This is a genomic window from Pseudomonas syringae group sp. 247E2 (assembly GCF_032587795.1).
Classification (GTDB): Bacteria; Pseudomonadota; Gammaproteobacteria; order Pseudomonadales; family Pseudomonadaceae; genus Aquipseudomonas; species Aquipseudomonas amygdali.
In genome coordinates, this window is the sequence record NZ_JAWHPK010000001.1 from 110,759 (window position 1) to 226,101 (window position 115,343).

At 59.0% G+C, this 115,343-nt stretch carries 104 protein-coding genes and 2 pseudogenes (2 of these 106 running past the window's edge); 44 read left to right on the forward strand and 62 right to left on the reverse strand.

The window, feature by feature from the left end:
• From RYC18_RS00615 to cbiE, 7 genes are all read right to left on the reverse strand, one after another.
• Window positions 1–303, reverse strand: the 5' portion of a protein-coding gene (locus RYC18_RS00615; RefSeq protein WP_410478346.1) for a DUF2946 domain-containing protein. It extends 72 nt beyond the left edge of the window; 303 of the gene's 375 nt are visible here — the first part of the coding sequence; it begins with the start codon at window positions 301–303; the stop codon falls past the left edge of the window.
• A 73-nt stretch (window positions 304–376) separates the two neighbouring features.
• A complete protein-coding gene (locus RYC18_RS00620) occupies window positions 377–838 on the reverse strand; it encodes a copper chaperone PCu(A)C (RefSeq protein ID WP_005746687.1) in 462 nt (153 codons plus the stop codon).
• Between the two features lie 70 nt (window positions 839–908).
• On the reverse strand, window positions 909–1,199 hold the full coding sequence (locus tag RYC18_RS00625; protein WP_005746689.1) for an addiction module antidote protein: 291 nt from the start codon (window positions 1,197–1,199) through the stop codon (window positions 909–911).
• Between the two features lie 2 nt (window positions 1,200–1,201).
• The gene (locus RYC18_RS00630) at window positions 1,202–1,504 is read right to left on the reverse strand and encodes a type II toxin-antitoxin system RelE/ParE family toxin (RefSeq protein ID WP_005746690.1); all 303 of its coding nucleotides are present in this window, start codon (window positions 1,502–1,504) and stop codon (window positions 1,202–1,204) included.
• Between the two features lie 149 nt (window positions 1,505–1,653).
• Window positions 1,654–2,394: a cobalt-precorrin-6A reductase gene (locus RYC18_RS00635; protein WP_005746691.1), complete on the reverse strand. Its 741-nt coding sequence runs from the start codon at window positions 2,392–2,394 to the stop codon at window positions 1,654–1,656.
• On the reverse strand, window positions 2,391–3,503 hold the full coding sequence (locus RYC18_RS00640; RefSeq protein WP_005746694.1) for a cobalt-precorrin-5B (C(1))-methyltransferase: 1,113 nt from the start codon (window positions 3,501–3,503) through the stop codon (window positions 2,391–2,393). The genes RYC18_RS00635 and RYC18_RS00640 overlap by 4 nt, the downstream gene beginning before the upstream one ends.
• Complete coding sequence (gene cbiE / locus RYC18_RS00645; protein WP_316882028.1) at window positions 3,503–4,705, reverse strand: precorrin-6y C5,15-methyltransferase (decarboxylating) subunit CbiE; 1,203 nt, start codon at window positions 4,703–4,705, stop codon at window positions 3,503–3,505. The genes RYC18_RS00640 and cbiE overlap by 1 nt, the downstream gene beginning before the upstream one ends.
• A gap of 125 nt (window positions 4,706–4,830) precedes the next feature.
• Between cbiE and cobG the strand changes: the two genes are divergently transcribed.
• The 8 genes from cobG to RYC18_RS00685 all read left to right on the forward strand — a co-directional run bounded on the left by cobG (window position 4,831) and on the right by RYC18_RS00685 (window position 12,457).
• The gene (gene cobG, locus RYC18_RS00650) at window positions 4,831–6,171 is read left to right on the forward strand and encodes a precorrin-3B synthase (RefSeq protein ID WP_316882029.1); all 1,341 of its coding nucleotides are present in this window, start codon (window positions 4,831–4,833) and stop codon (window positions 6,169–6,171) included.
• Window positions 6,168–6,794, forward strand: coding sequence for a precorrin-8X methylmutase (locus tag RYC18_RS00655; RefSeq protein WP_316882030.1), 627 nt, complete (start codon window positions 6,168–6,170; stop codon window positions 6,792–6,794). Before cobG ends, RYC18_RS00655 begins: the two co-directional genes overlap by 4 nt.
• Window positions 6,791–7,525, forward strand: a complete 735-nt coding sequence (locus RYC18_RS00660) for a precorrin-2 C(20)-methyltransferase (protein ID WP_016982359.1) — start codon at window positions 6,791–6,793, stop codon at window positions 7,523–7,525. Before RYC18_RS00655 ends, RYC18_RS00660 begins: the two co-directional genes overlap by 4 nt.
• A complete protein-coding gene (cobJ, locus tag RYC18_RS00665; protein WP_316882031.1) occupies window positions 7,525–9,225 on the forward strand; it encodes a precorrin-3B C(17)-methyltransferase in 1,701 nt (566 codons plus the stop codon). Before RYC18_RS00660 ends, cobJ begins: the two co-directional genes overlap by 1 nt.
• 349 nt (window positions 9,226–9,574) lie before the next feature.
• Complete coding sequence (locus RYC18_RS00670) at window positions 9,575–10,399, forward strand: hypothetical protein (protein ID WP_316882032.1); 825 nt, start codon at window positions 9,575–9,577, stop codon at window positions 10,397–10,399.
• A 60-nt stretch (window positions 10,400–10,459) separates the two neighbouring features.
• Window positions 10,460–11,158, forward strand: coding sequence for a hypothetical protein (locus tag RYC18_RS00675; protein ID WP_316882033.1), 699 nt, complete (start codon window positions 10,460–10,462; stop codon window positions 11,156–11,158).
• Entirely contained in the window at window positions 11,151–11,786 is a 636-nt protein-coding gene (locus RYC18_RS00680; RefSeq protein WP_316882034.1) for a hypothetical protein, read from the forward strand. The genes RYC18_RS00675 and RYC18_RS00680 overlap by 8 nt, the downstream gene beginning before the upstream one ends.
• A 35-nt stretch (window positions 11,787–11,821) precedes the next feature.
• The gene (locus RYC18_RS00685) at window positions 11,822–12,457 is read left to right on the forward strand and encodes a hypothetical protein (RefSeq protein WP_316882035.1); all 636 of its coding nucleotides are present in this window, start codon (window positions 11,822–11,824) and stop codon (window positions 12,455–12,457) included.
• Window positions 12,458–12,463: 6 nt separating this feature from the next.
• Here the strand turns inward: RYC18_RS00685 and RYC18_RS00690 are convergent, their stop codons facing one another.
• From RYC18_RS00690 to cpaB, 20 genes are all read right to left on the reverse strand, one after another.
• Window positions 12,464–13,060, reverse strand: a complete 597-nt coding sequence (locus RYC18_RS00690; protein ID WP_004655739.1) for a MarC family protein — start codon at window positions 13,058–13,060, stop codon at window positions 12,464–12,466.
• A 72-nt stretch (window positions 13,061–13,132) separates the two neighbouring features.
• Window positions 13,133–15,922, reverse strand: coding sequence for a hybrid sensor histidine kinase/response regulator RetS (gene retS, locus RYC18_RS00695; RefSeq protein ID WP_316882036.1), 2,790 nt, complete (start codon window positions 15,920–15,922; stop codon window positions 13,133–13,135).
• A 90-nt stretch (window positions 15,923–16,012) separates the two neighbouring features.
• A complete protein-coding gene (gene purD, locus RYC18_RS00700) occupies window positions 16,013–17,308 on the reverse strand; it encodes a phosphoribosylamine--glycine ligase (protein ID WP_057404495.1) in 1,296 nt (431 codons plus the stop codon).
• A 117-nt stretch (window positions 17,309–17,425) separates the two neighbouring features.
• On the reverse strand, window positions 17,426–19,030 hold the full coding sequence (gene purH, locus RYC18_RS00705; RefSeq protein ID WP_005732154.1) for a bifunctional phosphoribosylaminoimidazolecarboxamide formyltransferase/IMP cyclohydrolase: 1,605 nt from the start codon (window positions 19,028–19,030) through the stop codon (window positions 17,426–17,428).
• 80 nt (window positions 19,031–19,110) lie between these two features.
• Complete coding sequence (fis, locus tag RYC18_RS00710; RefSeq protein ID WP_002555375.1) at window positions 19,111–19,431, reverse strand: DNA-binding transcriptional regulator Fis; 321 nt, start codon at window positions 19,429–19,431, stop codon at window positions 19,111–19,113.
• Entirely contained in the window at window positions 19,428–20,441 is a 1,014-nt protein-coding gene (dusB, locus tag RYC18_RS00715; RefSeq protein ID WP_002555374.1) for a tRNA dihydrouridine synthase DusB, read from the reverse strand. The genes fis and dusB overlap by 4 nt, the downstream gene beginning before the upstream one ends.
• Window positions 20,442–20,758: 317 nt before the next feature.
• Window positions 20,759–22,069 carry a DUF3426 domain-containing protein gene (locus RYC18_RS00720; protein WP_316882037.1) on the reverse strand — a complete coding sequence of 437 codons (1,311 nt, stop codon included), beginning with the start codon at window positions 22,067–22,069 and terminating at the stop codon, window positions 20,759–20,761.
• 24 nt (window positions 22,070–22,093) lie between these two features.
• Entirely contained in the window at window positions 22,094–22,972 is an 879-nt protein-coding gene (gene prmA / locus RYC18_RS00725; RefSeq protein ID WP_005746710.1) for a 50S ribosomal protein L11 methyltransferase, read from the reverse strand.
• Between the two features lie 129 nt (window positions 22,973–23,101).
• Complete coding sequence (gene accC, locus RYC18_RS00730; protein WP_002555371.1) at window positions 23,102–24,445, reverse strand: acetyl-CoA carboxylase biotin carboxylase subunit; 1,344 nt, start codon at window positions 24,443–24,445, stop codon at window positions 23,102–23,104.
• A 17-nt stretch (window positions 24,446–24,462) separates the two neighbouring features.
• On the reverse strand, window positions 24,463–24,918 hold the full coding sequence (accB, locus tag RYC18_RS00735) for an acetyl-CoA carboxylase biotin carboxyl carrier protein (RefSeq protein ID WP_002555370.1): 456 nt from the start codon (window positions 24,916–24,918) through the stop codon (window positions 24,463–24,465).
• A 76-nt stretch (window positions 24,919–24,994) separates the two neighbouring features.
• Entirely contained in the window at window positions 24,995–25,447 is a 453-nt protein-coding gene (aroQ, locus tag RYC18_RS00740) for a type II 3-dehydroquinate dehydratase (protein ID WP_002555369.1), read from the reverse strand.
• A 129-nt stretch (window positions 25,448–25,576) separates the two neighbouring features.
• Window positions 25,577–27,367 carry a protein-disulfide reductase DsbD gene (locus RYC18_RS00745; protein WP_316882038.1) on the reverse strand — a complete coding sequence of 597 codons (1,791 nt, stop codon included), beginning with the start codon at window positions 27,365–27,367 and terminating at the stop codon, window positions 25,577–25,579.
• A gap of 111 nt (window positions 27,368–27,478) precedes the next feature.
• Complete coding sequence (locus tag RYC18_RS00750; RefSeq protein ID WP_316882039.1) at window positions 27,479–27,751, reverse strand: DUF3613 domain-containing protein; 273 nt, start codon at window positions 27,749–27,751, stop codon at window positions 27,479–27,481.
• Window positions 27,748–28,449: a hypothetical protein gene (locus tag RYC18_RS00755; protein ID WP_316882040.1), complete on the reverse strand. Its 702-nt coding sequence runs from the start codon at window positions 28,447–28,449 to the stop codon at window positions 27,748–27,750. Before RYC18_RS00755 ends, RYC18_RS00750 begins: the two co-directional genes overlap by 4 nt.
• A 36-nt stretch (window positions 28,450–28,485) precedes the next feature.
• Window positions 28,486–29,370: a type II secretion system F family protein gene (locus RYC18_RS00760; RefSeq protein WP_316882041.1), complete on the reverse strand. Its 885-nt coding sequence runs from the start codon at window positions 29,368–29,370 to the stop codon at window positions 28,486–28,488.
• The gene (locus RYC18_RS00765; protein WP_002555364.1) at window positions 29,371–30,255 is read right to left on the reverse strand and encodes a type II secretion system F family protein; all 885 of its coding nucleotides are present in this window, start codon (window positions 30,253–30,255) and stop codon (window positions 29,371–29,373) included.
• Window positions 30,256–30,276: 21 nt separating this feature from the next.
• Window positions 30,277–31,533, reverse strand: a complete 1,257-nt coding sequence (locus RYC18_RS00770; RefSeq protein WP_002555363.1) for a CpaF family protein — start codon at window positions 31,531–31,533, stop codon at window positions 30,277–30,279.
• Entirely contained in the window at window positions 31,533–32,723 is a 1,191-nt protein-coding gene (locus RYC18_RS00775; RefSeq protein WP_004666301.1) for a CpaE family protein, read from the reverse strand. Before RYC18_RS00775 ends, RYC18_RS00770 begins: the two co-directional genes overlap by 1 nt.
• The gene (locus tag RYC18_RS00780; RefSeq protein WP_316882042.1) at window positions 32,720–33,970 is read right to left on the reverse strand and encodes a type II and III secretion system protein family protein; all 1,251 of its coding nucleotides are present in this window, start codon (window positions 33,968–33,970) and stop codon (window positions 32,720–32,722) included. Before RYC18_RS00780 ends, RYC18_RS00775 begins: the two co-directional genes overlap by 4 nt.
• 20 nt (window positions 33,971–33,990) lie before the next feature.
• Window positions 33,991–34,950: a Flp pilus assembly protein CpaB gene (cpaB, locus tag RYC18_RS00785; RefSeq protein WP_010195236.1), complete on the reverse strand. Its 960-nt coding sequence runs from the start codon at window positions 34,948–34,950 to the stop codon at window positions 33,991–33,993.
• 322 nt (window positions 34,951–35,272) lie between these two features.
• On the opposite strand from cpaB, the gene RYC18_RS00790 reads away from it, so the two are divergent.
• On the forward strand, window positions 35,273–35,461 hold the full coding sequence (locus RYC18_RS00790; protein WP_002555359.1) for a Flp family type IVb pilin: 189 nt from the start codon (window positions 35,273–35,275) through the stop codon (window positions 35,459–35,461).
• A 96-nt stretch (window positions 35,462–35,557) separates the two neighbouring features.
• Window positions 35,558–35,965, forward strand: coding sequence for a response regulator (locus tag RYC18_RS00795; RefSeq protein WP_002555358.1), 408 nt, complete (start codon window positions 35,558–35,560; stop codon window positions 35,963–35,965).
• Between the two features lie 20 nt (window positions 35,966–35,985).
• Here RYC18_RS00795 and pbpC read toward each other — a convergent pair whose 3' ends face one another.
• On the reverse strand, window positions 35,986–38,334 hold the full coding sequence (gene pbpC, locus RYC18_RS00800; protein WP_316882043.1) for a peptidoglycan glycosyltransferase PbpC: 2,349 nt from the start codon (window positions 38,332–38,334) through the stop codon (window positions 35,986–35,988).
• A 95-nt stretch (window positions 38,335–38,429) separates the two neighbouring features.
• On the opposite strand from pbpC, the gene RYC18_RS00805 reads away from it, so the two are divergent.
• A complete protein-coding gene (locus RYC18_RS00805) occupies window positions 38,430–38,723 on the forward strand; it encodes a hypothetical protein (RefSeq protein ID WP_002555356.1) in 294 nt (97 codons plus the stop codon).
• A 183-nt stretch (window positions 38,724–38,906) separates the two neighbouring features.
• Here RYC18_RS00805 and RYC18_RS00810 read toward each other — a convergent pair whose 3' ends face one another.
• Window positions 38,907–43,856, reverse strand: a complete 4,950-nt coding sequence (locus tag RYC18_RS00810) for an alpha-2-macroglobulin (RefSeq protein WP_316882044.1) — start codon at window positions 43,854–43,856, stop codon at window positions 38,907–38,909.
• A gap of 280 nt (window positions 43,857–44,136) precedes the next feature.
• Here RYC18_RS00810 and RYC18_RS00815 point away from each other — a divergent pair, with 280 nt between their 5' ends.
• On the forward strand, window positions 44,137–45,477 hold the full coding sequence (locus RYC18_RS00815; RefSeq protein ID WP_316882045.1) for an MATE family efflux transporter: 1,341 nt from the start codon (window positions 44,137–44,139) through the stop codon (window positions 45,475–45,477).
• On the opposite strand, the gene RYC18_RS00820 is transcribed toward RYC18_RS00815, so the two are convergent.
• From RYC18_RS00820 to RYC18_RS00845, 6 genes are all read right to left on the reverse strand, one after another.
• On the reverse strand, window positions 45,471–46,373 hold the full coding sequence (locus RYC18_RS00820) for an alpha/beta hydrolase (RefSeq protein WP_010195250.1): 903 nt from the start codon (window positions 46,371–46,373) through the stop codon (window positions 45,471–45,473). The two genes, RYC18_RS00815 and RYC18_RS00820, sit on opposite strands and share 7 nt — an antisense overlap.
• Before the next feature lie 84 nt (window positions 46,374–46,457).
• Window positions 46,458–47,861, reverse strand: a complete 1,404-nt coding sequence (locus tag RYC18_RS00825) for a type VI secretion system Vgr family protein (protein WP_010195252.1) — start codon at window positions 47,859–47,861, stop codon at window positions 46,458–46,460.
• Between the two features lie 322 nt (window positions 47,862–48,183).
• Window positions 48,184–50,097 carry an arginine decarboxylase gene (gene speA, locus RYC18_RS00830; RefSeq protein WP_004666294.1) on the reverse strand — a complete coding sequence of 638 codons (1,914 nt, stop codon included), beginning with the start codon at window positions 50,095–50,097 and terminating at the stop codon, window positions 48,184–48,186.
• 100 nt (window positions 50,098–50,197) lie between these two features.
• Window positions 50,198–50,569 (reverse strand): translation initiation factor Sui1, encoded by a 372-nt coding sequence (locus tag RYC18_RS00835; protein WP_004655683.1) that lies wholly within the window; start codon window positions 50,567–50,569, stop codon window positions 50,198–50,200.
• A gap of 188 nt (window positions 50,570–50,757) precedes the next feature.
• Complete coding sequence (locus RYC18_RS00840; RefSeq protein ID WP_005745375.1) at window positions 50,758–51,303, reverse strand: NUDIX hydrolase; 546 nt, start codon at window positions 51,301–51,303, stop codon at window positions 50,758–50,760.
• Window positions 51,303–52,382: a DUF2333 family protein gene (locus tag RYC18_RS00845; protein ID WP_316882046.1), complete on the reverse strand. Its 1,080-nt coding sequence runs from the start codon at window positions 52,380–52,382 to the stop codon at window positions 51,303–51,305. Before RYC18_RS00845 ends, RYC18_RS00840 begins: the two co-directional genes overlap by 1 nt.
• A gap of 301 nt (window positions 52,383–52,683) precedes the next feature.
• Between RYC18_RS00845 and RYC18_RS00850 the strand changes: the two genes are divergently transcribed.
• Complete coding sequence (locus RYC18_RS00850; RefSeq protein ID WP_005782131.1) at window positions 52,684–54,339, forward strand: PleD family two-component system response regulator; 1,656 nt, start codon at window positions 52,684–52,686, stop codon at window positions 54,337–54,339.
• A gap of 7 nt (window positions 54,340–54,346) precedes the next feature.
• On the opposite strand, the gene RYC18_RS00855 is transcribed toward RYC18_RS00850, so the two are convergent.
• Together RYC18_RS00855 and RYC18_RS00860 are read right to left on the reverse strand one after the other, a co-directional pair.
• On the reverse strand, window positions 54,347–55,135 hold the full coding sequence (locus RYC18_RS00855; RefSeq protein ID WP_005753119.1) for a response regulator transcription factor: 789 nt from the start codon (window positions 55,133–55,135) through the stop codon (window positions 54,347–54,349).
• Between the two features lie 170 nt (window positions 55,136–55,305).
• Window positions 55,306–55,776, reverse strand: a complete 471-nt coding sequence (locus tag RYC18_RS00860; RefSeq protein ID WP_005745378.1) for a prepilin peptidase — start codon at window positions 55,774–55,776, stop codon at window positions 55,306–55,308.
• Between the two features lie 75 nt (window positions 55,777–55,851).
• On the opposite strand from RYC18_RS00860, the gene RYC18_RS00865 reads away from it, so the two are divergent.
• Both RYC18_RS00865 and RYC18_RS00870 read left to right on the forward strand, forming a co-directional pair.
• Window positions 55,852–56,307 (forward strand): TadE/TadG family type IV pilus assembly protein, encoded by a 456-nt coding sequence (locus RYC18_RS00865; RefSeq protein ID WP_005732180.1) that lies wholly within the window; start codon window positions 55,852–55,854, stop codon window positions 56,305–56,307.
• Window positions 56,297–59,065 (forward strand): PAS domain-containing protein, encoded by a 2,769-nt coding sequence (locus RYC18_RS00870; RefSeq protein ID WP_316882047.1) that lies wholly within the window; start codon window positions 56,297–56,299, stop codon window positions 59,063–59,065. Before RYC18_RS00865 ends, RYC18_RS00870 begins: the two co-directional genes overlap by 11 nt.
• Here RYC18_RS00870 and RYC18_RS00875 read toward each other — a convergent pair.
• From RYC18_RS00875 to RYC18_RS00885, 3 genes are all read right to left on the reverse strand, one after another.
• Window positions 59,062–61,095: a pilus assembly protein TadG-related protein gene (locus tag RYC18_RS00875; protein WP_316882048.1), complete on the reverse strand. Its 2,034-nt coding sequence runs from the start codon at window positions 61,093–61,095 to the stop codon at window positions 59,062–59,064. The two genes, RYC18_RS00870 and RYC18_RS00875, sit on opposite strands and share 4 nt — an antisense overlap.
• A gap of 137 nt (window positions 61,096–61,232) precedes the next feature.
• The gene (locus tag RYC18_RS00880; RefSeq protein ID WP_004666289.1) at window positions 61,233–62,549 is read right to left on the reverse strand and encodes a bifunctional DedA family/phosphatase PAP2 family protein; all 1,317 of its coding nucleotides are present in this window, start codon (window positions 62,547–62,549) and stop codon (window positions 61,233–61,235) included.
• Between the two features lie 3 nt (window positions 62,550–62,552).
• Complete coding sequence (locus RYC18_RS00885) at window positions 62,553–63,224, reverse strand: DNA-3-methyladenine glycosylase (RefSeq protein ID WP_004655663.1); 672 nt, start codon at window positions 63,222–63,224, stop codon at window positions 62,553–62,555.
• A 1,427-nt stretch (window positions 63,225–64,651) separates the two neighbouring features.
• Between RYC18_RS00885 and RYC18_RS00890 the strand changes: the two genes are divergently transcribed.
• The 12 genes from RYC18_RS00890 to lipA all read left to right on the forward strand — a co-directional run bounded on the left by RYC18_RS00890 (window position 64,652) and on the right by lipA (window position 76,062).
• Window positions 64,652–65,917 (forward strand): glutamate-5-semialdehyde dehydrogenase, encoded by a 1,266-nt coding sequence (locus RYC18_RS00890; RefSeq protein WP_316882049.1) that lies wholly within the window; start codon window positions 64,652–64,654, stop codon window positions 65,915–65,917.
• A gap of 22 nt (window positions 65,918–65,939) precedes the next feature.
• Window positions 65,940–66,599: a nicotinate-nucleotide adenylyltransferase gene (gene nadD / locus RYC18_RS00895; protein WP_161794688.1), complete on the forward strand. Its 660-nt coding sequence runs from the start codon at window positions 65,940–65,942 to the stop codon at window positions 66,597–66,599.
• 60 nt (window positions 66,600–66,659) lie between these two features.
• A complete protein-coding gene (rsfS, locus tag RYC18_RS00900) occupies window positions 66,660–67,046 on the forward strand; it encodes a ribosome silencing factor (RefSeq protein WP_002555337.1) in 387 nt (128 codons plus the stop codon).
• Window positions 67,047–67,055: 9 nt separating this feature from the next.
• Window positions 67,056–67,523 carry a 23S rRNA (pseudouridine(1915)-N(3))-methyltransferase RlmH gene (rlmH, locus tag RYC18_RS00905; RefSeq protein ID WP_002555336.1) on the forward strand — a complete coding sequence of 156 codons (468 nt, stop codon included), beginning with the start codon at window positions 67,056–67,058 and terminating at the stop codon, window positions 67,521–67,523.
• Window positions 67,524–67,551: 28 nt separating this feature from the next.
• The gene (gene mrdA / locus RYC18_RS00910; RefSeq protein WP_005745383.1) at window positions 67,552–69,447 is read left to right on the forward strand and encodes a penicillin-binding protein 2; all 1,896 of its coding nucleotides are present in this window, start codon (window positions 67,552–67,554) and stop codon (window positions 69,445–69,447) included.
• Window positions 69,448–69,478: 31 nt separating this feature from the next.
• The gene (rodA, locus tag RYC18_RS00915) at window positions 69,479–70,582 is read left to right on the forward strand and encodes a rod shape-determining protein RodA (protein WP_057404530.1); all 1,104 of its coding nucleotides are present in this window, start codon (window positions 69,479–69,481) and stop codon (window positions 70,580–70,582) included.
• Window positions 70,583–70,599: 17 nt separating this feature from the next.
• Window positions 70,600–71,607 carry a lytic murein transglycosylase B gene (gene mltB / locus RYC18_RS00920; protein ID WP_002555333.1) on the forward strand — a complete coding sequence of 336 codons (1,008 nt, stop codon included), beginning with the start codon at window positions 70,600–70,602 and terminating at the stop codon, window positions 71,605–71,607.
• Entirely contained in the window at window positions 71,607–72,635 is a 1,029-nt protein-coding gene (locus tag RYC18_RS00925) for a septal ring lytic transglycosylase RlpA family protein (RefSeq protein ID WP_002555332.1), read from the forward strand. The genes mltB and RYC18_RS00925 overlap by 1 nt, the downstream gene beginning before the upstream one ends.
• Window positions 72,636–72,876: 241 nt before the next feature.
• Window positions 72,877–74,037 carry a D-alanyl-D-alanine carboxypeptidase family protein gene (locus RYC18_RS00930; RefSeq protein WP_002555330.1) on the forward strand — a complete coding sequence of 387 codons (1,161 nt, stop codon included), beginning with the start codon at window positions 72,877–72,879 and terminating at the stop codon, window positions 74,035–74,037.
• 93 nt (window positions 74,038–74,130) lie between these two features.
• Window positions 74,131–74,406 carry a DUF493 domain-containing protein gene (locus RYC18_RS00935; RefSeq protein WP_002555329.1) on the forward strand — a complete coding sequence of 92 codons (276 nt, stop codon included), beginning with the start codon at window positions 74,131–74,133 and terminating at the stop codon, window positions 74,404–74,406.
• The gene (gene lipB / locus RYC18_RS00940) at window positions 74,406–75,062 is read left to right on the forward strand and encodes a lipoyl(octanoyl) transferase LipB (RefSeq protein ID WP_002555328.1); all 657 of its coding nucleotides are present in this window, start codon (window positions 74,406–74,408) and stop codon (window positions 75,060–75,062) included. The genes RYC18_RS00935 and lipB overlap by 1 nt, the downstream gene beginning before the upstream one ends.
• Window positions 75,055–76,062: a lipoyl synthase gene (gene lipA, locus RYC18_RS00945; RefSeq protein WP_002555327.1), complete on the forward strand. Its 1,008-nt coding sequence runs from the start codon at window positions 75,055–75,057 to the stop codon at window positions 76,060–76,062. The genes lipB and lipA overlap by 8 nt, the downstream gene beginning before the upstream one ends.
• A 120-nt stretch (window positions 76,063–76,182) precedes the next feature.
• Here the strand turns inward: lipA and RYC18_RS00950 are convergent, their stop codons facing one another.
• From RYC18_RS00950 to leuS, 6 genes are all read right to left on the reverse strand, one after another.
• Complete coding sequence (locus RYC18_RS00950; protein ID WP_316882050.1) at window positions 76,183–77,520, reverse strand: lytic murein transglycosylase; 1,338 nt, start codon at window positions 77,518–77,520, stop codon at window positions 76,183–76,185.
• A gap of 83 nt (window positions 77,521–77,603) precedes the next feature.
• Window positions 77,604–77,759, reverse strand: coding sequence for an alternative ribosome rescue factor ArfA (arfA, locus tag RYC18_RS00955; protein WP_002555325.1), 156 nt, complete (start codon window positions 77,757–77,759; stop codon window positions 77,604–77,606).
• Between the two features lie 274 nt (window positions 77,760–78,033).
• Complete coding sequence (locus RYC18_RS00960; RefSeq protein WP_080718857.1) at window positions 78,034–78,249, reverse strand: hypothetical protein; 216 nt, start codon at window positions 78,247–78,249, stop codon at window positions 78,034–78,036.
• Window positions 78,250–78,255: 6 nt separating this feature from the next.
• On the reverse strand, window positions 78,256–79,293 hold the full coding sequence (gene holA / locus RYC18_RS00965; RefSeq protein ID WP_016981879.1) for a DNA polymerase III subunit delta: 1,038 nt from the start codon (window positions 79,291–79,293) through the stop codon (window positions 78,256–78,258).
• A 41-nt stretch (window positions 79,294–79,334) separates the two neighbouring features.
• Window positions 79,335–79,940, reverse strand: a complete 606-nt coding sequence (gene lptE, locus RYC18_RS00970; protein WP_005745388.1) for an LPS assembly lipoprotein LptE — start codon at window positions 79,938–79,940, stop codon at window positions 79,335–79,337.
• An 89-nt stretch (window positions 79,941–80,029) separates the two neighbouring features.
• Window positions 80,030–82,636: a leucine--tRNA ligase gene (leuS, locus tag RYC18_RS00975; RefSeq protein WP_316882051.1), complete on the reverse strand. Its 2,607-nt coding sequence runs from the start codon at window positions 82,634–82,636 to the stop codon at window positions 80,030–80,032.
• A 311-nt stretch (window positions 82,637–82,947) separates the two neighbouring features.
• On the opposite strand from leuS, the gene RYC18_RS00980 reads away from it, so the two are divergent.
• The gene (locus RYC18_RS00980) at window positions 82,948–83,277 is read left to right on the forward strand and encodes a hypothetical protein (RefSeq protein WP_005745391.1); all 330 of its coding nucleotides are present in this window, start codon (window positions 82,948–82,950) and stop codon (window positions 83,275–83,277) included.
• A 105-nt stretch (window positions 83,278–83,382) separates the two neighbouring features.
• Window positions 83,383–84,153 (forward strand): YdcF family protein, encoded by a 771-nt coding sequence (locus RYC18_RS00985; protein ID WP_316882052.1) that lies wholly within the window; start codon window positions 83,383–83,385, stop codon window positions 84,151–84,153.
• A gap of 48 nt (window positions 84,154–84,201) precedes the next feature.
• Here RYC18_RS00985 and lnt read toward each other — a convergent pair whose 3' ends face one another.
• The 5 genes from lnt to miaB form a co-directional block, all read right to left on the reverse strand.
• Window positions 84,202–85,722, reverse strand: a complete 1,521-nt coding sequence (gene lnt, locus RYC18_RS00990; RefSeq protein WP_316882053.1) for an apolipoprotein N-acyltransferase — start codon at window positions 85,720–85,722, stop codon at window positions 84,202–84,204.
• Between the two features lie 28 nt (window positions 85,723–85,750).
• Entirely contained in the window at window positions 85,751–86,593 is an 843-nt protein-coding gene (locus RYC18_RS00995; RefSeq protein ID WP_002555318.1) for an HlyC/CorC family transporter, read from the reverse strand.
• 5 nt (window positions 86,594–86,598) lie between these two features.
• A complete protein-coding gene (gene ybeY / locus RYC18_RS01000) occupies window positions 86,599–87,099 on the reverse strand; it encodes an rRNA maturation RNase YbeY (protein ID WP_316882054.1) in 501 nt (166 codons plus the stop codon).
• Complete coding sequence (locus tag RYC18_RS01005) at window positions 87,092–88,114, reverse strand: PhoH family protein (protein ID WP_004666280.1); 1,023 nt, start codon at window positions 88,112–88,114, stop codon at window positions 87,092–87,094. The genes ybeY and RYC18_RS01005 overlap by 8 nt, the downstream gene beginning before the upstream one ends.
• 176 nt (window positions 88,115–88,290) lie before the next feature.
• Entirely contained in the window at window positions 88,291–89,619 is a 1,329-nt protein-coding gene (gene miaB, locus RYC18_RS01010; protein WP_005732197.1) for a tRNA (N6-isopentenyl adenosine(37)-C2)-methylthiotransferase MiaB, read from the reverse strand.
• A 130-nt stretch (window positions 89,620–89,749) separates the two neighbouring features.
• Between miaB and RYC18_RS01015 the strand changes: the two genes are divergently transcribed.
• Window positions 89,750–90,076: a DUF1820 family protein gene (locus RYC18_RS01015; protein ID WP_002555314.1), complete on the forward strand. Its 327-nt coding sequence runs from the start codon at window positions 89,750–89,752 to the stop codon at window positions 90,074–90,076.
• Between the two features lie 33 nt (window positions 90,077–90,109).
• Here the strand turns inward: RYC18_RS01015 and RYC18_RS01020 are convergent, their stop codons facing one another.
• From RYC18_RS01020 to RYC18_RS01035, 4 genes are all read right to left on the reverse strand, one after another.
• On the reverse strand, window positions 90,110–90,658 hold the full coding sequence (locus RYC18_RS01020) for a tetratricopeptide repeat protein (protein WP_002555313.1): 549 nt from the start codon (window positions 90,656–90,658) through the stop codon (window positions 90,110–90,112).
• Between the two features lie 297 nt (window positions 90,659–90,955).
• Window positions 90,956–92,239, reverse strand: a complete 1,284-nt coding sequence (gene hemL, locus RYC18_RS01025; protein ID WP_005745397.1) for a glutamate-1-semialdehyde 2,1-aminomutase — start codon at window positions 92,237–92,239, stop codon at window positions 90,956–90,958.
• 271 nt (window positions 92,240–92,510) lie between these two features.
• The gene (gene thiE / locus RYC18_RS01030; protein WP_002555311.1) at window positions 92,511–93,128 is read right to left on the reverse strand and encodes a thiamine phosphate synthase; all 618 of its coding nucleotides are present in this window, start codon (window positions 93,126–93,128) and stop codon (window positions 92,511–92,513) included.
• A gap of 23 nt (window positions 93,129–93,151) precedes the next feature.
• Window positions 93,152–93,949: a hydroxymethylpyrimidine/phosphomethylpyrimidine kinase gene (locus RYC18_RS01035; protein ID WP_005745399.1), complete on the reverse strand. Its 798-nt coding sequence runs from the start codon at window positions 93,947–93,949 to the stop codon at window positions 93,152–93,154.
• A gap of 371 nt (window positions 93,950–94,320) precedes the next feature.
• Here RYC18_RS01035 and RYC18_RS01040 point away from each other — a divergent pair, with 371 nt between their 5' ends.
• From RYC18_RS01040 to RYC18_RS01055, 4 genes are all read left to right on the forward strand, one after another.
• Window positions 94,321–96,315 (forward strand): 7TM diverse intracellular signaling domain-containing protein, encoded by a 1,995-nt coding sequence (locus RYC18_RS01040; protein WP_004655619.1) that lies wholly within the window; start codon window positions 94,321–94,323, stop codon window positions 96,313–96,315.
• A gap of 125 nt (window positions 96,316–96,440) precedes the next feature.
• Window positions 96,441–98,090, forward strand: a complete 1,650-nt coding sequence (locus RYC18_RS01045; RefSeq protein ID WP_005745401.1) for an acyl-CoA dehydrogenase family protein — start codon at window positions 96,441–96,443, stop codon at window positions 98,088–98,090.
• A gap of 52 nt (window positions 98,091–98,142) precedes the next feature.
• Entirely contained in the window at window positions 98,143–99,606 is a 1,464-nt protein-coding gene (gene amn / locus RYC18_RS01050; protein WP_002555307.1) for an AMP nucleosidase, read from the forward strand.
• A 65-nt stretch (window positions 99,607–99,671) separates the two neighbouring features.
• Window positions 99,672–100,304 carry a pseudouridine synthase gene (locus RYC18_RS01055; protein WP_117140621.1) on the forward strand — a complete coding sequence of 211 codons (633 nt, stop codon included), beginning with the start codon at window positions 99,672–99,674 and terminating at the stop codon, window positions 100,302–100,304.
• Window positions 100,305–100,316: 12 nt separating this feature from the next.
• On the opposite strand, the gene RYC18_RS01060 is transcribed toward RYC18_RS01055, so the two are convergent.
• The gene (locus RYC18_RS01060) at window positions 100,317–100,796 is read right to left on the reverse strand and encodes an Lrp/AsnC family transcriptional regulator (protein ID WP_002555305.1); all 480 of its coding nucleotides are present in this window, start codon (window positions 100,794–100,796) and stop codon (window positions 100,317–100,319) included.
• A 348-nt stretch (window positions 100,797–101,144) separates the two neighbouring features.
• The gene (locus RYC18_RS01065) at window positions 101,145–101,645 is read right to left on the reverse strand and encodes a hypothetical protein (RefSeq protein ID WP_005753079.1); all 501 of its coding nucleotides are present in this window, start codon (window positions 101,643–101,645) and stop codon (window positions 101,145–101,147) included.
• A 39-nt stretch (window positions 101,646–101,684) separates the two neighbouring features.
• Here RYC18_RS01065 and RYC18_RS01070 point away from each other — a divergent pair, with 39 nt between their 5' ends.
• Window positions 101,685–102,359 (forward strand): DUF6515 family protein, encoded by a 675-nt coding sequence (locus RYC18_RS01070; protein WP_316884130.1) that lies wholly within the window; start codon window positions 101,685–101,687, stop codon window positions 102,357–102,359.
• A 6-nt stretch (window positions 102,360–102,365) separates the two neighbouring features.
• Here RYC18_RS01070 and RYC18_RS01075 read toward each other — a convergent pair whose 3' ends face one another.
• Window positions 102,366–103,259, reverse strand: coding sequence for a cation diffusion facilitator family transporter (locus RYC18_RS01075; protein WP_002555303.1), 894 nt, complete (start codon window positions 103,257–103,259; stop codon window positions 102,366–102,368).
• Window positions 103,260–103,284: 25 nt separating this feature from the next.
• Complete coding sequence (locus RYC18_RS01080; protein ID WP_002555302.1) at window positions 103,285–103,704, reverse strand: hypothetical protein; 420 nt, start codon at window positions 103,702–103,704, stop codon at window positions 103,285–103,287.
• A 216-nt stretch (window positions 103,705–103,920) separates the two neighbouring features.
• Here RYC18_RS01080 and RYC18_RS01085 point away from each other — a divergent pair, with 216 nt between their 5' ends.
• The gene (locus RYC18_RS01085; protein WP_316882055.1) at window positions 103,921–104,847 is read left to right on the forward strand and encodes a Gfo/Idh/MocA family oxidoreductase; all 927 of its coding nucleotides are present in this window, start codon (window positions 103,921–103,923) and stop codon (window positions 104,845–104,847) included.
• 74 nt (window positions 104,848–104,921) lie between these two features.
• Window positions 104,922–105,893 carry an alpha/beta hydrolase gene (locus RYC18_RS01090; protein ID WP_316882056.1) on the forward strand — a complete coding sequence of 324 codons (972 nt, stop codon included), beginning with the start codon at window positions 104,922–104,924 and terminating at the stop codon, window positions 105,891–105,893.
• Between the two features lie 9 nt (window positions 105,894–105,902).
• Here the strand turns inward: RYC18_RS01090 and RYC18_RS01095 are convergent, their stop codons facing one another.
• Together RYC18_RS01095 and RYC18_RS01100 are read right to left on the reverse strand one after the other, a co-directional pair.
• Window positions 105,903–106,442, reverse strand: a complete 540-nt coding sequence (locus tag RYC18_RS01095; RefSeq protein WP_316882057.1) for a thioredoxin — start codon at window positions 106,440–106,442, stop codon at window positions 105,903–105,905.
• 337 nt (window positions 106,443–106,779) lie between these two features.
• Window positions 106,780–107,475, reverse strand: coding sequence for a tRNA (adenine(22)-N(1))-methyltransferase (locus tag RYC18_RS01100; RefSeq protein WP_279578746.1), 696 nt, complete (start codon window positions 107,473–107,475; stop codon window positions 106,780–106,782).
• 167 nt (window positions 107,476–107,642) lie between these two features.
• On the opposite strand from RYC18_RS01100, the gene RYC18_RS01105 reads away from it, so the two are divergent.
• The 4 genes from RYC18_RS01105 (at window position 107,643) to RYC18_RS01120 (ending at window position 110,925) form a co-directional block, all read left to right on the forward strand.
• Window positions 107,643–108,026: a RidA family protein gene (locus tag RYC18_RS01105; protein ID WP_316882058.1), complete on the forward strand. Its 384-nt coding sequence runs from the start codon at window positions 107,643–107,645 to the stop codon at window positions 108,024–108,026.
• Window positions 108,027–108,152: 126 nt separating this feature from the next.
• Window positions 108,153–109,142, forward strand: coding sequence for a DKNYY domain-containing protein (locus RYC18_RS01110; RefSeq protein WP_316882059.1), 990 nt, complete (start codon window positions 108,153–108,155; stop codon window positions 109,140–109,142).
• 49 nt (window positions 109,143–109,191) lie between these two features.
• Window positions 109,192–109,815 carry a glutathione S-transferase family protein gene (locus RYC18_RS01115; RefSeq protein WP_057423693.1) on the forward strand — a complete coding sequence of 208 codons (624 nt, stop codon included), beginning with the start codon at window positions 109,192–109,194 and terminating at the stop codon, window positions 109,813–109,815.
• A gap of 96 nt (window positions 109,816–109,911) precedes the next feature.
• A complete protein-coding gene (locus RYC18_RS01120; protein ID WP_316882060.1) occupies window positions 109,912–110,925 on the forward strand; it encodes a J domain-containing protein in 1,014 nt (337 codons plus the stop codon).
• A 90-nt stretch (window positions 110,926–111,015) separates the two neighbouring features.
• Here the strand turns inward: RYC18_RS01120 and RYC18_RS01125 are convergent.
• Window positions 111,016–112,287 (reverse strand): annotated as a pseudogene (locus RYC18_RS01125) (PLP-dependent aminotransferase family protein); the annotation flags it as partial.
• Between the two features lie 526 nt (window positions 112,288–112,813).
• Between RYC18_RS01125 and RYC18_RS01130 the strand changes: the two are divergent.
• From RYC18_RS01130 to RYC18_RS26280, 3 genes and pseudogenes are all read left to right on the forward strand, one after another.
• Window positions 112,814–114,139 carry an AAA family ATPase gene (locus RYC18_RS01130; RefSeq protein WP_316882061.1) on the forward strand — a complete coding sequence of 442 codons (1,326 nt, stop codon included), beginning with the start codon at window positions 112,814–112,816 and terminating at the stop codon, window positions 114,137–114,139.
• Complete coding sequence (locus RYC18_RS01135) at window positions 114,136–114,960, forward strand: DUF4435 domain-containing protein (RefSeq protein ID WP_316882062.1); 825 nt, start codon at window positions 114,136–114,138, stop codon at window positions 114,958–114,960. Before RYC18_RS01130 ends, RYC18_RS01135 begins: the two co-directional genes overlap by 4 nt.
• A 178-nt stretch (window positions 114,961–115,138) precedes the next feature.
• Window positions 115,139–115,343, forward strand: a pseudogene (locus tag RYC18_RS26280) (ATP-dependent helicase) (it continues 208 nt past the right edge of the window).

The window sequence follows — 115,343 nt, forward strand, 5'->3', positions numbered from 1 at the left end:
CAGGGGATGCGAGGCGAAGAAATCACCCGGCCTTGGCGGCGGGGCTGCGACCAGTTCCAGCACATGGGGCAGCGCCGGGCAACTGAACAGCAGTGTGCAATAGCCGCATTTTGCCCACAGCGCGTGATCGCTCATGCCCGCATCGGCAGGCATGGCATGCTCGCCGCCGTGATGGGCGTGGCTGTCTGCCGACATATCCATACTGGCTGGCATGGACATCGACATGCCGGCGTGATGATCCATCGGCATCGACTGGGAAACCAGTGGACCGATAAAGATCATTAACATGGCGAACAGACTCAGCCATGCGCCCCGTTTGTTACGGGTGGCTGAGCTGTCGCGAACGCGGCGTAAGGTGCTCACTCTGTGAAACGACTCAGTGCTTGTGTTCCGGAGCCTGCTTTTGTACCACGACCTGCACCTCGACATCTCCCGCCTTTTCAAAATGCAGGGTCATCGGGAAGCGCTGGCCTGTAACCAGCTTCGAACGGTCTTTGAGGTCCAGCAGCATCACGTGCCAGGCCATCGGCGCGAAACTCACCTTCGCACCGGCCGGGATGTCGACCGCCTGAACGTGCTGCATCTTCATCAGCCCGTCGGCGTGTATATGCTCATGCAACTGCGCTTGCCCGGCGATGGGGCTGTCGACGCTGATCAGACGATCTGCGCTGTCGCCCTTGTTCTCGACAGTGAAATACGCCGCGACCGTCGGTGCATTGGGCGGCAGCTCCATTGACCAGGGATGGCCAATCAGCAACGGCCCAGCCTTGTACTCATGGGCCTGGGCGAAGCAGGCTGGCAGCAGTAATGCGGCCAGCAGGAGTGCGTTTTTGAGCATGCGGGGATTCTCCGGTGACGTTCAGGTATTTAAGGTGAGAGAGGCGGGCAAGCGTGCTATTTCGAGTTTTTTAGCGCGTACTTGCGTGTAGTTTGATCCCCATCGCCCTCACGACTTTCATGATGGTCGTGAACTCTGGATTACCGTTTGCACCCAGCGCTTTGTAGAGGCTCTCACGACCAAGACCTGTATCACGTGCGATTTGTGTCATGCCATAAGCCCTTGCTATGTCGTTCAGCGCGGCCCTTACGAGCAGCCCGTCTCCTGAATCCTCTTCAAGACACGCATCCAGATAATTGGCCATATCTTCAGGTGTCTTCAAATAGTCGACGGTATCGAACGGTGTCGTCTCGTTGTTCATGGTTACTCCCTCTCACAGAGCTCTCTCGCCAGCTGTCTGGCAAATTTTATGTCGCGCTTTTGAGACGATTTGTCACCAGCGATCAAGAGCAGGTAAACCACACCCGTGCGTCGGGCAAAATACACCCGATAACCTGGTCCATGGTGTATTCGTAGCTCTCTGACGCCTTGACCTAAAGCATCGCAGTCCCCGAAGTTACCGAGCTCTGCTGCTCTTATTCGAGCCAGAATTCGAGCTCTGCCAATGGAGTCCTTCAACGACCTTAACCACTCCGCAAAAGCGGGCGTCTGTTCAAAGCGATTCATATTTTCGAGTATCCCTTGGGATACACCTCGATAAGTTACCAGCTGTTGGTCGCGCAGGCTAGTTATCAAGTTTGTCCTAAACAAGAGACTCTGGGATGTTCGGAATTTTCCCTCAGAAAATGAAGAAAGGCCCTCTAAGGAACCAGATTTCAGGCATTGTCAATCTGATCGTCAACAAGCCCCAAGGCCTCCAGCACCTCACCCACGCTCCCCAAAATCCGATCCACCTCCGGCAACTCCGGGCGTTTCAGGATCAGGACGGGCAGGCCGCGCTCGCGGGCGACTTCAAGCTTGGGTTCGGTGGAGCTGCTGCCACTGTTTTTGCTGATCAGCACATCAATATCGCGTTGTTCAAACAGCTGACGTTCGTCTTCCAGTGCAAACGGGCCGCGCGCGCCGATCACTTCGCAGTGGTCATTGCCGGGGTAGCTGTCCAATGCCCGAAGCGTCCAGAATTGATGCTCCGGAATCTCGTGCAGATGCTGCAAAGGCTCGCGCCCCAGCGTGAACAGTGGGCGCTTGAAGGGCGCCAGTGCCGTGACCAGTTCTGACCAGTCGGCCACTTCACGCCAGTCATCACCCGCACCAGCCTGCCAGGCAGTGCGGCGCAAGGCCCAGCAGGGAATTCCAGTCAGCCGGGCCGCACATGCAGCGTTGCGGCTGATTTGCGCAGCATACGGATGGGTTGCGTCCAGCAGCAAATCGACGCCCTGGTCACGAATGTACTGCGCCATGCCCTCTGCGCCGCCATAGCCGCCAACTTTCAACTGACAGGCCAGATCTGCCGGCACTCGACCCACGCCTGCCAGGCTATAGATATGCTCAGGCCCGAGCCTGCGTGCAATCGCCAGCGCTTCGGTAATGCCGCCCAACAGCAGAATTCGTTTCATGTGTGTTCCTTCGATAACGCAACGCCCGCCTGACCGACAATTCCGCCCTGGCGGTCGATGGCGAACACTTCGACCTGAACCTGTGCAGGCACCACGCTACGGGCAAAAGCCAGCGCATGACGACACACCTCATCACCCAGCGGTACACCCGCCGCAGCGCTCATCGCAAGCGCCTGCTGGCTGGTATTGGCATCGCGAATACGCTGTTGCAGGTCTGCGTCCGCGCCAATAGCCGCCGCCCACAGCGCCAGTTGCGGCAGGTCGATGCTCGAATGGCGGCTGTGCAGGTCCATGTGGCCTGCGGCCAGTTTGCTGATCTTGCCGAAGCCACCGCACAGGCTCAACTTATCCACAGGCACCTTGCGCAGGTGCTTGAGCACTGCACCGACGAAATCGCCCATTTCGATCAGGGCGATATCCGGGATGTTGTACACGCGGCGCATGGTGTCTTCGCTGGCGTTGCCGGTGCAGGCGGCAATATGCCGATAGCCGTTGGTGGTGGCGACGTCGATGCCCTGATGGATCGACGCGATGTACGCCGCGCAGGAGAAGGGCCGGACAATCCCGCTGGTGCCGAGAATCGACAGTCCGCCGAGAATACCGAGGCGCGGATTCATGGTTTTGAGCGCCAGCGCTTCGCCGCCCTCGACGCCAATCGTAACCTCGAAACCACCGCTGTAGCCGAGTTCTTCCGCCAGCTGCAGCAAGTGTTCGGTCATCATGCGTCGAGGCACCGGGTTGATGGCGGGCTCGCCCACCGCCAACACCAGGCCGGGGCGGGTCACGCTGCCTACACCTGCGCCTGCCACGAAGCGCACGCCGGGTGCCATTTCCAACCTGACGCGCGCAAACACCAGCGCGCCGTGAGTAACGTCGGGATCGTCCCCGGCATCCTTGAGTGTTCCGGCTTCGGCGAAGTTATCCACAAGGCGGCAGAATTCCAGGCGCATCTGCACCTGTTTGCCCTTGGGCAACACAATCTCTACCGCATCGCTGATTTGCCCGCTGAGCAACAGCCGCGCTGCCGCGAGGCTGGTTGCTGTGGCGCAGCTGCCGGTGGTCAGGCCACTGCGCAGCGGAGCAGGCTGTTCGGCGGTTTCTTCGCGCATCAGGGTTTGACTACATCCAGCAGAGTGATCGGCAAGGCCTGACGCCACGTATCGAACTCGCCAAGAGGCTGAGCATGGGCGACGTGAATACGCGTCAGTTCGCCGCCATGCCGCTCGCGCCAGGCCATGAGTGCAGCCTCGCTTTGCAGGGTTACTGCATTGGCGACCAGCCGCCCGCCGGAGCGCAGCTGCTCCCAGCAGGTTTCCAGTACGCCGATACGGGTCACGCCACCGCCGATAAAAATCGCATCCGGACGTTCCAGACCGCTCAGCGCCTGTGGTGCGCTGCCGCGTACCAATTGCAGGCCCGGCACGCCCAGCGCATCGCGATTGAATTCGATCAGTTGCTGGCGGCCTTCGTCCGCTTCTATGGCCATCGCCCGGCAGGTCGGGTGCGCGCGCATCCATTCGATGCCGATGGAGCCGCAGCCCGCGCCGACGTCCCAAAGCAGTTCACCCGGCACCGGAGCAAGGCGGGCAAGGGTGATGGCCCGCACGTCGCGTTTGGTCAACTGGCCGTCATGCTCGAAAGCGCTGTCTGGCAAACCGGCCACTGTACTCAGGCGAATGGCGCTGGCGTCGGCGCGACAATCGACGGCAACCAGGTTCAGTGCAGCGATCCCGGGATTGCCCCATTCACTGGCCAGCCCCTCGACGCGCCGTTCTGCTTCACCTCCCAGATGCTCCAGGACCGTCATGCGGCTAGGGCCAAAGCCTCGTTCGCGCAGCAAACCGGCAATCACTGCGGGGCTGCTGCCATCATTGCTCAGCACCAGCAGACGTACGCCATGATGGAAATGAGCGTTCAGTGCGGCTACCGGACGCGCAACCACTGACAAGGTAACGACTTCCTGCAATGGCCAGCCCAGACGAGCGGCGGCCAGAGAGTAAGAAGAAGGGGCGGGCAGAATGCGCATTTCGTCGATGGCGACTACGCGTGCCAGGCTGGCGCCGACGCCGAACAGCATCGGATCGCCACTGGCCAGTACGCAGATTTCGGCACCGCGCTGTTCCAGCACCGGGTTCAGCGAAAATGGACTCGGCCATGCACGCCGCTCGGCGCGAATGCACGGCGGCAGCAATGCCAGCTGGCGCGGACCGCCGAACACCTGATCAGCGTGCAGCAGAGCGTGCCGGGCGTTCTTGCCCAGGCCCTTGTAACCGTCTTCTCCGATTCCCACGACTGTCAGCCACGGCGACATGTACCTACCTCAATCCGAACTTCCGACAGAGCGCCTTTTCATGCCTGCGGACAAAGCAGGCATAATACCGCGCCCGACGGGGTACAAGTGCTCTAATCCACGTCCAGTTCATACCGGGTGATCCATTGAACGAGCCGCAGTCCGCTCGCACATCCTCTGCAACGCTACGCCCCTCGGCCTGTCCGGGGTTGCTGCGTATCGTCCCGGCACTGGACGGCGGGATCTGCCGGATCAAGCTGGCGGGCGGGGTCATCAGCAGTGTGCAGGCAATGGCGGTTGCAGAGGCTGCGCAGACTTATGCACAGGGCGTTATCGAAGCCACCAACCGCGCCAACCTGCAAATTCGCGGCATCGGCGCTGATCACGATGGGTTGATCAAGGCGTTGATGGCGGCAGGACTCGGCCCGGCCAACCCTGCCAGTGACGATGTGCGCAACCTGATGCTCAGCCCGACCGCGGGGCTGGATTCGCGCATGCTGTTCGATGCCCGACCGTTGGCGGCGCAGGTTCTCGATGCGCTGGAAAATCATCCGCGCTTCCATGAGCTGTCACCCAAATTTGCGTTGTTGCTGGATGCTGGTGAAGCGCTGGTGATGCTCGAACACGCGCATGATGTGTGGCTGTCGGCGCTGAACCTCGACGGCGAAGTGCTGCTGGCGTTCGGGCTGGCCGGTTGCCCGGCCAATGATCGACCGGTGGCCGCTGTGCCGCTGGCGGCTGGAGAAACGCTGGTTGTCGGGTTGCTGGAATTGTTCCTCGATCTGGCCCGCCCGGAGCATACCCGGATGCGGCATCTGCTGGCCGAGGTGTCGACCGACGATGTGTTGCGCGAGCTTTCTACCCGGCTGGACTGCGCGTTGCGGGTGGATCAAGCCGTCACCGGCTGGCAGCGCCCGGCCATACAGGGCAATCGGCATATCGGTATTTATCCACAGGCCGAGCCTGCGCGGGTTGCGGTGGGGGCGGTGGTTCCGCTGGGGCGTCTTGATGCCGCCACGCTCGCCATCGTCGCGCAACTGGCAGAAGAGCAGGGCGACGGCACTTTGCGCCTGACGCCCTGGCAGAGCCTGCTGTTGCCCAATGTGCCGGTCGAGCGCGCTGCAACAGTGATGACGGCGTTGCAGGCCGCGGGTCTGATCTGTTCGGCCGAACAGCCACTGGCGCAGATGGTGGCGTGTACCGGTTCTGCCGGCTGTGCAAAAGGGCTGGCCGATACCAAGGCTGATGCGCTGCAACTGGCTACCGGCCTTGTTGCCAGTCAGGCCGTTCATTTAAGCGGTTGCACGCGTTCCTGCGCTGCTGCTCACGTAGCGCCGGTAACTTTGCTGGCCGTTTCGCCCGGCCGTTACGACCTTTATTTTCGCGACGCAGCGCATGCCGGTTTCGGTGTGCTGCGCGCGCGTGACCTTACTATTGAAGCAGTCGGTGCGCAGTTGAACGCCGACTCACGGAGCAACATTGCATGATTGATTACATCCGCGATGGTCAGGAGATATATCGCAACTCCTTCTCGATCATTCGCGCCGAAGCGCGCCTGGACACGATCCCCGCCGACCTGGAAAAACTCGCCGTGCGCGTGATCCACGCCTGCGGGATGGTCGAAGTCATCGAAGATCTGCGCTTCTCGCCGGGTGCCGGTACAGCCGGGCGCAATGCCCTGGCCGCCGGTGCACCGATCCTCTGCGACGCACGCATGGTCTCAGAAGGCATCACCCGTACCCGGCTGCCCGCCAACAACCGGATTATCTGCACATTGCACGATGAAGGCGTGCGGGAAATGGCGCTCGAACTGGGCAATACTCGCTCTGCTGTGGCGCTGGAGCTGTGGCGTCCGTACCTGGAAGGCAGCGTAGTGGTCATCGGCAATGCGCCGACTGCGCTGTTCTATCTGCTCGAGATGCTCGATGCAGGCGCGCCGAAACCAGCGCTGATTCTCGGCTTTCCGGTTGGCTTTGTCGGCGCTGCCGAGTCCAAGGCCATGCTTGCCGCAGACAGCCGTGGCGTGCCATTTGTGATCATGCAGGGTCGTCGTGGCGGCAGCGCCATGGCCGTGGCCGCTGTCAATGCACTGGCCACGGAGATCGAATGATGCAGGCACGCGGTCGATTGATTGGCCTGGGCGTCGGCCCCGGCGACCCGGAGCTCATTACCGTCAAGGCGCTGCGCCTGCTGCGGGAGTCGCCTGTGGTGGCGTACTTCGTGGCCAAGGGTAAAAAGGGCAACGCATTCGGCATTATCGAAGCGCACTTGCAGGACGTTCAAACGTTGATGCCACTGGTCTATCCGGTCACCACCGAGGCCTTGCCAGCGCCGCTGTCCTACGAAAAAGTCATCAGCGACTTCTACGACGAGTCCAGCCTGCACATTGCGGCGCATCTGGATGCCGGGCGTGACGTAGCGGTGATCTGCGAAGGCGACCCGTTCTTCTACGGTTCCTACATGTACCTGCACGACCGCCTGGCCGAGCGCTACGAGGCGCAAGTGATTCCGGGTGTGTGTTCGATGCTCGGTGGCGCTTCGGTACTGGGCGCGCCGCTGGTGTATCGCAACCAGAGCCTGTCGGTGCTGTCCGGCGTGCTGTCCCACGAGGACCTGAAACGCAAGCTGGCTGATGCCGATGCAGCAGTGATCATGAAACTGGGACGCAACTTCCACAAGGTCCGTGAAGTGCTGACCGAACTGGGCATGGCCGGGCGTGCGCTGTATGTCGAGCGCGCAACCATGGCCAACCAGAAAATCGTCCCGCTGGACCAGGTAGACCCGATGTCTTCGCCGTATTTTTCGCTGATTATCGTTCCGGGTGACAGGTGGCAAGGCTGATGACTCTCAACATTCCAGCCATCGTTATTCTCGGCAATGGCAGCCTGGCTACTGCGCGGCGCATTCAGCAGCTGTTTCCCGATGCGCAGATTCATGGCCTGGCCGAGCGTGTGCAGAACGCTGACATTACCTACAGCGAATTCGGTAGCACGCTGCGTCAGTTGTATCAGCAAAACACCCCTATTATCGCCCTGTGTGCCGCTGGCATAGTGATTCGCACCCTGGCCCCGCTGCTATTGGAGAAGGGCGTCGAGCCGCCGGTACTCGCCGTAGCTGAGGACGGTAGTGCAGTGGTGCCACTGCTTGGTGGCCTGGGCGGGGTCAATGTCATGGCGCGCAGCATTGCCAACGGGCTTGGCGTTGCACCGGCAATCACCACCAGCGGCGAATTGCGCTTCGGCACCTGCCTGCTCAACCCGCCCAGCGGCTATGCACTGGGCGACCTGGAGCTGGGCAAGCGCTTTGTTTCCGACTTGCTCTCCGGCGAGCCGGTGCGCATTGAAGGCGAGGCACCCTGGCTGGAGCAAGCACAACTGCCCGAAGATCCGCAGGCTGAGTTGACGATTCATGTCGGCTGCGCCCTACGTGAGCCCGCTCCCCATGAATTACTGATCTACCCGCGCAGTGTACTGGTCGCCGTCAGCGAAATAACCGCTGAACTGGCTATGCGGGTCCGCTCGGCGTTGCACGACGCAAGCATTGCCGAGCAATCGCTGGCTTGTCTGCTGACCAGCGAAGAGCAGATGGCCAACGCGCAGTTGCATCAGGCAGCCAGCGAGCTGGGCGTCCCGGTGCGCTTCGACAAGGCTGGGTCGGCCAGCGAAATGGCCTCCCGCTGCGTGCCGCAACGGTTGCCGCCACTCAGCGTCGACGACATGGCGATTGCCGTCGCGACTCAACCGCTGGATGTGCAGAACATCGGCCGTGGGCGTGGCCGGCTTGCAGTCATCGGCCTGGGCCCCGGCGCAGCGGACCTTATGGTGCCTGCGGTCAAGGCTGAACTGGCACGCGCCAATGATGTGCTGGGTTACGAAACCTACGTGCGCATGGCCGGGCCGTTTCGTGCCGATCAGGTACTGCATTGCACCGACAATCGCGAAGAAATGCTGCGTGCCCGGCATGCCTTCGAACTGGCCGCGCAAGGTCGTTCGGTGGTTGTGGTGTCGTCCGGTGATCCGGGCGTGTTCGCCATGGCCTCGGCAGTGCTTGAAGCGCTGCACGAGTCCGGTAACCCGCACTGGCACTCTGTCGAGCTGGAGATTCTCCCGGGTGTCTCGGCTTCTCTGGCAACCGCCGCTCAGGCTGGTGCGCCGTTGGGGCATGATTTTTGTGTGTTGTCGCTGTCCGATAACCTCAAGCCTTGGGAGATCATCGAAAAGCGTCTGGACCTTGCCTGTCAGGCAGACCTTGCGCTGGCCTTCTACAACCCGATTTCCCGTTCACGACCCTGGCAACTGGGGCGTGCGCTGGAGATAGTTCGCCAGCACCGCACTCCTGAAACGCCCGTCACGCTTGGGCGCGACATCGGTCGTCCTGGTCAGACACTGCGCGTCATTACGCTGGGTGAACTGACGCCGGAGCAGGTGGACATGCGAACCATGGTGCTGATCGGCTCTTCCCTGACCTGCACCTTTCCTCGCAACGAAGGCGGCAATTGGGTCTACACGCCCCGCTGGTATGGCGCGAAACCTACAGCCTGAGCCCATAGGCTTGTCGTACCTGTATCGAATTTACTGTGGGAAAGTGCTGAAACCTCTGCGTATCAACAGGCATTCAGGCCGAGTTTTCGGCCTGGCTGCTTGCGCGAACGGATGTTCTTCAAGTTGCCAGGCTTGTGGCTTTTTTCTCTGTCCTGCCACGGATTTTTCTTTCGCCCGCTGTTTACCGAGGGCTGAGCACAGCTTGAGTTTTGCGCGCGCCATCGAGTGTTGCCGCGGCAGTTGAAAAAGCCATCAATAGACCGCTCGAAAGTGCCGGAAAAACGGCCTGAATTATTTGATTAGTCTCGTATCTGTCCACAAGGACTCACGAATTAAAGGACTAAATGAAATGAAACAGGACAATACGATGAGCATGACCGACAACCTTGATTACATTGCCGCTTGTGAGCTGGCTGAATGCCCTGGTTCGTCTATCGCCCACGCAGCAGCCATAAAGCCTGAATTGCTTCTGGCCAGTGACGAGACTGACTTTGACCCAGGCGATGAAGCTGCCAAGGGTGCTGTGGTTGCAAGCAGTCTGCTGGCATTTGCCGAGGGCGTTTCGCGGCAGAGCAAGCAAGACGTCATGGACTCCTTTCTGTTTGCCACCCTTGTGGCCAACAAGGCGTTCAGCCCTGAAACCCAGGGTGATCAGTGGTACGACAAATTCAACGAAGTACTCTCGAAGGTTGGCTGGCTTTCCACCCATTGGAACTATGCCCGCTATCGTGCTACCCAGCAGCGTTTCACCATGGACGAAGTCGGCCTTGAGATCCTTGGCTCGGCTGTTGCGGCTGCCGCTTTGCCTGGGCCTGCATCGCTGCTGATGCTCAAGGTCGCTGCGGATGCCATCGCTGCACTGAAAGCTAAAAAAGAGCCTCTGCGCCTGTTTGAAGGCCAGACAAAAACCCACCGCGGAGGCAGTTTCCGTGTTGCCTCGTGCATCGAGTCCGATGACAAGACCGTGACTCTGTCCATGGGCGCGGTCAGCTTCCATACCGACAGTGATGTCACCAATGTCCTGTTCTGGGAATGGCAGGACACAAACGTTGAAACCTGGAAAGGCGAGGACAACCTGGTGCTCAACACGAGCCTGTATTCGCGCCATCGCGACCTGATCCAGCAAAAGCTGAGCGACAACGCCAAGAGCGCGATCGAAGAGTTTGAAATCTGATCGGGTTATTTGCGGAGGCACGGGTTGCCTCCGCTTTCGGGATAAAAAGGAATTTCTCCCATGAAGCAGGAATTGGATGCCGCAGTCGTCAACGCCGGCTGTTTGCTGTTTTTCCCCACGTCGCAGCAGGTCGCCCCGAAAAACGATGTGCTGGACTCGATGCTGTATGTGCAGTTGGCAGCATCGAAGCAGCACCCCAGGTTCGCCGAGTTCGAAAAATGGAATGAAACCCGCCTTGCTGCGGCTCTGCGTTTCGGCTGGGTGCTGAATGCCAGCGAACACGTCAGCGAGCCTTTGCCGGTAGATGCTGTCCGAACCGTATGGAGTTGCCTCGAGCGTGCCCTTGTACCCTCAGTGTCAGCGCAGACCCTGCAGGACGCAGAAACATTGATGCGTAAAGTGTGCAAGCAATCGGCTCGCAACCCGGCGCTTCAGTTGCTGCGTAGTCAGACGGTACAGAGCGGTTTGAATCATGCGGGAAAATTGCAGGTCGGCGTGGTCCTGCAACTGGGGTTCTTCGACGATCAGCACAACCTGACGCTGGCGCAGCTTCAGTTCGCCACACGTCAGCCGTTGCCATCCGGTTTTCTTTTCGAAGTACTCGAAGCGCAAAGTGTCTACGGCAACATCGCTGTGACCGTTTATAAAATGCAATTGATTGAACAGGTCTATTCGCAGTTTCGCGATGACATCGACACGGCGTTGTCGAGCAGGCGTCCCGGTATGATCATGTCGCTTGGGGAAACGCCTTATGTCTGATCTGGATGAGACCCTGCTGGCAGGGGCCAATCTCCTGTCGTTCGCCCGTAACGTCGAGCCCGGTTTGCGTCAGGACGTACAGGACTGTCTGCATCACGCGAAACTTGTCGCCGATGACCAGCATTCCCCGCGCATGGCCTGGCGTTCATGGCTGGACGCTTACCAGCAAGCCATTCTTGCAACGGGTGGACGGCGCAGCGCGGTGATTAACGACGTGCGCTTGAGCATTCACAGTTTCAGGGACATTGGCAAATTGCAGCTTCCAATGGTCAATAACTCCGTCGAGCTTCGCCGGCTCTATCGCAGCTCACTCGACAGGCTGCTGAGCAGTGATCATGCGAAGACATTTTTCAGCAGCTGGTTTACGTCTGGACGTTCTGAAAGCTTTCAACTCATGCCTTGTGCAATGCACAGCGAAGACGAGGTGATGATCCTGTTGTGCAGCCTGCAGATGACCACCGTTGCGTCGAGGCCAGCGCTTTATTTCTGGCAGATTCTTGGCGGAGAAATGCAAGTACATGCTGTTGGTACTGCGTTTCGGTTCAGTCGCAAGAGCTTCGAACCTTTTCGCCAGACTGTTCAGGACATGCTGGCTGATCGTGCTGCCGCTGAAATCATCAATTTATAACGACGTTCAAGTGCCCATGGAAGGGAGTTACTCAAATGAAAGCAGGCAAAGACAATGCGGCGTATCTGGGCGATATCCCCAGTATGGTGACGTTTCTTCCGGGGCTTACAAGTGAGGAGCGCACGGACATTCAGGATGTACTTCTGGATGCGCAGTTGTTCGCAGGTAAGCAGTTTGATTTCAAGACGCAGTGGAGCAGTTGGATGCATTACTACCGCAGCCGGCTCAAGACACATGGCATACAGCAAAAAGGCGTGGTTCTGGGCGACTCACTGGTCGTAAGCAATGTCGATGATTTGTTACAGGCGACCTTCAAGGTCAGCAGTCCAGCGGACCGCAAGCGCCTTGGCGGCATGGTGCAGCGCGCTGTCGCAGCATTGGGAGTGAATCAGGCGGCAGAGTCTTACTTTAAAAACGGCTTTGAACAAGGCCGTCTGGGCAGCTTCCAGGTAGTGCCCTGCGAGAAGTATGAACCTGATCGGGTACTTCTGTTGCTGTGCAGTCTGCATCTGAGCGTGGACGAGCACGCGGCAGGTAGCCGACGGCTGCTGTTTCACTTCAAGGGCGGCAGTTACACCTTTGACCGCAAGATTTACGCCGCACATCGTAATGATGTAACGCGGTATCTGGACGGCAGGGCGCAAGGGCTGGTGCGGGCTGCACGTATCTGAGTTGTATCAGGGCAGCAGATAGCCCCTTATACCGGTAAAGATGATTTGTGCCGCCAACGCACAGACGAACAACCCCATCAGGCGGCTGACAATCTGCAAACCCTGATCGCCCAGGATACGTTCGATACGGTTGGAGAGGTAAAGCACCACGCCAACCGTGAGGCTGGCCAGTGCAATACTCAGGATGGCAGTGAGTTTGTCATCCCAATGAGGCTGACTGACGCCCATGACCAGTAGCGCACCGATGGTGCCGGGGCCGACGGTAAGGGGAATGGTCAGCGGAACAATGGTCACATCCTGCTGGATATTATCGGTCTGGACGGCCGACTTGCCTTGGGCCATACCCAGCGCGGATATGAACAGCACGCTGCCAGCCCCAATCCTGAAGGCATCGACCGTGATTCCGAATACATCGAAAATCACTCTACCGAACAGATACAGCAAGATGCTGGAAATCAGTGTCGCCAGCGCCACCTTCCAGGCCAGACGCCGCTGTTCCTTGCGCGAGTGACCGCGGGTCAGGCTGATGAAGCAGGAAAGAACGAAAAACGGGCTGTAAAGCACCAGCATTTTCAGATAGACGCTGAACAACACGTGAAGCATGGCTTCGACTCACAGCAGCAGGTGGATGGCAGCGCCAGTCTATCAGGCCACTGTGTGCCTTTCCCGTTGCTGTCAGTTTCTTCGATACTGCTCACTGTCCGAAGGCAGTCCGCGAGCCTTGTCGCGGTGTGCTACCCAGTGTTCGACCAGTTCGCGCAGTTGCGACAGCTCGATAGGTTTGGCCATGTGACCGTCCATACCTGCCTGGCGTGCACGATCCTTGTGCTCAGTGAGAATATGCGCAGTCAGTGCAACGACCGGTGTGCGCACCCGCTGATTGCCGACCTCCCAGGCACGCAATTGCTCGGTTGCCGAGAAACCGTCGAGTATCGGCATTTCACAGTCCATCAGTACCAGGTCATAACGCTGCGCCTTCATGGCACGCAGCGCTTCTTCGCCGTTGCTCGCCGTATCGGGATTCAGGTTGAGCTTGCCGAGCATGCCGCGGATCACTTTGGTCGAAATGCTGTTGTCTTCAGCTACCAGAATCCGGAAGTCGCCCGGTACGCTGACCGGCGTATTGATGACCGGGCCAGGCTTTTGTGCAGCAACGCCCTTGTTCAACTGGGTCAGTTCATCTGCCAGCGTCGTCTTGAGCGTGTAGCCCGCCACCGGTTTGGCCAGAATGCGCTTGATACCGGAGTTGCGAGCAATGATCTTGCTTGGGGCATTGCTGATACCGGTAAGCATGATCAACAGAATGTCATGATTCAGACTTGGGTCTTCCTTGATCTTGGCGGCCAGTTGCATGCCGGTCATGCCGGGCATGTTCTGGTCGAGCAGGACCACATCGAAATAGTCGCGCAGATGCGCCTTGGTCCGTAGCAAGGCCAGTGCCTCCTTGCCGGACGCCACTGCACTGACATTCAGGCCCCAGGCGCTGCATTGCTGGACCAGCACCTTGCGGCAGGTATCGTTGTCGTCAACCACCAGCACTCTGGCATCTTTCAGCGGGCTGTCCAGATCGATGGTCGGCTGCTCCAGCAGCTTTGCGTCCAGCGGCAGGTTCAGCCATAACGTGTTGCCCTGGGTGCCGCTGTTCTGAATACCGAATTCACCGTCCATCAGGATGATCAACTGGCGGGCGATGACCAGCCCCAGGTGACCACCGAGCCTGCTGCTGGCCAGGAAATTTCGGCTGTGCAGTTCGGCGTGCAGCAACTCTTCACGTTCTTCGTCGGAAAGCGATTCACCGCTGTCCTGCACCGAAATACGCAAACGCGTCTTTCCGTTTTTCGAAGACTCAAGGGCGACGGCCAGAAGAATTTCACCTTCGTCAGTCTTCTTCAGGGCATTTTCCAGAAGGCTCAACAGCGTCTGGCGCAGGCGAGTCGGGTCACCATTGATAACCCGTGGCACCTGGGGCTGGATCTGGCTGATCAGCTCGACCTGCTGCTGCTCGGCCTTGGCGCGGAAGATGTTCAGGCAGTCCTCGACCAGCGCGCCGATGTCGAACTGCACATCGTCCAGTTCTATCTGCCCTGACTCGAGCTTGGTGATGTCCAGAATCTCGTTGATCAGCGTCAGCAGTTCGTTACCGGCACTGTGAATAGTCTGCACATAGTCGCGCTGCTTGACTGACAGCGGCGTACCGAGCAGCAGTTCGGTCATGCCCAGCACGCCATTCATGGGGGTGCGAATCTCGTGACTGATCTTGGCCAGAAATTCGGCTTTGGCGTTGATTTCGGCGGTACTCGCAGCCTGATCACGGCTGAGGCTGAAGCGGTCTTCGGTGATGCTGCGATGGCGTTCGCTAAGGGCCAGGCTCATCGACAGACCGCTGATGCAGAACACGCTGAGCAGCGCGAGTATCAGCCACTGTGGCGGCACCAGACTCAGCCACAGCAGGCCCGGCAGAACCACCATGTAACCAATGTTGAAAATGATCATCCCGAGGACAAACAGGCGCGCCGAACGATAGCCTTTCTGCCAGTGCCACATCGACACCGCCAGAATGCTCAACGTCGTCAACGAGACCAGGCCGAAAGTCAGAATATTGATCGGCAGTCTGTCGTCCAGCAGTACCAGCACAGTACCGATGCCCATGAGCACGGCGTTGCCCAGCAATAGACGATCCAGTTTGCGGGCGTTGCGATGGACGAAGAAGCAGTAGGTGTAGATCAGGCCTGCGACAGCCGCCAGCAACAGCGCAATGTGCGCACTGGGGGTCTGTGCGATATTCCACGGGTCAATCGGGCGCAGCAGGTTAAGCAGCAACAGGGCACTGAGCCCGAGCAGTGCTTCACAGGCGGCGAGCCATAGATTGCTACGCGAACGTGTATGCCCGTAGCGCGTCAGGTTCTGCACGATGAGCATCGACAGCGCACCGAAAAGCAGCCCGAACAGGAACGGCTCGGTCTCGTCGGCGGCGCTTTTGATGGCCGGCTCCAAGGTAATGCTGGGGCGCATTTTCTGGGTGGAGACCAGCTTCAGGTAGATATCCAGCGTGTTCGAACTCTGGGGGATCGGCAGCAGGAAATCGTTCGAAGGCAGACGCTGATCTTCCTTGGGCACCTCGTTGCCGGTGCGCAGGTGATCAATCTGTTGATCGCCATCCATGACATACATGTCCGCGCTGGCGAGGTCGGGAGCGAAGATGCGCAGAAGCTGCTCGTGCTGGGTAGGCAGCAGGCGGTAATGCAGCCATACCGCACTGTCACGTTCCGCTGCAGTGACTCGTTCCAGCTCGGTAGGACTGAATTGATTCTGATAGCGCGCCGAACGAATTTCATCCAGCGTCAGGTGGGCCTTTTCGTCGAGCAGCGTCGACCAACCTGCGCCATGCTCGGCCTGTGCCGAAAGCATGAACAGCAGGGTCAGCAGTCCAGCGATTGATGCTATGGCAATCCTGAGCCAGCGCACAATGAAATCCCTTCGTGAGTGAATGCCTGGTAAAACCGCGAATGCCGGGTCAATCGGCCTGCCTCTGATTGAAGAGGCAGGCCTGATCGATTATTCCAGCGCTTCGCCACGCTCACGGGCAATGGCACGGTAGCCAATGTCCTTGCGATAGAAACATCCTTGCCAATCAACCTTGGCAGCCAACACATAGGCATTTTGCTGCGCATTGCCAACACTGTCACCCAGTGCCGTAGCACACAGTACACGACCGCCGCTGGTCACGACACGATCATCCTGCAAGGCAGTGCCTGCGTGGAATATCTTGCCTTCCAACTGTGCAGCAGCTTCCAGGCCTTCGATAACTGCGCCTTTGGCGTAATCGCCGGGGTAGCCACCAGCGGCCAGGACGATCCCCAGGCTTGGACGGGGGTCCCACTGTGCTTCGATCTTGTCCAGCGCCTGCGCCAGCGCTGCTTCAACCAGCAGTACCAGACTTGATTGCAGGCGCAGCATGACCGGCTGGGTTTCCGGGTCGCCGAAGCGGCAATTGAATTCGATGACCTTCGGGTTGCCAGCTTTGTCGATCATCAGACCAGCATAGAGGAATCCGGTGTAAACATTGCCTTCATCAGCCATCCCCCTGACGGTCGGCCAGATAACCAGATCCATGACACGTTGATGAACTTCGGCGGTGACCACCGGGGCAGGGGAGTAGGCCCCCATGCCACCGGTGTTCGGGCCGGTGTCGCCGTCGCCGACGCGCTTGTGATCCTGGCTGGTGGCCATGGGAAGCACATTCTTGCCGTCGACCATGACAATGAAGCTGGCTTCTTCGCCATCGAGAAACTCTTCGATAACGACGCGGGAACCGGCTTCGCCAAAGGCGTTGCCAGCGAGCATGTCACGCACGGCATCTTCGGCTTCTGCCAGGGTCATGGCGACGATCACGCCCTTGCCTGCTGCAAGACCGTCGGCCTTGATGACTATCGGAGCGCCTTTTTCACGCAGATAGGCCAGGGCAGGCTCGATCTCGGTGAAGTTCTGATAGTCGGCAGTAGGGATCTTGTGGCGCGCCAGGAAGTCCTTGGTAAATGCCTTGGAACCCTCAAGCTGCGCAGCGCCGGCGGTCGGACCGAAGCAGTCCAGACCACGGCTGCGGAACAGGTCGACAACGCCTGCAACCAGCGGCACTTCAGGACCGACGATGGTCAGTGAAACGTTCTTTTCAGCGAAATCCGCCAGTTGCTCCAGTGCCAGAACGTCGATAGCCACGTTCTCGCATTTGGCTTCGATGGCCGTGCCCGCGTTGCCGGGTGCGACGAACACCTTCTGCACACGTGGGTCCTGAGCGACTTTCCATGCCAGGGCGTGTTCACGACCGCCGCTGCCAATGATCAAAACATTCATTTCAAAAACCTCGATGACGCTGATTCTGGAGTACGCGGTGTGCCTGAGGCGACCCAACCGCCGTACGAGACCGCACTGGCGCAGCAGACGCCTGCGCCAGTGCGGCCGTTTTTCTGATTAGTGCCGGAAGTGACGCATGCCGGTGAAGACCATCGCGATGCCGGCTTCGTCTGCTGCTGCAATCACTTCGTTGTCACGCATCGAGCCGCCGGGCTGGATGACGGCAGTGATGCCGACCTTGGCCGCGTTGTCGATACCGTCACGGAACGGGAAGAACGCATCGGAGGCCATGACCGCGCCCTGTACCTGCAGCCCTGCATGCTCGGCCTTGATAGCGGCGATGCGTGCCGAGTTCACGCGGCTCATCTGGCCTGCGCCGACGCCGACGGTCTGGCGGTTGCGGGCGTAGACGATGGCGTTGGACTTGACGTACTTGGCGACTTTCCAGGCAAAGATCAGGTCGTGCATTTCGTGTTCGGTAGGGGCACGCTGGGTAACGACCTTGAGGTCTGCCTGAGTGATCATGCCGATATCGCGGCTCTGTACCAGCAAGCCGCCATTGACGCGTTTGTAGTCCCAGGCAGGCAGACGCTCGCTCCACTGGCCGCTGGTCAGCAGGCGCACATTGGCTTTGCTGGCCACGATGGCACGCGCTTCGGCGCTGACGCTTGGCGCGATGATCACTTCGACGAACTGGCGCTCGACGATGGCCTTGGCCGTTGCTGCGTCCAGCTCGCGGTTGAAGGCGATGATGCCGCCAAATGCCGATTCGGAGTCGGTGGCATAGGCCAGCTCGTACGCCTGACGAATGCCGCCTTCATCATCCGGGCAGACCGCGACACCGCACGGATTGGCGTGTTTGACGATCACGCAGGCCGGTTTGACGAAGCTCTTGACGCATTCCAGCGCGGCGTCGGTATCGGCGACGTTGTTGAACGACAGTTCCTTGCCTTGCAACTGGGTGGCCGTGGCAATGCCGACCTCGGCAGGTTTGGCTTCAACGTAAAACGCCGCGCTCTGGTGCGGGTTCTCGCCGTAGCGCATTTCCTGGGCCTTGACGAACTGGGTGTTGAAGGTGCGCGGGAACTGACTGCGGCCTTCGGTGCTCAGGGTTTCGGCAGTCTGATCGACGCCGCCCAGGTAGTTGGCGATCATGCCGTCGTAGGCGGCGGTGTGCTCGAACGCCTTGAGCATCAGGTCGAAGCGCTGTGCGTAGGTCAGGCCGCCAGCCTTGAGGCTTTCCAATACCTGACCGTAGTCACTGGCGTTGACCACGATTGCGACATCTTTATGGTTCTTCGCAGCGGAACGGACCATGGTCGGGCCGCCGATATCGATGTTTTCGATGGCGGTCGGCAGGTCGCAGCCCGGCTTGGATACAGTGGCTTCAAACGGATACAGGTTGACTGCAACCAGATCGATCGGCTTGATGCCGTGCTCGGTCATGATGGCGTCGTCGATGCCGCGACGACCCAGAATGCCGCCGTGGATCATGGGGTGCAGAGTCTTGACCCGGCCATCCATCATTTCAGCGAAGCCGGTATAGTCAGCCACTTCGACTGCCGCGACACCGTTGTCCTTGAGCAGTTTGAACGTACCGCCAGTGGAAAGAATCTCGACGCCCAGCGCTTCAAGCTCGCGGGCAAACTCAAGGATTCCTGTCTTGTCGGATACGCTGATCAGGGCGCGACGGATAGGCAGGCGGGTAGTCTGGTCGGTCATCTCGATTTCCATCAAAAGCAAAAGAAGTCAGCAAAAAAAAGCGACCGCGGTGCAAGGTCGCCTTTTCTGTTTTGAATGCTTTAAAGCAGATCGTACTGTTTGAGTTTCTTGCGCAGCGTGCCGCGGTTCAGTCCCAGCAGCTCGGAAGCCTTCGTCTGGTTGCCCTTGACGTAGTTCATCACGCTTTCCAGAAGCGGAGCCTCGACTTCCGACAACACCAGGTTGTAGACGTCAGTGACGGATGCGCCTTCGAGGTGGGCGAAATAATTGTGCAGCGCCTTCTCGACACTTCCGCGCAGGGTCTGACCCTCTTCGCTCGGCGTGTTGAGGTGCTGTTTCAAATTGACGTTGTCGCTCACGGGTGTTGTTCCACTCACTAAAGTCTCGGTCATCATCGTCATGCGGCCACCTCTTTATCATTCTCGTTATCCGGGCCCTTGCAGCCTTGGCTGAAGAACTCCCGGACGTTGGCGCACTGTGCTTCCGTATCTTCCAAACGATTGAAGTGGGCGCGAAACTCTCTGGCGCCCGGCAGGGTTGCGAGATACCAACTGACGTGTTTGCGTGCAATACGCACGCCCATCACATCTCCATAGAAAACGTGGAGCGCTGCCAGATGCTCAAGCAGAATACGTTCCACTTCACTCGACTGCGGGGCCGGGAGTTTTTCTCCGGTACGCAGGAAGTGTTCTATCTCGCGAAAAATCCAGGGACGCCCTTGGGCGGCCCTGCCAATCAGTAACCCGTCTGCGCCGGTGGCCTGTAGCACGCGCCGGGCTTTTTCGGGTGAATCGATGTCGCCGTTGGCAAACACCGGTATCGACACTGCCTGTTTGATCATGGCAATGGTGTCGTACTCGGCTTCGCCGGTGTAAAGGTCGGCACGGGTTCGCCCGTGTACCGCCAGTGCCTGAATACCGGCCTGCTCGGCGATTTTCGCCACTGTCAGGCCGTTCCGGTTGTCGCGATCCCAGCCGGTGCGGATCTTCAGCGTAACCGGCACATCGACCGCAGCCACGACGGCTTGCAGGATGTCGTTCACCAGTTGCTCGTCTTTCAACAGCGCCGAACCTGCTGCCTTGTTACAGACCTTCTTGGCCGGGCAACCCATGTTGATGTCGATGATCTGGGCACCCAGTTCGACATTGGCACGTGCTGCGTCTGCCAGCATCTGCGGATCACCGCCGGCGATCTGTACCGAGCGCGGCTCGGGATCACCTTCGTGGATCATGCGCAGACGCGATTTGCGGCTGTTCCACAGGCTCATGTCACTGGTGACCATCTCCGAAACCACCAGGCCGGCACCGAGTTGTCGGCACAGCTGGCGGAAAGGCTGGTCGGTGACGCCCGCCATCGGGGCGAGGACCAAGCCGTTTTGCACTGTATATGGGCCGATGCGTACTGCCGACATAGCCTTACCTGTTGTGGAGGCCAAATCATCCGCAGGCCGTGTAAAAAACCGTTTCACCCGGTCTGCAACGGCCCGTCCCGCCAGCCGCTTGCGCCACCGTCAGATCGAACCGAGAGTTTGAAAAAGGGTTGGCATGATACCCGCTCTCGATGACTGGATAAAGGCTGAATTGGATAAAATCTGAACAGCTGGTTGTGGCGCTTGCAGAGAACGATTACACGGCATCTGGCACTGTAAATTCTGCGATCATGCAGCGTTCCCTGGCCTAACGAGCCTGTATTGGATCAAGTAAAGCCGACGTTATGGCAGTAGGCCTGTCATTCCGGCGAACGGAAGTTCAGGCTGTAATTCACGGCCTTGGCGCCTGGATCAAGGATATCCAGCGCGATATGGATCGGCGTTTGCGGTGGCATCTCTTCCTTGCCGGCCATTTCGCCGCTCAGGTATTCACCGGGCTTGAACCGACGACTGGCAATCAACTGACCGCCGGTATCGGAAAAACGCAGCTCCAGCAGCGGGAACGGCTGGGAAAACGAGGCACGGTTGTAGATGATCGCGTCTACCACCAGAGCCCCCTGAAACTCAGGATGGCTGCGTACCACCAGGTTGCTGCTCTTGAGCTGGGATATGTCCACCTTGGTCGGCACCTTGCAGCCAATTTGCGGGCAAATCTGCTGGAACCACGGGCGATACTGATCCTGGCGCGCCAGTTGATCGAAATGGTACCAGACGTATTGACCTGCCAGACCCGCCAAAGCCAGTACGATCAACAGGCCCCACGCAAAGCGGCGGCCCCAGCGCGGTTTGGGCGGCTGCCAGTCCAGTTGCAAAGGGTCGTCAGTCAGGTCAAGCAGTGCCTGCTCGCGCACTGCAGGTTCGTTACGGCTGCGTCTGCCACGTGGTTCAGGTCCTGGTTCGTCGTCGTCATGATCTTCGTCGTCATCCACGGCTGACCAGCGTTGCACTTTTTCCGCAGGCAGGGCCTTGCGCGGTGTGGTAACAAGCACGACGGGTTCGTCATCGTCCAGGTGCTTGTCCAGTGACAGCGAGGGCTCGGTCCTTTTGTCGTCGGGCAAAGCCTCCGGGTCTTCGGGCGAATCCGGGTCGGGGATGACCTCGGCGTGCAGCTCGGGCAGACGTTCGACATCGTCGTTGTGCAGCGTGCCGACCCAGGCAGCCTCGTCGGTCTGGCGATTGTCACGCTTCGCCGTCAGGTTCTCATCGTCAGTGCCGTTGTCGCTGGCCGGGCGGGCGAAGGTGTCGGGTCGTCGGGTCTCGCGCTGTTCGAGGCGAGCCAGTTCTTCGTCCAGGTTCAGATTGTCCAGATCCAGCTCGCTGACCTGCCAGGGGTCATCGTCTTCATGGGCCTTTTCCGGTTCAGGCTTCAATTCGGGCTCAGGCGTCGACGCAGGCTCTGGTTGGGGCGGCGCTATGACCACCGGCGTGGCGCTCAGGGCCTCCTTTTCGGAGTCGACTATGGCGCGCTGCTCCAGCAACTGCCGGGCTGCGTTGAAAACCTGCAGGCAGGCGCCACATCGCACCACGCCGCGGGCCACGCTCAGTTGAGCGTGGCTGACTCTGAAACTGGTCTGGCAGTGCGGGCACTGGGTGACAAAACTGTCGGTCATGCGGCTGTCCGGTTGAAGCGGCGGTTAACGGCGGCGTCCCGTGATGCGTACCCAGCCATCTCGGTTTGCGATCGGGTCCAGATCAAAGCTGTCAGCATAGGCCGCAGCGACTTCCTCACCCTGTTCGGCCAGGATGCCTGACAGCGCCAGGCGACCGCCGGTCCTGACCAGCGATGCCAGTTGCGGTGCCAGGGAAACCAGCGGGCCAGCCAGAATGTTGGCGACCAGCACATCGGCTTGCTGGTGCGGCAGGTCCTCGGGCAGGTACAGCGGGAAGCGCTCGGCAGCGATGTTATTGCGTCCGGCATTGTCACGAGAGGCTTCCAGTGCCTGCACGTCGATGTCAGTGCCCACGGCCTGTTCGGCACCCAGCAGCAGAGCGGCGATGGCCAGAATGCCCGAGCCGCAGCCGAAATCCAGCACGTTGCAGCCTTTGAGGTCCTGGCCGTCCAGCCATTCAAGGCACAGTGCGGTGGTCGGATGGGTGCCGGTGCCGAATGCCAGGCCAGGATCAAGCAGCAGGTTCACGGCATCCGGTTGCGGTGCAGCATGCCAGCTTGGCACGATCCACAGGCGCTTGCCGAAACACATTGGCTGGAAGTTATCCATCCAGCTGCGCTCCCAGTCCTGATCTTCGATGACTTCGGCGCTGTGCTCGGGCAGTTCTTCGCCGGTCAGCAGGCTCAGGTGTGCCAAGGCCATTTCGGCATTGGTGTCGGCTTCGAACAGCGCCAGCAAATGGGTGTGTGTCCATAGCGGCGTGGTGTTGAGTTCAGGCTCGAAAATCGGCTGGTCTTCGGCGTCCATGAATGTCACGGACACGGCGCCGACTTCAAGAAGGGCGTCTTCGTAGGTTTCGGCTTGTTCTGGGCTGATGGCGAGACGGACTTGCAGCCAAGGCATGGCGGATTACCTTCGATTCGGAAATTAAGTGCGGCTTGCACGGCCGCAGGAAGCGGGCAAGTTTACTGCTATGCGCTGCAAACAACAAAGCCGCATCGCTGCGGCTTTGTCGTTCTGAAACACACTGGCTTATTGATTGGCCAGTTTGTGCTCCAGGTAGTGGATGTTGACTCCGCCTTCGCAAAAGCCTTCATCACGGGTCAGATCACGGTGCAGCGGGATATTGGTCTTGATCCCGTCGACCACGATTTCGTCCAGGGCATTGCGCATGCGTGCCATGGCTTCTTCGCGGGTCGCGCCCCAGGTGATCACTTTGCCGATCAGCGAGTCGTAGTTGGACGGAACCTTGTAGCCGCTGTACAGGTGCGAATCGACCCGTACACCGTTGCCGCCCGGTGCATGGAAGTGCTTGACCAGACCTGGGCTTGGAACGAAGGTTTTCGGGTCTTCGGCGTTGATCCGGCATTCCAGCGCATGCCCTTTGATGACCACGTCATCCTGGGTGTACGACAGTTTGTTGCCGGCGGCGATGCTGAGCATCTCCTTGACGATGTCGATACCGGTGACCATTTCGGATACCGGGTGCTCCACCTGAACACGGGTGTTCATTTCGATGAAGTAGAAACGACCGTTCTCGTACAGGAACTCGAAAGTACCCGCGCCGCGATAGCCGATATCGATACACGCCTTGACGCAGGCAGCCAGAACATCCGCACGCGCCTGTTCGTCGATGAACGGTGCCGGTGCTTCTTCCAGAACCTTCTGGTGACGGCGCTGCAGCGAGCAGTCGCGGTCGCCCAGATGAATCGCCTGGCCCTGGCCGTCGGAAATAACCTGGACTTCCACGTGACGCGGGTTGGTCAGGTATTTTTCCAGGTAGACCATCGGGTTGCTGAACCAGGCCGCAGCTTCTGCGCGGGTCTGGGAGGCAGCTTCTATCAGGTCTTCTTCGCGATGAACCACACGCATGCCGCGACCACCACCGCCACCGGCGGCTTTGATGATCACCGGGTAACCCACTTCACGACCAATGCGCAGAGCGGTTGCTTCGTCTTCCGGCAGCGGGCCGTCGGAGCCCGGAACGGTTGGCACGTTGGCCAGCTTCATGGCGTCCTTGGCAGAAACCTTGTCGCCCATCAGGCGGATGGTGTCTGCTTTCGGGCCGATGAAGGCAAAACCCGATTTTTCGACCTGTTCGGCGAAATCGGCGTTTTCAGCGAGGAAGCCGTAGCCAGGGTGGATCGCCGTGGCACCGGTCACTTCGGCAGCCGAGATGATCGCCGGAATGTTCAGGTAGGACAGATTGGCTGGTGCCGGACCAATGCAGACGGTTTCGTCTGCCAGGCCCAGGTGCATCAACTCGCGATCTGCCGTGGAGTGTACAGCGACGGTCTTGATGCCCAGTTCTTTACAGGCACGCAAGATGCGCAAGGCAATTTCGCCGCGGTTGGCGATTAGAACTTTTTCCAACATCGCAGGCTCTCCCCGGGTCAAACGATTGTGAACAGCGGCTGGTCAAACTCAACCGGCTGACCGTTTTCTACCAGGATGGATTCGATCACGCCGCTGGCTTCTGCCTGGATGTGGTTCATCATTTTCATCGCTTCAACGATGCAGATGGTGTCGCCTTTCTTGACGGTCTGACCCACTTCGACGAATGCAGGCGAAGTAGGTGCCGGGGTGCGGTAGAACGTACCGACCATTGGCGACTTGACCACAAAGCCGTTCAGTTTCGGAGCCGATGGTGCTTCTGCTGCGGCCGGAGCGGCTGCAGGCGCCGGTGCTGCAACAGGCGCAGCAACCGGGGCTGGCGCGTAGTAAGGCTGCGCTGGAGTCTTGCTGTGACGGCTGATCCGTACGGATTCTTCGCCTTCACGAATTTCCAGCTCGTCGATGCCGGACTCTTCCAGCAATTCGATCAGCTTCTTGACTTTGCGAATATCCATTAATCAACTCCCAAGGTTCTGTAAGGGCAATTTGTCGGCCGTTTCAAGCGATGTGGTCAGCGTCAGGCTGGACTCGTCATGGCTTGGCACTGGCGGCCAGTTGTTCCAGGGCGGCTTCCAGGGCCAGGCGGTATCCGCTGGCTCCCAGGCCGCAGATCACTCCTACAGCGACATCTGAAAAGTAGGAGTGATGGCGGAAAGGTTCGCGTTTGTGCACGTTTGATAAATGCACTTCGATGAATGGGATGCTCACTCCCATCAGCGCGTCACGTATTGCAACGCTTGTGTGCGTAAAAGCAGCCGGATTGATCAAAATAAAGTCCACACCCTCACCGCGCGCGGCGTGAATACGGTCGATCAGTTCATACTCGGCATTGCTTTGCAGATACATCAGGTGGTGACCGGCATCGCGCGCGCGTTGCTCCAGGTCCTGATTGATCTGGGGCAGGGTGATGGTGCCGTAGACCCCGGGTTCCCGAGTGCCCAGCAGGTTCAGGTTGGGCCCGTGAAGGACCAGGATAGTCGCCATTGCGTGTTCCTTTTATTGTCTGCGAGCGGTTTACGCCCGGCGACTATGCCGGAAGGGCAATGGACTGTCCAGTTAACAACAGTAGCCAGCACGATGAGCGATATTCGCGCAAAGTTTGTGACTCACCGTTTAGTTTTGGTCATTTGCCCTGTTCAAGCGTTCAATCAGGCCTGCGGCGTCGATTTCGCCGACCACTCGCACATTTTGCAGCTCTTCGCCGTTTTTAGCGAAAAACAGCAGCGCGGGAGGACCGAACAGCTTGTAGCGGTCGAGCAGGGCGCGTTGCTCCGCATTGCTGTCTGTAATGTCAAAGCGAACCAGGCTATAACCCGATAATCCGGCAACGACCCCAGGATCGGGCAGAACTTCGTGCTCGATGACCTTGCAACTGATGCACCAGTCAGCGTACCAGTCGAGCAACAGCGGTTTGCCTGCGTTTTGCGCTTCCTGCATCACGCGGTCCAGTTCGGCTGAGGTGGTGATGGTTTGCCATTGGTTCGAGCTTGATGTGACTGTTGGGTTGTTTGCCGTGGCGTATTCGCGGCCCAGCGGACGCAGCGGGTCGGTTTGTCCGGACAGCGCGCCATACCAACTGGCCAGCGCATAAACCAACAGCGCCAGACCTAGCAGTTGAGCGAGCTTTTGCCGAGTGGTCTTTTCAGTGAGCTCCAGTGCGCCGAGAAACAGCGCAACACCCGCAGAGAGCAGGCCGACCAGCAACAAGGTGACCTGGCCCGGCAAAACGCGGCTCAGCAAACCGATGGCCAGCGCCAGCAGCAGTACACCGATTGCATTTTTCACCGTGACCAGCCAAGGCCCGCTTTTCGGCAGCCATGCAGCACCACCGGTGGCTATCAACAGCAATGGCGTGCCCATGCCCAGGCCCAGCGCAAACAGTTTCAACCCGCCACCAACAGCGTCGCCGCTGGCGCTGATATACAGCAGCGCACCGGCCAGAGGGGCGGAAACACAGGGGGAGACCAGCAGGCTGGAAACCACGCCCAGCACGGCTGCGCCCCATAATGATCCGCCTTCGGTCTTGCCGGCGATACGGTCCAGACGAGAACTGATCGACTGCGGCAGACGCAGTTCGAAAGCGCCAAACATGGCGATGGCAAAGATCACGAAAAACGCTGAAAACGGCACCAGAACCCAGGCCGATTGCAGGCGAGCCTGCAGATTCAAGCTCGCGCCAAACATACCCATCAATGCGCCGAGCAAGGCAAAACAGGCCGCCATCGGCAGTACGTAAGCCAGTGACAGGCTCAGGCCGCGCAGGCCACCAACCTTGCCGCGCAGCACCACGCCGGACAGAATCGGCAGCATCGGCAGTACACAGGGGGTAAAGGTCAGACCTACGCCTGCGAGGAAAAACAGCGCCAGTTCTTTCCAGCTCCAGGCGGCTGAGGTGGCTGCTGTAGTGGCGGATGCCGAGACGGCAGGGCTGGCGGCCACATCGCCAATGTTCAAACGCTCGGTTTCAGGCGGGTAGCACAGGCCCTTGTCGGCGCAGCCCTGATAGGTGACAGCGAGCGTGAAGGGGCGTTGTTCACCGGGTTTGCGTGGCAGGTCGATGTCGAGAATGCCGTGATAGACCTCGACATCGCCAAAGTATTCGTCGTGTTTCTGTTCGCCCTTGGGCAGTTGTGCTTCGCCTAGGCCGATATCAGCAGGCTCGGTGCGAAACTGGAAACGATGGCGATACAGATAATAGCCATCGGTGGCGACCAGCCTTAGCTTGATCGATTCTGGCGTGGTTTCGATCAGGCTCAACTGAAAAGCCTGCCGCACGGGCAGGAAGTCCTTGCTGTTATCCAGCGAGCCACCGCCCAGGGTTGACGACGGGCGGCTGTCCAGCAGACCGGCACCGAAGGCGGGCAGGGCCAGGATCAATAACATCAGGCATAACAAACGGCGCATGGCAGTCTCGAATCTCGAAAGTCCGCGCATGATAGCGGAGTGTTTCGCGGCCTGCTGACAGGAGGTTTGTAAGGTGCAGTGTCATTCAGGTGACAGAACCACCCCGCGAGGCTACTTGCTACCCGCTGAAAACTTGCCGCCAGCCTCCTGTTCGTAGTACTCGGGGATTTTGTACTTATAGGTTTCCAGCCAGCGTTGCAGGCTCAGGTCACGCTCGGCGGCGGTATTGATTTGTGGCGTCGGCGATGCAGCCTTGCCGCTGGCTTGCAGTTGCAGCCAGGTTTCAGTCTGTTTCTGCGCGTAAGGTGATTGCTCGTCGCTCGCAGCCCAGGCGCTGCTGACGATGAACAGGATGACAATGCTGCCGACGAGTGCGCCTTTCATGGTTGTGCTCCTGTTGTACTGGCGGACGCGAGTGGTGTGGCGCGGGTTTTTCCGATTTTTTCGGCTCGCGACTGGGCCTCGGTGATCTGCTCGGGCGTCAGTCCGGCTCGAGAGGCCAGTTCGGCTGCTTGCGTCCATTTGTTCTGGTAGATCAGCAAGGTGGCCAGATTGATTGCTGCCAGCGGATCGGACTGTTTGAGCTCCATGGCGGTGAGGAACTGGAAGCGCGCCTGTTCCAGTTTCAACTGATTGAGATAGACAACGCCAAGGTCGTTGCGGATTTTTTCGTCAGTCGGTTGCAGTTTGCTGGCCATGAGCAGATGTTGCTGAGCCAGCGCATTGTCGCCACGCGCCGCAGCCAGTTGTCCCAACCCATGCTCACCCTCGGCTGCCCGACAGGTGCCCAGCAGGCTGCGATACAGCGGCTCGGCTTCGTTGCTGCCCAACAGCCGCAATACCCGTGCCTTGCGCAGGCGAACCTCGCCCAGGCTGTCCGGCAGGCTTTCCAGATTAGCGAGGCTGGCATGCAAGCGTCCCTCATCTGCCATGTTCTGAGCCAGATTCAGGGAGAACTCCTGATCCGATGTCAGTTTGGGGCATTGGCCGGACTGAGCCGTGGCTTGTGTCCAGAGCGCGCTGCCATCACTGGTACATCCGTTCAGCAACAGCAGCCCGAGTAGTGCGATCACTGGTTTCATTGCAATGCGTCCTTTTGTGCACGGGTAACACTGGATTCAACTGCCCAGTGCGCGACTTATGGCGATAAATCCAGGGCCCGCCAACACGATCAGCAGGGCTGGAAACAGAAACACCATCATGACCACCGACATCTTTGCCGACAGTTTGGAAATATATTCCTGCAGGCGGGTCAGGCGTCGGTCGTCAATCAGTTGCTTGAGCGTGAGCAGAGACTTCAATGCGCCGCCGCCCTGCTGAATCAACTGATTGAGGATCACACATGTGTCACTCAATTCGTCGACGGCCAGCAAGGCCGCGGTTTTTCGCAGTTCTTCGCCCAGTTCCAGGCCGGAGTCGACCCGCACCAGCACCACACGAATTTCCTCGGAGAGCACCGGCAGCAAGTCTTTACCTTCAAGACTCAGCACGCGTAGCGCCTGCTCGACGGCCATGCCGGACTCGAACAGGATGCGCAGCAACGGGATAAACGTAGAAATTTCCACCACCACCTGTTTCTGGCGGCGCTGAGCGACGGCCGCGAGAATTCGTTTGGGCAGCAGATAACCGATTCCCAAGGCAAATACCGGCGCTATGAGCGGCTGCTCGACGCCTTTGAAAAGCAGCAGTTGGGCCACAATGACCACGACCATCAGGCCGACCGGAACGCCGACCTGGCATGCGGCAAACAATGAGCGTTTGCTGGCGCGCCGCCAGCCGATTCGATTGAGCAACATCTGGGTTTCCGAGTCCAGGCTGATGCTGCGCTGGCCAATGCGGGTATCGCCGAGCAACCGCAACAGGCTGCCGATGCGGCTTTCGCGAATCACCTGGCCTCTCAATCGTCTTGCCACCAAGCGTTCGTTACGGCGTTGCCGAGCCATGCCGGACAGCAGCAGAAATGCGGCAGCGGCGAGCATCACGGCAGCGAGTAACAATTCCATCTAAATGCTCCTCAACATGCGCCACAGCACCACGCACCCTGTTGCCTGCAGAACGAAGGCCATGCTCAACATGATCTTCCCGCTGTCATCGTTCCACATATGCAACAGATAGCTGGGGTTCACGGTCAGAAAGTAGCCGGCCATGCCGACCGGCAGCAGCGCCAGCACTAGCGCTGTCATGCGGGTTTCACCGGTCATTGCGCGCAATTGGCGACCGGCCTGTTCCCGGTCACGAATCAGCTTGATCAGGTTTTCCATCAGCTCGCTGGCATTGCCGCCATATCGATGATTGACCCGCAAGCCAAGGGCAAACAGATGAAACTCGTCGCGTTCATACAGCTCGGCGAAATCCCTCGCGGCATCCGGCAGGCTGACGCCCAGTTGCACGTTCCGCTCGATACGGCTCATGCCGTCCTTGAGTGGCTGATCCGTTGCTTCGATGCCGTGCAGCACCGCGTCGGCGAGGGTTCTGCCCGATTTGAGGCTGCGTACGGTATGGTCGAGCAGTTGCGGCAATTGCTGGATCATGCGGCGCACACGCACCTCATAGCGCCACGACACAAACAGGCGCAGGGTCAGCGGCACCGCCAGCAGCGCGCTGACCGCGCCGATGCCGCCGCCCAGTCCGTAGCCGATCAGAATCAACAAGGCATAGAGCGACAAAGCCAAGCCCATGCGCTCGGTCGGTCGACCCAACCCTGCACGCAAAAAGGCCCGATCCAGGTAGGTCCATCCAGCCTTTTCAACCACAGGCTGAACCTGTCCGGCGGTCAGACGCTGCCTGACCCGTTCACTGGCGCCCTGATTGAGCGCGAGGTAGAACATGCGAATGGATGCAGTCAGCAGCAGCAAGGAGATCAGGCCGAGTACCAGTGATGCATTCATTGCGCCGCCTCCCTGAGCACGTCAGTAGCCTGGCCGCAGCTTGTCGCCTGCGGCGTGTGCAGCTTCGCGCATGAAGCCGACCCCGGTGCGGCGATCAAGGCGGAACAATGTATTGGTGACATAGATGTCATCGCGTATGCCGACTACCTCCACCACTTCGCTGACACAGCGTCGGCCATCAGGCAGGCGCGCCAGCTGGATAATCACATCCAGCGCCGCGCAGACCATCTGGCGCAGGGTTTTTTCCGGTATCAGTCGCCCGGTCAGGCCAACCAGCGTTTCCAGGCGCAGCAGAGCATCCTGAGCATTGTTGGCGTGAACGGTACTCATGGAACCGTCGTGGCCGGTGTTCATCGCCGTCAATACATCGAGCACTTCGACACCACGGATCTCGCCGAGGATGATGCGGTCAGGGCGCATCCGCAGCGAGTTGCGAATCAGGTCGCTGGCGCGCACCTCGCCATGCCCCTCGGCATTGGGCGGGCGGGTTTCCAGACGCACCACGTGCGGGTGGCTGAGCTGCAGCTCGGCAACGTCCTCGATAGTGACCAGGCGCTGGTTGCTGTCGATCAACTGGCTCAGCACGTTGAGCATTGTGGTCTTGCCTGTGCCGGTACCGCCGCTGACGAGGATGTTGCAGCGTTTGCCGACCGCTTCCTGAAAAAACTCGAAAATGGACTGATCGATGGTTTGCATGGCCACCAGATCTGCGCTCTTGAGCATGTCCTTGCGAAATTTCCGGATCGACAGGCAAGGGCCATCCAGCGCAATCGGCGGGATGATGGCATTGACCCGGCTGCCGTCGGGCAGACGCGCATCGACCATAGGCGAAGATTCATCCAGGCGCCGCCCGAGTGGCGCGAGGATGCGCTGCATCACGCGCTCGACGTGGTGCGAGTCGATAAAGCGCAGGTCGGTGTGGTGCAGCACGCCATCACGTTCGACAAATACCTTGCCCGGCCCGTTGACCAGAATTTCCGTGACCGACGTGTCGCGCAGCAACACTTCAAGCGGGCCGAAACCGGTCAGCTCATCGACCAGCTCTTCGGCCAGTCGCTCCATTTCATAGCGCGAAATAGCCAGCCGCAGTCGCGCAACGTATTCGGCCACCTTGTCGATGACAAATTGCGCCAGTGCCGGTCGTGAGCCTTCGAGCAGGTTTTTGCCGCTTTCTTCGATGCCGTCGATGATGTAACGGTGCAACACCAGTTTCAGGCCCTGGCCGTCATCGGCTTGCCCGCTGCCACGCGACGAGACGCCAAACAGTTTTTCCGCCATTACCTGTTCCCCCACAGTCGAGCGAGCCAGCCCTGATCGGGTTTGTCGTGAGCCTCGGTATTGCGTGCCAGATGCTCGCCAAGCCGACGCAGCCCGGAACACAACGCGTCGCGTGAGGCCAGCTCGAACAGCGTCACTCCCTGGTTTTTGGCGTTGAGGCGCAGCTCTGGTGCCAGCGGCAATACGGCCTGCACCGGCAGGCCGAAGGTCTTGGCCACGGTTTCCGAATTGGGTGCGACCGAGCGCTGATAGCGATCAATCAGCAGGCTGGCGTGTTGCATTCTCATGCCTTTCTCACGCCAGTTATTAAGCACCGTCAGGTTGCGTCGACAGCCCAGTACGCTCTGGTCGGCGTACCACAGCAACTGATCGCAATGGCTGACCAGCGAGCGCAGTGCCTCGCTGTCCGGCTGGCCCACGAGGTTCACGACCACATGTTGAAAATGCTGGCGCAGGGCGCTGAGCAGCATATAAAGCTCCGCTGCGCTGGACTGCTCCAGATGATCGTCGGCTTCGCTGTACGCCAGAATGCGCAGACCGCTTTCACTGGTGGTGAACGCACTGTCGATCAGCGTTGCATCGAGCCTGCGCAAGTGGCGCAGGGCATCGCCAAAGCTGAATGTGGATTCAAGGCCGAGCATCAGCAGACTGTCGCCGCGCGGCAGGCCGAGGTCCAGCAGCAGCGTGCGTTGCCCGGTCTTGTGCACCACCATCGCCAGGTGCGTCGCGATCAAGGCTCCGTCGTCATCGCCTTGCGCGCCATACAGCACTGACAGGCCGCTCATGTTCGGGTTGGGCGTCACGGCAGGCAAGCGCTTGCTCAAGCGTCTGACCAGGCCGGCGACCTCACTCGAACGAGAGCCGTAAGCGACGAAATCCCGCGCCCCGGCACGCATGGCGTTGAGCACCAGCTGGTTATCCATACCATCGCCAAGCGCGACGATGGCCAGCATCGGCTTGGCTTCCAGCGCGCTCTCGATCAGGGCGCTCTGGGTCATCAGATGCTCACGGTCCAGCCCGACGAACACCACACTGGCAAAGGTCACGTCCACCAGCGCGAGCAGATCGTCGAGGCTGCCGGTGCCTGCGCTGACCACTTGGCCAAGTGAGCCGAGGGCACTCTGTAGCCATTCCAGATCAGTGTTGTTACGGGTGATTGCCAGGAAGGTCTGGCTCAGGCTCTGGCTCATTTGGATAACCCGTCGCGACGGTCAAAGTCGCCATTTTCCAGAAAATACAGGCGCGGAAAGCTTGGATCGTAGGTGCGCAGCCCCTCACCCGGCAGCGAGGGCAATTGCGCGTTGGCGGCCAGCGGTTGAACCAGGTGCGGGGTGACGATCATCAGCAGTTCGCGTTCATCGCGCTGGATTTGCGAATTGCGGAAAAACGCGCCGAGAATGGGAATGTCACCCAGGCCGGGAAACTTGCCTACCGAGCCGACGTTGCTGGAGCTGATCAGCCCACTGACCACAAAGCTTTCTCCGTTTGCAAGCGCGATACTGGTGTCGGTACGCCGTATGTTAAGCGCCGGCACGTTTGTGCCGGCGATGGTGATACCGGCAGAGAAATCCAGTTCGCTGACTTCGGGGGCAACTTTTAGCAGGATTCGGTCACGGCCCACTACTGTCGGCGTCAGGGTCAGGCGTACGCCAAACTCCTTGTACTCGATGGAAATACCATTGCCCTCGCCATTGGGCACAGGCACCGGGAACTCGCCCCCTGCCAGAAAGCTTGCACTTTGCCCATTGAGCGCAACAAGGCTGGGGCGGGCCAGGGTGTAGGCGTAGCCGCTGTTTTCCATGGCGTTGAGCATGCCCAGCACTTTGCTGCTGCCGCCGCCCCAGACAATATTGAAATTGCTGTTATTCAGCGGAATGCTCGGCCTTGTGCCACTCACCGTACCGGGGGTGACGTTTACGCCGGGAACCGTGCCAGGCGCGCCGAACAGAAAGTTGTTCGAGCCCTTGCCGAATATCGAGGTACTGGCCTCCTTGAGTTTGGTGCGGCTGACTTCGATAAAGCGGATGTCGGTCTGCACCTGGCTGGGTAACTCCGCATCAGCAGATGGCGCAGTAACGCTTTCTATCATCGATGCCGTGGCCCGGCCGCGTACGAATACCATGCTCTGGCGCGGGGCGGTGGCGCAGGCGGTCCAGACCATCAGGCTGGTCGTGCCCTGCGCAACGCCCGTCAACAGAAAACCATCCGTACCGTTGACATGCACATCGGCAATTTTCGGGTCGCCGACGGCAATGCGGGTGATGGCCACAGGTGAGCGCACTTCCTGCTGAATGCCTTGATCGATTTCCACCGCCGCTGGCATTGCAGCAAGTCCTGCACAACTGCCGGAAGCGGCCCAGGCTGATTGTGCAGACAGCGCCGCCAAGGCTAACGCCAGCAGCCGGGGTTTTGTTACTGGCACGGAACAACAGCTCATCAAATGCAATCCTTGCTCAATCAGGGAGTTTGTTGCGTGATCTGGTTACCGCGTATGACCTCGACTGCGCGAGGCGTGCGAGTGGCTGCGCCCTGTGTCGGCGAGTTGGCCGGGCCCAGGCTCAATTGTCTGAAGCTGACCAGTTGGCGGTTGGCAGAGTCCAGTCGTTCGGCGGCATCACGGCTACCGGCTTCGCTCGCCCAGTAATTCTGAAGGTTGCCCTCGTCGGCGCTGCGCACGGCCAGACGCAGGACACCGGTTTGCGACGCCAGCATCAGCCGTGCCAGCAAGGCTTCCGGTACCGCGACGGTGACGGTTCGCGCGTTGATCCGCAGCTGTTCCTGTTTAAGGCGTTCGTCAGCGTTGATGTCCTGCACCGGCTTGCCGTTGCGATCCGGGCCGAGCAGCCCGCCAACCCCGAGAACTCGCAGGGCGGGTACGACCACCTGGCTGGAGCGATTCAGGTTGCTGGTGTCCTCGGGCAGGTAAAGCAGCACATCCACATAGTCGCCTGGGCTGAGCTGCCCGGATGCGCCAATCACCTCGTCAACCTGCAACGCCAGCGCTCGTTCATGAGGGCGAATCATCCGCGCCAGTGTGCCGCCTGCTTCAAAACTGTTCTCGCTAAGCCAGGTTCCGGCCGTCAGTGTTCGCCAAGTGCTGCGGCCCACCAGTTTGTCGATGTGCTCGAAACTTCCAGGCGGCGCGACCTTGAGGCGCTCTACGGTCAGGTCTTCAGCCGTGATGGGGGTATAGGCCGGTACGTCCCGGGCCAAAACCACTACGTTGTGGCGCAGCGCATCCTCGACCGGCGGAGTCGGGGGCGTTTGGGTCGATATTTCGGTGGCGTCAGGCACCGTGGGCGGCGTGACAACTGCAGGTGCCTCGGCCGGTTTGCTGACGGCGATTCCCAGATAACCGGCAATCAACGCTCCCAGCAAAAACAGGACAGCAAGCACCGTGGTAATGCGACTGCTCATGGCAACGTTCCCTTTGTCATTGCAGGACAACTTCAAACCGGTGCGACAACTTCGCAATGTGGCGCGGCGGACGACGTTCCCGTCCGTTATGTGACGTTAGCTCATGGCACTCAGAATGCCATTGTGCTTTGGTATAAAAATGCTGTTGCGTGAACAACATAGCGTTTGACCACGCCAGACGCAGGAGATGGCCAGTCTTATAACTTTCCGGTTAATGCTTTGTTGAGATTGTGGGTTTACGGATTGGAGACAATGCTGTGCAGGCAGACAGTTTCGCATGTGACACGCATGTTCGCGCCTAGAAGGCACAAGGAGAAATGAGATGTCCCTTACACGGCTATACGTAGGTACCTATATCCGGGTTAAATCCTTTATCAAAGACCGTGAAGCCGCTTCGGGTATAGAGTACGCCTTGATCGCAGCGATGGTTGCAGTGGCTATCGTTGCTTTTGTTCCCACGATAAGCGGCAGGATCACTGCAATGTTTACAACTATTCAGAATGCGTTGTGAGTTGAGCACAGATGGAAATATGTCAGTAGATAGCCTTTTTCAACAGGAGTAATCTGGATATCCTGATCGCATTTATTCACGTTTAAAGGTGTCAAAATGGCTGTCCATCCTACCCGCCAACAGCTGCTGTTGGTTGATGACGAAGAGGACGCGAACGAGGAGCTTGCAGAACTGCTCGAAGGCGAGGGGTTCTGCTGTTTCACGGCGTCGTCCGTGAAAATGGCCCTGCACCAGCTGACAGCCCATCCGGACATCGCGCTGGTGATTACCGATCTGCGGATGCCGGAGGAAAGTGGTATCCAGTTGATCCGCCACCTGCGCGAGCACACGTCGCGTCAACACCTGCCTGTCATCGTGACCTCAGGGCACGCCGACATGGACGACGTCAGCGACCTGTTGCGCCTGCATGTACTGGACCTGTTCCGCAAACCCATCTACCACGTTCGTCTGCTGGAAACGCTCAACAACCTGTTCCCCGAGCCGAAAATCTTTCAGGTTCAGTGACCACACTGTTTTCGTAACCTTCACTCCACCACGCTGAATTCAACCCTCGCGGTCTGGCCGCTTTCGTCCAGCACGCTTAATTGATAACGGCCCGGTTTGCTAAGGGTCGGGGTGAAGTCTTGCCGGGTATCGGTGTCCGCCAGTGGCGCGCCGTCAATGAACCACCAGCGATGTCCGCTGCCGCCCAGGGCCGAGAGTCTGAGGCGCAGCGCCTGACGGCTGCTCGCTGGCAGGCGCAGGTTGTCGCCTTCGCGCACGCCGACGATGCTAAGCGGCGGTGCCTGGTTGAGGTTCTGTGGTGGACAGTCCGGGTCGGCGGGTGGCAGGCGGGCTTCGCGTCGTTCGGCCCTGGGCAGCCAGGGTTCCAGAGGGGCAGGCCAAAGCGCGATGTCCTGCGCTTGAGCGTCCGGGCAACCGGCAGCCACGCGTAACCCCTTGGCGTTGATCCAGACACGTTCCTGCAAGCCCAGGCCGAGCGGTTGATCGGCCGCCTGCAAGGTTGGCGGCGTGGTGCCGTCCAGTGTCCAGGCGAAGCGCTGGCGACGGCAGTTCGGGTCGCTTTTGCTCATTGGTTGACCCAGCGGCCAGCAGATCGCTGCCACGCCGACATTCAGCGGCACCGGTTGCACCGGCGCAGCGATCCCGCGCTGGCTGTCGCGATTGACTAGCACATCATGAACCTGAAGCATCAGTGGCGCTGCCGACGCCAGCCCGAACTGTCCCGGCACCGGTGTGCCGTCCGGGCGACCGATCCATACACCGACCAGAAAACGCGGCCCCACACCAATCGCCCAGGCATCGCGAAAGCCATAGCTGGTGCCGGTCTTCCAGGCCAGTTGCGGGCGCTGCACCAGCTCGGCGCGCGGGTCTATGTCCGGACGCGACTGGCCGCTGAGGATGCGCCGGATGATCCACGCGGCCCCTGGCGACATCATCTGCCGTTCGCGCAATCGGTCCTGCGGTTGCAAGCGAACATCGGCGCTTCGCCCGCCACGAGCGAAGGCGCTGTATCCCGTCACCAAATCCTCCAGCCGACTGCCCGCACCTCCCAGAATCAGCGCCAGATTCGGCTCGGCCAGCGGCGGCAGGGTCAGCGGTACGCCGCCATTGCGCAGTTCGGCGGCGAAGCGTTTCGGTCCATAGACCTCCAATAACTGCACGGCAGGCAGGTTGAGCGACATCGACAGCGCCGAACTGGCCGCCACAGGTCCGCCGAAACCGGTTGAGAAGTTGCCCGGCCGGTAGTCGCCATAGCGACGCGGGACGTCCTGCATCAGTGATTCGGAGTGAATCAGTCCGGCATCCAATGCCATGCCGTACAGGAATGGCTTGAGGGTGGAGCCGGGCGAACGCAGCGCCGTCACCATGTCCACATGCCCGAAACGTTTGGCGTCGTTGATGTCCACTGAACCCACATAAGCGCGCACGGCCATGTTTTCTGCCTCGACCACCAGAATCGCTGCCGAGGTCCGTTCCGGAAGGCGCGCGCGCCAGCCCATCAGCAGGTCTTCCATGCGCCGTTGCAGTGAGGCATCCAGCGTGGTGCGGATCAGCGGCGGGCTGTTGGGGCGATTAAGGCGTCGGGCCAGCAGCGGCGCAAGGCTGGGTTCCTGTCGCGGTGCCAGCCATAACGGCTCTTCCAGAGCCTCGTCCACGCTGGCTTGCGGCCATACCTGAAACTCGGCGAGACGCCTCAGCACTTTGTCGCGCGCAGCTTGCGCCCGTTGTGGATGACGGTCCGGACGCAGACGGCTGGGCGCCTGTGGCAGCACCGCGAGCAATGCAGCCTCAGCGCGAGTCAGATTGTGTGGGGATTTGCCCAGATACGCCCAGCTGGCGGCCGCCACCCCTTGCAGCGTTCCGCCGAATGGTGCGCGATTGAGGTAAAGGCTGAGGATTTCATCCTTCGACAGGTGCCACTCAAGCTGCAACGTGCGCCACAGCTGGCGAAACTTTCCGGATAACGTACGCGAATGCGGATCGAGCAGCCGCGCCACCTGCATTGACAGCGTACTGCCACCGGAGACCACGCGCGCGCCACAGAGGTTTTGCCAGGTGGCGCGCACCAGCGCCAGCGGGTTCACGCCAGGATGGCTGTAGAACCAGCGGTCTTCGTAGGTCAGCAGGGCTTCAAGGTAATAAGGCGAAACCTGCTCGTTGCTGACCGGATATCGCCACACGCCATTGGCATCGGCAAAGCGCCACAGCGGTGTGCCGTCCTCGGCCAGTACAACGCGGGCCAGATCGTCTTTGGGCAGTGGCAACGGCCACAAGCGATCCGCCAGCCAAAGCAGGGCGATCAGCAGAATGATCGCGCCTGCCAGCCACTTGAGTTTTTGCCGCAGGCGCAGAAGAAATTCAGGTTTCAACGCAAAGAGCCTTTATGATCCACGGAACCTGACACGCCTTGCGACGGCCAAAGCGGACAGATCATTTTCTTCACGACCCCAATCAGGACGTACATATGCAGGTAGAAGGCTTTTTTGAATGGCTCGGGCAGGCCATCGGCGCGGTGATTCGCTTCTTCGTCGACGGTCTGGCGTGGTTGTTCAACGGGTTTACCCATGCTGGAGGAAATTTTGTCGATGGCCTGTCCCGCACGCTGGGCATGGACACTTCACTGATCAGCATCGTCGCACTGATCATCGGCCTGATGCTGCTTTACTCGGCTGTCCGGGCATTCATGCGCGCCTCGATCATCCTCGGGATCATCTGGCTGGCGCTGGGCCTGTGGTTGCTGAGCTGGATCATTCATTGATGCGCTAACTCCGCCTCCACGCCTTAAGCGCGTGCCCTTGTGGGAGCGAACTTGTTCGCGAAGGCTTTATTCCTGACGATACATCCTCAGTGGATGTATCGTCCCCTTCGCGAACAATGCGGATCGCCGCCCCGGTCGCTCCCACAGGTACGCATTCCAACCAACCAACCAACCAATCAGCGATCATTTGCCCTTTACCACTATCTGCGCGGGTGCATCACCCAGCGCCTGCCAGTTCGGGCGGTACATCGATTCGACCTGCGGCGGCGGCACGCGGTATGTTCCCGGCGTGACTGCGCGGGCCAGGTAGAGCAGGTGCACGGTGCTGCTGCCGTCGATATCCAGCGCCGCCACGTAACGATCACCGCGGTATTCCTGATGCTTGATCCCGGCGTTTTCCATCGACTCGCGGATCGTCTTTACTTCTTCACTGGCGTCTTCCAGGCTTGCCGAGCTTTGCGCCAGGTTCTGGTTTTCCAGCTCCAGGCCCGCAGGCAGCAAGTCCACCACCAACGCATCCGGTACGCGCTGTTTGGCACCAATCTCCAGATGCACCAGCACCAGCTGCCCGGTTTTCAGGGCTCCGACGTTCAGTGGCGCGCCGCTCAGGCTCAGGTATTCGCGACGAATGCTCAGGTTTTCGCCACCGGCTGCAGGCGTCTGGGTTGGATAACCGGAAACGGTCAGTTGCTGATAAAGCGGTTCGCTGCCTTGATTGTGCACTGAAAGCGGCGAAGCCAGCAGCGCACCTTCCAGCTTGAGGCCCGGCTGTTTGTTGCTCAACTCGCGGGTTTGAGTGCCGCTTGTGAGGCTGGCGGTCCAGTCCTTCTCCGCTTTACCCAGCAGGTTACGACCGGCAAGGAACAGCGAGTTGCTTTCCTGAGTGGACAGGTAGCGATTGGCGGCTACTTCATCGGCCAGGGCAAACAGGCGCTCGTCACGCCTTTCCCTGGCGAGATCATTTTCTTCCAGCAAGGCCAGAATCAGTGCCTGATCACGCAGCGAGCTGCCGTAGTCGGCCAGCCATTCATTTTTGCGGCTGACTGCCAGGCCGGCGCTCAGGGCCAGATCGGCACGCGGTTTGTCGCCCATCTTCTCCAATGCGACCGCCAGTTGTACCAGCGGCAGCCCGGAGCGGGCGTCACTGCGTCGGTCGAACAGGCTGCGCAAGGCCGCCAGCGGAGCCTGTTGGCTGCGTGACAGCACCAGCCCCGCGTAGGCTTGCACGGCAAAGCGCGTATGTTCGGCGTTCTGGCTGTAATTGACCTGAATCTGCCCGGCATCCTGCAAATAACGCAGCAGACGTTCACTGGCTTTCTTCAGCGCGTCCGGTGGTACGGCAAAGCCCTGATCGCGGGCGCGCAGCAGGAAGTCGGTGACATAGGCCGTCAGCCAGTATTCCTCGTCGCTGTCCGAACCCCAAAGGCCAAAGCTGCCGTTGTAACGTTGCATGCCCAGCAGGCGCTCGATGCCGATTTCGACCTTGCGCTTGCGTTCGGCATCCGGTTCGCCGGTCAGGCCCAGACGCTTGAGGGTCGCCGCGTCGGCATACAGCGATGGATACAGGCCGCTGGCGGTCTGCTCCAGACAACCGTAAGGGTAGGCTTTCAGTGCCCGAATCTGTTCACCGATGTTCAGCGGCGGACGGCTCGACAGCGACAGCATGGCTTCGCGACCGGCAGGCTCGAAGGCTTCAAGTGCACCGTCCGGCAGGCTCCAGCTTTGCTCGTTGAGAGTGGCGCGATAATGCCTGAGCATCGCCGGGTAGGCTGGGCGTACACCGATGTTCCACTCGCGAGTGAAGGCGGGCAGGGTTTCACCGGGCAGGTCCAGACCTTCGACCAGCACTTTGATTTTGCCCTGACCCAGTCCACCCTGCGCCAGTACCGGCACTTTAAGGGTGACGCGCTGACCCTCTTTGAGTTGCAAGGGCTTGATCTGATCGCCGCCAGGAATGCTCAACTGGCCTTCAGCGCTGATCTTCACGTCCAGCTTTTGCGCTTTGCCCGACAGGTTGGAGACGTCAAGCGCGACGCTGGTCTGGTCGCCACCTGCGAGGAAGCGCGGCGTCGACAGCTCGGCGATGATCGGCGCAGCGACGACGGTTTTTGCCTCGGCCATGCCATAGCGGTCGTCGGTCCAGGCCTGAGCCATGACCCGCAGTTCGCCGTTGAAGTCTGGAATGTCGACACTCGCTTCGCCTTCACCCGCGTCGTTCAGGGTAACCGGTGCGCTTTGCAGTGCCACGATGGTCACGCTGGTGTCCGGACGCTTGCCGCCTTTGGCCAGCGCATCGCCACCGAACGCCATGCTGGCCAGGCGTCCCTGACCGGCTTCGATCAACTGGCCATAGATATCCAGTTGGTCCGCGCCATACTGCTTGCGGCCAAACAGGCTGGCAAACGGGTCAGGCGTGGCGTAGCGGGTGATGTTGAGAATGCCGACGTCCACTGCCGACACCAGCACTTGCACCTGCCTTGGCACGCTACCATCAGCATTTTTGGCGACAATCTTGAGTTTAAGCGGCTGTTTGGGGCGCATTTTCTCTGGTGCGGTGACCGTCAGCGCCAGTTTGCGTTGCGTGCGGTCCAGCGGCAGGTGCAGTACACCCACGGCGCGCTTCGGCGTGACGTTGGCCTTGCGTTCGCCGGGGCGTACGACCAGAGCAGTGACGTACAGATCGTGGCGAGCCCACTTTTTGTCCAGCGGGATTTCATACGATTTGCCCTCGGCCGGCACGTCGATTTCCTCCCACCACAATGGCCCTTCGCTGGACTCGACCAGCAGATAGCCCTTGCCCGCTGCGGGTGGCGTGACGGTCACCGTGGCGGTGTCGCCGTCGTTGTAGGCCGGTTTGTCCAGCGCCAGCTTGACCTGATCCGGCCTGACCGCACCGCCATCGGTGTTGTCCTGCCAACGATAGCCCGCCCAGAAGCGCAGGCTGCTGACCATGCCGGTGGACGGGTCTTCCACTTCGACACGGTACGGACCCCACTCGACCGGGAAGCTGATTTTGGCCGTCGAGTCCTTGGTGATGTTGAGGGTTTCCTCGTTCAGGTTGAGGAATTTCTCGTTGAAGTGGTAGCTCCAGCCATCGTTGGCCGAATAATTCCAGTAGTAGTCGCGGCGCTCACGAATCAACCGGACTTTTACGTTATCAGCAGCCAGTTTGTTGCCAGCGGCATCGGCCATCACGATTTCAAATTCGGCCGGGCCGTCGCCGTTGGTCTGCGCCTCGCCCTTGTCGGCTTCGTCGTCGTAGTCATCGCTGCCTGTACTGCTGCCGAACAACGCACGCACGCCGGGCAAGTGCTCGGCAGGCCAGATCGGCTGCACCAGACGACGGGTGATCGGACGCCCGCCGGACTCTTGCAGGCTGGCTTGCAGAATCAGTTGCAGTGGCGATTTGGCTTGCGCCCATTCGCTCTGCACGGCGAGCGTCGAGTGGCCTTCGGCGTCGAGCGTAACGGGCTCAAGCTCCAGGTCATGCTTGAGGTCTTCTTCGGTGATCGAACCGAACTGATAGCCCGGCAGTTTCGGCACGGCTTCGCGCAGCGGACGCACGTAGACCTGACCGGTCAGGGTATTGCCCGAGGCGGGCGCGCCGTACAGGTAGCGGCCCGTGATGTCGAACTCGGGGTTGTCAGCAGGCGCAACCGGCGTGTCGCTGCCCTTGAGTTCCAGAGCCAGGCGCTCGGGCAGGAAGTCTTCAACCTTGAATTCGTAAAGTTGCGGTTTGCCGTCGCCCAGATCGAACACCAATTGCCAACGACCGGTCGGCGCTTCATCGGCGAGTTGCAATTGATACTGGTAGAACCCACTGCTGTCGGCTTCCCAGACAAACTTGCGGCTTACCTGATCATCAGGGCGGCGCACTTCGACGGTGATGGGTTGTGGCTTGACGTTCTTGCCGTCGCTGTCACGCAGCAGGCCGTTGAGCAGCACGGTTTCACCGGGGCGATACAGGTCACGCGGGCCGAAAATGAAGAATTGCAGCGGGTGAGCCTGCGGGCCGGAGATGTCGAACTCGGCCAGGTCCAGCGCCGAACTGTTCAAACGCAGCATGCTGGTCTGTTCGTCCTTGTGCGCCAGCACCACCGCCGCCTTGGCTGGCAGCGGCAGTTGAGTGTGGCCGTCGCTGTCGGTCTTGCCCTGGGCGACAACCTTGCCGCTGTCGTCGTACACATCGACGCTCACATCGCTCAGGGCCTTGCCGCCCTCGAGCGCTTGAGTGAAGACGTCCAGACGGTTGCTGTAACGGTGTACCGACAGACCGATATCACTGAGGGTGAACAGGGTAGCCGGCTGCGAGTAGCTGTAGGTCCCCGACGCGCGCATGACTGCCAGATAAACACCCGGCTGTTGCATAGGTTTGATACCGGCAATCGGCAGCAGCAGGGTTTCACGGGTATTGCGCGCAGGCTTGAGGTCGAAACGACCGCTGTAGACCAGTTCGGCCATAGGCAACAGCTCTTCGGAGCTGTAGCTGGACAGGCTCGACGCGCCGTCCCACTGGGCGAGGAAGTTGGGCATCGAGTCGGGTTTGACGCGGAAGAATTCGACATCCACCTTGTCGACGTTCAGGGCGATGACCGGCAAGCCCTCGGCCAGCCGCGTCGGCAACAGGCTGCCACGGCTGGCGAAGCCGACGGTGGCTTGCAGGTCACGGGTTTCCAGACGGCTGATGTATTCGGCCGCGAGCGTGGCCTTGTTGACGGCCTGCAGACCGGCATCGACGGTCAGCACCAGTTTGCGCTGCGGCTCAAGGTGGCGCAGGCGCAGTTCCATGAGGTTGTCCGACAGCTCCCAGGCACCGTCGACCTTGCCGTTCTTGCTGTCCACCAGATGAAGTTTTTCGCCGAACTTCTGCTCCGGGTCGAGCGGCACGGAAAAGCTCACCGACAGGGCGCTTGCGCCGTGGATCTGGATTTCCGACACGTCGATCACGGTCAGTTCGCGCCCTGCGTAGCGCTTGCTCAGCGCGGCGAGGTCGACTGCGGGTTTGGGCTTTGTATCGGTAACCGCTGCCTGGGTCGTTGCTGCCGCGGCTGGCGCGGGTTTATCCGGGGAGGAGGAATCACAGGCGCTCAGCAACGCAAGCGCGCAAGCCAGAAACAATCCTTTGTTGAACATGGTGGCACTCATCGGCAACGGTAGAGAGGGTGCGACTATATAACAGTCGTGATGACAAGTATTACTGTCAGATTGAACAGGTAGTCCCTGGCATTCCTCACATGCCAGCGCAGGACGTAGAGCCTGGCTATCGTTCCTCACGCTCCAGCGTGGGAATGCCTTGGGTGACGCTCCGCGTCACAAATGTTCGTCGCACCGCACATCCACGACCTGGCCACCATCATCTGCACAGCAAAGCCTTGGCGCTCTGGCTACAATGCTCGCCTTGCCGGGAGTTCTCATGTCCACGTTGCTCAACGATTGGCGTCATCGCTCAACCCATCGTCGTGTCTGGGCGCTGGCTGCGCCGATGATTCTGTCGAATATTTCCGTTCCGCTGGTAGCGCTGGTCGACAGCGCAGTGATCGGTCATCTGCCGCACGCGCATCAGTTGGGTTCCGTCGCGGTCGGGTCGACGCTTTACACCTTCCTTGCCTGGGCCATGGGTTTTCTACGCATGGGCACCACCGGTTTTGCTGCGCAGGCGGCGGGGCGCAATGACAGTGCTGCGTTGCGCCGGATCCTGTTGCAGGGGCTGTTGCTGGCCATCGGGCTGGCGTTGTTGCTGGGTGTGATCGCCTTGCCGTTCAGCCATCTGGCGCTGGCGATGATGCAGCCGTCTGCCGATCTGCAGCAAATGACCCTGGATTTCTTTCACACCCGGCTGTTCGGCCTGCCTGCGGCGCTGGCCAGTTATGCGCTGGTTGGCTGGTTTCTCGGCACGCAAAACGCCAGAGCGCCACTGGCCATTCTGCTCATCACCAATCTGGTCAATATCGCGCTCAACCTGTGGTTCGTCATCGGTCTGGACTGGGGTGTGGTCGGTTCGGCGCGTGCCTCGGTGCTTGCAGAGTGGACCGGCGTAGTGCTCGGTCTGCTGCTGGCCCGCAAGACCTTACGCGCCTGGCCGGGGCAGATCGTCTGGTCAGCGCTGAAGCTATGGAGCAACTGGAGACCCTTGCTGGCGGTCAATCGAGACATCTTTCTGCGCACACTGGCGCTGCAATCGGTGATGTTCCTGATCACCGTGCAGGGCGCTCGTCTGGGTGACGCAACGGTTGCCGCCAACGCGTTGCTGCTCAACGGCCTGCTGTTGACTGCCCATGCACTGGACGGGCTGGCGCATGCGGTCGAGGCGCTGTGCGGCCATGCCATTGGTGCGCGTGACCGGGATACGCTGCGGCGCTCGCTGGTGGTCGCGGGAGGCTGGTCACTGATTGCCAGCGTGGCATTTGCGCTGTTGTTTCTGGTGGGCGGGCATGTGTTCGTCAGCGTGCAGACCGATATTCCCGAGGTTCGCGCAACGGCCATGACCTATCTGCCATATCTGGCGCTAATGCCACTGCTGGCCGTATGGAGTTACCTGCTGGACGGGCTGTTCATCGGTGCCACCCGTGCCCGTGAAATGCGCAACGCGATGCTGTTCAGCGCAGCAGGCATCGCGCCGGTGGCTTATCTGGCTTCCAGCCACGGCAATCACGCGCTATGGCTGACGTTTCTGGCTTTTACCCTGCTGCGCGGCCTGAGCCTTGGCGCCATTGCCTGGCGATTGACGCGCCGGGACGGCTGGTTCGTTCACTGAGTCTTCAAGGCCGCACGGTTCTTTTCCGCGAGCCTTGGCGGGGTGTGATTGACGAACATGTCGACCTCGTCGACCACCGGTGCCAGGCCGCTTAACAGCTTGGCAAATGCACCGACCAGCGTGCCGTGGTTGGTGCGCGAGAAGTACAGATCGCGTACTGGCACACCTGCCTCGCGCAATGCCCGCGCCAGGCCACCGGTGTTGCGTTCGGGGTTGACCACCGAGTCCGTACGCGATGCCATCAGCAACGCAGGAGGTGCGCTGGAACTGACGTGGTTGATGGGTTGCGAGTCAGGCGGTGAGTCGGGGTAAAAGAATACCGGTTTCACATCGGCCTCCTCGATAGGCAGAAAGTCGTACGGCCCGGCCAGCCCGATCCAGCCGCTGAGAATGGACGGCGATAAGCCTTCACGGGCCAGCCAGCGCGGGTCGAGCGCCAGCATCGCAGCGTTATAGGCACCTGCGCTGTGGCCCATCACGTACAACCGGTCAGGATCGCCACCGTAGGTTTTTGCATGTTTGTGCGCCCAGGCCAGCGCTTTGGCCGAATCTTCCAGAAAGCTTGGATAGCGCACTTGCGGATAGAGCCTGTAGTCGGCAATCACGACGACCATGCCACGCGCAGCCAATGCTTCGCCGATGAAGGCGTAATTGGCTTTCGAACCGGTGTTCCAACTGCCGCCATAAAAAAACAATACGACTGGCGCATTGGCCGGTTTAGTTTGTGGGGTGTAAACGTCCAGCGTGTTGCGTGGATCCTGCCCGTAAGCCAGCCCGTAGACATGATCGACAGGGCCGGTCGGATTCAACGTGTTGAGCAGCTTCAGGGGCGAGCAGCCGGACAATGCCGCCAGTACGGCACCCGTCATCAGAGTCAGGAGAATCACTCGTATCATAAGGGAAGTGCTCTGGCAGATGATTCGGACACGCCTTGGACCGTCGCGATTCGCCCAAGTGCCGCATGATTGGTGCTATTTCATTCAATTAGCGTCCGGATCACCCGAGGAACGAACATTCGCCTTGCTGGCAAAGCCGATGCGCGGGCTGCTCAGTGTCAGGCCATCATCGTCGATCTGCACCGTGCTGGGCCCCGCATCCAGCGTGACTTTGCTGCCTTTGCCAAGGTATAGGCAGACCCCGTCTGCGAGTTGCAGCAGTCGGTCAGGCCCGATGAATATTTGCCGGTCGAGGTGCATTAGGACGTTATCGACAGGCGCTGGATCATTCTCGCGGCGCGCCTCCTGAGACGGCAAACCGCTGATGATCAGTGGTGGGTGTGTGTCATCCACAGAAAAGCTCACCGCCACTGACATGCCGGCGCGATATTCGATATCCAGCCCCGGTGCCAGATGCAGCCAGCAGCCACCACCGGGATCATTCGGGTGTTGCCATTCCCACTCCAGCCGGACGTGCACCCGGCCTGACGCATCAAGCCTTGCCGGTTCGCCGCTGATGCCGATGATCCATCCTTGCTGAAGATGCGCAATGGGCGCGCGCGGTGCCGGGGCAGGCGTTCTGAAGCCGACTTCCCATGGTATGGCCTTGAACTGGTTCGAGTAGCGTTCCGATGCCCCGCGGTCATTGCCATCAACGATGCCAAAGCGATGCCGGACTTCGGTGATCAGCCACATGTGGTTCCAGTTCTTCTCGGGATGGTCGGCCAGCGGCAGCAGTTCTGCGCAAGTCACGAACGGCAAGGTACTCTCGCCTGTCGCGTGCTGGGCTGCGCGGCTGCCGGGCAGATCCGTTGCCTGCTCGGTGACGGCAAACCGGGTCACCCCGGACTGTTGCGCGAATTGACGCCAGCGTGCGACAGGGCTGCGCGCAAACCCGTGCAGGTTGGCGCCGAATACTAATTCGTGGCGATGCCGTGAATGGACAAAGTGGTAGTGAATGCCTTCTTCTGCGCACAGGCGCTGGACCAGTTGCAGGTCGGATTCCTGATACTGCACGCAACAGTCGCGTTCGCGGCACTCGGTCGGCAGGTCAAAACGGAAACAGTTCTTCAGGCCATGTTCTTCGAGCACCTGGGTGATGATCCGGGTGGCGGTCATGTGCTGAAAGATGCGCGACTGATGGCGTAACCCGAGGCAGGCCAGTCGAGGCCCCATTATCAGCGTGTAACACGCCGGGCCGGGTTGGTAATGCTTGCGTGTCGCGCCTTGAATCTGACCGTGAAAGTTCTTCCGGCTTCCGAAGCTCAGCGAGGCAGGTTTGTACATCAGGCCGGTCAGGTCCAGATCCAGGCCGTCGCCAAGAATGTCCAGTTCAAAGGTAAAAGGCTGGCTGATCGCCTCGCTTGCGCTGAACGATATGACAGTGAAGCAGCGCTGCAGGCGGGCAATTTCCAGACGAAAGAGCGGCGCGCTGGTGGGGTCGGGCATGATGGAGTGCTTCTCTACCGGGAATGCGACCGAGAATTCTGGCGCAGAAAACGGGCAGGGTAGAGGGCTGCAGGTAGAACAGGACGTTGCCTACAAAGAATGTTGGTAGCGGCTTACGATGTGCGCATGACCATCGCGCCAACGCATAAGTCTCGTAGGAGCGAGCTTGCTCGCGAAGAGGCCGGAACGCACCCCGAAACAAGGCGTTTGGCCTCATTCTCCTGGCTTATCAGAACTTGCCTGTAACGATGAGTGCACAGCATTGGCACCACAGTCACAGTAGATGGGGCCCCAATTGCAGGCCCCATCGCAAATCCTGGAATCAGGACGACAGGTACGAAGAGCGTGTCAGCCCCAGGCGCAGGGCGTCGAGGAAGTAGGTACGCTCGCGCGGGGTGATCTTGGCGCTGGCGACCTTGTCCCGGTAATGGGTCATCAGTTCTTCCGGCGACAAATGCACGTAGCGCAGCATGTCTTCGATGGTGTCGTGGGTTTCGATGCCCGCGTGGTAAACGCTGCCGTCCGGGTTCTGGTAGATGTTCACCGAGTCGGTATCACCGAACAGGTTGTGCATGTCCCCCAGAATTTCCTGATAGGCGCCTACCAGGAAGATCCCCAGCAGATAGTCTTCGCCTTCGTTCAACGAGTGCACCGGCATGCTGGTCTCGATGCTCTGCTCATCGACGTACTGCTTGATCTTGCCGTCGGAATCGCAGGTCAGGTCCTGAAGCACGGCGCGGCGCACCGGCTCTTCGTCCAGACGGTGCAAGGGCAGAATCGGCAGCACCTGGCCGATGGCCCAGGTATCGGGCAGGCTCTGGAACACCGAGAAGTTGCAGATGTACTTGTCGGCCAGCTTGTCGTTGAGTTCGTCGAGCACCTGACGGTGTGAGCGTTGACGTGCCTTCAGCGAGTTGTACAGGCGGCGGCAGACGGCGAAGTAGCATTGTTCGCCGAGTGCTTTCTCCGCCAGGCTGATTTTGCCATCGGCGTACTGGGTAGCGATGTCGCTCATGTAGTGCGTGGCACGCCAGTAGGTTTCGGTGACCATTTCTATGTCGGTCGGACCCAGCAGGTCCACCAGCCACTGCACGGTTTCCGGCAGGCTTTCCTTGTCGGAGATTTCCGGCACTTCGTCGTTATGCTTCTCGACGTCGGTCACCTGGACCACCAGCATGGCGTGGTGGGCGGTCAGCGAGCGGCCGCTTTCCGAGAAGATATGCGGGTGCGGCAGGCTTTGCGCATCGCAGAACTCCTTGAGCATGCCGACCACCACACCTGCGTAATCGTCCATGTCGTAGTTGATCGAGCTGGCGTTGCGTGAGTGGGTGCCGTCGTAGTCGACGCCCAGACCGCCGCCGACATCAATGTAATCCACCGGCAGGCCGAGTTTGCGCAGCTCACCGTAATAGCGGATAGCCTCTTTGAAGCCGTGCTGGTAATCAGCCAGGTTGGCGATCTGCGAGCCCATGTGAAAGTGCAGCAGGCGGATGCCCTGATCGAGCCCGGCCTTGCGGAAGCGCTCGACCACCGACAGCAATTGTGCGGCCGACAGACCGAACTTGGATTTCTCGCCGCCGGTGTCCGCCCATTTGCTCGACGCCAGGGAAGACAGACGCACGCGCAGGCCTACCTGAGGGGCGACTTTCAGCTCGGCGGCTTCTTCGATCACCAGCTCGACTTCGGATTCTTTCTCGATGACGATGAATACGTTGTGGCCCAGCTTCTGGCCCATCAGCGCCAGACGGATGAACTCACGGTCCTTGTAACCGTTGCAGACGATGGTGCCGCCTTTGGGCGCCAATGCCAGCACGGCCATCAGCTCCGGTTTGGAACCCGCTTCCAGACCGATGGAAACGTTCTGCGTGGCGATGATGTTTTCCACCACCGCTTCTTGCTGGTTGACCTTGATCGGGTACAGCGCGGTGTATTGGCTCTGGTATTCCAGGCGCGCAATGTTGCTGTCGAATGCACCGGTCAGTTGACGCACACGGTCTTGCAGAATGTCGGGGAAGCGCACCAGCAAGGGAAGCGACAGGCCGCTCTTGCGCAGGTTGTCGACCTGTTCGTAAAGATCGATGGGCGAGCTGTCCGGCCCATTGGGACGGACTTCAACGCGACCTGCTTCGTTGATTGCAAAATAACCCGCGCCCCAATGGCGAATACCATAAACGCTGCGGCTGTCCGCAACTGTCCATTGGCTGCCATCGTCTTTGCGTGTGCGTCGTACGGACATCGAAGTCCCCTATAAAGAAGTCGTTGCGCCAGCCAATAGCCAGCTGGGCGCAGTGTAATGAGTTGAAATGACGATTTGATTCGCTGCCCGCTACGCGGATTCAGCCGCCGGACTTTTTAGCCTTGAAGCCTTTTTTGATCAGCTCTGCCAATAGCAGTTCGACGTGATCGCCCTGAATCTCGATCACGCCGTCCTTGAGCGATCCGCCTGTGCCACAGCGCTGCTTGAGGGCCTTGGCGAGGTCCTTGAGCGGCTCTTCTGCCAGCGGGACACCACTGATGGTAGTCACGGTCTTGCCGCCACGGCCTTTGCTTTCCCGGCGCACGCGGGCAATACCGTCACCTTCGGGGATGGCGGTCTGTTTGCAGGTGCAGTCGGCAACGGGCTGACGACAATCCGGGCAGTGACGCCCTGCGTCGGTTGAAAACACCAGGCCACCAAGGGCGGCGAGAGAAGCGGCTTTTTTAGCCACGCAAAAATCCTCTTGTTGAGGACTGAAGATGGGTCGGGCTCACACGAACCATCGACCGCGAAGCCCCACTCTGGCAGGGGCAGCGCTACTGAAACGGCAGGGCCGGTCCAGTTTGAAAAGGTCGCGCAGTGTAACGGCAAACAGACCGGTTGCTAAGGGGCTGGATACGCCAATTTCTGAACACTGGCTTACTGAGCATTCTCTATCTGCTGCAGGTAGCGTTTCAGCGCCGCGAGCGAGTCCGGGCAGTAAGGGATTTTTTCAGCCTGATGCAGAACGTCGGCGATGGGCATGAAGCGCGCTTCCAGCACTTCTTCGGGCTGCAATCTCAAGGGCCCGTCCCACACGGCCGAAAACACGGCGCACCAGAGCCGGTTGCCCGGCTGATCGAAGAAAAACCGTTCGTGGGCCAGCAGCGGTACGCCACTGACGCCCAGCTCTTCTTCCAGCTCCCGGGCAGCGGACTCGTCATAGCTTTCATCCGCCTGCACCATTCCGCCTGCGGCGACGTCCCAATAACCGGGATAAATCGCTTTGCTCAGTGTGCGCCGATGCACGCAAAGCTCACCGGCACTGTTGAACAGCAGGATATAAGTGCCGCGCCCGATCAGTCCGCGCTCACGCAAATCGGCGCGGACCCGCGAGCCGAGCAGTCGGTCCTGCTCGTCGACCCAGGCGATCTGCTCGGCATCCGAGGCGGCACGGTGCGCGGCCTCGTTGGCGGGAATAGACATCAGCCTTGATTCAGCAACTGGCGCAGGTCGATGACCGCAGCGTTGGCACGCGAGATGTAGTTGGCCATGACCAGCGAGTGGTTGGCGAACACACCGAACGGGCTGCCATTCAGAATCATCGGGCTCCACAGCGGTTCCTGGGACGCTTCCAGCTCACGAATGATCTGACGCACGCTGACGGTCGCATTCTTCTTGGCCAGTACATCGGCGAAGTCGACCTCGATGGCGCGCAGCAGATGCGACAGAGCCCAGGCCTGACCGCGCGCTTCATAGAACACGTTGTCCACTTCCAGCCACGGGGTCTCGACGATTTCCTCGTCTACCTGCGGTACTTCGCCAGGCTTGACCGAAACAGCGGTCTCGGTTTTCAGCGTGCTGTTGAGTTTGACCCGACCGACACTGGCCGAAAGGCGTTGCGACAGCGAGCCCAGGCGGGTGCCGACATCACCCAGCCAGTTGTTCAGGTTGTCGGCGCGGGCATAGAACAGCGCGCCTTTCTGGTTCGGGTCGGACAAACGTGCCTGGTAGCGACTCAGAGAGTTGATACCTTCGGCGTATTGCGACTCGCTGGAAGGCAGGATCCAGCTGCGATTGTTGAAGTTGAACAGCGGCTCGGCGCGAGCCAGATCGCCATCTTCGGCAGATTGAGACTGGGAACGGGCAAAGTCCTTGCGCAGCGCACGACTCAAGTCACGCACCTGCACCAGTACGCCGTATTCCCAGCTTGGAATGTTGTCCAGCCACAAGCCCGGTGGCATGCGGTCGTTGGACAGATATCCACCGCGCTTGTTGAGCAGGGTGCCAGCCACGGTCTTGAGCGTTTCAACCGTCGTGTAGCCGATAACCATTGGCTTGCCTTCGCGCTCGGCGGCGGCTTGAGCGTTCTGTTGTACAGGGAACAGTGCAGGCTCTTTGCTCCAGTACCAGCCGACTACCAGTGCAACCAGCAGGTAAATCAAGATCAAGGCGCCCAGAGCGCGGCTATAGAACAGGTTACCCAGGTAACCGCGGCGTTTGACCGATGAAGTGTCAGCGGTGCGCTCACCCGCGCTGCCTGCGCGGTTCTTCCAATCCAGCATGGTAGGGTCCTTTCGATCTTGAGTTGAATGCTTCACGTGGGGTTCGACCGCAACCTTACCCTAAGGTGCGATCGGGGCAGCTGCAAGCTTCGAGCTTCAAGCCAAAAGCGAATTGCTTTCAACTTCCAGGTTGCAACTCAAGGCCTATAGCCAGGCTCTATCAGTCGATTGATTTTGAGTAATGGCTAAGCGCCATCAAAATGTTGTCAAATAAGTGACTTACGGCACTGTTCTGTTGTAACGGAGGTGCTAGCATAGCGCCATCAGCCGTATCGCTCAGTAAAATCACAGTAGTCTCAATATGACCGAGCCAGAAGACCCTAGCCGAGATCGCCTGAAGCATCATTTTGCCCAAAGGGTCATCCACCAGGCACGCCAGATTCTGGAGACGTGGCAACGTCTGCAGAAAGCCGAGTGGTCGGCTGGCGACATGGCTGAGCTCAAGGAGTCGACGTTGCGTTTACTGCGCTTTGCCGAGCGCTTCGAGCAGGTTGAACACATTTCACTGGCGCATGACATCAACCAGGCACTTGAGGCTGTCGAAGCCAATCGCGGTCGCCTCAACAGCAGCGTCATCACTGACCTCAATCGTCTGATGCAACGTCTCTCCCGCACCGGGCTGCGGCATGGCGACCAGCTTGAGCAAACGTCGCTGCCTCCGCTGCGCAAGCCGGTCTATGTGGTGCTTCAGGACCATGAGCGGGCCGAGCGTCTGGCCAAGCAGCTGGAGTTTTTCGGTCTGGCAGCCCTGTCGCTGCACAGTGTTGCCGAGTTTCAGCGCGCAATGGCGCAACGGCATCCGGCGGCGATTGTCATGGATGTCGATTTCAGCGGGGCCGGTCAGGGTCTGAAGCTGGCTTCACAGGCTCAGGAAGGCCTGGAGCAGAAGCTTCCACTGTTGTTTTTCAGCCTTAACGAAACCGATACGCCCACCCGCCTCGCAGCAGTGCGGGCCGGTGGCGAAGAGTTTTTGACCGGCGCGCTGGAAGCGTCGAGTCTGCTGGAAAAAATCGAGGTTCTGACCTGCGTCGCTCAATACGAACCCTATAAAGTGCTGATCATCGACGATTCCCGCGCTCAGGCAATGCACACCGAACGCATTCTGAATGCAGCCGGAATTGTTACGCGGGTTCTGCTCGACCCGATTCAGGCAATGTCCGAACTGGCGGAGTTTCAGCCGGACCTGATCATTCTCGACATGTACATGCCTGGTTGCACCGGCACTGAGCTGGCCAAGGTCATTCGCCATAATGACCGCTATGTCAGCGTGCCGATCATTTACCTGTCGGCCGAGGATGACCAGGACAAGCAGCTTGACGCCATGAGCGAGGGTGGCGATGACTTCCTCACCAAGCCGATCAAGCCACGCCACCTGATCACCACGGTTCGCAATCGCGCCGCCAGAGCCCGCAGCCTCAAGGCGCGCATGGTTCGTGACAGCCTGACCGGGCTCTACAATCACACGCACATCCTGCAACTGCTGGAAGATTGCAGCTTTCGCTCGCGACGCGAGGGTAAGCCGCTGTGTTTTGCCATGCTCGATATCGACCACTTCAAGAAGGTCAACGACAGCCACGGTCACCCGATGGGAGATCGCGTCATCAAAAGCCTGGCGCTGTTTCTCAAGCAGCGCCTGCGCAAGACCGACTTCATCGGTCGTTACGGTGGTGAGGAGTTTGCCATCGTCATGCCGGATACCGACATTCAAAGTGCCCATAAAGTGCTTGATGAGATCCGCCATCGCTTTGCAGAGATCCATTACCCCGCGCAGCCGACCGATCTGTTTTGCACTTTCAGCGCCGGGGTCGTTTCTCTGGGGGCTAATGACGACAGTCTGAGCCTTGCGTCACAGGCGGATACTGCGTTGTACTGCGCCAAGCACGCGGGCCGCAATCAGGTGCATTCGGCCCTGGTGGATGTGCCCTATCACGTCGTGTTGACGGAAATCGAGGCCTGATTCGGTTTCAGTCCTGGCTTTCGATCAGCTTTTGCCGCTCTGCCGATTTGCCGGGTGAAAATGCCAAGGCCAGTTGGGTGCGGTTATGCATGTGGGTCAAGCGCAGCACTTGGGACACGTAGAGTTTGACAGTGTTTTCGGTAATGCCCAGTTCGCAGGCAATCTGGTAATTGGTCAGCCCCTTGCTGACTAGGCGCGCGACGTCCAGCTGGCGGGGTGACAATTTGGCCAGCGATACGGGCATCTGTGCATCACTCTCGAAGCTGGTTTTGCGCTCGGACTGCGCCCTGTTCTGAACGTTATCCAGATTTTGATAGAGGTCGTCTATGGATGCGGCCAGAAACTGAAGTTTCTCGTTGAGCAGGCCCAATTGCTGACGGTTTTTCTGCCGTTCGTGCAGCGCTTCCACCTGCAACTGGACACCCTCAAGCAACTCTTCAAGGTTGACCGGCTTCTGGTAGTAATCGGCGATGCCGGCTCGCAGAGCCTTGATGACGTCCTTTTTCTCGGCTTGTCCGGTCAGCATGATGGCCTCGAACAGATGCGTCTTGCCGCCAGCCATCTTCATGGCTTCGACCATCTCGATCCCATTCATGCCTGGCATTTCCAGGTCGCAGAGTACGATGCCAATAGCGCTGTCGCTGCTGAAATGCTCGATGGCCTCAAGGCTTGAATGGCAGCGCACGCACGCATAGCCGTTGCTCTCCAGAAACTCACAGAGTTCTTCAACAATAAGAGGCTGGTCGTCGACCACCAGAACTTTTGTGACCGGGTAGTTATCCACATGCAACTCCATGCTGTTAAGGCCGGCAGACCGGAACCTTTATCCATTCAGCAAAACATGATTAAGCGTTGTATGACCCGTTTCGGGTAGTTCAATGACAGTACGCCACAGCGATGTGTTAACCGTAGTCGTACTTTCCGACTATGTACATAGCATTAAACTTTCAATTGGCCGAGAGTCGACTAATGGAGCAACGCTACTGTCAGCAGCAAGCCCGCCAATAAAAAAGGTGAAAAAGGATATTTATCTGGCGCGTCAGGGAACATATAGGCGTAACGCCGCGCAACTCGTTGGTTTATATGATGCTGCACTTTCCTGGCGAGCAACACCCAGGTCAGCACGGCGATGCCTGCGCCGATAAATGTGCACAGTAAATAGACGCTGTCGGAGGCGAGCGCGAGTGCGGCCATCAGCTTGACGTCTCCGGCGCCCAGCTTGCCGAGCGCATAACCAGGCAATGTCAAGCCCAGTGCCAGCGCCAGTGCCAGCGCGGCTTCCAGTGGCGGGGCGCCTAGCCAGGTCGTTCCGGTGCCTGCCAGCCAGGCGGCCGCCAGTGCTGCTGCGCCCAGTGTCAGCCCGTTTGAAATGTGCTTGCGTCGCGCATCCTGTTCGGCGCAAATTACAAACCAGACAAGCAGAAGAAATAATTTCATCAAGCAAAAAACATCCTGTTTTCCGGAAAGAATCTATGCTCTGTTGAAGCCGTAAATGTCAGGGTAGACGTTGATATGAAAACCGTTCTGCAGCATGCCTTGCCTCATCGGCAGCAAGGTGCCGCCGCTATTGAGTTCGCTGCGGTGTTCGTTGTTTTCTTTGCCGTGTTCTATGGCGTGGTGAGTTATAGCCTGCCGTTGCTTATGATGCAGTCTTTCAATGCGGCTGCCAGTGAAGCCGTGCGCCGAAGTGTCGCCCTTAGCCCGACAGTGAGTGGCTATAACACTCTGTTGGTCAGCCAGGCGCAGAGTGTCGTCATGAATCAGCTGTCATGGATGCCGCCTGCGCTGGGTTTCAACGCCAGTTATACCAACGTGACCTACACCGCCGGTGTTCTGACGGTGACCATCCAGTACCCCAAGACCCGATTGACCCAGGTACTCCCGTTATTGACGCTCCCTGGCATCGGCGAGGTCCCGCGCTTGCCGACCAACCTTACTGCACAAGCGAGTCTGCAACTTGCCCCTTGAAAAAAATCGTCTGAGCCGTTGGCTGGGCCGTGGTGAAGCGCCGCCGGTATCCCAGGCTGTGCCCGTGTCAAGCGAGCCGGGCCCGGTCGGGGTCGACCTTTATGTGCTGCTCGATGACGAAGGACGGATACAGAGCATCAGCCCGCAGTTGCTTGCGCGTTTGGGCATTGCCGCTCCGCTGTCAGCTGCGCAGCGGTTGATGAACCTGTTGCTGCCAAACAGCGCGCTGGTCATTGAAGGCGTGCCGCATGACTGGCTGGGGCACATGCTGGACCTGGACTTCAAGAGTGCCGATGCGCACACCTTGCACGCCCGTGGCTGGGTGCAGGCGCATGGCAAGGGCTGGCTGTTGCAGTTGCTGGATATCAGCGACTTGATGGAGGAGGCCAGTGCCGCCCGCAGCCGCCAGCAATGCCTGCGCTTTGCCGGGCAAATGGCCGAGCGTGTGCGCGTGTGCAACGTGGACCGGCTGACTGCCGTGGTGACCGAGCAACTCGAGGAACTGGCACAGCTATGGCGCGTTCCCTGTCTGGCGCTGGTATTGCCGGAAGTCAGCGGCGCTGGCTGGCGTGTCTACTGCCAGTACAGCGCCCACACCGCGCCGGAGTTATGGCAGGTTGGGCAGCGACTGGGCAATGCGCTGGATCGATTCGATGCCAATATCACCCATCAACTCAGGTTTGGCGGCGGCGTCGACCAAGGGCCGTTGCAGAGTGCCTTCGGCAACGCGGACGGTTTTCTGATCCCCCACAGCCGTGACAACGTTGCTAAAGCATGGCTGATGTTCGGTTTCTATAACCCGCAACAGCAGGCTCCGGATCTTGGTGAACGCGAGTGGCTCAACCTGTGTTCGGCGCTGGCCGGGCCGGTGCTTTTTCGCTTGTCCGAGCAGCACAATCGTCACCATGTAGAGCGCCTGGCGGTGCTTCAGGATCTACTGGGCACCGGTTGGTGGGAGCTGATGCCTGCTCGTGACGAAATCCTGCTGGCACCGCAACTGGCGCGCAGTCTGCGTCTGGGTGACCGGGTCGAAAGTCTGTCGCGTCAAGACTGGCTGGCGTTGATTCATCCGGCTGATCGACAAGAGCTTTCCAGTCGTCTGGCGCAGTTACGTGACAAAGGCACGCCGCTGATGCTTTGCGTGCGTCTCGCACAGAGCGACCCCGCCCAGGAAACCCTCTGGTACCGTATTCAGGGCCAGGCGCTGATCAGTGGTCAGGTTCAGCGGGTGTTGGGTTTCATGCTCGATGTCAGTGATATCAAGAATCAGGAAACCGAAGCAGCGGCCGCTCACGCCCGGCTGGATAACCTCATTGCCAGCTCGCCGGCCGTGATTTACGTGCAGCGCTACGATCACGGCAACCTTGAGCCAACCTTTTTCAGTGACAGTCTCACGCCCTTGCTGGGCTGGACGCTGGCTGACTGCGTAGACGGCCAGCTGGCGGAATACATTCACCCCGAAGACCGCGACATCTGGTTCGAGCGTAACCGGCAGCTGTTGCGCGGAGGCGTTGTCAGTCGGCGTTACAGGTTGCGCAACAAGAACGGCCACTACCATTGGTTGCTGGACGAAGCGCGATTGTTGCGTGACGACCTCGGCATGCCCGTGGAGGCGGTCGGCCTGTGGCTGGACGTGACCGAAGCCACTCTGGCGGCCGAGCACGTGCGCCAGAGCGAAGAGCGATACCGCATTCTGGTCGAAGACTCACCGGCCATGATCTGCCGCTATTCTCCGGATCTGGTACTGAGTTTCGGCAACCGTCCACTGGCCAATTACATGGAATGCACGCCGGAACAACTGACCGGGATCAATCTGGGGGACTGGCTTTCGGACGAGCAGCGCGAGGCGTTCATTCGGCGCATTGGTCAACTCACCCCGCAAGCGCCGGTGAGCACCGAAGAAATCTGTATCGAGCTGCCCGGCCGTGAGTATGCCTGGTGGGTCTGGGCCGACCGGGGAATATTCGACGAGCACGGCACGCTGGTCGAGGTTCAGGCCGTGGGCCGTGATAACACGGATGTGCGCCGCTCCAGGATGCAATTGAACCAGAGCGCGAAAATGGCCACGCTTGGCGAAATGTCCACAGGCCTCGCCCATGAGATAAATCAGCCCCTCAATGTTATGCGCATGGCGGTGGTCAACGTCCTCAAGCGTCTTGGGCGCGGGGACGTGGACATCGAATACCTCACCGAAAAGCTCAACCGTATCGACACACAGGTACAGCGCGCTGCCCGCGTGGTGGACCACATGAGGGTATTCGGGCGGCGCTCCGAAGTGGAGGAGCGGCTGTTCGATCCGGCGCAGGCGGTGGAAGGCACCCTCTCGATGCTGGCCGAAGGCATGAAAGGCAAGGGTGTGCAGTTGCGGGTCGGCACCATGATCGAAGACGTGCAGGTTCGCGGGCATGTCGATCAGCTTGAGCAGGTGCTGATCAACCTGATGGTCAACGCCCGTGATGCGTTGTTGTCACGTCGGGAAAAAGACCGGGATTTCGAACCGTGGATCAGCGTCGAGGCCGAGCGGGACGAAAATATCATCCGGCTGGCGGTTCAGGACAACGGCGGGGGGATTGATCCGCGTTTGCTGGAGCGCATTTTCGAGCCTTTCTTCACCACCAAGCCTGTCGGTGTCGGCACCGGACTGGGCTTGTCTGTCAGCTACGGCATCGTCGACCAGATGGGCGGCCAGCTCAGCGTCGGCAACGTCGGGGAGGGCGCTCGTTTCCAGATCGAGCTGCCGATATTCAACGCCGGTTAGATAATCAGCGTCGCCTGACCGATGTTGCAGCTTAAATTGGCACCCACATCGGTGGCACCCAGACTCAGGCCAAGTGACTCGAACAGCGGGTCGACGACTGATGTCAGCAAGCCGGTCAGCGTGTTCTCCACAATAGCGTCCAGCGCAACGGTCAGGCTGTTCAGCGTTGCAGCTGCTCCAGTAATGACGTTGCCTAGCACATTGCTGGTCGCAGGTTTATAGACATTCACCTTTACGCTGGAAACCGTGCCGTTCAGCAACGTACTGGGTTTGGTGTGCGCAACGCTCGTCAGGAAATAAGGCGCGCTGTTGATTTCCGGCAGATTGGGCGAGCTGAAGGTTGTACTGACGACCGGTGAGCTGCCCAGCGGCGACTGGCTTACCGTGTCGAACGTGAGACCTATGCCGCCACCGCCGAAGGGGGTACGGGCGGTGCAGTTGCCCAACAGTCCCGCTATCTTCTGGCAGGTCTTGGTGCCTATATCCAGCACCGGTAGAGGCAGTGCGGTGATTGCCGAGGGGTCAGTGCTGGCAGGAAACGCTGCCGTGCTGTCAATCCAGCCAACCTTGCCGCTGAGCAATCCTGCATCTGTTTTGACACTCAAGGTTTTGCTGGTATTGCTGGTACAGGTGTAGCCGGTGACATAGGTGTCGGCGCTGGCCAGCGACAGGCTCAGATCTATCCTGGGGCCGGCGCTGGCAGAAGAGTCCGAGGTCAGAAACTTGAAATCGGTGACCATGCAACTGTTTAGTCCTACGGCGCAGGTGGCTGATGTCACCAGGCCCGCGATGTTCAGGCTCAACGCGCTATTGAGGATCGGTGTCAGGCTGCCGACCACCGAGCCCGCAGTGTTGGCCAATGACGTGATGGTGCCCAGCACCGGCAGATTGACTGACACCAGCGCGCGCATCTGCGCGGTGCGCACGTAGATCCGGTTGGCACCGGTTTTGGGATTGAGCGGGTCGATCTTGCTCGGGTCGCCGATGGCCGATAACTGAGGCGGCTCAACGACCTGAAATCGTGTGGTGACCTGTGCCAGGGTGCCTACATTTATCTGCGCAGCTGTCGATATGCCGGTCTTGTCGTTGGCCAGTTGCGCAAGGCCCTGAACCAGGTCCAGAAGGCGCAGATTGGTGTTCAATGCAGCGAGGTCCGAACTGCCTTGTATCGACAGCACGTCGCCGAGCAACACAGTGGTTGCGCCAGCCGCCAGCTTCAATGCCTGCAGGCCCGCGATGGTGGCCGTGCCGTTCAAGGTCGCGCCGGGGTCGAGCACATTGATAGCACTCTGGATCAACTGGCTGACAGAAACCGATGTGTTGAGCACCTCGCTGTAACCGACCGCAGTCAGGTTAAGGTCGGTCTTGAGTCGGTTCAGATAGCTCAACAGGCTGAGGTCGGTGCTGGCGAGGCCCTGCCAGTTCGCTACGCTCAGGTTGAGTGTGCCACCGAGCAGGCTGCCGATGAGCGGGTTCAGAATGGCCGCCCGAGTGCTGTCCATTGTTACCGCCGCACTGCGAATGGTGAGTGCCGCCAGTGGCGCGGCACTGGCAGCCACGGCTGTGGCGCTGATCGTGATGTTCGCAGGGGAGGGAGTTTTTTCGAACAGGGCAACAATACCGGCAGCAATACTTCGTGGCACCGGATGCGCCGCGACCACTTGAATGGCCAGTGCCTGGGTGGAGTCCGCGACAAATACGCGCTGGCTCTGCAGGCCCACTGTAAGGGTGCCGCAGAGGGTGGTTAGCGTTCGACCTCCGCTATTCGGGGTAAAGCCGTTACGCGTGGCACTTTGTGTGGCGAAACCGGGGGCGGTGGCCGCCCCGCTGCACGTTCCCCTGCGCCCCGCAGCTTCCAGGGCGGCGATGTCCGCAACCCGCTGCAACGAGCGTTTCTCCAGATACAGCCTGCCGCTGTCGACCACTATCAGTGTGCACAGCAGCGCCAATCCCAATGTGAGCGCGGCCATCATGCCTATGGCGCCGCGTTGCCGGGCGGGCATTGCCGTATAACCATCCAGTGGGGACATCAGCACTCCTTCGGCCACGCCGTTGCTCACTCACCTGCTTCAGGGGAGTGTAGTCAACGCCTCGAAAGAGCACTGGCAAGGTGCCAGATTTGAGAAGTGTCGCACCCGATTTGTACGGGCGCGATCAGGTATGCCGATCAGTACTGGTAACGCAGTACTGCGTGCGAGAGGGCGCGCACCGCAAAAATGCCGAGCAGCGCGGTCATTGCCGGGACGATGAGCCACCATACCCGGACCGACATGGCGGGCAAGGGGGCGTTGCGCTGAATGAACGCCAGGCTGGCGGCGCAGACACAGAACGCCAGGAGCATTCCAGCGAGGATGTCGGTTGGCCAGTGAACGCCCAGGTAAACCCTGGAAAGCGCGATGGCCAGTGCCGGAATGCCACCGACCAGCATCCAGCTCAGGCGCAGGCGCACGGGCTGGCCGCGTCCGGCCAGCACCGCCAGCGTCATGAACAGCGCAAAGGCCGCAGAACTGTGGCCACTGGGCATACTGTAAGTGGTCAGCGGCTCTACCAGAACGTCCGGGCGAGTGCGGGCGAAGAACGTTTTCAGGGTGCCATTGGCAATCGCGGTACCCAGTGTTGCGGTCAGGGCAAAAGCTGCGTGACGCCATTGTCTGGCAACGGCCAGCACGATGATCAGCAGGGAGGCCGCCAGCAACTGGGCCTTGAAGTCGCCGATGCTGGTGACGAAGATCACGATGTTCTGTGCGGCCTCGCTGCGATGCTCCTGAATGAGCGTCATCAGGCCGTTGTCGAAGTCCGCCAGATAAGGCCAGCCGATGAACAGCGCCGCGACCAGCGTCAGGCTGAGCACGGAAATAAGTTTGGTTGCATAGCGCTTCTGGCGAATGCTGCTCTGAATACTCAGCCCGAACAGAATCGCCAGACCGGCACCGACCACTGCCGCCTCAGGCCAGAAGCCTTCCGGCAGGGGCAGGCGAATGGCCGCGCCCGCCGCCCAGCCCGGCATCAGGTAGGCAATCGACCAGCCTGCCGCGGCCAGTACACTGACGGCCGCAAAGCGCGGGAGCGGCATGTCGCACATGCCGGCAATCATTGGCAGCATCGGGCGTAGCGGTCCGATGAAGCGCCCGACCAGCAAACTGGCGATGCCGTAACGGTGGAAGTATTTTTCCGCACCTTCCATCCACTCCGGGTGCGTGCGCAAGCCGGGCAACTGACGGATATTCTGATGAAAGCGCCGGCCTATGAAGTACGACACTGCGTCCCCCAACAGCCCGCCGAGAAAACCCAGTAACAGTACTTCGCTCAACGGCAGTATGCCGCTGCCCGCCAAGGCGGCGATGGCAAACATGATGACCGTGCCCGGCACGACGATCCCGACGATCGCGACGCATTCAGTGAAGGCCACCAAAAAGATCGCGACAGCCACCCAGGAAGGATTCGCTGTCAGCCAGCCGGTCATGCCATTGAGCAGATCGCCCATCGGTCAGTTTCCTTGATCGAGAAATAAGTAGTCGCGGCCTTCGACCTGACCGCGTCTGAGAGGGTTCCGTGTGCAGAAACGGGCGTAACCGGCATCCACGAAGCGATACATCAAGTGCTCATCGCGCCCGGCAGGAATGCCCAGACGGGTGGTCTGGATAATGCGCTCGGGTGCCTGGCCGATGTCTTCGACCAGCAACCTCTGTGGGTCGAAGCGTCTGGCGTCCCACTCCGGTACTTTCAGGCCAAGTGCCTTGCACAGTAGCGTCTGGCCAGCGCAGAGCCGTTGCGGCGGGCGGATTGCGCCGCTGGCGTCGGGGTTGTTCAACTGCATCTGCGCCAGGGCGTTTTCGTCGCTGGTTGCGTCGGTCCAGGGAAATGCCGATTTGATCAGCACTGCATTGCCCGGTCCCTCGGCGCTGAAATTCAGCGAGTCACCGCCGCGCGCGTAGTACATATAGATGTGCCCGCCGTCGAGGAACAGCGCTTTGCGCTTTTCGGTATAGCCCAGCGAAGCATGGCTGCCTTTTTCAGCGCAGTAGTACGCTTCTGTTTCGATGATGCGGGCGGCCAGCCACAGCTCGCCCACTTTATGCCGAATGACCTTGCCCAGCAGATCGCGGGCCAGCAACTGGGCATCGCGATGGAAGAAATGATCCGGAAGAGCAGCAGGCATAGTCAGGCAGGTACGTTGAGAAGGTGCCCGATAATAACAAGCGCAACTTTAATTGCAGCTGAATGTGTCTGGATTAGCGGCTTTGTTGTTTCTGAAAGTGACTGAGGCATGACAAACCGGTTAACCCATAAGAGCGTTTTGTGCGTGCGTTTCCCTGCGACGCTGGTCGAGAGGGCGTGCAGGCTGAGCGCTCATCGTTATACACAAGTCCTGAAGAGCCCGGAAAATGGTGGTGTTCAGGCTTCTGCCCGCAGGGCGTGGGAGCGAACTTGTTCGCGACAGCTTTATTTCGGGCGACACATCTCCTGCGGATGTCACGGCCCTTTCGCGGACAAGTCCGCTCCTACGGCTTTCGGCCAGAATCAAAAGCGGACTTGCGTATAACGATGAGGGCTGAGCGTGATAAATGGTGGCGTTCAGGCTTCTGCCCACAGGGCGTGGGAGCGAACTTGTTCGCGACAGCTTTATTTCGGGCGACACATCTCCTGCGGATGTCACGGCCCTTTCGCGGACAAGTCCGCTCCTACGGCTTTCGGCCAGAATCAAAAGCGGACTTGTGTATAACGATGAGGGCTGAGCGTGATAGATGGGGGTGTTCAGGCTTCTGCCCGCAGGGCGTGGGAGCGAACTTGTTCGCGAAAGCTTTATTTTGGGCGATACATCTCCTGCGGACGTCACGGCCCTTTCGCGGACAAGTCCGCTCCTACGGCTTTCGGCCAGAATCAAAAGCGGACTTGTGTATAACGATGAGGGCTGAGCGTGATAGATGGGGGTGTTCAGGCTTCTGCCCGCAGGGCGTGGGAGCGAACTTGTTCGCGAAAGCTTTATTTCGGGCGACACATCTCCTGCGGATGTCACGGCCCCTTCGCGGACAAGTCCGCTCCTACGGCTTTCGGCCAGAATCAAAAGCGGACTTGTGTATAACGATGAGGGCTGAGCGTGATAGATGGGGGTGTTCAGGCTTCTGCCCGCAGGGCGGGGGAGCGAACTTGTTCGCGAAAGCTTTATTTCGGGCGATACATCTCCTGCGGATGTCACGGCCCTTTCGCGGACAAGTCCGCTCCTACGGCTTTCGGCCAGAATCAAAAGCGGACTTGTGTATAACGATGAGGGCTGAGCGTGATAAACGGTGGCGTTCAAGCTTCTGCCCGCAGGGCGTGGGAGCGAACTTGTTCGCGAAAGCTTTATTTCGGGCGATACATCTCCTGCGGATGTCACGGCCCCTTCGCGGACAAGTCCGCTCCTACGGCTTTCGGCCAGAATCCAAAGCGGACTTTGTATGTAACGATGAGGGCTGAGGGGGATAGGCATCGGTCTGCGCAATAAATCTGCGCACTGATATCGACCATCCGCCTGTCTGCGCTGTCGTTCGTGCGGCACGACAGCTATAATCAGCCGCTTTCCTCTTTGCCAAGACCTCTGAGACCATGACTGAGTCCGTTCTTGACTACATGACCCGCCTGGGTCGCGCCGCCCGCGAAGCCTCGCGAGTGATCGGTCGTGCCAGCACTGCGCAGAAGAACCGCGCCCTGCAAGCCACTGCCGCTGCTCTGGATGAAGCGCGCGCCGAGCTGTCTGCCGCCAATGCGCTGGACCTGGCCAATGGTCAGGCCAATGGCCTTGAGCCGGCAATGCTGGAACGACTGGCCCTGACCCCCGCGCGTATCGACAGCATGATCGTCGGGTTGCGTCAGGTAGCAGGTCTGGCAGACCCGGTCGGTGCGATCCGCGACATGAGCTATCGGCCGTCGGGTATTCAGGTTGGCAAGATGCGTGTGCCGCTGGGTGTTGTGGGAATCATCTACGAGTCGCGTCCGAATGTGACCATCGATGCGGCCAGTCTGTGCCTGAAGTCCGGCAATGCGACCATTTTGCGCGGCGGTTCCGAAGCCATTCATTCCAATCGTGCCATTGCCGCCTGCATCGAGCGTGGTCTGGCCGAGGCCGGGCTGCCTGCTGCTGTGGTGCAGGTGGTTGAAACCCCCGACCGTGCAGCGGTTGGCGCATTGATCACCATGCCCGAGTACGTTGACGTCATCGTTCCGCGTGGGGGCAAGGGCCTGATCGAGCGGGTCAGCCGCGATGCGCGCGTGCCGGTCATCAAGCATCTGGACGGCATCTGCCATGTGTATGTCAGTGCCCACGCCGATCTGGCCAAGGCGCAGAAGATTGCCTTCAATGCCAAGACGTACCGCTACGGTATCTGCGGCGCGATGGAAACCCTGCTGGTCGATCAAACCATCGCCGCCGATTTCCTGCCCGCCATGGCCGCGCAGTTTCGCGAGAAGGGCGTCGAGTTGCGCGGTTGCGAGCGCACCCGTGACCTGATCGACGTAATTCCGGCCACCGAAGACGACTGGCACACCGAATACCTGGCTGCAATCCTGTCGATTCGCGTCGTTTCAGGGCTGGACGAAGCCATCGAGCACATCAACCATTATGGTTCGCATCACAGCGATGCCATCGTTTCCGACCATCAAAGTCAGATTCGCCGGTTCATGGCCGAGGTCGATTCCAGTTCGGTCATGGTCAATGCACCGACCAGCTTTGCGGACGGGTTCGAATACGGATTGGGTGCCGAGATCGGCATTTCTACTGATAAGCTGCACGCCCGCGGTCCAGTCGGGCTTGAAGGGTTGACCTGCGAGAAGTACATCGTGATCGGTGATGGTCAATTGCGCGGACAAGCCTGACTTGAACAACCCCACGACAGCGCTGCCCAGACGTATCGGTATGCTTGGGGGTACGTTTGACCCGGTTCATATCGGTCACTTGCGCGGTGCGCTTGAAGTGGCCGAACTGCTGGAGCTCGATGAGTTGCGCCTGACGCCCAGCGCCAGGCCTCCGCATCGTGACATGCCGAGTGTCACCGCCGAGGACCGTCTGGCGATGGTTCAGAGCGCGGTTGCGGGTGTGTCGCCCTTGACGGTGGATGACCGTGAACTGAAGCGGGACAAACCGTCGTATACCCTCGACACACTGGAATCGATGCGCGCCGAACTGGCGCCTCAGGACCAGCTGTTCCTGTTGCTGGGTTGGGATGCCTTTTGCGGGCTGCCGACCTGGCACAGGTGGGAAGAACTGCTGGAGCACTGCCATATCGTGGTGCTGCAACGCCCGGACGCGGACAGCGAGTCGCCGGATGCCATGCGCAATCTGCTGGCGGCACGCGCGGTCAGCGACCCCAAGGCCCTGAAAGGGCCGGGTGGACACATTACATTCGTCTGGCAGACGCCTTTATCGGTGTCTGCCACCCAGATCCGTCAACTGCTGGCCAGCGGTAAGTCGGTACGTTTTCTGGTGCCAGACGCGGTACTGGCCTATATCGATGCACGCGGACTTTACCGCGCGCCGAACACTGATGGGTCGTCCTGAAACTGCTTTGATCGATAAGCGTTTGAACGGTCCCACACATACGAGCTGAATGAGTTTTATATGACAAAGCAAAAAATGAGCAGTGAAGAAGTCATCAATGTTGCGATTGCAGCCCTTGAAGAAGTCAAGGGTGCAGACATCCTGACCATCGATGTGCGTGACAAGACCAGCATCGCTGACTACATGCTGATCTGCACCGGTACGTCCAACCGTCAGTTGAATGCACTGGTCGATAACGTCCGTGACAAGGTCAAGGCAGCCGGCCTGAAGTCCCTGAGCGAAGAAGGCAAGGGCGACAGCGACTGGGTTCTGTTGGACCTGGGCGATGTGATCGTTCACGTAATGACCGCTGCGGCACGCCAGTTCTACGACCTGGAACGCTTGTGGCAGGGCGCTGAACAAAGCCGTGCCGCCAGCGCTGCGCATCACACTCCAGGCAACGAATAAGGCCTTGATGTGCGTTTGCGTCTGATTGCTGTGGGGTCGCGCATGCCCAAGTGGGTGGAAGAAGGTTGGCACGAGTACGCCAAGCGGATGCCCTCCGAGCTTGCGCTTGAACTGGTGGAAATCCCGCTCAATACCCGGGGCAAGAACGCCGATGTTGCGCGCTTCATCCGTCAGGAAGGCGAGGCGATGCTGGCGAAAGTGCAGCCGGGCGAGCGGATTGTCACGCTTGAAGTGCATGGCAAACCGTGGAGCACCGAACAGCTGGCGGTCGAACTCGATCGCTGGCGCCTCGATGCGCGTACGGTCAACCTGATGGTCGGCGGCCCCGAGGGGCTGGCGCCTGAAGTCTGTGCCCGCAGTGAACAACGCTGGTCCCTGTCGCCGCTGACCCTGCCGCATCCACTGGTGCGCATTCTGATCGGCGAACAGATGTATCGCGCCTGGACAGTCCTGTCCGGGCACCCTTATCACAAGTAGCATCGTCTTTACTGTGAATACGGCCTAAATGTCTCAACCGATCCGCCTCAAAGACCACGAAAAGGACGCACGCCTGGTGCGCGGCAGGGTCGTGTTCGGTGCCGTGGCGGTGGTGTTGCTGGTGTGCGTGCTGATTGCCCGGTTGTATTACCTGCAGGTCATCCAGTACGAGTATCACTCCACGCTTTCGGAAAACAACCGCGTTCACGTTCAGCCGATTCCGCCCAGCCGTGGGCTGATCTACGATCGTAATGGCGTGGTGGTTGCGGACAACCGGCCCAGTTTCAGTCTCAGCATGACCCGTGAGCGTGCCGGCGAGTGGTCCAGTGTGCTCGACACCATTGTCGAGATCCTGCAGCTCACCCCGGATGATCGCATCATCTTCGAAAAGCGTATGAAGCAGGGGCGTCGGCCGTTCGAGCCGGTGCCTATCCTGTTCGAGCTGAGCGAAGAGCAGATCGCCCTGATTGCGGTCAACCAGTTCCGCCTGCCAGGTGTCGAAGTGGTTGCGCAACTGGTCAGGCACTACCCGCAAGGGCCGCATTTTGCTCACTCGGTCGGTTACATGGGGCGGATCAACGAAAAAGAGCTCAAGAGCCTCGATCCGATCAATTACAGCGGCACGCACCATATCGGCAAGACCGGTATCGAGCGATTTTACGAACCCGATCTGCATGGTCAGGTCGGCTACGAAGAGGTCGAGACCAACGCCCGTGGCCGCGTGCTGCGCGTGCTCAAGCGCACCGACCCGATCCCTGGAAAGGACATCGTTCTTAGCCTGGACATCAACCTTCAGGAAGCTGCCGAGGCCGCATTGGGTGGGCGTCGTGGCGCGGTAGTCGCGCTGGACCCTGCCACCGGAGAAGTGCTGGCGATGGTCAGTGCGCCGAGCTTCGATCCGAACCTGTTTGTCACCGGCATCAGCTTCAAGGCCTACGCCGAGCTACGCGATTCAATAGACCGGCCGCTGTTCAACCGCATTCTGCGCGGCCTTTACCCGCCCGGTTCGACCATCAAGCCTGCCGTGGCGATTGCCGGGCTGGACGCCGGTGCAGTAACGCCCGGCTCAAGAGTGTTCGACCCTGGCTATTACCAACTGCCCAATTACGATCACAAGTACCGTAACTGGAACCGCACCGGTGATGGCTGGGTGGATCTGGATACCGCGATCATGCGTTCCAATGACACGTACTTCTACGATCTGGCGCACAAACTGGGCATCGATCGGCTTTCCACCTACATGAACAAGTTCGGTATCGGGCAGAAAGTGTCGCTGGATATGTTCGAGGAGTCCCCCGGTCTGATGCCGTCCCGTGAATGGAAGCGTGCGACCCGTCGCCAGGCCTGGTTCCCTGGCGAAACCCTGATTCTCGGCATTGGGCAGGGCTACATGCAGGCAACGCCGTTGCAACTGGCCCAGGCGACCGCACTGGTGGCCAACAAAGGTGTGTGGAACCGTCCGCATCTGGCCAGAACCATCGAAGGCAAGGCACCTGTGGATGAAAACCCGATGCCGAATATCGTGCTGCGCGACCCGGCCAACTGGGGGCGAGTCAACCACGGCATGCAGGAAGTGATGCATGGCGCGCGTGGTACGGCGCGCAAGGCTGCCATCGGTGCGCAATACCGGATCGCCGGCAAAAGCGGTACGGCTCAGGTAGTCGCCATCAAGCAGGGCGAGAAATACGACCGTACCAAGGTTCAGGAGCGTCATCGTGACCATGCCCTGTTTGTCGGTTTTGCACCGGCCGACAATCCAAAAATCGTTGTTGCAGTGATGGTCGAGAACGGCGAGTCCGGTTCCGGCGTTGCTGCACCCGTTGTGCGGCAGGTGATGGACGCCTGGCTGCTCGACGAAAACGGCCATCTCAAGCCTGAGTATGCCGGTTCCCTGAATCTGGAGGCTGCGGCCCGTGAAGAGTAATTTCGACCGCATCCTGTCCAGCGAAGACGTGATGCGTCGCCGTGCCACTTTTTTGCAGCGCATTCATATCGATGGCCCGTTGTTGATCCTGTTGCTGACCCTGGCGGCTGGCAGCCTGTTCGTCCTGTATTCGGCCAGCGGCAAGAACTGGGACCTGCTCATCAAGCAGGCCAGTTCGTTTGGTATCGGTCTGGTGGCAATGGTGGTGATTGCCCAGCTGGAGCCGCGTTTCATGGCGCGCTGGGTGCCTGTGCTGTATGTGCTCGGCGTCATGCTGCTGGTAGTCGTGGATGTCATGGGCCACAACGCCATGGGCGCGACACGCTGGATCAATATCCCCGGTGTGATCCGCTTCCAGCCTTCGGAGTTTCTCAAGATCATCATGCCGGCAACCATCGCCTGGTATCTGTCCAAACGCACGCTGCCACCGCATCTCAAACATGTGGCGGTCAGTCTCGCCTTGATTGGTGTGCCGTTCATTCTGATCGTGCGCCAGCCTGATCTGGGCACCTCGCTGCTGATTCTGGCGTCCGGGGCCTTCGTGCTGTTCATGGCCGGCCTGCGCTGGCGCTGGATTATCAGTGTGCTGGCGGCCGCTGTGCCTGCTGCAGTGGCCATGTGGTTCTTCTTCATGCACGACTACCAGAAGCAGCGCGTACTGACGTTTCTGGACCCGGAAAGCGATCCGCTGGGGACCGGCTGGAACATCATTCAATCAAAGGCTGCCATCGGTTCGGGCGGTGTATTCGGCAAAGGCTGGCTGCTGGGCACTCAGTCGCACCTGGACTTTTTGCCGGAAAGCCACACCGACTTCATCATCGCGGTACTGGGTGAAGAGTTCGGTCTGGTGGGCATCTGTGCGCTGCTGATCATCTATATGCTGCTGATCGGTCGTGGGCTTGTGATCACGGCACAGGCGCAGACATTATTCGGCAAGCTGCTGGCCGGAGCGTTGACCATGACGTTTTTTGTTTACGTTTTCGTCAACATCGGTATGGTCAGTGGCCTGCTGCCAGTGGTGGGGGTGCCATTGCCCTTCATTAGCTACGGCGGAACTTCGCTGGTGACCCTACTGTCAGCGTTTGGGGTTTTGATGTCGATCCATACACACCGTAAATGGATTGCTCAAGTTTGATTAAGGTGAACTATTCAATGCAAGCAATGCGTAACTGGGCTCGATATGCTCCGGTGGTCGGTCTGGTAGGCATCCTTGGATCGGTGCAAGAGGCGCTGGCCGGCGACTATGAGGGTTCTCCCCAGGTAGCGGAATTCGTCGGTGAGCTGACCCGCGATCACGGTTTTGCCGGTGAGCAGTTGATGAGCCTGTTTCGTGAGGTCGAGCGCAAGCAGGCGATTCTCGATGCCATTTCCCGCCCGGCCGAACGCGTCAAGCAGTGGAAAGAGTATCGGCCGATGTTCATCACCGATACGCGCATCGCCCGCGGCGTCGATTTCTGGCGTCAGCACGAGGCCGCATTGGCCCGCGCCGAGCAGGAATATGGCGTACCGGCGCAGATCATCGTTTCGATCATTGGCGTGGAAACCTTTTTCGGCCGCAATACCGGCAATTACCGGGTGATCGATGCATTGTCGACGCTCGGTTTCGATTACCCTCCACGCGCACAGTTCTTCCGCAAGGAATTGCGTGAGTTTCTGCTGCTGGCTCGCGAACAACAGGTTGACCCCTTGACTCTCAAAGGCTCGTACGCCGGAGCAATGGGCCTGCCGCAGTTCATGCCGAGCAGTTTCCGCGCCTATGCAGTGGATTTCGACGGCGACGGCCATATCAACATCTGGACCGACCCGGACGATGCCATCGGCAGCGTTGCCAGTTATTTCAAGCGTCATGGCTGGGTAGCCGGTCAGCCGGTAGTCAGCCGCGCGACCGCACGTGGCGACCGGGTTGACGAAGGGTTGAGCCCTGCGCTTGATCCGGTAATGTCGGTCGGGGAGTTGCGACAGCTGGGCTGGGCGAGTCATGATGCGCTGCGCGACGATATGCCGGTAACGGCGTTCCGTCTTGAAGGCGACAATGGTCCTGAATACTGGCTGGGTTTGAACAATTTTTATGCTATCACCCGTTATAACCGCAGTGTGATGTACGCCATGGCCGTGTATCAGCTGTCTGAATCGTTGGTTCAAGCTCGAGGCGTCAAGTAATGCGGGCATTGCCGATTCTGCAAACATTCAAGCTTCTGGCGCTGACCGGCCTGGCAGTGCTGGTTGCCAGTTGCTCGTCGCCGTCACGCACAACCTCGTCGCAGTCGCCAAAAGGCGGTGCCGCTGTGCGCTCGATGCCGGGGCTGGACATCAACCGTGCCCACAAGGACGGCGCGCCGTGGTGGGACGTGGATGTCTCGCGCATCCCCGATGCAACGCCGACCCTGCATACCGGTGCCTACAAGGCGAACCCGTATACGGTGCTGGGCAAGACCTATTTCCCGATGAGCGATTCAAAGCGTTACGTCGCTTCGGGCACCGCTTCCTGGTATGGCACCAAGTTTCATGGCCAGAACACCGCCAACGGCGAGGTGTATGACCTGTATGGCATGAGCGCCGCGCACAAGACCCTGCCGCTGCCCAGCTATGTCAAAGTGACCAACCTGGACAACAACCGCACGGTGATTCTGCGCGTCAACGATCGCGGGCCATTCTATTCGGACCGCATTATCGACTTGTCCTACGCCGCCGCCAAAAAGCTGGGCTATGCCGAAACCGGCACCGCCCGGGTCAAGGTCGAAGGTATCGACCCGCAGGAATGGTGGGCGCAACGTGGCCGTCCGGCACCGCTGATGCTCAATCAGCCGCAAGTGATGGCTCAGGCCACGCCGCCCGCGCTGTCGACATCGACCGGAACCGTCGAGCAATACACGCCGCCACCGCAGCAACACGCCGCACCTGTCGTGCCGTTGCAGGTTGACGCAAAAAAAAACGCTTCAGGACAAGCCGCTGGGCTGTTTCTCCAGGTGGGAGCCTTCGCCAACCCGGACGCTGCGGAGCTCCTGAGGTCGAAACTGAGCGGGATGGTTCGAGCGCCGGTGTTCGTCAGCTCGATAGCTCGCAATCAGCAAACGCTCTATCGGGTCCGGATGGGACCGATCGACACGCCGGGTGAAGCCCAGCAACTGCAAAACAGCGTCAGGTCGGCCAATCTGGGTCAGCCAAGCGTAGTGACATCGGATCAATAAGTTTTTCGACAATCGTTTTCCGGCAACAATGGAGGACGATATGCAGTCGCAGGCAGCGCAGCTTTGCCATCAGGGCCAGCGTTGCAGGTAACTGCCCACAAGGTCGTGTGTCGAACAGGCGACTTTGTCAGCCAGGGTTACAGCCTGGCGCCACGAGCCGTACCGAGGCGTTTTCGCCTCGCCGGTCTGTTCAGTTTTGCCCGCAAGGGCATGTTTGCCCATTAGGATTCTCGAGAGACGGATGAACATCACCACCTTTGCAAAACGTTTGTGCCTGCTTGTTCCACTGATTATCACCCCGACCGTCTGGGCGGCAGAGCAGATGACGCCTGCTGCGCCGCAACTGGCAGCCAAGTCCTACGTACTGATGGATGCCACCAGCGGCAACGTTCTGGTCGAGAACAACGGTGACCAGCGTCTGGCACCTGCCAGTCTGACCAAGCTGATGACCGCCTACATCGCGACCCTGGAAATTCGTCGCGGCCAGATCGGCGAGAACGATCCGGTGACCATCAGTGAAAATGCCTGGCGCACAGGCGGTTCGCGGATGTTCATCAAGGTGGGCAGCCAGGTGACGGTCAGCGACCTGCTGCACGGCATCATTATTCAATCGGGTAACGACGCCAGCGTCGCGATCTCCGAGCACATTGCCGGCAGCGAAGATGCATTTGCCGACATGATGAACAAGACCGCCGGCGATCTGGGCATGACCAACAGCCACTTCATGAACCCGACCGGTCTGCCGAACCCCGAGCACTACTCGTCGGCTCACGACATGGCGATCCTGGCGCGTGCAATCATTCACGAAGACCCGGCTCACTATGCGATCTACTCGCAGAAAGAGTTCTTCTGGAACGGCATCAAGCAGCCTAACCGCAACCTGCTGCTGTGGCGCGACAAGACCGTTGACGGTCTGAAGACCGGCCACACCGACGAGGCCGGCTACTGCATGGTGTCTTCGGCTGTACGTGACGGCATGCGTCTGATCGCAGTAGTGTTCGGCACCAACAGCGAGCAGGCCCGCGCGGCTGAAACCCAGAAGCTGCTGACCTATGGCTTCCGTTTCTTCGAAACCCAGAACTTCTATCAGAAGGGCACCGAGCTGGCTCAGGCAACCGTCTGGAAAGGCACTGAGCGTCAGGTCAAGGCCGGTCTGGCTGAAGATCTGAGCATGACAATGCCAAAAGGCGACATGAAGAAGCTGTCCGCCAGCATGACCATGAACCCGCAACTGGTTGCGCCAATCGCCAAGGGCGACGTGATCGGTAAGGTCGAGGTCAAGAAAGACGATCAGGTGGTTCATACCGCTAACCTGATTGCGCTTGATGCAGTTGAGGAAGGTGGCATTTTCCGCCGCGTGTGGGATAGCATCCGCCTGTTCTTCTACGGCTTGTTCAACTGACCCTCCAGTAACTACTGCCGACCTTCTCGCGGCCTGCTCATGATCTGAGCGGGCCGCGTGTCCGTCGTCACGGCTTGTGAGACCTTTACTGCCATGACTGATACCGACATCAAGTCGCACAAAATCGAATTCCCCTGCGATGACTATCCGATCAAGGTGATCGGTGACACCAGCGTGGGCTTTACTGCTGCTGTTATGGAAGTCCTGCACAAGTACGCTCAGGTCGACCTCAAGACACTCGCCGAGCGTCAGAGCAGCAACGGCAAATACACCACCGTCCAGTTGCACATCGTCGCTACAGGCGAAGATCAATTGCGCGATATCAATAGTGCCCTTCGCGCTACGGGTTTCGTGCACATGGTGCTCTGATGACGGTTGCGCTGGGTTTTCGTGATCTGGGCCTGATCGATTACGAAACCGCCTGGCACGCTATGCAGCGCTTTACCGATGGGCGTGGCCGCGAGGCTGCCGATGAGGTCTGGCTGGTCCAGCACCCCCCGGTTTTCACCCAGGGACAGTCCGGCAAGGCCGAACATTTGCTGCTGCCGGGCAATATTCCTGTCGTACAGGTCGATCGTGGCGGCCAAGTGACTTATCATGGCCCGGGCCAACTGGTGGCTTACCTGATGCTGGACGTCAGGCGCCTTGGTTTCGGTGTTCGCGATCTGGTAACACGGATCGAGAATACCCTTATCGCCTTGCTCGCCGACTACGGCGTCAAGGCAGCCGCCAAGGCCGATGCACCGGGTGTATACGTCGACGGCGCGAAAATCGCGTCGCTCGGTCTGCGCATTCGCAACGGCTGCTCGTTTCATGGTCTGGCGTTGAACGTCGACATGGACCTGGAGCCGTTCCGCCGCATCAACCCTTGCGGATACGCCGGGTTGGCCATGACCCAACTGAGCGATCAGGCAGGGCAGATAGAATTTTCCGAGGTAAGTGCCCGACTGCGTGCGCAGCTCGTCAAACACCTCGACTACGCTGAGCAGGCGACCCTTACGGGCGGAATAAACCATTATGACTGACACCGTGCAAACCCTGATCCCGACGCTGGATGTTTCCGAGCGAGTGGCCCGTCCGAAAGTCGAAGCGGGCGTTAAGCTTCGCGGAGCGGAAAAGGTTGCGCGCATCCCGGTCAAGATCATTCCAACGGTAGATCTGCCGAAGAAACCCGACTGGATTCGTGTGCGCATCCCGGTTTCTCCGGAAGTCGACCGTATCAAGCAATTGCTGCGCAAGCACAAGCTGCACAGTGTCTGTGAAGAGGCGTCCTGCCCGAACCTGGGCGAATGCTTCTCCGGTGGCACCGCAACGTTCATGATCATGGGCGACATCTGCACCCGTCGCTGCCCATTCTGCGACGTGGGCCATGGTCGTCCGAAGCCGCTCGACGTCAACGAACCGAAGAGCCTCGCCATCGCAATTGCCGACCTGCGTCTGAAGTACGTAGTGATCACCTCGGTGGACCGTGACGACTTGCGTGACGGTGGTGCTCAGCACTTTGCCGACTGCATCCGCGAAATCCGCCTGCTGTCGCCGGGCGTACAGCTCGAAACGCTGGTGCCGGATTACCGTGGCCGCATGGACGTTGCGCTGGAAATCACCGCCGCCGAGCCACCGGATGTGTTCAACCACAATCTGGAAACCGTGCCGCGTCTGTACAAGGCTGCGCGTCCGGGTTCGGACTACCAGTGGTCGTTGACCCTGCTGCAGCGCTTCAAACAGATGGTCCCGCATGTACCGACCAAATCAGGGCTGATGCTGGGCCTGGGCGAGACCGACGAAGAGGTTATCGAAGTCATGCAGCGCATGCGCGAGCACGACATCGACATGCTGACGCTGGGTCAGTACCTGCAGCCATCGCGCAACCACCTGCCGGTGCAGCGCTTTGTCCACCCTGACACCTTTGCCTGGTTTGCCGAGGAAGGTTACAAGATGGGCTTCAAGAACGTCGCATCCGGGCCGCTGGTACGCTCTTCGTATCATGCCGACGAGCAAGCCAAGATCGCCAAGGCAATGCTCTGACAGCACGCCGCAAAAACAAGAAGGGCCAGGTAGCGATACCTGGCCCTTTTTGTTTGCGGTTGATTATCGTGCCAACGCTCCGCGTGGGCATGCCGTTCTGGACGCTCTGCGTCCTTCCGATTATTGCCCCACAGGCTTGCGCAGGGCCTCCAGCAATTCATGCGTCGGGTAACCATCTGCCGGCCAGCCGAATGACTGCTGCGCGCTACGAATGGCCTTGCGCGTATTGGCACCGATAATGCCGTCTGGTGCGCCTGCGTCATATTGACGTGCCGAGAGCAGGGTTTGCAGTTCAATGCGTTCAGAGCGGCTCAGCGGAGTGTCCCCGCGTGGCCATGCACCTACTACGTACCCGGCCCCTTTGAACCGGTCAGAAAGCAGGCTGATCGCCAGTGCGTACGAGGTGGAGTTGTTGTACTTGAGAATGGCTCGGAAGTTATCCAGCACCAGAAAGGCTGGCCCGCGATAACCGGCTGGCAACAACAAGGCGGCTTGCTGCTGGCTGGCGGCGACTGGAATCGCCGAGCCGTCCGGCTGTTTCAGGCCCAGTTGTTGCCATTCAGCGAGGCTCTTGCGAGTGGTCGAATCTGCCAGCGAGTAATCAAACCCGGAGCCGAGTACCACTTCAAAGCCCCAGGGCTGACCGCGTTGCCAGCCAGAGCTTTGCAGGTAATGCGCAGTGGAGGCCAGGGCATCGGCGGGAGTGTTCCAGATGTCACGGCGGCCATCGCCGTCAAAGTCGACGGCATGAGTGTTATAGGTGGTCGGGATGAACTGGGTCTGGCCCATCGCACCGGCCCACGAACCCAGCATCTTGTCCGGTGTGATGTCGCCATGCTGGATGATTTCCAGCGCGGCCAGCAACTGGCTCTGTGCAAAACCGGGACGGCGACCTTCATAGGCCAGCGTAGCCAGCGAGCGGATGACGGATTGCGTGCCTTGGAACGACCCGAAATTACTTTCCATGCCCCATACCGCGACCAGCGCCTGACGATCCACACCATACTGCTGCTCGATCTTCTGCAGGTCGTCAGCGTACTGCGAAAGCAGCGCCTGCCCCTTGCGCACGCGTGCGGCGGAGATGGCACCGTCCAGGTATTCCCAGATCGGACGGGTGAACTCAGGCTGGCTGCGGTCGGCCTTGACCACGCTCATGTCGGGAGTGACACCGGCTAATGCCTGATCGAATATATCCGCCCGGATACCTGCCTTTAACGCCTGAACACGAAAACCGGCCTGCCATTCGCTGAAGCTGACGGCGGGTTGAATCGTGAGGCTGTCATCAACGACCAGCGCAGGCGTAGGAGCTACGGCAGGAGCGTTTGTCTGTGCTTTGCTGGATTGAAGAGGCGTGGCATCGGCTGCAGTGGGTTTTTCTGCGCAGGCTACCAAGGCAACAAGGCTGGAGGCAGCGATGAGTTGGCGCAGCTGCGGGCGATGGGTAAAACGAGAAGGCATGCTTGAGTCCAAGGGTATTACCGTTAGGTGCAGACCATAACACGGCTAAGCGGTTGAAAGCGCCCCGGAGATGTTGCTCGATATCAGGCCGCCATAAAGCAGGAAGCCTCCCAGCTTTTAGACTGGAAGGCTTCGCGGCGGTAGCTGCCTTTGCCCTTGGCGGGTTGTTCCTGACGACTGCGGAACAATGGCTGGGCGATGATGGATTTGGCCTTGTTCGGCCGCTTTGGCTTGCTCATGGCGGGGTGCTCCTGATGGGTGTTGTAAAGCGATGCAAATAATCGGGCAGAACGGCGCTTGTGTCTAATAGTCGTGTGCTATGACGCGGGAGGCGGACTTGAATGCAATACCTGTGGGAGCGAGCTTGCTCGCGAAGGCAATCGTCCGAACGCTCGAGTTTCAGGGGCTGCACTGACCTCTTCGCGAGCAAGCTCGCTCCCACGAGATATGTGTATGGTGCTGAAAAGCGCGCTTGGCCGCTGTGTAATAACGAGGGTGTGAAATGCAGGCCGATCAGGGCATATCGAATTGATGAAGCAACGCCATCATGGTGATCACCAGAATTGCGAGCCCTGTTGCTACCGTCCAGTTTGCTTCTGCGGTGTTTGAAAACCACGACCCTCTGGATGGATATCTACCGCGTGACAACAGTCGCACGATGGGCCAGCCAACGGGATAGCAGATCGCACGAAGGATTACTTCGAGTAACTCTTGAACAAGCTCGGACATGACAGCTCACTCCGCAGGCAGTGCCAGCCGTTGCCCTGCCATCAATAGCGCCAGTCGGCTGAGGCTGCTCCACGGCGAGCCTGGCGCCTGCCCCTTGATCTGTGCGTCGATGCGCTGTGCGTCCATCAGCAACTGGCTCCAGCGTTTTGCCGAATGGCGTTGCAGGGCTTTGCTCATCAATGGCTTGCGCTTGTCCCAGATCGGTGGGCGGGCCGAGCTGAACACTTTGTCGAGTGGCATGCCCTGACTGAACTGCTGGGACATGTTGGCCAGCGCGCGCAGCTCGCGGGTCAGGGCCCAGAGGATCACGGGGGTTTCGACCCCTTCGCCGCGCAGCCCTTCCAGCATGCGCAAGGCATGGGCAGCTTCGCCGTTGAGCACTGCATCGGTCAGACCAAATACGTCGAAGCGCGCACTGTCGGCCACGGCCGCCTGCACAGTCTCGACGGTTATCTGGCCTTCTTCGGCCATCAGCTTGAGCTTTTCGATTTCCTGCGCGGCCGCCAGCAGGTTGCCTTCGACCCGGGCCGCGATCAGTTCGACGGCATCCTGAGTCGCTGCCAGGCCCGCCTGCAACAGGCGCTGGCGAATCCATTGCGGCAGCTGGCCGACGTCCACCGGCCAGATTTGCACGAACTGGGTTTGCGCACCCTCAACCAGAGCCTTGCCCCATTTGGTTTTCTGCGCACTGCCATCGAGCTTGGGCAGGCTGATCAGCAGCAGGGTGTCTTCGGCAGGTCTGGCGCAATATTCCATGAGCGCCGCAGCGCCTTTGTCACCGGGTTTGCCTGAGGGCAAGCGCAGTTCCAGAAGACGGCGCTCGGCGAACAGCGACATGCTGGCGCCGGCCTGGAGCAGCGTACCCCAGTCGAAGCTGGCGTCAGCGCTGAATACCTGCCGTTCATCGAAACCTTGCTGGCGCGCAGCAGCACGCACGGCATCAGCAGCTTCCTGGCAGAGCAGCGGATCGTCACCGCTGATCACGTAGACGGGCGCAAGTGTGCCTTGCAAGTGCTTGCCGAGTTGGGCGGGGGCGAGTTTCATGAGTCAGAGCATGCCGGGGCCAGCTGACTGGCCCCGGACACTTACCTGGCCGGTACTTCGACAGGCGATTGCTGAGGCGTCTCGTCGCGGATCCGCTGGGCGGCTTCCTGTGCGTCGGCTTCAGCCTTGGCAACTGCGTCGGCCTTGGCCTGCAGTTCTTCAAGGCGTGTCGGCGTCATTTGCTGCAAGCGCGCCATCAGTTTCTGGATCAGGTCGTTGCGCATTTCCTGACGAACCTGAGAGGCTTCCTGATCGGAACCGGTCAGATTGTTGCCATCGTGAACGTAGGAGCGGTCTGCGGTGACCTTGTCGCCGAGCAGGAAACGATCTCTGTCGCCATGCACTTCATAGGTCAGGGTGGTGGTCAGCTGGTATTCAGCCGAACGACCCGAACCCGAATAGCTGATGGCGCGCTGGGTTTCTGCTTCGTTGGTCAGCATGAGCTTGTAAGGCGCGCCGGTGTAGACCTTGACTCCGGAACTGGTCAGCAGGCGAGTGAGTTGAGTCACGGTTTCGCCATAAGCGTTACGCGCGCTGACATCCAGCTCCTTGATGGCCAGCTCGGTGGTGCCGGTGCCGCGCAGCTGGAAGCCACAGGCACTCAACAGAACAGCCAGGCCCATCACCAGCAAATTGCGTTTGATCATCTTGATGCTCCCCTTGAATCCGTTTGGGCCGACACTGCGTACCCTGGAAATATGTTCGGCGCCCGGCGTCTGCCGGGCGCCCGATCCAATCAGCTTGCGACGATGTTGACCAGCTTGCCAGGCACGACGATCACCTTGCGAATGGTCAGGCCATCAGTGAAGCGCAATACGTTCTCGTTGATACGTGCGGCCGCTTCGACTTCTTCGCGGCTGGCGCTGGCGGGCATTTCGATATGGCCGCGCAGCTTGCCGTTGACCTGAATCACCAGCTGCAGGCTGTCCTGAACCAGCGCATTTGCATCGAATGCAGGCCAGCCAGCGTCGATGACCGGCTCATTGTGGCCCAGTTGCGTCCACAGCTCGTGGCTGATGTGCGGCGTGATCGGTGCCAGCAGCAGGGTGACCGTCTCCAGACCCTCCTGCAGCAGCGCGCGATCCTGCGGGGTGACCTGCGGGGCTTTTTCCAGCACGTTCATCAGCGTCATCACTTGCGCGACAGCGGTGTTGAATTTCTGGTTCTGGCCAATATCCTGGCTCGCCTGTTTGATCGCTTGATGAATCGCGCGGCGGATGACTTTCTGCTCATCGGACAATGCCGCAACGTCCAGGCCGGTCGACGGGCCTTGAGCGACATGCGCCTGAGCCAGACGCCACACGCGGCGCAGGAAGCGATGCGAGCCTTCGACGCCCGAGTCGGACCACTCCAGGCTCATGTCGGGCGGGGAGGCGAACATCATGAACAGACGGCAGGTATCAGCACCGTACTGATCGATCATGGTTTGCGGGTCGATACCGTTTTTCTTCGACTTCGACATCTTTTCAGTGCCGCCGATTTCCACCGGCAGGCCATCGCTGGTCAGCTTCGCGCTGATAACCTTGGCCTTGGCGTCTCTTTCCAGGGTCACGTCGGCCGGGTTGATCCAGGTCTTCTTGCCGCTGGTTTCCATGCGGAAGTAGGTTTCGGCGTTGACCATGCCCTGGGTCAGCAGGTTCTTGAACGGCTCGTTCGAGGTCACCAGGCCTTCGTCACGCATCAACTTGTGGAAGAAGCGCGCATAGAGCAGGTGCAAAATGGCGTGTTCGATGCCGCCGATGTACTGGTCCACCGGCAACCAGTGGTTGGCAGCATTCGGCTCGACCAGACCACCCTCGTAATGCGGCGACGCATAGCGAGCGTAGTACCACGAGGACTCGACGAAGGTGTCCATGGTGTCGGTTTCACGCTTGGCCGGTGCGCCGCATTTCGGGCAGCTGCATTCGTAGAACTCGGGCATGCGCGCCAGTGGCGAGCCAGCACCGTCGGGCACTACGTCTTCGGGCAGGACAACCGGCAACTGGTCTTCAGGAACCGGGACGTCGCCACAGGTATCGCAATGCACGATAGGGATCGGGCAGCCCCAATAACGCTGGCGGCTGATGCCCCAGTCACGCAGGCGGAACTGGGTGCGCGACTGGCCGAGGGATTTTTTCACCAGTGCCGCTTCGATGGCATCGAATGCGGACTGGAAATTCAGGCCGGTGAATTCGCCGGAATTGATCAGCTCGCCATGCTCGCCGTAGGCCGGCTGCCATGGGGCAGGCGTCTGGTCGCCAGCACTGGTGCGTACTACGGGCTTGATCGGCAGACCGTACTGGGTGGCAAACTCGAAATCACGCTCATCGTGTGCCGGCACGGCCATGACTGCGCCATCGCCATAATGCATCAACACGTAATTGGCGACCCACACCGGCAGTTTTTCGCCTGTCAGCGGGTGCTCGACGAACAGCGAAGTCGGCTGGCCTTTCTTTTCCTGAGTGGCAACGTCGGCTTCGGCAACACTGCCGCCTTTGCACTCATCGATGAACGCTTGCAGCCCAGGGTTGCCTTGCGCGGCCAGGGTCGCCAGCGGGTGTTCGGCGGCGACGGCGACGTAGGTCGCGCCCATCAGGGTGTCAGGGCGAGTGGTGAAGACTTTCAGTGCACCGGCTTCGCCGATCGAGGTCTGATCGTACGGAAATTGCACTTCCATGCCGCGCGACCTGCCGATCCAGTTGCGCTGCATGGTCTTGACCTGTTCAGGCCAGCCCGGCAGCTCGTCGAGGCTTTCCAGCAGCTCGTCGGCGTAGGCGGTGATCTTGAAGTAGTACATCGGGATTTCGCGCTTTTCGATCAGCGCGCCGGAACGCCAGCCGCGGCCATCGATGACCTGCTCGTTGGCCAGTACGGTCTGGTCGATCGGGTCCCAGTTGACGGTGCCGTTCTTGCGGTAGATCACGCCTTTTTCGAACAGGCGAGTGAACAGCCATTGTTCCCAGCGGTAGTAATCAGGCTTGCAGGTGGTAACTTCGCGTGACCAGTCAACCGCCAGACCCAGGCTCTTGAGCTGGTTCTTCATGTAGGCGATGTTTTCGTAGGTCCACTTGGCCGGCGCGACGTTGTTGTCGATGGCGGCGTTTTCGGCCGGCATGCCGAACGCGTCCCAGCCTAGCGGCTGCAGGACGTTCTTGCCCAGCATGCGCTGGTAACGGGAGATCACGTCACCAATGGTGTAGTTGCGCACATGACCCATGTGCAGCTTGCCGCTCGGGTAAGGAAACATCGACAGGCAATAGAAAGTGTCCTTGCCTGGCTGTTCACTGACTTCAAAAGACTTTTGCTCATCCCAGAATGTCTGGGCAGCGGCTTCGATTTCGCGGGGCTGATAGAGTTCGTGCATGGCTACTTTTTACTAAAGATTAGTGACCCTTGACCTCTTCATTGCTTCGCCGAGTCAGGTCGGCACCGCGTGGCGGACAATTGCAACTGTCTGTGCGGTGCGTTCGGGCTCAAGAGCACGGAAGTGGAATTACAGGAAGCGCAGTAGCATACATGAGGGCTGTCTATCGAGGGAAACCCTGATTGCGCCTCGCAGCGCTCAAAGCCCGGCTGACAGCCCCATCTGCCCGTTGGTCGCAGTTCCATGCCGGTTTGCACAGCAGCGCTAAGCTCAATTTCGAGGGTGATGATTATCTTCGATGAGGTGAGCGGATGACCGAGTTGCAGCATGTAGTAAGCCTGTCCGAACTGTATGAGCGTCTGATCGACCGCCTCGGGCTTGCGCTCGAGACGGCGAGTACCTCGGTCCGGCTCCGAAACGAGTCGCCAGCCGAGCTTGAACTCAAGGGCTTGAGCAGTGCCGAACTCCAGCTGATCGAAGCCTATCTGGAAAAAGGTTTGGGGGCCGCAGACGTCTCTGTCAGGGATCGCCTGATCTTCCAGCCAGAGCTCGGCAGGCCGTCCAGAGCATCAGCCACTATCATTTGGCTGAAAGACAGGCGACGAGGCAAATCTTCGGCGCGGTTGGGCCGTCATAGTTAGGCATTTGAATTATCTTCTCTACGCGCAGGTTAGGACCTGCCTACTTCAGGCGTTGTCGCCTGGCTTCAAACATTCTAGGCTGCGGACATCCTTGGAGATGTCTCGATGCCTTTGCGCTACCTGCTCAAAACCCTCCTTTTGCCGCCCGGTGTCCTGTTTGTTCTGCTCATTCTTGGCTGGTGGTTGCGTCGTTCCCGTCCGCGCCTGGCAACGGCATTTTTTGCCGTCGGTCTCGGCGGGTTATGGCTGATGAGCCTGCCGGTGGCGGTGGAATTCGCTGCCCGAAAAATTGAGCAGGTCCCGCCCTTGCCGCAGCAGCAATGGGCGACACTGGCGCAGCAGGCGGACGCCATCGTGGTACTGGGCAATGGCCGTGAGCGCAATTCTCCGACGTGGGGCACAGATACACCGACTGGTCTGGGGCTGGAGCGATTGCGTCTGGCGGCGCGGTTGTCGAAAACGTCCGGACTGCCAATACTGACCACCGGCGGCTTGCACTTTGAGCAGCCGCCCAGCGAGGCGTCGATCATGGCGCAGTCGCTGCACGATGATTTTGGTGTGACGGCACGCTGGCAGGAAGGGCTGAGCCGAACAACATGGGAAAACGCGACAATGACCGCTGCGGTTCTTCAACCGCTAGGCGTCAAGCGCGTGGTGCTGGTCACACAAGCCTGGCATATGCAACGAGCGCGCTGGAGTTTCGAGAAGGCTGGTTTTACCGTGGTGAGTGCGCCGGTCGGCTTTCTTGGTGTCGACAACGCTCGCCCCTTTGGAGGCTGGCTGCCTGAAAGTCGTGTGTTCACGCAAAGCGGCGTGTTGCTTAATGAAGCGGCAGGCTTGCTGGTTTATCCGTGGATTTATCCGCCCAGCCACTGACTCTTTAGCCGGTATCGCCTGAAAGCAGGCGATACCGGCTTCGTGCACTCAGACGGTTTTGGCAATCCGTGCTGCCATCAATGCCCAGCCGAACAGCAGCAGGCAGACAATTGCCAGTGGCCATGAGCGCCAGCGCAGGTAGGGCGTGAGTTCGTGCATCGGTACCACTTCGCCGTACAACACGCCGCGTTCGAACTGCGGAATCTGTACCGTAATCCTGCCAAACGGGTCGATCAGCGCGGTCACGCCGTTGTTGGTGGCGCGGATCATCCAGCGGCCCGCTTCAAGGGCGCGCATCTGGGCCATCTGCAAGTGTTGCAGCGGACCGATCGAGGTACCGAACCAGGTGTCATTGCTGACCGTCAGCAACAAGTCGCTTTGCGCCGACAGGCCTGCGGCGAACTCTGGATAAACCACTTCGTAGCAGATGAACGGCGCGATGTGGTAACCCTTGGCCTGCAACAGCGCCTGGTCGTTCGGGCCGCGGGCGAAGTCCGACATCGGCAGGTCGAAGAAGGAAATCAACCCGCGCAACAGGTCCTGCAGCGGCACGTATTCACCGAACGGCACGAGCTTTTGCTTGTAGTAGGTGCCATCGCCTTGGCCGGTAACCGTGATGCCGTTGTAATAGCGATACTCGCCGCGCCCGGTCGGCTCACGCACTGGCACGCCGGTGATCAGCGCTGCGCCGCGGTCCGAAGCGAACTTGCCCATCATCGCCAGATAGCCTTCTGCGCTTTCCTTGAGCACCGGCACGGCGGTTTCCGGCCAGACGATCAGGTCAGCCTGCTGTGAACGGAAGGTCATGTCCCGGTACAGCGCGAGCTGATCATTGAGCTTTTGCGGGTCCCACTTCATGCTTTGTTCAATGTTGCCCTGCATCGCCGCGACTTTCAGCGGCGGGCCGGACGGTGATGTCCAGGCATGGTCCTTGAGTGCCAGGCCTGCGATCCAGGGTGCCAGCAACAGCACCACACCCGTCGCCAGGAACGATTTGCGTGCCCGCAAGCGGTGCAGGTTGCACAACAGTGCGGCAGTCAGGCCCAGCGAGAACGAGATTAGCCATACACCACCGAGCGGGGCGAGCCCGGCAAGTGGTCCGTCAAGCTGGCTGTAACCGGAATAAAGCCACGGGAAGCCGGTAAGGAACCAGCCGCGAAATGCCTCCTGCCACAGCCATAGTGCTGCAAACGCCAGTGCATCGGCCAGCGGCGCTTCGTTGCGACGTAGCCAGCGCGCCCAGACCCAGGCGGGCAGGGCGAAAAACAGGGCAATGGCAGCGATGAACAGCAGCATCAACAGCCCGGCCAGCAGTACCGAAGCACCACCGTAGGTATGGATGCTGACGTAGATCCAGCTGGTGCCCGCGCCGTACAGGCCAAAGCCGTAACACCAGCCACGAGCCAGCGCCTGGCGCGGATTCAGCTCGCGCAGCCCCAGATAGAAGAGGGCCACCGACACCAGCACCAGCGGCCAGAAGTCGAAGGGCGCCAGGGCCAGGGTCGTGAGCCCGCCAGCCGCCAGGGCCAGCAGGTTACCGGGCCAGCCGGGGCGGGTTATCCAGCGCATGTAGATTCCTTAAAACAGCATCAAGTGGTTACGGACGTGAAATGGGAGTCACGCGCAGCAAATGAATGCGACGGCTGTCAGCGCTCAGAATGCGGAAACGATACGCACCGATTTCAGTGATTTCGTTGCGCTTGGGCAGATGGCCGAAGGCATTCATCACCAGACCGCCCACGGTGTCGAACTCGTCATCGGAGAACGCACTGTCGAAGAATTCGTTGAAATTCTCGACCGGCGTGAGGGCCTTGACCAGGAAGTCACCGCTGGGCAGTGGCTTGATATAGCTGTCTTCCTCGACGTCATGCTCATCTTCGATATCGCCGACGATCTGTTCCAGCACGTCTTCGATGGTCACCAGACCTGCCACACCACCGTATTCGTCAATGACGATGGCCATGTGATTGTGGTTGGCGCGAAACTCGCGCAACAGCACGTTGAGGCGCTTGGATTCGGGCACGAACGTAGCGGGACGCAGCAGCTTCTTGACGTCGTCGCTGTCGCCGTCGGCTTTAAGGATCAGAGGCAGCAGATCCTTGGCCAGCAGCACGCCGAGTACGTCATCGTGGCTCTCGCCGATCACCGGGTAGCGCGAGTGCGCAGCATCGATGACCGCAGGCAGGAACTCACGGGGTGTCTGGGTCGCCTTGATGCTGATCATCTGCGAGCGCGGCACCATGATGTCGCGCACTTGCAGGTCAGCCACTTGAATGGCGCCCTCGACGATGGCCAGCGCTTCGCTGTCCAGCAGTTTGTTCTGGTGGGCTTCGCGCAGCAGCTCAAGCAGCTCCTGGCGGTTTTTCGGCTCATGGACAAAGGCCTGGGTCAGTTTACCCAACCATGACTTTTGCCCGTTGCTCGATCGGTCTTCGCTCATAGCCCTTACTCGTGGTCCTTGCTTGGTGTGTCTGAATGGGGGTGGTCGGCACTTTCATCTTCTGCGTAAGGATCGGGGTAGCCCAGCTCCTCAAGCAACGTTCGTTCCAGTGCTTCCATTTCTTCGGCTTCTTCATCATCGATGTGGTCGTAACCCAGCAGATGAAGGCAGCCATGAATGACCATATGTGCCCAGTGCGCGTCGACGGACTTGCCTTGTTCAGCAGCTTCGCGGTTGACCACCGGGACGCAGATGACCAGGTCGCCCAGCAACGGGATGTCCAGCATGTCGTCTGGAACATCCGCCGGGAATGAAAGCACATTTGTAGCGTAATTTTTATGTCGCCAGGTGTGATTGAGCTCGCGCCCTTCGTTTTCGTCGACGAGGCGGATGGTCAGCTCGGAATCGGCACTGCGCTGACGCAAGCCCATTTCACACCAGAGGCGGAATCGGGCTTTGTCGGGGGCGCTTGTTTCGCTTGCAATCTGCAGGTCCAGCTCAAGCATCGCGGTTCTTGTCCCGTGGGTAACTGTTGTTGCCCGACGAACCGTCGCTGAGCTGATCATCGAAACGCTCATAGGCCTCGACAATGCGCTGCACCAGCGGGTGGCGAACCACATCCTTGGGTTTGAAATGCGTGAAGCTGATGCCCGGCACGTCCTTGAGCACATCGATGACATGCGTCAGCCCCGACCGAGTGCCCTTGGGCAGGTCGACCTGGGTGATGTCGCCGGTGATCACGGCGGTAGAGCCGAAGCCGATACGGGTCAGGAACATCTTCATCTGCTCGACAGTGGTGTTCTGACTTTCGTCGAGAATGATGAAGCTGTTATTAAGGGTACGTCCGCGCATGTAAGCCAGCGGTGCCACTTCTATGACCTGCTTCTCGATCAGCTTGGCGACGTATTCGAAACCGAGCATCTCGTACAGCGCGTCATACAGCGGGCGCAGGTACGGGTCGATCTTCTGGGCCAGATCGCCGGGCAAGAAGCCCAGTTTCTCGCCCGCTTCGACCGCTGGGCGCACCAGCAGGATGCGACGAATCTGCTCGCGTTCCAGCGCATCCACCGCGCAGGCAACCGCCAGGTACGTCTTGCCGGTACCCGCAGGGCCGATGCCGAAGTTGATGTCGTTGCTGAGGACTTCCTTGACGTAACGCTGCTGGTTCAGGCCGCGCGGGCGAATCATGCCCTTTTTGGTGCGCAGCGAGACGCCGACTTCGGCGGCAGGGTGGTTGTCGAGGCCGTCCACGCCTGATTCCTGAAGGAACAGGTGGACCATGTCCGGCGTCAGCTCGGTACCCTTGGTTTCCCGGTACAGGCGGCGCAGAAGATTCTCGGCGGAGTGATTTTGTTTTGAATCGCCAATAAGCTCGAATTGATTGCCGCGATTGCGGATCTCGATGTCCAGGCGTTGCTCGATCAGGCGCAAGTGCTCGTCGAGTTGCCCGCACAGGTTGGCGAAACGATGGGCCTCGAAAGGCTCGAGGGTGAAGCGATGAGGTTCTATGGGTGCGTTCAAGGTCGTTTAATGGCCGTCCGGCGGCAATTGAGATGTATTGAAGAATACCCCTGGCGCTGGTTGTGTGAAAGCTTTGCCTTGTTAAAGGCTGCGCCAGGGATTCACCGTGCTCAATGGTAGGGACCGCGCAGAACCGAATTCATTCGGCGATTCGTTTCTGCGGCGACATTCAAGGTTTACTGTAGCAGCGAGCCACGCAGAGAGTGAGGCTGCGCATCATCAATGTGTACGTCGGCAAACTGCCCGATCAGTTTCGGATTGTTGCAGCGAAAATTCACAATCCGGTTGTTCTCGGTGCGGCCCTGCAGTTCGCCAGGGTCTTTCTTCGAATAGTCGGTTACCAGAATGCGCTGGATGCTGCCCACCATCTGCCGGCTGATCTCGAAACCCTGCTGGTTCAGGCGGTGTTGCAGCGCGGCCAGGCGCTCTTTCTTGAGCGCTTCTGGCGTGTCGTCTTTCAGATCTGCGGCAGGTGTACCCGGGCGCGGGCTGTAGACGAACGAGAACGAGAAGTCGAAACCCACGTCTTCAATCAGCTTCATGGTGTTGTCGAAATCTTTTTCGGTCTCGCCGGGGAAGCCAACGATGAAGTCGGAACTGATACTGATGCCCGGCACGGCCGCCCTGAGCTTGCGCAAGCGGGACTTGTATTCCAGCGTGGTGTGGTTGCGCTTCATGGCCGCCAGAATGCGGTCGGAACCCGACTGCACCGGCAAGTGCAGGTGTTTGACCAGCTCTGGCACCTCCGCATGGGCCTGAATCAGGCTGTCGGAAAACTCCAGCGGGTGTGAGGTGGTGTAGCGAATGCGGTCGATGCCATCGACCGCGGCGACCACGCGGATCAGGTCCGCCAGATCTGCAACCCGCCCGTCGTGGGTGGTGCCGCGATAACCGTTGACGTTCTGCCCCAGCAGGGTGACTTCACGCACGCCGTTTTCGGCGAGGTGGATGACTTCGCTCAGCACATCGTCAAACGGCCGGCTGACTTCCTCGCCACGGGTATAGGGCACCACGCAGAACGTGCAGTATTTGCTGCAGCCTTCCATCACCGATACATAAGCGCTCGGGCCATCGACGCGAGGCTCGGGCAAGTGGTCGAATTTTTCGATTTCCGGGAACGAGACGTCGACCTGCGGCAAGCGGGTGATACGCGCTGCGTCGATCATTTCCGGCAGGCGGTGCAGGGTCTGGGGGCCGAACACCACGTCCACATAGGGCGCGCGGTCACGAATGGCTGCGCCTTCCTGACTGGCTACGCAGCCACCGACAGCGATCACCATCTCGGGATTGGCCAGCTTCAATTCACGCCAGCGGCCAAGCTGGGAGTACACCCGGTCCTGAGCGCGCTCGCGAATCGAGCAGGTATTGAGCAGGATCACGTCGGCGTCTTCCGCGCGAGCGGTGACTTCCAGGGCCTGATGTTCGCCCAGCAGATCGACCATGCGCGAGCTGTCGTACTCGTTCATCTGGCAACCGTGGGTTTCGATATAAAGCTTCTTGGCCATGCGTGATCATCAACCGTATCAGTGAACCGAGCATTATAAGGATGAAGGGCTCGGGTTCCTAGCGTTGGCTGTCCGATGGACATGCTATAGTCCGTGCCCCTTTTTCATCTCCGATCGTTACCCGCCCGTTATGACCAAACGCGAAGCTCCAATCTACAAGGTGATTTTCCTCAACCAGGGACAGGTGTTCGAGATGTACGCCAAGCAGATCTATCAAAGTGATCTGTGGGGCTTTCTGGAAGTTGAAGAATTCGTTTTCGGCGAACGCACGACGGTTGTGGTGGACCCGAGCGAAGAGAAGCTCAAGGCTCAGTTCGAAGGCGTGGTGCGCAGTTTCGTGCCGATGCATTCGATTGTGCGCATCGACGAAGTCGAGCGCATGGGCGTGCCGAAGATCAGTGAAGCGCGTGGCAGCAGCAACGTAATGCCGTTTCCCATGCCGATGCCGGAAAAGTAAGTCTGAATCGCAAGTGCCCTGAGCTATTGCTGGTCAGGGCAGCGGAGAGAAGGGGCTGCGCCCTTCGGCGGTCTGCAGTTCAAGCAGGTATTTGCGGAAGATCTGCCCCAGTACCTGGGTGGCAACTTCCAGTTCGTCGCGCTGCATCTTTGCCGATACCTCGTCGGCGGCATCCAGCGCTTCTTCCGAGCCATTGACTGCGGCCATCTTCAGCACGATATACGCCTGAATGTTATTGGCCTGCACCCCTTCACCACGGCTGAACATCAAGCCCAGTTGATACTGCGCCTGGGCATGGCCCTGCAATGAGGCCTGCTCGAAGTAATTCAGCGCCTGCGGCAAATCGCGAGGTGCATTTCTGCCCTCGTAATAGAACTCACCCAACTCGTACTGCGCCTGCGCATCCCCACCCTTGGCGGCCTGCTGGCACGCTTCAAGCGCAGCGGGCAGGTTCTCTGGCTGGGTATTGAGGGTGCAACGACCCATCGCCGGGATTAACAACGAGTTGCCGCCAGCAGTCGCCAGCAGGGGATAGACAAGCAACAGGCAGCCCAATACAAGGGTGCGGCCGGTGCGGTTCATGGGAGTCGACTTACCTCTGAAAAAGGTGCGGGCATGCCCGACCAGCTAAACGTGCTGGCTGCGCATTATGAAATAAGCAGAGCCAACCTTACAAAGTCTTTACGGATTTTCTGCTGCACGGCGTTGAAAACGCCCTTCTTTAGGGGGGCATTACCTGAAACAACACTTCCAGTGACCTGTGTTTGCAGCATCCGCACTGCATTGTAGAAGCAAAATACGTACTTAGCGTTCCGTTTCATTCACAAGCATCACTCGCGCCGGTTCAATGACACACCGGCGCGGGTGAGTCTGACGAGCTTATTTCAGCGCAGCAAACGCTTTTTCCGCGGCATCGAGTGTCAGTTTCAACTCGGCATCGCCGTGGGCGATGGAGGTGAAGCCGGCTTCGAATGCGCTCGGCGCGAGGTACACGCCGCCCTCCAGCATCAAGTGGAAGAAACGTTTGAAACGCTCGGCATCGCTGGTCATCACGTCTTCAAACGTTACGATTTCACGCGCTTCACTGAAGTACAGGCCGAACATGCCACCCGCCTGGGTTGTCACGAACGCAATGCCTGCTGCATCGGCGCGCTGTTGCAGGCCTTCAAGCAGGCGACGGGTGTAGTCGCTCAATTCATCGTGAAAGCCCGGGCGGCTGATCAGGCGCAGGGTAGTCAGGCCAGCGGCCATCGCCAACGGGTTACCCGACAGGGTGCCCGCCTGATAGACCGGACCAAGCGGTGCGATGTGCGACATGATTTCGCGTTTGCCGCCAAAGCAGCCGACCGGCATACCGCCACCGATGATCTTGCCGAAGGTGCTCAGGTCGGGCGTCACGCCGTAGTAAGCCTGTGCGCCACCGAGGGCTACGCGGAAGCCGGTCATCACTTCATCGAAAATCAGCACCACGCCGTGCTCGTCGCACAGGTCGCGCAGACCTTGCAGGTAGCCAAGCGCAGGCGGCACGCAGTTCATGTTGCCAGCAACGGGCTCGACGATGATGCACGCCACTTCCTGACCCACTTCAGCCAACAGGTCACGCACGGCGTCGAGGTTGTTGAAGGGCACGGTCAGAGTGTGTTTCGCAAACGCTGCCGGTACGCCAGGCGAGCTGGGTACGCCCAGGGTAAGGGCACCGGAGCCGGCCTTGACCAGCAGGCTGTCGGAGTGACCGTGGTAGCAGCCCTCGAACTTGATGATGCTGTCGCGGCCGGTAAAGCCTCGGGCCAGACGGATCGCGCTCATGGTCGCTTCGGTGCCGGAGCTCACCATGCGGACCATTTCCATGGACGGCACCAGTGCGCAGACCAGATCGGCCATTTCGGTTTCCATGGCCGTTGGTGCGCCGTAAGACAGGCCGTGTTCCAGCTGGCTGCGCACGGCATCGAGCACTTCCGGGTGGCTATGGCCAAGAATCATCGGCCCCCAGGAGCCAACGTAATCAACATAGCGTTTGTCGTCTTCGTCAGTCACGTAAGCGCCCGCAGCGTGCTTGAAGAACAGCGGCGTGCCACCCACGCTTTTGAAAGCACGAACCGGCGAGTTGACGCCACCGGGGATGTGTTTTTGGGCGTTGGCGAACAGTGTTTCGGAACGGGACATGATCGGGTCTCTGCTTTGAAACGGGGAATTCGTGTCTACGCTGGGGTCAGCCGAGGCGTGCAGCTTCAGGGTGGGCTGCTTTATTGGTTGGCATGAGCCAGAGAAGGCGCAGGAACGCGCACTATATCAAATGAAGAAGGATCCACGTACTCGTGGGAGCGAGCTTGCTCGCGAAGGGGGCGGTGCAGGCCCCGAAAACAGAGCATTTTGAACCATCGCCTTCGCGAGCAATGCGGATCGCCGCCCCGGTCACTCCCACAGCAATTCTGCTTTACAACAACGCCATGAAGGCTTTTGCCCTGCGCGTCACTTCCTGGGCGTTTTCAGCGCCGAACAGGCCGTGTACCACAGCGAGCAAATCTGCTCCATGTTCGACCAGTTGCGGGGCGTTCTCCAGGGTGATGCCGCCGATCACGGCAATCGGCAAGTGAACCCTGGCACGCACCTGAGCAATCAGGTCCAGCGGTACTGCAGGGGCGCCGGGCTTGGTCAGGGAGTTGAAGAACCTGCCAAATGCTACGTACGTCGCGCCATCAGCCTTTGCCTGCTCGGCCAGTTCCAGGCTGCCGTGACAGGTGGCACCGACAATCGCCTTGTGCCCCAGCAGGGCACGGGCATCCGGCAACGAGCCGTCGGTCTGGCCCAAATGCACACCCACGCCCAGACGCGCCGCCAGTTCGGCGTCGTCGTTGATGATCAGCCGCGTCTTGTAGCGTTCGCAGAGTTTGAGCAGCTCAGTCGCTTCGCGCAGACGGCGGGACTCGTCACTGGTCTTGTCGCGGTATTGCAGCAGCGTCACGCCGCCATCCAGCGCAGCTTCGACGTACGAGAGAAATTTGCCGGACAGCAACTGACTGTCGGTAATGGCATACAGGCCACGTAGTTTCATGAATCGAGCCTCATGGCGATGTGTTACGAGCAAAAATCCAGCGGCAACCGGCGAGGCACAAATTGCCCGCGGCCCAGCTGTTCGGCGTCCCTGAGCGTTCGCCAGGTGTAGTCCAGCGCCGATCTTACCGCGCTGACCAGTTCTTCTCCCTGGGCAATACGCCCGGCCAGTGCGCTGGCCAGTGTGCAGCCTGAACCGTGGTAGCTGCCGGGTAGACGTTCGCAAATGAAAGTGTGGGTCTGGCCGCCACGCACATAAAGACGATTATGGATTTGCTGTTCGTCACCATGACCGCCAGTGATTAACAGGTATTCACAAAACAGCAGTAGCTTGTCGGCGCACTCGTCCGCAGTACCCTCAGGCAGCTCGGCAAGAATGCGTGCTTCCGGAAGATTGGGGGTGGCGATGGTCGACAAAGGCAGCAGCCGTTCGCGCATGGCGTAGCCGACTTCGTCCTTGCCCAGCCGTCCGCCGCCGCCAGCACGCAGCACCGGGTCGCAGACCATTGGCAAATGCGGGTGAGCAAGAAGCAGGTCGACGACCGTGTCGACCATCTCCAGCGAACCGAGCATGCCCAGCTTGACGGCGGCTACGTTCGAATCGTTGAGGACGGCATTGGCCTGTGCCATGACCCATTCGCGATCGAGCACGCGAAAATCACTGACATTTACAGTGTCTTGCACGGTGAGCGCAGTAATCGCCGGAGCGGCGTGACAGCCCTGGGCGAGCAGGGCTTCTATATCGGCCTGCATACCGGCACCGCCACTAGGGTCGTGGCCGGAGAGGCAAAGGACAACGGGGCGGGAGCTATAGATATTCATGGTGCGCGAGCTTATCACTAAACCTTTCGCGGGCCGCTCGGGGTGCCAGGTTTTTCTTGCTGGTGATGGTCCGTCGGCGACTGTCGCAGATTCGACAAACCTGCAAAAAATACTCATGTTTGGCCTGAAATAGCCGATGTAGAGCTATTGCCTTGATTTTTATCGCGATACTGTCTTTACGCTATTAGCGGCTATGCTTGTGTGGTCAGACCGATTACCGACGGTTTGCATCGTTTTTTATACCGATGCCAGCCAGGTCATCCCTACGTTCAATGGTCTGTTTGAATCATTAGCCTGTTTCAAGGACAGAAAATTGCGGGACGTCGTAATCAATGGATGGATTGAACGCGACGACCTACCTTGGGGCTTCAATGCGCTATCTGTTGATCATTCTGGCTCTTTGGCTGCCGTTGCAGAGTCATGCAGTCGAGTTTGATGAAAACACTCGTTTTCTGCCGTTGGGTCGTGCCATTCAGGTATTCGAAGACCCGACCGGCGATGCGACCATTGAAAGCGTCAGCGCCGCCGCTCACGCCGGTGCCTTTCAGTCCGTGCCTGCCGGGACCTTCAACGCCGGGTATTCGCGTTCCGCCTTCTGGCTGAAAGTCGAGCTGACCTATCGCCCGATAGACGCCAGCATCCATAACGACTGGTTGCTGGAACTGGCCTATCCGCCAATGGACCATGTTGATTTCTATGTCCCGGATGCCGACGGGAATCCCGGGCGGGTCTGGCAGACCGGCGACATGTTGCCGTTCTCCAGCCGTCAGTTCGCTCAGAACAACTACCTTTTCCAGCTGGACCTGCCAGCGGGTCAGACGCGAACCCTGTATATGCGCATACGCAGCGAAGGGTCGGTTCAGGCACCGCTCAATCTCTGGTCTACTCACGCCTACCTCGAGGCGCAGCCCACCAAGGTTTACGTCTTCGGGCTGATCTACGGCGTGCTGCTGGGCATGCTGGTCTACAACCTGTTCATCTACCTCAGTGTCCGTGAGGTAGATTACCTGTATTACCTGCTGTACGTCGCCTCGTTCGGGCTTTACCAGATGTCGATCAACGGGGTTGCCATTGAATACCTGTGGCCTGACAGCCCCTGGTGGGCAAATGCGTCGACGCCCTTTCTGATGGCGCTGGCCACGCTGTTCGCGTGCCAGTTTTCGCGCAGTTTTCTGGGCACCGCACAGTTGGCGCGCTGGCTGGACCGCTTGCTGCTGATAGTCATCGGCGCTGCTGTGCTGGTGATGGGCATGGCCTTGTTCCTGGGTTACGGGCCAGCCCTGCGCGGGGCCACTCAACTGGTCATGACAGGGGCCGTGACGATCTACCTGGCGGGCATTGTCGCCATCATGAAAGGCGAGCGGGTAGGGCGCTATTTTGTGCTGGCCTGGTCTGTCTTCATGGTCAGCGGGTTGATCTTCGGGCTGATGCTGCTGGGCTATTTGCCCAACACCTTCCTGACCATGTACGCCTCGCACATCGGCACGGTGCTGGAAATGGCATTCCTTTCCATGGCGCTTGCCGACCGTATCAACCATGCCCGGTGCCAGCAGGCGCGAACGCTGCTGGCGGCAGGTCAGGATCTGGAGCGTCTCAACCAGCAACTGGCCAACAGCAACCGGCTGAAAGATGAGTTCCTTGCCACGCTTACCCATGAGCTGCGCACGCCGATGAACGGCGTGATCGGCTCGCTGGAAGTGATGCAGACACTCGATATGGATGACGAACTGGAGATGTATCAGCAAACGGCTGCCAGTTCCGCGCGGGACATGATGAGCATGATCAACGGCATTCTGACCCTCACCGAACTTCAAGCCGGTGTGCTGTATGCCGACTGCAATGCCTTTTCGCCCGAAGACCTCACCGACAGGCTACGCAATCGCTTCCTGGGCGCGGCTCAGTCCAAGGGGCTGATTTTGACGCTCGATCTGGACGATAAGCTGCCGCCGTACCTGCGTGGCGACATCGACAAGCTCTACCAGTGCATCGAGTGCCTGGTGGACAACGCGATCAAATTCACCCGTAAGGGCGCGGTGCAAGTGCGCTTCAGCGGGCACCCGCAGGATCTGGAGCGCATGTACCTGCGGGTTGAAGTGATGGACAGCGGCATCGGTTTCAGCCGACTGGACGAAGCCCAACTGTATCAACACTTCTTTCAGGTCGACGGCTCCATGACCCGCGAATACGGCGGGCTGGGCATCGGTCTGGCGATTTGCCGGAAACTGGTCGAGTTGCAGGGTGGCGAGCTGAGTCATCGTTCCGAGCCAGGCAAGGGCAGTTGCTTTACCTTGAATGTCCCGATGCTGATGGTTGTACCTGGCGCAGTGCGCAGAGCCCCAGAACTCAAGGCTCAGTGGGGTATATAAAGCGTCATTTGATACGCGCATCAGGTAAAAGCGCCGAGATTTCGGCGGCTACGGCACTTTTGCAAGTGTCGGGCGCGTGATTCACTGTCTGCATGTTGCGCGTGCACACAGGCAGGAGATGACTCATGAACCTGAATCAATTCGCCGAAACCCACGAAGTCACCAATCAACCGCCACCGCTGGACGGGGCGAACCTCTACCGTATCGACGTGCCGCTTCAGGAGTGGAGCAGCCGCTTCGGTGCAGGCTGGGCGCAACCGCGCATAGACGCTTACGGTGCCCTTGCAGGCGGCCCGCTGATGGAGGCGGGCTTTCTGGCCAATCAGAACAAGCCTGCATTCGCCAGCCATGACCGTTACGGGCACCGCATCGATCTGATCGAATTTCACCCGGCGTACCACCAGTTGATGAGCACGGCCATCGAGCATGGCATCCCGTCGTTGCCATGGACCGATCCGCAACCCGGTGCTCATGTGGCGCGCGCTGCCATGAGCTATCTGCATACGCAGGCAGAACCGGGCAGCGGCTGCCCGCTGACCATGACGTTCGCCAGTGTTCCTGCGCTCAGGCTGCAACCGGATCTGGCTGAAATGTGGCTGCCCAAGGTGCTGTCGACTGAGTACGACCCACGTAACGTGGGCATTGCGCACAAGCGTGGCGCAACCATCGGCATGGCCATGACCGAAAAACAGGGCGGCACCGACGTGCGCGCCAACACCACGCGCGCGTTCCCGGTAGGCGCAGGTGGCCCCGGCCAGGCTTATGAGCTGGTCGGACACAAGTGGTTCTGCTCGGCACCGATGTGCGACGCGTTTCTGACCCTGGCGCAGACCGATAAGGGCCTCAGCTGTTTTCTACTGCCGCGCCACCGACCGGACGACACCCGCAACGAGTTCTATATCCAGCGCCTGAAAAACAAGCTCGGCAACTGGTCCAACGCATCGAGCGAAGTCGAGTTTCGCGGCGCGCTGGCGTGGATGATCGGTGAGGAAGGGCGCGGCGTACCGACCATCATTGAAATGGTCGCCATGACCCGTTTCGACTGCATGATTGGCTCCAGCGCCTTGATGCGTCAGGCGCTGACGCAGGCCACGCATCATTGCGCGCATCGTGCGGTCAGTGGCAGGGTGCTCGCCGAGCAACCGTTGATGCAGAACGTTCTGGCGGACCTGGCGCTGGAAAGCGAGGCCGCGCTGGCCCTGACCCTGCGCATGGGCCGTGCGCTGGATCATCTCGATGATGATCACGAAAAACGCTTTGTCCGTCTGGTCACGGCGGTGGGTAAATACTGGATCTGCAAGCGGGCTCCGGCCATGATCAACGAAGCCGCCGAATGCCTGGGCGGTGCCGGTTATGTCGAGGACAGCATTCTGCCCCGGCTTTACCGCGAAGCCCCGGTCAACTCCACGTGGGAAGGCTCGGGCAATGTGCAATGCCTGGATGTGCTGCGAACCCTGTCCAAAGAACCAGGCGCGCTCGATGCGCTGTTCGACGAACTGGGCGACGGGCACGGCGATCGGCATCTGGCGGCGCATATAGCTGCATTGAAAGGTGCGTTTCAGGACACGAGCGATATTCAGTACCGCGCCCGCCAACTGACCGAGGACATTGCCGTCGCCTTGCAGGGCAAGCTATTGCTGGAAGCGGGCAATGCCGCTGTCAGCGATGGCTTTATCGCGGGGCGGATAGCCTCTGGCGGGCGGGTGTATGGCACATTGCCGCGTGGTGTCGATGTCGAAACATTGCTGCTCAGGTCCTCGCCACAGGTGGCATGAGCACGCGAACCCGTTACGATGCACGTCTGCAAGATCAGACAGGACATGAATCGTGACCCAAGCCTTTGTTGTTGTCGACACCGCCGAGCAGGCCGTAGAGCGGCTCGCCGAGCTGCATGAGCGCGCGACCAGCGCGCTGAGTCAGGCGCTCAAGCGCTATTTGAAAGACCGCGTCGAGCCCACTGCCGAGGAGCGAGCGCAATTCAGCTACCCGGAACTGCGCCTGGTCTACCAATGCAAGGGCGAAGTGCCGGTAACCACTCGTGCCTACGCCAAGGTGCAGCTGCCGGGCACTTACAGCGTTACCGTCACGCAGCCCAAGGCCTTCAAGAAGTACCTGCTCGAACAACTTGTCCCGCTGATGAAAGATTTCACCGTGACGGTCGAAGTCGGCATGAGCGAGCAGAGCATTCCTTATCCTTACGTGGTCGAGCAGGGCGATGAGCTGGCCGGCACTGGCGTTACCGCAGCGGCGCTGGCGCGGGTATTCCCCAGCACCGACCTGTCGGCTGCCACCGATGGTATTGCCGACGGCCTTTATGACTGGGCCAATGTCGACCCGCTGCCACTGGCGCTGTTCGATGCCGCGCGGGTGGATTTCTCGCTACGCCGTCTGGTGCATTACACCGGCAGCGACTGGCGTCATGTGCAGCCGTGGATTCTGCTGACCAACTACCACCGCTATGTCGACCAGTTCATCCTGCACGGGCTGGAAAAACTCCGCGAAGACCCGCGTTTCGTGCGTATGGTTCTACCGGGCAATGTGGTGGTCGACAAGAGCATGAGCCTGGATGAAGCCCAGGCCATCGTCGCCAGCGTGGTCTGGCACCGCTATCAGATGCCTGCGTACCACCTGATCGCCGAAGACGGCCATGGCGTGACCCTGGTCAACATCGGCGTCGGCCCGTCCAACGCCAAGAACATCACTGATCACCTGGCAGTCCTGCGTCCGCATTGCTGGCTGATGATTGGTCACTGCGGCGGCCTGCGTCAGTCGCAGACCATCGGCGATTACGTACTGGCCCACGCCTATATGCGTCGCGACGGTATTCTCGACCGCGTGTTGCCGCCGCATATCCCGATTCCGGCGCTCGCCGAAGTGCAATTGGCTTTACAGGAATCGGCGGCGCAGATCACCGGCGAACGCGGCGAAGAGCTCAAGAAGCGCCTGCGCACCGGCACGGTGTTGACCTATGACGACCGTAACTGGGAGCTGCGCTGGGCTCAGGAACGTCCATTGATCAACCTGTCGCGTGCCGTGGCGGTCGACATGGAAAGTGGCACCATCGCCGCTCAAGGGTATCGCTTGCGTGTGCCTTACGGCACGTTGCTGTGCGTATCCGACAAGCCGTTGCACAGTGAAATCAAGCTGCCGGGTTCGGCCAATGCGTTCTACGAACGTGCGGTCAGCCAGCACCTGAAGATCGGTATCGCCGCGCTGGACCTGCTACGCACCGAGCTGAACTCGCTGCACTCGCGCAAACTGCGCAGCTTCGACGAGCCGCCATTCCGTTAATAGATTGGTATTTGCACAAAGGGCCACTAAAGTGGCCCTTTCTGTTTTTTGATTGCCAAATTCCCATGTCCCGCACCCAACGCCCCGTTTCCCGCCGTCCTGCCTCCAACCCGGCAGGCGCTGCCCGGCGTGTCGCCAAAGCGCCACCGGCCGAGCCGAAGCTGTTCCTCTTCAACAAGCCATTCGATGTGCTGACTCAATTCAGTGACGAAGGAGGGCGCGCCACGCTCAAGGACTTCATCAAGATCCCCGGCATTTATCCGGCCGGACGACTGGATCGCGACAGTGAAGGCTTGTTGCTGCTGACCAACGACGGCCAGTTGCAGGCGCGCATCGCCGACCCGAAACACAAACTGGCCAAGACCTACTGGGTGCAGGTCGAGGGTGAGCCGACCGATGAGCAGTTGCAGCAGTTGCGCGACGGTGTCCAGCTCAACGACGGCCCGACCTTGCCCGCCGAGGCGCGGCGGCTCGATGAACCGCAACTGTGGCCGCGCAACCCGCCTGTGCGCTTTCGCAAGAGCGTGCCGACCAGCTGGCTGGAACTGGTGATCAAGGAAGGGCGTAATCGGCAGGTGCGGCGCATGACTGCTGCCGTCGGGTTGCCGACCCTGCGGCTGGTGCGGGTCAGAATTGGCGACTGGACGCTGGATGGCCTGGATCAGGGCCAATACCGGGAAGTCGCCGCAAAGCTGTGAGGTCGAGCGGGCTCAGTTGCGCAAATGGGTCAGCGGCATTTCGGTGCTGGCCAGCACCTGATTGAGCACAAAGCTGGACTTGACGCTGGTCACGCCCTCGATCCGCGTCAGATGGCCCAGTAGCAGTTTCTGGTAGTGATCCATGTCCGGCACCACCACTTTCAGTTGGTAGTCTGCGTCCATGCCGGTCACCAGGCTGCATTCCAGAACCTGAGGCAGGTTACGGATTTGCTGCTCGAAATTCTCGAAGCGCTCGGGCGTGTGCCGGTCCATGCCGATCAGCACGTAGGCGGTGAGGTTCAGGCCAAGTTTCTTGCGATCCAGCAGGGCCACCTGACGCACGATGTAACCGTCGTCCTCCAGTTGCTTGACCCGGCGCGAGCAGGGTGAGGGTGACAGACCGATGCGTTCGGCCAATTCCTGGTTGGATATGCGTGCGTCCCGTTGCAATTCAGCCAAAATGCTCAGGTCGTATCTGTCGAGCTTGCTCACGATGCACCCCTTTATCAATTCAATTGCGCTGGATTATTCATCTGAAGTCAAAAATTGCGCAAGTAATGTTTTAATCCGCAATATTAGCAATCCTCTGCCTTAGCCTCAGGCCTATTCTTTTAACCAGAATCACTGCCCGGACACAGCGTCCAGCGCGACTCGCCGAATCAGGCCAGTCGCGGCCTCCCACCCGACAGGGTGTGCCAGGCCCCCGGGCTACATACTGTCCAGAAGACGGCATGAGGTGAGCCAACGTCAAAAGCGTTGCGCCAGGGCGAAGTATCTCAAGGGGGCCATTTGGTCCCCTTTTCTTTGTCTGCTGATAAAGTGCGCAGAACGGCGCTACGCTTAAACAGTCTTAATGACGTCAACCCGCGCTCTAGTGAGGAAAGCATGAAATCTGGCATCTGGCAGTTTGCGGGTGTAAGTCTGTTGTGTCTGAGCATCAGCGCTCAGGCATTGGCCGACGAACGTGATGATTCGCCGCGCAATCAGTTGTACAACAGCTCTGGCGAAAACGGGCAGCAGCGTCAGCAACAACAGCAGCGCTTCCAGGAACAGAATAATCAGCAGCGTCAGATCCAACAGCAGCAGAATCAGCAGCGCCAGGTCGAGCGTCAGCAGCAACAACAGATCAACCAGCAGCAGATCAATCAGCAACGCCAGATTCAGGAACAGCAGAACCAGCAGCGTCAGGTTGAGCAACAGCAACAGCAGCAGATCCAGCAACAGCAGATCCAGCAGCGCAACGTCGAGCGCCAGCAGCAACAGCAGATCGATCAGCAACAACGTGATCAGCAGCGTCAGATTCAGCAGCAGCAAAACCAGCAGCGCCAGCAGTTGCGCCAAAGCCAGAACAACCTGCCGATCCAGGGTGGTCCTGGAGAGGTGTGGCAAACCCAGCCGCCGCGTCAGGGCTACTATCAGGACATCCCGCGTGGCAACAACCGCAACTGGCAGGCCGGTAACGGTCGCCCCAATGACCGTTGGGAAGGGCGTCCCGACGGGCGTGGCAATGGCTGGGGGCCAGGCCCGCAATATCGGCCTGGCTATGCGATAGATCGCGTACCGGGTGGCTACTCGCGTATTCCCTATCGTGGTCAGGACTATTACTACTCGGGTGGTTACTGGTATCGCCCGCAAGGCCCGCGTTATGTCGTGGTGACACCGCCTTACGGTGTACGTGTCAGCAGACTACCGTCCTACTCGCAGGAAGTGTGGATCGGCAGCAGTCTGCTGTTTCTGGCAGCCGGTACTTATTATGCCTACCAGCCTGACAGTCAGGACTACGTAGTGGTCAACCCGCCGCAGAACGAGGCGGTGTATCAGGCCCCTGCTGGACAGCAGGTCAATGGCTACGATCCGGTTGCCTACCCTGCCAATGGCCAGAGCCCGCAACAGGTCGAACTGGATCACTATCAGTGCTATTTGCAGGCCGCGCAGCAGAGCGGCTTCGACCCGGCCAATGTCAGCGGCCAGCCGCCGCCGGACTTGGTGGATGCCTATCGTCGCTCGATGGGCGACTGTCTGGCAGGGCGTGGCTACAACGTCAGCGTCAATTGACGCTGATCAGACATTGGCTTGCTTGACGACTTCCTGAGGGTCGGCGTGCACCAGCACTTCGGCCTTCGGGAATTGCTCGTGAATAGCATCGGCGACCTTGTCGCAGAGCGCATGGGCGACCGACAGGGTCAGTGTGCCCGGCAACTCCAGATGTAGCTGCACAAACCAGTGATTGCCGGAAATCCGTGTACGCAGATCATGCGCCCCAAGCACGCCCGGCACGTCGCACGCCAGCGCCAGCATGCGCGTGCTGACATCGGCGGGCAATTCTTCATCCATCAACACCGACACTGTCTCGCGGGCGATCTGCAAAGCGCTCCACAAGATGTACAGCGCGATGCCCAGACCAAAATACGCGTCCAGCTGTTGCCAGCCGAAATACGCAAGGGTCAGCGCCACCAGAATACTGGCGTTCAGCAGCAAGTCGGAACGGTAGTGCAGCGAGTCGGCACGGATGGCCGCCGAGCCTGTCGCCTTGATCACCCGGTATTGCAAGGTGAGCAGTGCGAGCGTCAGTGCGATGGAAATCACCATCACCACCATACCCAACAGCGGCGCGCCCAGCGGCTCCGGGTTCTGGATGCGTTCGACCGCCTGAACCGCGATCAGCACGCCACTGACGGTGATGAACAGCGCCTGCGCCATACCCGACAGCGCTTCCGCCTTGCCATGACCATAGCGATGATCCTCATCGGCTGGGCGCAATGCGTAATGCACCGCCAGCAAATTGAGGAACGAGGCCGCGCCATCAAGCAACGAATCGGTAAGACCGGCCAACAGGCTTACTGAACCACTCAGCCACCAGGCAACGCCCTTGGCCAGGATCAGCGTCACGGCGACCGCCAGCGAGGCCCGCGTCGCCAGACGCAGCAGTCGGGAGTGTTCGGCAGTGGTGCTCATGACGCTTCCTTGAACCGTATCGATATCAGGCTGCCGGGACCAGGCCCAAGGCTGCCAGTTGTTCCACGCTGCCTTTGTGCTGAATCAGGCGTGGGTCGTTCAGTGGCAGGGAACGGCCCAGCTCGGTTTCAATGATGGCTTGCAGCTTGGTGTTGTCGACGCTGCCGTCAGCCTTGATCGCCTTTTGCAGCTTCTGCGGATCGATCTGCGCATGCTCGCCGGGCGCGTAATAGATAGCGCCCGTCGCGAAGTCCACCGCAAACGCAATCACCCCGGGAACGATATAGAACAGCAGCGCAAAAGCATCCAGCGCCGCAATGGCCGGGTCAACCTTGCCATCAATCTGACCGCGACGGTCAGGATAGAAAATACTGCCGCAGGCAGAAATCTGAGTCAGCAACGTGGCGACCAGAACGCCACCGATCAAGCGAGAAGGAATGCGCATGGAAAGCTCCTGAGATGAAGAGGGCAACTATACAAGGCAATGGCTGCAAGGCTAAGACTATTGAGTGATGGCGTGGTTCTGCGAGCGTGCAGTTGACCGAACTGCAGAATTGCAGCGGTAGGAGGAAAACAGTTCCCGCGCCGATGCCCCTTACCGCCCACTATTAACATCTGGTTTACTGTGCTCACGATAATTACAAAAACTCAGGAGTCATGTATGCAACCGATTCGTCTCGGTCTGGTGGGCTACGGCAAGATTGCGCAGGATCAACACGTCCCCGCCATCCACGCCAACCCCGCATTTGAGCTGGTGGCTGTCGCTACGCAAGGGCAGCCGTGTGCCGGGGTGGAGAACTTCAAGTCGCTGGGTGAGTTGCTCGAGAGTGGAGTGCAGGTTGACGCTATTGCGTTCTGTACGCCCCCGCAAGGTCGGTTTGCCCTGGTGCAAGAGGCGTTGGCGGCAGGCAAACACGTGCTGGTCGAGAAACCGCCATGTGCGACGCTGGGTGAGGCGATGGCGTTGGTGGCGCACGTGTCGGAGCAGGGCGTCAGTGGTCTGTTCGCCTGGCATTCGCGTTACGCGCAGGGTATCGAAGCGGCGCGTGAGTGGTTGTCCACTCGCACCCTGCACAGCGTTCAGATCGACTGGAAGGAAGATGTGCGCAAATGGCACCCTGGGCAGGCGTGGATCTGGCAGCCCGGTGGCCTGGGTGTGTTCGATCCGGGTATCAACGCCCTGTCGATAGTGACTCACCTGCTGCCACTGCCATTGTTCGTCGAATCTGCCGAACTGCGCGTGCCGAGCAACTGCCAGTCGCCAATTGCCGCTTCTATCAAGATGTCCGACACGCGCCACCTCGATATTCGTGCCGAGTTCGACTTCGATCACGGTCATGACGAACTCTGGAGCATCGAGATTCGTTGCGCCGAAGGCACCTTGCGCCTGGATAACGGCGGCGCGCTGTTGAGTATCGATGGCGTGCGCCAGACGGTTTCGGAGGAAGGCGAGTACGCGGCGGTGTATCGACACTTCCAACAGTTGATCGGCAACAAGGCCAGTGACCTGGACCTGCAACCGTTGCGGCTGGTCGCGGACAGTTTTTTCGTGGGCAGTCGGGCATCCGTTGAACCGTTCTACGACTAAGAGCCTCTCAGGTACAGGTGGGGGCAAGCGCTTTGTCGGCCCCCGCACACGTCAGCCTGACAAGAGAGCAGAAATTGGACAAAAAACAGCCTTGGCCTTGCAGTGAGCAGGAGTTGTCAGAAGTGCGACGGTTTAATAAAACCCTCGCGCGAATGCCGCGTTTCCAGATCCGCAATCGTGTTACACCCCGGTTGATTCAGGCGTTATTGCGTGCGGCTCAGATTGGCAGCGCTTTCAAACCGGGAGGGCATGGGCTGCAGATTGAAAAAAGAACGGTCAGCACGGATAACGTACCGGTCCCCGTGCGTATCATCAGGCCCAAAGGCAAACCCAGAGGCGTGGTGTTCGATATTCACGGTGGCGGATGGGTGATTGGCAACGCCCAGATGAACGATGAGCTCAACGTCGGCATGGTCAACGCCTGCAATGTTGCAGTGGTTTCGGTCGATTACCGGCTGGCGGTGACAACCCCCATTGAAGGCCTGATGGAAGATTGCTTTTCTGCCGCCTGCTGGCTGTTGGGCAAAGACTGCGAGGAGTTTGCCGGCCTGCCGGTTATCGTGGTCGGAGAATCCGCTGGCGGGCATCTTGCCGCAGCCACGCTTCTGAAATTGAAAAGCCGACCTGATCTGCTCGAGCGGATAGTGGGTACGGTCCTGTACTACGGCGTCTACGACCTGACGGGCACCAAGAGCGTACGCACCGCAGGCCCCGAAACACTGGTGCTGGATGGCCCGGGCATGGTCGGTGCAATGCGTTTGCTTACCCCCGACCGAAGCGACGATAAACGCCGCGAACCGCCACTATCGCCTTTGTATGGCGACTTGACTGACTTGCCGCCTGCACTGATGTTCGTCGGGGAGATTGATCCGCTTCTGGACGACACACTGCAAATGGCCGAGCGCTGGGCCGACTCGGCAGAGGTCGAAATGCACCTCATGCCCGAGTCGCCGCATGGCTTCATCCACTTCCCGACTACCTTGGCGCGCAAGGCTCTGGTGCGCAGCCGTGAATGGATCAATGAGCGGATCGACGCGCTGGGTTGAGCTCGCCTCTCAGCCTATCTCCGCGACCCACTTCGATACTGGGTCGCCACTGCTCAAGCCCGGCTGCACAAGACCGTCGATCATGAAGGTCGGCGAGACGTGTATGCCGTTCTGGCGGGCGTATTTAGCGTGCCATTTCACGGCGTGCTCAAGCTCGGGATTGGCGAAAGCGTCACCCAGCGCAAGGCCGCTGTAACGCTCGATACGCGCGATGATGTCATTGGGCGTCGCGTCCATGTTCGGGCCGCTTGCGTGGTGTTCAAACTCGAACTCTTCACGGTGCGAGGCAACCGCTGTCATGACGGCCTTGGCGCTTTCCTTTCCGCCTTCCAGCGTCGCAGCCGCCAGAATGCAGCGCACGATAACGCCCGAAAACATGTGCCAGGGCTGGGATTGCAGGCGGATTTTGACAGTGATTTTGTCTTCTCCGGCCTGAGCCAGCAGCTCATCGAGCTTGAAGAACGCCTTCACTGAAAAAGGGCAGGTTGGCTCAAGGAAGACTTCGAACAGACGAGGCCCGCGGCCCCAGGAAAGTACGTCTGAATACATGGTCGTGTTGCTCCCGTCGATGGTTGTACAGAAAACGCGCCGGGCTGGTTGCCCGCGCCGGGCATGGTCACGAGAAGCATTCTCCCGGACACCTCTCGCTCCTCACGCAGAGCATTGGCGCGAGACAAACAGGCGCGCCGGGCTGATTGCCCTGCGCCGCGCATGGTCACGAGAAGTAATTTCCCGCACACCTCTCGTTCCTCACGCTCCGCGTGGGAATGCAGTTCGTGACGCTCCGCGTCACATTGCAACTTTGACGCCACGAGATGAAGGCGCCATAAAGCCTGAACTGTGGATCATGCGGATTTGAGAGCAAGTTCGTGCACGAGTTCGATTTTCAGGCCAGCAATGCGCTAATCCAGCGAATCTGCTGCGCAACCTCCTGCCATTTTTCTTCGCTCACGCCTTTCTGTGCCCTTTCGAAGTTGTTCAGCGTTTTCTGTTTTTTGCCCAATAAACGCTGCCACTTGAGCAGAAATGCCGGGCTGCGCGCCTGCATCTGCAGCGGGCCGAAATACAGCTCCTCGGCGGTGTATTTAACGGGGCCGGTGCGCTCGGCGACGATGATTTCGTAGTCGAAACGGTTTTCCCGCAGCACCTCTTCGCTGACGATGCGGTAATCATGCTCCATCAGCCAAAGCCGCAACGGCTGCTCGCCGCCATTGGGTTGCAGGATCAGACGTTCCTGACCGCTCAGGCGCGCTTTGCCACGTTCAAGGATGTCGCGGATCGTCTCGCCACCCATGCCGCACATGCTGACCGCCGTTATCCCGTCTTCCGCCTCAATCGCCGCCAGACCATCGGCCAGACGCACGCAGACCTGTTGCTCCAGTTCGTTCTCGCGCACGGTGCGTTCGGCTGCGTGGAACGGCGTCAACGCCACCTCGCCAGCCACCGCCGCCGAGATGGCACCACGGTTCAGCAGCGCCACCGGCAGATAACCGTGATCCGAGCCGATATCAGCCAGCCGCGCACCGGCGGGTACGTGCGTCGCCACGCGCTCAAGGCGCATGGACAATCTCTGTTCGTTCAACGGCAACCCCTTTCAGCACAAGCGTCCGGCAGCACGGCCGGGTCCGGGCGCGATTCTGTAGAGCAACGCAGCGTATTTCAACTTCCCGCGACATAGCCCGCGACTCGACCCCTAACTGACGCTCGCGTAGGCTTGGCGTTTTCCGTCCTTTGCAAAGCAGAGATCTTATGGCAAACGCAGACATCATCTTCACCCCCGATCCCGATGCGGACTCCATCTCGTCGGACGTCGCCGACTTCAACGGCGTGCTGGTCAGCACCCAGATCCCGACCCATCCAGATGGCAGCCTGGAACTGGGCGGCATCATCGAGCAGAGCGAATGCACCCTGCGGGCCCTGAAAGATGCATTGGAACGAGCCGGTAGCTCGATGGACCGCGTCATGCACCTGACCATCTACCTGACCGACATGGCAGATCGCGCCGCTTTCAACGAAGTGTACAAACGCTTCTTCAAAAAGCCGTGGCCAGTGCGCGCAGCAGTGGGCGTGGCAGCGTTGGCGGTTGAGGGTATGCGCGTGGAAGTAACGGCGATGGCGGCCAAGGCGGGCTGAATGCAGTCGCTCGTCCCACACTCTGCGTGGGGACGCATTTTGTAACGCTCTTCGTCATAACATGCTTGTCATGAATAATGAGGCGAAACACATCTGTCAGCCTCCAGCAGCACTAAACATAAGGAGATGTATGTGAGACCGGGTCGTAGACTGTTGATGATCGCGGGAGGGCTGGCAGTGCTGGGTTTTGTTGGCCATGCCGTATATGAAGCTCTGCCCGGTGATATGGGTAATGATCATATCAATGTCGTATGCGAGGAGGTTGTTAGCGGGCGCTTTAATGGAGACGGGACCATTGATAATTCAAAAAAGAAGACACGAAAGTGTTCTTCGGATCTTCGTACCCTTTCTGCCCATTACGTGGTGCTTGATGACGACGTCTATTGGATGAACCAAGTACGTTATAGGGAGAAACCCTGTATTACTGGCGCCGGTGATGCCTCAGGAGCGATTAGTAACTTTTCGTTTTCATGCCTGTTATCAAAACAAGGTCAGATCAACTCGATCGAGACGCGCGAGCTTAACCTGGTGGCACATTACTTGCCTTCCTTCAAGCCGCTGGAGGGCAGCCTTCAGGGGATTGCTGACTGGCAGACTGATCAGCTTGCCTATTACGCCAAAGACGATATTTCTGTTTACTATGAGGGACGAAAGATAAAGGGCGCAGATCCACATCTTTTTTCGGTGGTTTTTCCTTTGGGCGATGACAAAAAGTGGCGCAGTCTTAGTGTCTCTATGAGCGGCAACGAGATGTTCGTCGGGGGTTTGAGTATTGGCGACATTGATTTATACGATTTTCGTCCGTTGATTCCTGTTGATTGTCCTGAACACGGTATTTCTGAATGTGCGGGGCATAGAGAGTTAGAAGATTTTTTAAAGTATGATAATTGGGGTCAAGGCCTGCTGGGGGTGGTAGGCAATGATCTCGTCTTTCTGCATACCTCTGGCGCTGAGCGATTTGCTGATATGGCGTCTTCCGACACATTTATGTTCGCGACCAGCAAGAAAATCTATGTTTACACCAAAGCGAAATTTTATGAACTCGGCGGTGAGTATTCATTTAATAAAAAATTGGTACCGATGGACGTGAATGACTTTACAAATAATCGTGGGTGATTCGATTTTTGCGATGGCGGCGAAGGCGGGCTAACCATAAGGAGATGGAATGCTACAGATACTGGGCAAAGCCTCATCGATCAATGTCCGCAAAGTGCTCTGGACCTGTGCAGAGTTGGACATCCCGTTCAAACGGCAGGACTGGGGCTCTGGTTTCAGGGAAACCAACACGCCTGAATTCATGGCACTCAACCCTAATGCGATGGTTCCAGTTATTGAGGACGATGGCTTCGTTCTGTGGGAGTCGAACACGATCATCAGGTACCTGGCGAACCGCAGCAACGCCGTGCATCTCTATCCAGCGGACGCAATAGCCAGAGCCAGAGTGGATCAATGGATCGACTGGCAGGCCACAGATCTCAACAAATCCTGGGGTTATGCCTTCATGTCGCTGGTCAGGCACAGCGTCGCCCATCAAGACCCTGACGCGCTGGCTGCCGGATGCCGTCAATGGACCCGACACATGGCGATCCTGGATCGACAGCTTGATGCTACCGGGGCGTACGTTAGCGGCAGCGAGTTTTCGCTGGCAGACATCCCGATGGGCCTTTCAGTAAATCGGTGGTTTGAAACCCCGTTAAGTCATTCAGACTTCCCGGCAGTTAAGGCCTATTACGAACGACTGAGCGAACGTCCCGGCTACCGCTTGCACGGCCGAAACGGAACGCCGTGAGCCTTATACCCGAGCCCTGCATCGAATATTGACTCGCCCGTGGAACCAGATCCCGTTGCTTGCCACCAAGACGACAATGAGTTTCCGGGGACGCATATGATCAACCTCACCAGCATTGCATCTTCGTTGGCGCGTGTAGCGCTCAGCGATTCGACAAAGCCAACGATAGACCGCGCGATGAACGTCGTTAGCCATATCGCTGGCAAAGTGGCGTTGCAGGTCAACAGCTCATTGCTGGAGCAGAAAGGCCGGCTTAACGAGCGTCAGCAGAAAGGCCTCGCGGTAATCCTGGACGCATTGCGCGGCAAGGAACCGGTGACCAATGTCGAGACTCACGAAGGCGGAGGCCGATTCAATCTGGCGCGAGCTGCCTTCGACGTGGCCAGCGTTGTCTGGGAGCGCGACAAGTCGATGCATAACGTGATGAGCTTTTTGGGCGTCAGCGACAGCCAGGGCAAGATGTTGTTCTCTCTGGGCAAGAAGCTGACCGACGCGATGGCCAAGCTTGAACCCGCGCAGGGCAAGGATAACTGTGAGGCGCACCACGCGTTCTTCTCCAGCAACCTGAAGCTGAACAAGCTGATGAACGACATCGCTGACCAGTTGATCAACGAGATTCGTCAGTCGAACACTGATCGCGTACGACGACCCACACCGGGCCCATCCTGGAGACCTGAAAGCGCCCAACAGCAAGCACATCCGCAAACGCCTCCACGCACTCGCCCGCAGGCCAACAGCACACCGCCGCCACCACCGAAAGCAAACCCCAATGCAGGCGCTGAGCGGCCTTCAACACAACGGCCCCACGACACACCAGCCGCTGACGCTTCCGCGAAGGTGGGCGATTCCGCCCCCGCCAAGTCACCCGTCAAGCCGTTGTACGAACACTTGGGACTCTCGGACATGACGGCAGACCTCTCCGCAGTCAAAACGGCCTACAAGAAAGCCTCGCTGAAGAATCATCCTGATAAGAACGTCGGTAACGAGGCTGAGGCGACTGAACGTTTCAAAATGATTTCAAATGCGTTCAGGATTTTGTCCGATCCAGAATTGCGCAAGAAATACGACAATGGCCTTATTAATGAGAAGGGCGACGAGGTCCAAGTCTGATTCTCCGGCGTGATGCCGCTCAGGGCCGCTCTATTGAGCAGCGGGCACAATGCGTAAGCAGACCAGATAACTAAACCTGTTCTTCGTCGATCACACGGAAAAGCGTTCTTCTATTGCCTCGGAAAAATGCGTGCAGTTTATTCGCGCAAAACGCTGGTAGTCGCGCGATACCGAGAACGCCGAGCCTGGCATCAGCAAGATCTTGTGTTGTTCAAGTTTCTTCATGAAGGGCTCCAGGTTAGGGATGTCCGGGTGATAGGCCCAGATGAACATGCCGCCCTGTGGCGCTATGTCGAACTGCCATCCTCTTGCACGCAAGGCGCGCTGAGTCTGGACCTGTTGACTGATCAGCCTTTGCTGAACATTCTGCATGTGCCTTGCGTAGGTACCATCTGCCAGAATGGTGTTGACGAACCGTTCGCAAAACGCTGGAACGGCGACGCACGTCAGCAGCTTCAGACGGGTCAGGGGTTCTATGAGTTCTTGCGAGCAGGCGATATAGCCCACGCGCAGCGAGGCGGAGAGGCACTTGGAAAAGCTGCCGACGTAAATCACCCGATCCAGATTGTCCAGTTCCTCAAACGTCTGGCGGACAGTAGGGCTGAAGTAGCCATACACATCATCCTCGACCACAAAGAACTCGTGCTCTACAGCAAGGCGCAAAACCTTGAAAGCGTTGTGCGGGCTGATGTTACTGCCGGTTGGGTTGTGAAAAGTGCTATTGCAGAAGAACGCTTTGACGGTGTGTTTGGTCAAGTAGCTTTCCATCTCAGCGATATCTGGCCCGTCCTGAGTCCTCCGCACGCCAACAACGTGCCCGCCTGCCAACTGGATCAACCTGATCAGGTTTCCATTGCCCGGCTCGTCTACGAATACATGATCGCCCGGCTTGATCAGCAGTCTGGCGACCAGATCCAGCCCCTGTGTCGCCCCGAGAGTGCTAAGAATCTGACTCGGTCGAATATCGATACGGGTCAGCCGCTTCATGTGCACGCATAGCTGTTTGCGCATGGGCAGATACCCCGAGATGTCACCGTACTCGGCCAGCGAACTCTGCTCTAGCCGCGCCGTGCGCCGAATGGCCTTGGCCAGCAACTCGGTGTCTCGCCATGCCGGTGGCAGCCAGCCACATCCCAGTTTGGTGTAGTGCGGTCCGGCTTGTAGAAGCCTGAACAGCGGATCCGCACTCATGCACTCTGGTTCGCGCGGATTCACCGCTTGCGACGCACCGCTGGTGACAAAGTAGCCACGTCCTGGAGAGGCCGAGAGCAGACCTTCACTCACCAGACGCGCGTAGGTCGATACAGCATCGTGATAGCTGGCGTCAGACGTCGAGGCCAGTTTTCTGATTGAAGGCATTCGCGTGGACGTAACGGCGATGGCGGCTAAGCCCGGCTGATCTCAGTCGTTTGTGATCTTGACTCGATTTGATCATGGCTCCCCTGGGAACCGTCCATGTCACTAACTCCTCTCTATTTGATCAAATCTGGCTATTCTGGGTAGCAGGCGACAGAAGGTGCCTCTCTATCAGGTCCCTCCGAGTAGAAGATCGCCGATTTGACTCTAGCGCGCCCGTATCCTAAATAACTCGGTTGTCTTTGATTATTTATCCTTGCCTTGCATAGCTTGTACAGTTCAAAAGATCAAGGCGAAGTCAAAATAAATTTATAATTTAATTTCAGTAGGCTAGAGCTCAGGAGTTTCCGCAGTAGTCCCTACGAAGCTTGACTCCCTCCCGTAAAGCCTGCAATGTAGGCAGATGGCTACTACGCAGAAATGGATGTTATGCATGGAATTCATAGTCGAATTTATTTTATCGCCAAATCCAAGCTCTTTCTCGCTAGTTGTCTATTAGTTTTTGAAATTGATAATTAACGGTGGGGATTTAATGCGTATTAATATTTCAGAGTATGAAATACATAATCTATATGGTTTGTACAATCATAAGATTGTATTTAATCCTAGTGAGAATGTTTCAATACTGCATGGTCCTAACGGTGTTGGGAAAACAGCTTTATTGAAAAGCCTAAATTTCTTATTCAATAAGAATTTTTCTGCGTTGGGGAAAATTCCATTTTCAAAGATTCATGTGAAATTAAGTGATGATACTGAAATAAATATAAAAAGAGTGGGAGTTACCCAGGAAGAGCTTTGGAGTCAGTCTGTTGATATCGCGCATAGGATAGACATTGATATAGTTAAAAATAAAAAAAATATAATCTCGCACAGTATTTCAGATGAGATGACGAAGTCGGGTGTTAATCTGCCACCTTGGTTCGTGCGAGTAGGATTGGATACATGGATGGATGAACGAACGGGAGAAGAGGTTTCTCGTGATATGTTGGCTATGTATACTCGCCATAATCTTAAAGCTAAAGATAAAAAAAATGCCCAGTATCTCGAAGAGATATTTTCTAAGGTGAAAGTACATTTTGTCGAAACCAATAGGTTGTATCGTCAAGCTGTTAATCCTTCTTGGCAAAAGAGTAAGTCTCCTGAGATGGTTGTTTCAGTTCATGATTGTGCGAAGCACTTAGTTGCACAAGTTGGTACGGCCTTGAAGGATTATGGCAAGAAGTCGCAAGAGCTAGATCAATCATTTCCACACCGTTTTATCTCTGAGCGTGCAATTCCGATGGGGTTGGACGAACTAAAGTCTAGGTTGAATGATTTGGCTACTCAGTTGAAAAATCTTAGAGATATTGGATTGTTAGATGTTGAGGTGATACAGCCGTTTAATACCGAAAGTCTTGATACTGTCGAGCAGAAAAAAGTGGAGATCATGAATCTTTATGTGCGCGATAGTGAAACTAAGCTTGCTGTTTTTGATGAGTTGTCAAAGCGGGTGCAGTTGTTTCTCAAAAGCCTTAATAAGAAATTCAGAAATAAAAGTGTTTCACTGAGTCGGGAGAAAGGGCTTGTAGTTAGAGGTCCTGGAGAGCGACCTCTCCCCTTGGATGCGCTTTCGTCTGGCGAGCAGCATGAGATGGTTCTGTTGTACGAGCTTTTGTTTAAGGTTCCAGTAGATACTCTGGTTCTAATAGATGAGCCAGAGCTGTCGTTACATGTCATTTGGCAAAAGGCTTTTCTTCCTGAATTAATATCGATTGCGGAGGAAGCTCAATTTTATTCTATTGTAGCTACACATTCACCATTTATAGTTGGTGAGCGTTTCGATCTTATGACTGCTTTGGATTCGGATCAAGAACAATGATAGCTTGGAATAGAACAGTCGGTGATATAGTTTCTGAGATTAAAATGATGCAAACCAGTTTTAAGGGTTTCTTTTGGCTAGTGGAGGGGCCGAGTGATATTAGGTTCTTTACTTCAAGAAAATTTGCAAATGTTGAACTGATCGTTGGCGGTGGAAAACTTAATGTGGTCAACTCTGTGAAAGCGTTGTCCAGAGAGAATGATGGTTTTAAAGTTTTAGGGATAGTTGATGCAGACTATGATTGGTTGATTAGGAGTGAACATCGTCCAAATAATATAATTACGACTGATCCTCGTGATTTAGAAGGTGTGTTGATTCGATCAAGCGCTTTCGATAAGGTTCTGTCTGAGTATGCAGATGAAGCGAAAGTTAAAGAGTTTGAGCAAAAAAATAAATGCACCGTTCGTGAATATTTGCATGATTTAAGTGTTTTTTTCGGTCGTATTAGGGCGTTCAATGATATTGCTCGCAAGGTAGACTTGAAAAAGCTAAAGCCGCAAAGATTTATGGAGAAAGGGAAATGGTCGTATGATTTTGATGATGTGCTTTCGGTTTCAGTTAGCCTAGGTGTGAGTGCATCAGTGGAAGAGCTTATTAAAGGTATGTATGCTTTGCCTGAAGTTGAATCTTGGAATTATGTCAGAGGCCATGATGCAGTTGATATTTTTGCTGGTGGGTTGCTAACTGAGCTTGGTCGTGGTGTCAAGCTAGATGCATTCATGATTGAGTCTGTTCTTAGAGTAGGAATCCAAGATCATGAATATTATGATACAAAGCTTTATAAGTCTATTTCAGGGTGGCATGAGGCCAACGAAATATAAAGTGTGGCGCATAGTCGCAATTTTGATAAATAACTTATTAGCTTAGATTGTGCTTTAATTCTGAGAATGGTTGCTTTTATCTTGCTGGTATTCTTATGGATGGGCTTTTGATAAATGGGTGGTTTTAAATATCTGCAACTTACTTTTGGCAGCTTTACCTGCGGCGGCCCGCCAAGCCATGACCCCCCGCCACGAAGCTGTCCTCAAGGCCCTTCCCGGTGCGGGCAGAACATGCGTGTGCCGGTCGCGCTGGTTGAGGAACGCTAGCTAGCCGGGCAGACTATTCTGATATGAAGGCCGCGCAGCGCGGGAGCGCTTGGCCAGTGAGCTGGGCAAAATGGCTTGCGAAACCGCGGTTGTTGCATTCGCCTGAAAAGCTGGGT

Coding starts and splice junctions, on each gene's coding strand:
- fis (WP_002555375.1), bottom strand. CDS start 19,431: ATGACGATGATGACCGAGACTTTAGTGAGTGGAACAACACCCGTGAGC.
- RYC18_RS01080 (WP_002555302.1), bottom strand. CDS start 103,704: ATGCGCATTCCTTCTCGCTTGATCGGTGGCGTTCTGGTCGCCACGTTG.
- RYC18_RS01120 (WP_316882060.1), top strand. CDS start 109,912: ATGATCAACCTCACCAGCATTGCATCTTCGTTGGCGCGTGTAGCGCTC.
- miaB (WP_005732197.1), bottom strand. CDS start 89,619: ATGGCCAAGAAGCTTTATATCGAAACCCACGGTTGCCAGATGAACGAG.
- RYC18_RS00980 (WP_005745391.1), top strand. CDS start 82,948: ATGACCGAGTTGCAGCATGTAGTAAGCCTGTCCGAACTGTATGAGCGT.
- RYC18_RS01015 (WP_002555314.1), top strand. CDS start 89,750: ATGACCAAACGCGAAGCTCCAATCTACAAGGTGATTTTCCTCAACCAG.
- prmA (WP_005746710.1), bottom strand. CDS start 22,972: ATGCCTTGGCTGCAAGTCCGTCTCGCCATCAGCCCAGAACAAGCCGAA.
- accB (WP_002555370.1), bottom strand. CDS start 24,918: ATGGATATTCGCAAAGTCAAGAAGCTGATCGAATTGCTGGAAGAGTCC.
- RYC18_RS00880 (WP_004666289.1), bottom strand. CDS start 62,549: ATGGGCGATCTGCTCAATGGCATGACCGGCTGGCTGACAGCGAATCCT.
- RYC18_RS00885 (WP_004655663.1), bottom strand. CDS start 63,224: ATGCCTGCTGCTCTTCCGGATCATTTCTTCCATCGCGATGCCCAGTTG.
- dusB (WP_002555374.1), bottom strand. CDS start 20,441: ATGTCGGCAGTACGCATCGGCCCATATACAGTGCAAAACGGCTTGGTC.
- RYC18_RS00760 (WP_316882041.1), bottom strand. CDS start 29,370: ATGGAATTGTTACTCGCTGCCGTGATGCTCGCCGCTGCCGCATTTCTG.
- lipA (WP_002555327.1), top strand. CDS start 75,055: ATGACTGACACCGTGCAAACCCTGATCCCGACGCTGGATGTTTCCGAG.
- RYC18_RS00720 (WP_316882037.1), bottom strand. CDS start 22,069: ATGACCGACAGTTTTGTCACCCAGTGCCCGCACTGCCAGACCAGTTTC.
- RYC18_RS00925 (WP_002555332.1), top strand. CDS start 71,607: ATGCGGGCATTGCCGATTCTGCAAACATTCAAGCTTCTGGCGCTGACC.
- RYC18_RS00625 (WP_005746689.1), bottom strand. CDS start 1,199: ATGAACAACGAGACGACACCGTTCGATACCGTCGACTATTTGAAGACA.
- RYC18_RS01040 (WP_004655619.1), top strand. CDS start 94,321: ATGCGCTATCTGTTGATCATTCTGGCTCTTTGGCTGCCGTTGCAGAGT.
- speA (WP_004666294.1), bottom strand. CDS start 50,097: ATGTCCGTACGACGCACACGCAAAGACGATGGCAGCCAATGGACAGTT.
- RYC18_RS00865 (WP_005732180.1), top strand. CDS start 55,852: ATGAAAACCGTTCTGCAGCATGCCTTGCCTCATCGGCAGCAAGGTGCC.
- RYC18_RS01115 (WP_057423693.1), top strand. CDS start 109,192: ATGCTACAGATACTGGGCAAAGCCTCATCGATCAATGTCCGCAAAGTG.
- RYC18_RS00750 (WP_316882039.1), bottom strand. CDS start 27,751: ATGAAAGGCGCACTCGTCGGCAGCATTGTCATCCTGTTCATCGTCAGC.
- RYC18_RS00810 (WP_316882044.1), bottom strand. CDS start 43,856: ATGTTCAACAAAGGATTGTTTCTGGCTTGCGCGCTTGCGTTGCTGAGC.
- RYC18_RS00660 (WP_016982359.1), top strand. CDS start 6,791: ATGATGCAGGCACGCGGTCGATTGATTGGCCTGGGCGTCGGCCCCGGC.
- cobJ (WP_316882031.1), top strand. CDS start 7,525: ATGACTCTCAACATTCCAGCCATCGTTATTCTCGGCAATGGCAGCCTG.
- RYC18_RS00890 (WP_316882049.1), top strand. CDS start 64,652: ATGACTGAGTCCGTTCTTGACTACATGACCCGCCTGGGTCGCGCCGCC.
- aroQ (WP_002555369.1), bottom strand. CDS start 25,447: ATGGCGACTATCCTGGTCCTTCACGGGCCCAACCTGAACCTGCTGGGC.
- RYC18_RS00875 (WP_316882048.1), bottom strand. CDS start 61,095: ATGTCCCCACTGGATGGTTATACGGCAATGCCCGCCCGGCAACGCGGC.
- RYC18_RS01095 (WP_316882057.1), bottom strand. CDS start 106,442: ATGTATTCAGACGTACTTTCCTGGGGCCGCGGGCCTCGTCTGTTCGAA.
- RYC18_RS01045 (WP_005745401.1), top strand. CDS start 96,441: ATGAACCTGAATCAATTCGCCGAAACCCACGAAGTCACCAATCAACCG.
- RYC18_RS00780 (WP_316882042.1), bottom strand. CDS start 33,970: ATGAGCTGTTGTTCCGTGCCAGTAACAAAACCCCGGCTGCTGGCGTTA.
- mltB (WP_002555333.1), top strand. CDS start 70,600: ATGCAAGCAATGCGTAACTGGGCTCGATATGCTCCGGTGGTCGGTCTG.
- RYC18_RS01110 (WP_316882059.1), top strand. CDS start 108,153: ATGTATGTGAGACCGGGTCGTAGACTGTTGATGATCGCGGGAGGGCTG.
- RYC18_RS00755 (WP_316882040.1), bottom strand. CDS start 28,449: ATGAAACCAGTGATCGCACTACTCGGGCTGCTGTTGCTGAACGGATGT.
- RYC18_RS00690 (WP_004655739.1), bottom strand. CDS start 13,060: ATGCTTCACGTGTTGTTCAGCGTCTATCTGAAAATGCTGGTGCTTTAC.
- RYC18_RS00620 (WP_005746687.1), bottom strand. CDS start 838: ATGCTCAAAAACGCACTCCTGCTGGCCGCATTACTGCTGCCAGCCTGC.
- RYC18_RS00820 (WP_010195250.1), bottom strand. CDS start 46,373: ATGATACGAGTGATTCTCCTGACTCTGATGACGGGTGCCGTACTGGCG.
- RYC18_RS00950 (WP_316882050.1), bottom strand. CDS start 77,520: ATGCCTTCTCGTTTTACCCATCGCCCGCAGCTGCGCCAACTCATCGCT.
- RYC18_RS00745 (WP_316882038.1), bottom strand. CDS start 27,367: ATGCGCCGTTTGTTATGCCTGATGTTATTGATCCTGGCCCTGCCCGCC.
- RYC18_RS00930 (WP_002555330.1), top strand. CDS start 72,877: ATGAACATCACCACCTTTGCAAAACGTTTGTGCCTGCTTGTTCCACTG.
- RYC18_RS00640 (WP_005746694.1), bottom strand. CDS start 3,503: ATGCGCGAAGAAACCGCCGAACAGCCTGCTCCGCTGCGCAGTGGCCTG.
- cbiE (WP_316882028.1), bottom strand. CDS start 4,705: ATGTCGCCGTGGCTGACAGTCGTGGGAATCGGAGAAGACGGTTACAAG.
- RYC18_RS00805 (WP_002555356.1), top strand. CDS start 38,430: ATGCAGGTAGAAGGCTTTTTTGAATGGCTCGGGCAGGCCATCGGCGCG.
- purD (WP_057404495.1), bottom strand. CDS start 17,308: ATGAATGTTTTGATCATTGGCAGCGGCGGTCGTGAACACGCCCTGGCA.
- RYC18_RS00655 (WP_316882030.1), top strand. CDS start 6,168: ATGATTGATTACATCCGCGATGGTCAGGAGATATATCGCAACTCCTTC.
- RYC18_RS00935 (WP_002555329.1), top strand. CDS start 74,131: ATGACTGATACCGACATCAAGTCGCACAAAATCGAATTCCCCTGCGAT.
- RYC18_RS00630 (WP_005746690.1), bottom strand. CDS start 1,504: ATGAATCGCTTTGAACAGACGCCCGCTTTTGCGGAGTGGTTAAGGTCG.
- hemL (WP_005745397.1), bottom strand. CDS start 92,239: ATGTCCCGTTCCGAAACACTGTTCGCCAACGCCCAAAAACACATCCCC.
- RYC18_RS00790 (WP_002555359.1), top strand. CDS start 35,273: ATGTCCCTTACACGGCTATACGTAGGTACCTATATCCGGGTTAAATCC.
- RYC18_RS00815 (WP_316882045.1), top strand. CDS start 44,137: ATGTCCACGTTGCTCAACGATTGGCGTCATCGCTCAACCCATCGTCGT.
- RYC18_RS00770 (WP_002555363.1), bottom strand. CDS start 31,533: ATGGCGGAAAAACTGTTTGGCGTCTCGTCGCGTGGCAGCGGGCAAGCC.
- RYC18_RS00765 (WP_002555364.1), bottom strand. CDS start 30,255: ATGAATGCATCACTGGTACTCGGCCTGATCTCCTTGCTGCTGCTGACT.
- ybeY (WP_316882054.1), bottom strand. CDS start 87,099: ATGCTTGAGCTGGACCTGCAGATTGCAAGCGAAACAAGCGCCCCCGAC.
- RYC18_RS01130 (WP_316882061.1), top strand. CDS start 112,814: ATGCGTATTAATATTTCAGAGTATGAAATACATAATCTATATGGTTTG.
- lipB (WP_002555328.1), top strand. CDS start 74,406: ATGACGGTTGCGCTGGGTTTTCGTGATCTGGGCCTGATCGATTACGAA.
- RYC18_RS00675 (WP_316882033.1), top strand. CDS start 10,460: ATGAAGCAGGAATTGGATGCCGCAGTCGTCAACGCCGGCTGTTTGCTG.
- RYC18_RS00685 (WP_316882035.1), top strand. CDS start 11,822: ATGAAAGCAGGCAAAGACAATGCGGCGTATCTGGGCGATATCCCCAGT.
- RYC18_RS01055 (WP_117140621.1), top strand. CDS start 99,672: ATGTCCCGCACCCAACGCCCCGTTTCCCGCCGTCCTGCCTCCAACCCG.
- arfA (WP_002555325.1), bottom strand. CDS start 77,759: ATGAGCAAGCCAAAGCGGCCGAACAAGGCCAAATCCATCATCGCCCAG.
- cpaB (WP_010195236.1), bottom strand. CDS start 34,950: ATGAGCAGTCGCATTACCACGGTGCTTGCTGTCCTGTTTTTGCTGGGA.
- RYC18_RS00995 (WP_002555318.1), bottom strand. CDS start 86,593: ATGAGCGAAGACCGATCGAGCAACGGGCAAAAGTCATGGTTGGGTAAA.
- RYC18_RS00795 (WP_002555358.1), top strand. CDS start 35,558: ATGGCTGTCCATCCTACCCGCCAACAGCTGCTGTTGGTTGATGACGAA.
- RYC18_RS00845 (WP_316882046.1), bottom strand. CDS start 52,382: ATGCTGGATTGGAAGAACCGCGCAGGCAGCGCGGGTGAGCGCACCGCT.
- RYC18_RS00670 (WP_316882032.1), top strand. CDS start 9,575: ATGAAACAGGACAATACGATGAGCATGACCGACAACCTTGATTACATT.
- RYC18_RS00850 (WP_005782131.1), top strand. CDS start 52,684: ATGACCGAGCCAGAAGACCCTAGCCGAGATCGCCTGAAGCATCATTTT.
- lptE (WP_005745388.1), bottom strand. CDS start 79,940: ATGATCAAACGCAATTTGCTGGTGATGGGCCTGGCTGTTCTGTTGAGT.
- thiE (WP_002555311.1), bottom strand. CDS start 93,128: ATGAAACTACGTGGCCTGTATGCCATTACCGACAGTCAGTTGCTGTCC.
- RYC18_RS01135 (WP_316882062.1), top strand. CDS start 114,136: ATGATAGCTTGGAATAGAACAGTCGGTGATATAGTTTCTGAGATTAAA.
- RYC18_RS01075 (WP_002555303.1), bottom strand. CDS start 103,259: ATGAGCACCACTGCCGAACACTCCCGACTGCTGCGTCTGGCGACGCGG.
- RYC18_RS00635 (WP_005746691.1), bottom strand. CDS start 2,394: ATGAAACGAATTCTGCTGTTGGGCGGCATTACCGAAGCGCTGGCGATT.
- RYC18_RS01035 (WP_005745399.1), bottom strand. CDS start 93,949: ATGAATATCTATAGCTCCCGCCCCGTTGTCCTTTGCCTCTCCGGCCAC.
- RYC18_RS01020 (WP_002555313.1), bottom strand. CDS start 90,658: ATGAACCGCACCGGCCGCACCCTTGTATTGGGCTGCCTGTTGCTTGTC.
- RYC18_RS00985 (WP_316882052.1), top strand. CDS start 83,383: ATGCCTTTGCGCTACCTGCTCAAAACCCTCCTTTTGCCGCCCGGTGTC.
- purH (WP_005732154.1), bottom strand. CDS start 19,030: ATGACCGACCAGACTACCCGCCTGCCTATCCGTCGCGCCCTGATCAGC.
- mrdA (WP_005745383.1), top strand. CDS start 67,552: ATGTCTCAACCGATCCGCCTCAAAGACCACGAAAAGGACGCACGCCTG.
- RYC18_RS00860 (WP_005745378.1), bottom strand. CDS start 55,776: ATGAAATTATTTCTTCTGCTTGTCTGGTTTGTAATTTGCGCCGAACAG.
- RYC18_RS00825 (WP_010195252.1), bottom strand. CDS start 47,861: ATGCCCGACCCCACCAGCGCGCCGCTCTTTCGTCTGGAAATTGCCCGC.
- leuS (WP_316882051.1), bottom strand. CDS start 82,636: ATGCACGAACTCTATCAGCCCCGCGAAATCGAAGCCGCTGCCCAGACA.
- RYC18_RS01105 (WP_316882058.1), top strand. CDS start 107,643: ATGGCAAACGCAGACATCATCTTCACCCCCGATCCCGATGCGGACTCC.
- RYC18_RS00680 (WP_316882034.1), top strand. CDS start 11,151: ATGTCTGATCTGGATGAGACCCTGCTGGCAGGGGCCAATCTCCTGTCG.
- holA (WP_016981879.1), bottom strand. CDS start 79,293: ATGAAACTCGCCCCCGCCCAACTCGGCAAGCACTTGCAAGGCACACTT.
- rsfS (WP_002555337.1), top strand. CDS start 66,660: ATGACAAAGCAAAAAATGAGCAGTGAAGAAGTCATCAATGTTGCGATT.
- RYC18_RS01085 (WP_316882055.1), top strand. CDS start 103,921: ATGCAACCGATTCGTCTCGGTCTGGTGGGCTACGGCAAGATTGCGCAG.
- RYC18_RS00855 (WP_005753119.1), bottom strand. CDS start 55,135: ATGGAGTTGCATGTGGATAACTACCCGGTCACAAAAGTTCTGGTGGTC.
- RYC18_RS00960 (WP_080718857.1), bottom strand. CDS start 78,249: ATGTCCGAGCTTGTTCAAGAGTTACTCGAAGTAATCCTTCGTGCGATC.
- rodA (WP_057404530.1), top strand. CDS start 69,479: ATGCGTCGCCGTGCCACTTTTTTGCAGCGCATTCATATCGATGGCCCG.
- RYC18_RS00840 (WP_005745375.1), bottom strand. CDS start 51,303: ATGTCTATTCCCGCCAACGAGGCCGCGCACCGTGCCGCCTCGGATGCC.
- RYC18_RS00775 (WP_004666301.1), bottom strand. CDS start 32,723: ATGAGCCAGAGCCTGAGCCAGACCTTCCTGGCAATCACCCGTAACAAC.
- accC (WP_002555371.1), bottom strand. CDS start 24,445: ATGTTGGAAAAAGTTCTAATCGCCAACCGCGGCGAAATTGCCTTGCGC.
- lnt (WP_316882053.1), bottom strand. CDS start 85,722: ATGCGCTGGATAACCCGCCCCGGCTGGCCCGGTAACCTGCTGGCCCTG.